The sequence below is a fragment of the Aggregatibacter sp. oral taxon 513 genome (genome assembly GCF_018128305.1).
GTDB classification, from domain to species: Bacteria; Pseudomonadota; Gammaproteobacteria; order Enterobacterales; family Pasteurellaceae; genus Aggregatibacter; species Aggregatibacter segnis_A.
In genome coordinates this window covers 1,611,352-1,726,694 of sequence record NZ_CP072381.1, presented here as the reverse complement: position 1 = coordinate 1,726,694, position 115,343 = coordinate 1,611,352, and the positions used below count along the sequence as shown (strand labels likewise).

Sequence of the window (115,343 nt, the reverse complement as noted above, 5' to 3'; positions counted from 1 at the left end):
CATTTATAGGATCGCGTAATTGGGCAATTAATTTTAAGAAATCATTTATTGAATAGGTCATATTTTTTGGAAATTAGAGAGAAAAAGGGAACAAAATAATAACATAAAAGACATTTAGGATCTTTTTCCTAAAATGTGATCTTGCACATATTTTTTCTTGAAACCTAGTGATACTATACCAATGAAGATTAATTAACCCTGATCGGATAAGGAGTCGATTATGTATAAACATGTATTAGTTGCAGTAGATCTTTCAGAAGAAAGTCCAATTCTCTTGAAAAAAGCGGTGGGGGTTGCAAAACGCCACGATGCGAAATTATCTATTATCCATGTTGATGTAAATTTTTCGGATCTTTATACAGGGCTGATTGATGTAAATATGGTGTCAATGCAGGATCGTATTTCCAGTGAGACACAACAGGCATTGTTGCAATTAGCCGAACAGGCAGGTTATCCGATTAATGAAAAACTAAGCGGTAGCGGCGACTTAGGTCAAGTGTTGACAGATGCTATTGAACAATATGATGTTGATTTATTGGTAACAGGACACCATCAAGATTTCTGGAGTAAATTGATGTCTTCTACTCGTCAGGTGATGAACTCAATTACCATTGATATGCTCGTAGTTCCTCTTCGTGAAGAATGATTACAAAGCGTAGCCAGTTATTAAAAATATTATAAAAACCGACCGCACTTTCACGAGTTCAGAGCGTAAGTGCGGTTTTATTTTCTTTATTGTTAGGAAAATAAAGTGTGCGGTATAAAAAGTTTTTTTATAAATTTCAAAAATATGTAAGAATACAGAGTTACTCCGTGAATTGACGGTATTTAATAAGATTTAAAAGCTAAGGCGTGTACATGAAAACAACAGCACAAATTCGACAGTCGTACCTTGATTTTTTCCATAGTAAAGGGCATCAAGTTGTAGCAAGTAGTTCTTTGGTTCCAGACAATGATCCGACGTTATTATTTACCAACGCCGGGATGAACCAATTTAAAAATGTTTTTTTAGGATTAGAAAAGCGCCCTTATACCCGAGCTACTACAGCACAACGCTGTGTACGCGCGGGGGGAAAACATAACGATTTAGAAAATGTGGGTTATACCGCCAGACATCATACTTTCTTTGAAATGTTAGGTAATTTCAGCTTTGGTGATTATTTTAAACAAGATGCAATTCATTACGGTTGGGAGTTTTTAACTTCTCCACAGTGGTTAGGGTTACCGAAAGAAAAATTATGGGTGACCGTGTACGAAACCGATGATGAAGCCTATAACATTTGGCATAAGGAAATCGGTATTCCGGCAGAACGTATTATTCGTATTGGCGACAACAAAGGCGCGCCTTATGCGTCGGATAACTTCTGGCAAATGGGCGATACCGGTCCTTGTGGTCCTTGTACTGAAATTTTCTACGATCATGGTGATCATATTTGGGGTGGTCCTCCGGGTTCTCCTGAAGAGGATGGTGACCGTTATATTGAAATCTGGAACATCGTGTTCATGCAATTTAACCGCCATGCTGACGGCACAATGGAGAAACTTCCAAAACCGTCTGTGGATACCGGTATGGGGTTGGAACGAATCAGTGCCGTATTGCAACACGTCAACTCCAACTATGATATTGATATTTTTAAAACCTTAATTGCCAAAGTGGCAGAGTTAACCGGCGAGAAAGATTTAGCCAATAAATCATTACGTGTTATTGCCGACCATATTCGTTCTTGCGCTTATTTAATTGCTGACGGTGTGGTTCCTTCCAATGAAGGGCGTGGTTATGTCCTTCGTCGTATTATTCGTCGCGCAGTACGTCATGGGCATTTACTCGGTGCAACAGAAGCATTCTTCTACAAACTCGTCCCAACACTGATTGATGTGATGGCGGAAGCGGGTGAAGAGGTGAAAAAACAGCAAGCGACAGTGGAAAAATTCTTGCGCTTGGAAGAAGAACAATTTGCTCGCACATTAGAACGTGGTTTGACCTTGTTGGATGAAGCATTGGCCAATGTAAAAGAGAATATCTTGTCTGGTGAAGTGGCATTCAAGTTATATGATACCTATGGTTTCCCACTGGATTTAACTGCAGATGTTTGCCGTGAGCGTGGTATTGCGATTGATGAAGAAGGTTTCGAGCGTGAAATGGAATTGCAACGCGTTCGCGCACAATCTGCAAGTCAATTCGGCATGGACTATAACAGTGTAATCCGTGTTGACGGGACAACTCGTTTTGAAGGATATACCGAGTCAGAAACACTGGCAAAAGTGACCGCACTTTTCCATGAGGGAAATTCGGTGGAATCGATTTCAGCGGGTCAAAGCGCCGTAGTTATTTTAGATAATACGCCGTTCTATGCAGAATCCGGTGGCCAAATTGGTGATATCGGTCGTTTAGAAGGCAATGGTTTTTGTTTTGACGTAAAAGACACTCAAAAATATGGTCAAGTGTTTGGTCATATTGGTGAGCTTACCCAAGGTAGTTTATCTGTTGGGCAGTCTGTAAATGCAGTGGTTGACGATGTTCGCCGTCAACGTATTTCGTTAAATCACTCCGCAACACACTTGTTGCATGCTGCATTACGTCAAGTATTAGGTGAACATGTCGCGCAAAAAGGCTCACTTGTTTCCGATACGTTGTTACGTTTTGACTTTGCTCAACATGAAGCAATTAGCAAAACACAATTAGCTGAAGTTGAACGTATTGTGAACCAGCAAGTGAGAGCAAATAATCCAATCCAAACCGACATTATGGAGTTGGAAGCCGCAAAAGCAAAAGGTGCGATGGCGTTATTCGGTGAGAAGTATTCCGAACAAGTTCGTGTCCTCACAATGGGTGATTTCTCTATTGAGTTGTGTGGTGGTATTCATGCAAAACGTACGGGAGATATCGGATTATTTAAAATCGTCACAGAAACTGCTGTGGCAGCAGGTATTCGTCGAATTGAAGCGATTACCGGTGAAACTGCGATTGAATGGTTACAACATCAACAAACTTTATTGAATCAAAGCGCTGAATTACTGAAATCGGACGTTAATTCCGTTACGGATAAGATTTCTCTGTTGCAAGATAGATGTAAGAAAGTTGAGAAAGAGTTACAAACATTAAAAGAAAAAGCTGCACTTCAGGCCGGTAATGACTTGGCGAAAAGTGCGGTCGAAATTAATGGTGTTTCTGTGATTGTGCAGCAGCTTGATGGTATTGAAGCGAAGTCTTTACGCGCAATGGTTGATAGCCTGAAAAATCAATTAGGCTCTGCCGTCGTGGTGTTTGCTTCCGCGTTGGATGAAAAAGTTAACTTAATTGTTGGCGTAACTCAGGATCTAACTGCCAAAGTAAAAGCCGGTGAGCTTGTGAATTTAATGGCTCAACAAGTCGGTGGTAAAGGCGGTGGTCGCCCGGATATGGCGATGGCCGGAGGTACTGAACCACAAAATATCAACAAAGCATTATCCGTTTGCTCTGATTGGTTAAAAGCAAATTTGTAATCTTTGTTTCTTGTTAATTAATTATGGGCACTTATGATTTCATGAGTGCCAAAGTACAAAGTATTGTTTAATGTTTGATAGGGATGTTGGAAGCAAACTAGGGAAGTTGGAAATAAACTATAAAAGGTGAGGAGTTTATATGCTGATCTTAACCCGTAAAGTTGGCGAGAGCTTGCTCATCGGCGATGATGTTTCTATCACGATTCTCAATATACGAGGCAACCAAGTAAAAATTGGCGTGCAAGCCCCCAAGGATGTTTCTGTTCATAGAGAAGAAATTTACCAGCGTATTCATCAAGCTAAGGATGAAAACAAAGCATAGTAGCAAATTTCATTTTATGGACAATTAAAATGGAGTAGTTATGAGTAAATTGACTTGCTTTAAAGCTTACGATATCCGTGGTCGCTTAGGCGAAGAGTTAAACGTGGATATTGTGTATCGTATAGGTCGTGCATTTGGGCAGTTTTTGAAGCCTAAAACCATTGTCGTTGGTGGAGATGTTCGTTTAACGAGCAAAGAACTAAAAAGTGCGGTAACAAATGGATTATTGGATTCCGGTGTTAATGTAATTGATTTAGGTGAAACGGGGACAGAGGAAGTCTATTTTGCTACGTCATTTTTGAAAACCGATGGTGGTATTGAAGTTACCGCAAGCCACAACCCAATGGATTACAACGGACTCAAATTAGTACGTGAAGGTTCCCGTCCGATTAGTGCAGATACCGGTTTGGCGGATATTCAACGTTTAGCGGAAGAAAATAATTTTCCACCTGTGACTCAACGTGGTGAATATAAACAGCTTTCTGTGCTCGGCGATTACGTTGAACACTTGTTGTCCTACATTAACTTGGCACAGTTGAAGCCTTTAAAATTAGTGATTAACGCCGGTAATGGCGCGGCAGGACACGTTATTGACGCAATTGAAGCTCAATTTAAAGCAAAACAAGTGCCGGTCGAGTTTATTAAGGTTCATAACAATCCGGATGGGACATTCCCACATGGTATTCCTAATCCTTTATTGCCGGAAAACCGCCAAGATACGATTGATGCTGTTTTGGCAAATCAAGCGGATATGGGAATTGCCTTTGATGGTGATTTTGACCGTTGTTTCCTATTTGATGAACACGCGAATTTTATCGAAGGCTACTACATTGTCGGCTTGTTAAGCCAAGCGTTCCTGCAAAAAAATAAAGGCGCGAAAATTATTTATGATCCGCGTTTAATTTGGAATACGGTGAAATTAGTGGAAGAAAATGGCGGCGAGGCTGTTATGTCTAAATCAGGTCATTCTTTCATTAAAGAGAAAATGCGTGCAGTAGACGCAATTTACGGCGGTGAAATGAGTGCGCACCATTATTTCCGTGATTTCTTCTATTGTGATAGTGGCATGATCCCGTGGTTACTCGTGATGGAACTTGTTTCTGTTACCGGTAAATCATTAGGTGAGCTAGTGAACAATAGCGTGAATACCTTCCCGTCTCCAGGCGAAATTAACAGCAAATTAGCCGATGCGAAAAGCGCCATTGCACGTGTACGTGCTGCGTATGAAAAAAACGCTGTTCGCGTTGATGATATTGACGGTATTAGTATTGAATATCCAAATTGGCGTTTTAACCTGCGTTCATCAAATACCGAGCCGGTGGTTCGTTTGAACCTAGAAACCCGTGGCGATAAACAACTGATGGCGGAAAAAACCGAAGAGATTTTGGCATTACTTCGCCAGTAAAAATACATAAAAAACTTACCGCACTTTTCAGAAGAGAGAAGTGCGGTCTTTTTATATAAGGAAAATAGACATGAAAGCAATTATTCCTGTTGCCGGCTTAGGCACACGTATGTTGCCTGCAACAAAGGCGATTCCAAAGGAAATGTTAACGCTGGTGGATAAACCACTTATTCAGTACGTTGTAAATGAATGTGTTGCCGCGGGCATCAAAGAAATTGTGTTGGTTACCCACTCTTCTAAAAATGCTATCGAAAACCATTTTGATACCTCTTTCGAATTGGAAACGATGTTAGAAAAACGGGTAAAACGTCAGCTCTTGGAAGAAGTTCGTTCTATTGTGCCAAAAGATGTCACCATCATGCATGTTCGCCAAGGGAATGCGAAAGGCTTGGGACATGCCGTATTATGTGGTCGTCCGTTAGTCGGCGATGAGTCTTTTGCGGTGATCTTGCCGGATGTGTTGTTAGCGGAATTTTCGGCTAATCAGAAAAAAGAAAATTTAGCGGCAATGTTAAAACGCTTTAATCAAACGAAAGCCAGCCAAATCATGGTAAGTCCTGTTGCACCGGAAGCAGTAAGTAGCTACGGTATTGCTGATTGCGGTGGCGTTGAAATTCCGCCGGGAGAAAGTGCGAAAATTCATAGTATTGTGGAAAAACCAAGTGTTGATGAAGCGCCATCTAATTTAGCAGTTGTGGGACGTTATGTGTTCTCCGCGGCTATTTGGGATTTATTGGAAAGAACGCCGATTGGTGTTGGCGATGAAATTCAATTAACCGATGCGATTGATATGTTAATTGAAAAAGAAACTGTCGAAGCGTTCCATATGACCGGCGTTTCTTACGATTGCGGTGATAAAATTGGTTATATGAAAGCCTTCGTAGAATATGGTTTGCATCACAATAAACTGGGTGGTGAATTTAAATCTTATTTAAAAGATTTAGTAAAAACATTTTAATTGTGTTGAATAAAAAGGCATCGATAAGATGCCTTTATTTTTTCTATTTTTAACGCTGGAAATCTAGCAGTCTCCACGGCTAGATTGTTATTTTTATTATTTTTTATTACAATATCTCGATAATTAATAAGGTTATTTTAGGAATCAATTATGGCCGATTGGAACGGACAATATATCAGTCCTTATGCGGAACACGGTAAAAAAAGCGAACAAGTTAAAAAGATTACAGTATCTATTCCGATTAAAGTGCTTGAAATTTTGACCAATGAACGTACCCGTCGCCAAATTCGTAATTTGCGCCACGCCACCAACAGTGAACTATTGTGTGAAGCATTTTTACATGCTTTTACAGGTCAACCTTTGCCAACAGATGAAGACCTGTTAAAAGAACGTAGTGACGAAATTCCGGAAGAAGCGAAAAAAATTATGCGTGAATTGGGCATTGATCCGACACAGTGGGAATATTAATTTTTTCACTTCGCATTTTTCGTTTTGCCATCTGCTTTTCTGCTATGATAGAACAAATTATTTTTACTTATTTGTTCTATTATGCGAATACCTCGAATTTATCATCCAACTTCTCTTAATTCACTTACCTCCTGCGCACTTTCTGAAGATGGTGCTAACCATGTCGGCCGTGTTTTACGTATGCAACCGGGCGATCAACTTGAACTTTTCGATGGCAGTAACCATATCTATCAAGCTGTCATCAATGCGGTAACGAAAAAATCCGTTGATGTCGATATTTTGAGTCGTCAGTTAGATGATCGTGAAAGTCCACTTGCGATCCATTTAGGACAAGTGATTTCCCGTGGGGAACGCATGGAATTTACGATTCAGAAATCCGTTGAACTGGGTGTGAATGTCATTACGCCTCTGTGGTCGGAACGTTGTGGCGTGAAATTAGACGGTGAACGCATGGAGAAAAAAATTCAGCAATGGCAAAAAATTGCGATTGCTGCCTGCGAACAGTGCGGACGGAATACCATCCCGGAAATTCGTCCGTTAATGAAATTACAACAATGGTGTGCCGAACCAGATGACGCACTCAAATTAAATTTACATCCAAGAGCCAGTTATTCCATTCGTACTCTGCCGGCAATCCCTAAGGCGGGGGTTCGCTTATTAATCGGTTCGGAAGGCGGTTTGTCCCCACAAGAAATTGCACAAACCGAGGAACATGGCTTTGTGGAAGTCTTATTAGGAAAACGTGTATTACGCACTGAAACCGCAGCGATGGCGGCAATTACCGCCTTGCAAGTGTGTTTTGGTGATTTAGGATAGAGAAAAACGAAATATGATGGATTTACAAGATCATCTCTTGATTGCTATGCCCAATTTAGATGACAGTTATTTTTACCGCTCGGTGATTTATATCTGTGAACATAATGAAAAAGGTTCTATGGGATTGGTATTAAATCAACCGACAGATTTAAGTATTGCGGAGTTGGGTGCCAAGATGAATTTCATGATGGTTAGCAACCGCACTTATAGTGATAAGTTGGTACTTGCCGGCGGGCCGGTCAATGTTGATCGTGGTTTTATTTTGCATACCAACACCCATGAGCCTTTTGATCATAGTTATCGGGTGAACGACAACCTCATGCTGACGACTTCAGCGGATGTCGTGGATACTTTTGGTACGTTATTGGAGCCGGAAAAATACTTGGTGGCACTTGGTTGTGCGAGTTGGGAACCGAATCAGTTGGAACGGGAAATTATGAATAACTCTTGGTTAGTTGTACCAGCAACCGAGCAGATTTTATTTGATTTGCCGTACGAAGAGCGCTGGCTTGCAGCAAATCAATTGTTAGGTATTGATTCCCATAATTTTGCCGGTCAGGTAGGGCACAGTTAATGGGCATTACGGTTATCGCCTTTGATTTCGGCACAAAAAGTATCGGTTGTGCGGTCGGGCAAAGTATTACCGGCACGGCGCAATCCTTACCCGCATTCAAGGCGCAAGACGGTATTCCAAACTGGGAAGCCATTGAAAAGTGTATTCAAGATTGGCAACCTGAACGACTTGTGGTGGGGTTACCATTGAACATGGACGGCACGGAACAGCCGTTAACTTTACGGGCAAAAAAATTTGCTAACCGTCTTCATGGGCGTTTCAATTTGCCGGTGGAGTTACAGGACGAACGATTAACTACCACAGAAGCCCGTAGCGAGATTTTCGAGCGGGGCGGTTATCGCGCGCTCAATAAAAGTAAAGTGGATGGCATTTCAGCCTGCTTGATTTTAGAAAGTTGGTTTGAAAATTACGTTGAGTGACTGGTCATAAAATACATAAAAAATCACCGCACTTTTTATCTTTCAACAAAAAGTGCGGTGTTTTTTTAGCGCGTTTTAATAACCGCGATGGTTATTAATTAAGCTTGACCTTTAACCGCTTTCAAGCCTGGGAACGGCGCTGGTGTACCTGCGCGTTCTAATGCTTCTTCGATACGGATTAATTGGTTGTATTTCGCAATACGGTCAGAACGGCTCATAGAACCGGTTTTGATTTGACCTGCTGCGGTACCCACTGCTAAGTCAGCAATAGTTGCGTCTTCAGTTTCACCGGAACGGTGAGAGATCACAGCAGTGTAACCAGCATCTTTCGCCATTTTAATCGCAGCCAAGGTTTCACTTAAAGAACCGATTTGGTTGAACTTGATTAAGATGGAGTTTGCGATACCTTTTTCGATACCTTCTTTTAAGATTTTGGTGTTAGTTACGAATAAGTCGTCACCCACTAATTGAACGCGGTCGCCTAACACTTTAGTTTGGTATGCGAAGCCTTCCCAGTCAGATTCGTCTTGACCGTCTTCGATAGACACGATTGGGTATTGTTTGGTTAATTCTTCAAGATAGTGTGTGAACTCTTGAGAAGTGAATGAACGGCCTTCGCCTTTCATTTCATATTTGCCAGTTTCTTTGTTGTAGAATTCAGAAGATGCGCAGTCCATGGCTAAAGTCACGTCTTTACCTAATACATAACCTGCTTTTTCTACTGCTTCTTTGATACAGGCTAACGCGTCTGCATTAGAGGCTAAGTTTGGTGCGAAACCACCTTCATCACCGACAGCTGTGCTCATGCCTTTAGATTTTAATACTTTTGCAAGATTGTGGAACACTTCTGCACCGATACGAAGTGCTTCACGTAAGGTTTTCGCACCAACCGGTTGGATCATGAATTCTTGGATATCAACGTTGTTGTCTGCGTGCTCACCACCGTTGATGATGTTCATCATTGGTAATGGCATAGCGTAAACGCCTGGCGTGCCGTTAAGTTCTGCGATGTAAGCGTAAAGTGGTAAACCTTTAGACGCTGCGGCTGCTTTTGCGTTTGCTAAGGATACCGCTAAGATGGAGTTTGCACCGAAGTTAGATTTGTTGTCAGTGCCATCTAAATCGATCATGATTTGGTCGATTTCAGCTTGGTTAGACGCATCTTTACCAAGAATTGCTTCAGCAATCGGGCCGTTTACTGCGGCAACCGCTTTTAATACGCCTTTACCTAAGAAGCGGGATTTGTCGCCGTCACGTAATTCTAACGCTTCGCGAGAACCGGTAGATGCACCTGATGGCGCCGCTGCAAGACCGACGAATCCGCCTTCTAAATGCACTTCGGCTTCCACTGTTGGGTTACCACGAGAGTCGATAATTTCGCGACCAATGACTTTAACGATTTTTGCCATTTTATTTTCCTCATTAAGTTAATTAAAACGGGTTAGTTTGCTCTAAAAATGTCGGTATCATAAAGCTATTTTGTTCCTTTGTCTTGCAAAAACTACAGACAATTTGATTTTGCTCTATGTTTTCTGGCGTCTGAAGTGCGGTTCAATTTTAAGATGAATTTTTCAAGCTATTTCACCACGAATTTGAACGAAAATGTCTCGTCATTCGGCAAAATATTGCAGTAAATTTTTCACCGCACGTTGCCAGTCTTGCGTTTTGGTTACAGCGGAAATCACGGCTATGCTGCCTACCCCGGTGTCCAAAATATCAGGAAAATGCGAAGCACTGATGCCGCCGATTGCGACAGTCGGCATTTTACCTAAGTTTTTCACCTGTGCGGCCAAATTAGCAACGCCTTGAGGGGCGGAAGGCATCTCTTTGGTTTGTGTCGGGAAAATATGTCCGAGGGCAACATAAGAGGGGCGCAACGGTAACACCAGATCGACTTCTTCTTGATTGTGGGTTGAGACACCGAGACGTAGCCCCGCTTGTTGGATGGCGTTTAAATCCGCTGTGAGCAAATCCTCCTGCCCAAGATGGACGCCATAAGCCTGATACTTAATTGCCAACGGCCAAAAATCATCTACAAATAACCGAACTTGATACTGTTTGGCTAAGGTAATACAGCGCGCAATTTCCTCTTCCGCCTGTTCTGCAGTGCGATCTTTAATACGAATTTGTAACGTTTTCACGCCGGCGTGAATGAGCCTTTCAACCCATTCATAACTGTCCACGATGACATACAAGCCCAACTTAAATTCGGTGGGTGCAAAAGGGGCTTTGGGCGGGATGATTTCTGATAAATGAGACACGGCTTCCGACATGGTAATCTCCGATAAGATGAATAAAAAGTAGCTTGCGCGGAAGGTGTGATGAAATGTAAATGGCTAATAACTTGTTCCCTACGCGGGGATTAACCCACAGGTTCCACGGATCTCGCATTCATTGCGATCTCAGCCTTCCGGCACTCCGACAAGAGGGTTCTCAATATAGTGAAAGACAAGAGGCAGAACAAGAGCAAAGGCCATTTTTTGTGAAGTGGATCACGGCGAGAAAATAAAAAAGTGCGGTCAAAAATCCAAGTGTTTTTCTGATCGCACTTTCATTTCAATTTTTCAGAAAGCCGTTAGTCAGATTTTTTCTGATTGGTTTTTGCCGCTTTCACAAAGCCTTCGAATAACGGGTGACCGTCACGTGGCGTAGAGGTGAATTCCGGGTGGAATTGGCAAGCGACAAACCAAGGGTGGTTTGGCACTTCAATGATTTCCACCAGTTTTTTATCGGCGGATAAACCGGTCACTTTTAAGCCTGCTTTTTCGATTTGTGGAAGCAATACGTTATTGACTTCGTAACGGTGACGATGGCGTTCTTCAATGGTTTCTGCACCGTATAATTGACGTGCTAAGCTGCCTTCAATTAAATGGCATTTTTGTGCGCCAAGACGCATGGTGCCACCTAAATCAGATTCATCACTACGGACCTCCGTATTGCCTTCCGCATTTTGCCATTCGGTGATTAAACCTACCACCGGTTGCGGACAAGTGCGGTCGAATTCGGAAGAGTTTGCCTGGGTCATGCCGGCAACATTACGGGCGAACTCGATGAGCGCCACTTGCATACCTAAGCAAATACCTAAATACGGAATATTGTTTTCACGCGCATATTTAGCTGTGAGGATTTTGCCTTCCACACCACGATAGCCGAAGCCACCCGGCACTAAAATACCGTCTAAACCTTTTAAGATGTCAACGCCTTTGGTTTCTACATCTTGTGAGTCGATGTATTTGATATTTACGCTCAAGCGATTTTTTAAACCGGCGTGTTTTAGGGCTTCGTTCACGGATTTATACGCATCCGGTAATTCGGTGTATTTACCCACCATACCGATAGTGACTTCGCCTGTCGGGTTGGCTTGTTGATACAATACTTGTTCCCATTCGGATAAATCGGCCTCCGGGCAAGTTAAGTGGAAGCGATTGCAAATGAAATCGTCCAATCCTTGAGATTTCAAGAGTGCCGGAATTTGGTAAATGGAAGACACATCTTTCAGAGAAATCACCGCGCGTTCCGGTACGTTACAGAATAACGCAATTTTGGCGCGTTCATTTGGCGGAATCATGCGGTCGGAACGGCAAATCAGCACGTCCGGTTGAATGCCGATGGACAACAATTCTTTCACAGAATGTTGTGTCGGTTTGGTTTTGACTTCGCCGGCGGTCGGAATATAAGGAACAAGCGTTAAGTGCATGAAAATCGTGCGTTCACGTCCTACTTGTACGGCAAGCTGACGCAATGCTTCTAAGAACGGGAGGGATTCAATATCGCCTACGGTACCACCCACTTCCACGATAGCCACATCATGTCCCGCTGCGCCATCAATCACGCGTGCTTTAATTTCGTTGGTAATGTGTGGAATCACTTGAATGGTGGCGCCTAAATAATCTCCGCGACGCTCTTTGCGTAACACTTCAGAATAGATTTTACCGGTTGTGAAGTTGTTACGTTTGGTCATTTTTGTACGAATAAAACGTTCGTAGTGACCTAAATCTAAATCGGTTTCCGCGCCGTCTTGGGTCACGAAAACTTCACCGTGCTGGGTCGGGCTCATCGTGCCCGGATCGACGTTGATATAAGGGTCGAGTTTCATGATTGTGACGTTCAAGCCACGCGCTTCTAAGATTGCCGCAAGGGACGCCGCTGCAATACCTTTACCAAGCGAAGAAACCACGCCGCCTGTGACGAAAATATAATTGGTAGCCATAAGAAACCTGTTTGTTACTATTGGAATGAATGGAAAAATTAGAATAAAGATAATCTATCAAGACGGGAGCGTAGTTTACAACAAAGGTCGGATGAACTCAATCGCCGCGCTTGCGGATTTGACAGAAAGTGCGGTGGAAAAATATCACACTTTTTTTATGTTTTATTACGAAATTTCCCCATTTTTGGTGTAAAATCCGCCAAATTTTTATAACAAAAGAGAAATTTATTTTTTATCACAAGAGAAATTTATTATGTTTTCACGTAAAGATATTATTGTTTTAGGTATGATGATTTTTGCCCTGTTTTTAGGTGCAGGAAACATTATTTTCCCACCGATGGAAGGTTATACCGCCGGGCAGCATTGGGCGACTGCGGCATTAGGTTTTGTGGTGACAGGCGTGTTAATGCCATTTATCACCTTAGTAATTGTGTCTGTTTTAGGGCGTGGCGAAGAACTCACTCGCGACCTACCCAAATGGGCTGAAATTTTATTTTTAGCCACCTTATATTTAGTCATCGGTTCTACGTTTGCGATGCCGCGAATTACCAACGTAGCCTATGAAATGGCGTTGGTGCCGTTAGAGATTGTCACGGATACACCGGCAAATCACCTGATTTTTGCCGTAGTCTTTAACATTATTGCTATGTTATTCATGCTAAAACCAAACACCATTATTTCCAGCGTAGGCAAATTTATGACCCCAGCCTTATTGGTGTTATTAGTGGTAGTGACCGTGACAGTCTTTATGTCTCCCTTGTCTGATATTGCTGCACCAAGCAAAAGTTATGCGGACAGCTCAGCATTAACTACCGGGTTAATCAGCGGTTATCAAACCATGGATGTCTTAGCGGCAATTGCTTTCGGCGGCATTGTTGCCCGTGCGTTAAGTGCGAAAAACGTCACTGAACCGCAAAAAATCATGCGCTACACCATTTCTGCCGGCTGCATTTCAGTGGTTTTATTAGCCGCACTTTATTTTTCCCTTTTCTATCTTGGTGCGACCAGTGACCAAGTAGCGCAAGGCGCCAGTAACGGAGGTCAAATTTTCTCTCGTTATGTAAACGTGTTATTTGGCAAAGAAGGTTCTTGGATCATGTCCGGTATCATCTTCTTGGCCAGTTTAACCACCTTAGTGGGCGTGACCAGTGCTTGTGCTTACTATTTTGCTAAATTCTCTAACCGCTTACCGTACTCCTTTTGGGTAGTGGTATTTACTATCATGACGACCATCATTTCCGAAAACGGCTTAACGAAATTATTACAAGTGACCATTCCGGCATTGTTATTAATTTATCCGGTGGCAATCATGTTGGTGGTGTTGCAATTCGTCCGTGCTAAATTACCATGCGTGAAATTAACCTATAACGCCACGATTGCGGTCACCGTGTGTTTTAGTCTGTGCGACAGCTTAAATAACGTGGGATTATTGTCTGACGGCGTGAAACAATTCCTTGGCAATTTCCCATTATATGATAATGGTTTGGCGTGGTTAGTGCCGGCATTAGTCGTGATGTTCTTAACCATGTTGGTTGGTAAACGTGCAAAATAGTTTTCACAGACAACAAAAAACCACCTTTTCGGTGGTTTTTTATTTTGGTTTAATAATAAGAATGTTCGCCGCGTTGATGTTCCGTCACATCTTTTGCGCCTTTTAATTCATCCGGGAAGAGGCTGATTAATTGTTTTTCTACGCCGTCCTTCAAGGTGACATCCACCATGGAGCAACCGTTGCAACCACCACCGAATTGTAGAATCGCATACCCGTCATCGGTGATTTCCAATAAGGTGATTTTGCCGCCGTGGCTTGCTAATTGCGGGTTGATTTGGGTTTGAATGACATATTCCACGCGTTCGATTAACGGCGCATCATCTGCCACTTTACGCATTTTGGCGTTTGGTGCTTTTAAGGTGAGTTGTGCGCCTAATTCTTCCGTAACATAGTCGATTTCTGCGTCTTCCAAAAATGGCAGACTGATGTCATCCACAAAGGCAGAAAAGGTGTCGTATTTGAATTCTGTGTCGCTCGCTTCCACTGAGTTTGGTGGGCAATAAGAGACGCCACATTCCGCATTAGGCGTACCAGGGTTGACGACGAAAATACGAATGTTAGTGCCTTCTTCTTGCTGATCTAATAAACGGCGGAAATGTGCTTGTGCTTCCGCTGAAATGGTAATTTGTTGCATAACGCTCCCACGATAAAACCTAATTAAATTTGTCGGATATGATACGCTTCATGCGGTTTTTTTTCCACCTTTTGGTGTAATAAAAAATGCCGCTGCCTTATCATGCGTTTTATGTTCGGGCCAGCCCCCACACTTGAATATGTGTCACATTCGCTTTGCGTAATAACTTGGCGATTTCGTTTAACGTAGAACCGGTGGTGATCACATCGTCTATTAAGGCAACATGACGATAAGGAAAATCTCTGGCTTTATCGGAAAGTTGAAAGGCATTTTTGAGATTTTGACGTCGATCTTTGGCACTAAGGCCTCGTTGGGTCGGTGTGCGTTTGGTACGAGTAATTAAGTCGTTTTTGACGGGAACCTTGAGCCATTGGCTCAGTTGACGCGCCAATAAGTCCGCTTGGTTATATCCCCGTTGCCATTGCCGAACATGATGTAACGGCACAGGCAGGATCACCTCAGGCAAAGGCAATTGATGATTTCGTCGAGTTTCGCGGATGGCCAAATACAGCAGGCGCGCTAAAGTGCGGTCGAGTTGAAATTGTTTTTGAAATTTAAAGCGATGAATCAGCGTGGAAAGCGGTTCGTTGTAACGCCCGATGATGACCATGCGATCCCACGCCGGTTCCTGCTGTAAACAGTTGCCGCAGTGCAAGGCGTTTTCCATCAGTTCTGAACCACAGCAACCACAATAAGGAAAACGCCGAATCGTTCGATTACAACGGCTACATAAGCCATGTTTGGCAAGTTTAAGAGGCGCATGGCAATGCACGCAGCTGGATTGAAAAACGTTCATAAAAGCGACCGCACTTGATTAAGAAAACCGGCACATCATAAAGTGCGGTGCTTTTTTTCGTTGTTTTTTTGCCCGATTTTAGGATCTGCCTCGCAAAAATGCTAAAATCAGGCAACATTTCTGCCAGACAGTGAATTTAATAGAAGAGAAAAGCATGACAATCCCGAATTATCGAGACCAAATCAAAGTGGTCTTTTTTGATATTGACGATACGTTGTTTATGAAAGAACGTGATTTTCTGCCGGCAACGGTGCCGGTGTTTATGCGTAAGTTGAAAGAAAATGGCATTATTCCTGCCATTGCCACAGGGCGTACTCGTTGTGCTTTCCCGCATAAATTGAAGCAGGTGATAGAGCAGGAAGGCATCGATTTGTTTGTGACCATGAACGGGCAAATGGCGAGTTATCGCGGGCAAGTCATTGAGAAACATGTGATTCCAACGGAAAAAATTCGCCGTTTAGTGCATTTTTTTGAGCAACATAATATGCCTTATGCGTTTGTCGCGGATCATACGGTGGCGGTTTCAGAGCGGAATTCAGTGGTGCAGTTTGCGATGGATCCGATCTTGAAAGATTACATCGTGGATAAAGCCTTTTTTGAAACAAATGATGTTAGCCAAGTGCTGCCGTTTTATCGCGCGGAACAGGATGAGTTGGTGCGGAATTCAGGCGTATTAGATGGCTTGCGCGTGGTGCGTTGGCATGAAGATTCTGTGGATTTATTTGATGCAGAAGGCTCGAAAGCACGTGGTATTCAAGCGGTGGTCAAGCATTTGGGACTACAGATGGATAATGTGATGGCGTTCGGTGATCAATTAAACGATTTGGAAATGTTAAGCACCGTGGGCGTAGGTGTGGCGATGGGCAATGGACATGAAAAACTCAAAGCGATTGCCGATCATGTGGCGGAACAGCTTGACCAAGACGGCATTTATCGGTTTTTACTCAAAGCCGGATTAATTGACGAATAAAAAATAACGCGCTGAAAAGCGCGTTTTTTATATCTTTAGTCAATCGCATAACCTTGCGGTGGTAAGCGGTTGCCGTCTAAATAGGCATGGTTGTCGATTAACTTGAGTCTTCCCTCAGCAAACCATTTTATTGCCAACGGATAAAAACGAATTTCTTGTTCTTTGACCCGTTGCTCAATATCTGCAATATCATCTTCGGCAAAAATAGGCACTTTGGCTTGTAGCACAATGGCGCCGCCATCCACTTCTTCATTGACAAAATGAATGGTCATGCCGTGTTCCGTCTCACCGGCTTCGATAGCGCGTTGATAGGTATGTAGCCCGGGATATTTTGGCAATAAGGAAGGGTGAATGTTGAGAATTTTTCCCGCAAAGCGTTGGGTAAATTCTGCCGTGAGGATTTTCATGTAGCCGGCCAGCACAATTAAATCTGCACCGAGATTGTCGATTTCATCTGCGATATGGCGATCCATGGCGAGATTGTCGGCATAATTGCTACGCAAAAAAGTGCGGTAAAAAATACCCGCACTTTTCGCCCGCTGTAGCCCAAAGGCATCCGCTTGATTGCTGAATACGCCAACGACTTCACCGTCAATATAGCGCGATTCACAAGCATCAATAATCGCCTGTAAATTCGCGCCATAACCGGAAATAAGAACAACGATTTTTTTCATTAACGAATAACAACTTGCGGTTCGTTTTCATTAGCGAGATGTTGAATATCCCCGATGACCCAAGCGGTTTCACCTGCCTGTTGTAGCAGACCTAATGCAGTTTCCACGTCTTCTTGTGGCAATGCAATCACCATACCCACCCCACAGTTAAAGGTGCGATACATTTCGTAGTCGGTGATATTGCCTTGTTGTTGCAACCAATTAAATACTGTCGGCCATTGCCAGCTGTTTTCATTGATCACCGCTTTGACGCTGTTTGGTAATACGCGCGGGATATTTTCCCAGAAACCGCCACCGGTTAAGTGAGCGATAGCGTGAACATTCACGTGTTTGATTAATTGTAGAATGGATTTTACGTAGATTTTTGTCGGTGCCAGTACATGGTCGGCTAATGGACGGCCCTCTAATTGGGCTTCAGCAGGGTTCACACCGGCAACATCAATCACTTTGCGAATTAAAGAATAGCCGTTAGAGTGTGGGCCACTAGAAGCGAGGGCGATTAACGCATCGCCAACTTTGACTTGACTGCCATCAATAATTTCCGATTTTTCCACCACGCCGACGCAGAAACCGGCAAGGTCGTAATCGCCTTCGTGGTACATGCCCGGCATTTCTGCCGTTTCGCCGCCCACTAAAGCGCAGCCGGATTGTTCACAACCGTTTGCAATTCCTTTAATCACGTTGGCGGCAACATCTACATCTAATTTGCCTGTGGCATAATAATCCAGGAAGAATAACGGTTCGGCACCTTGTACCACCAAATCGTTTACACACATTGCCACCAAATCGATACCGATACTGTCGTGACGATTTAAATCAATGGCTAAACGCAATTTTGTGCCGACACCGTCAGTACCTGACACCAAAATCGGCTCTTTATATTTAGATGGAATGGCACAAAGTGCACCGAAACCGCCTAAACCGCCCATCACCTCAGGACGAGTGGTGCGTTTTACTTCCGGTTTAATGCGTTCAACTAATTCATTACCTGCATGAATATCCACGCCGGCATCTTTATAACTTAAGGATTGTGTACTCACGATGGCTTCCCGTTAATGATGACTAAATTAATTAGGGCGCCATTGTACACGCTTACGCAAACGTTTGCGATACGTGTAAAGAATTTTTCTCCGAAAGCCGGCTTTCAATTAGCTATTGAATAAGAATTGTGCCAAAATGAAAGGCATAGGAATAGTGCCCTTTGGCGTGAATAAGGAGTCTGATATGAAAAAAACGTTTGTATTTTTAACCGCACTTTTATTGGCTGCTTGCTCTTCCTCGCCTTCCACCAAGCCGGCGTTAAATTCACAAGTCAATGCGAAAGCGCAGGGCGATGTTCCGCTTGTTCCGCCAAAAGAAACGAAAAACGGTTTTTTACAACTTGTGCCGGGTATTTTTTATTATGTGGACACCAATTCCGTTTGGGTAGATAACAAGGACAAACGCCTGATTCATTTTGATGTGGTGATTAACTTGGACAAAGGGTTATATGTATTCAAAGATCATCCGACGCTTTATGCCAAATCCATGCGCCAATATAAAATTTTAAATTGTGAGAGCCACTATTTTACCCACGTGCGCAGCGATTTCTACGCTGATTTTTGGGGTGACGGTATTCGCACCGCGCCGAAACGCCAATCTCAACATACTATCGCGTTACAGCCACAATCTTCCCTTTATACGTTAGGGCAAGTGATGTGTGCGAACATGTACCGTCGGAAATAAGAAAAGAAAAAGTGCGGTAGATTTTGACCGCACTTTCTGTCACTGAGATAACAAAAAAGCCATTTAGCATTCACTAAATGGCTTTTGTTTTTATGTTTTATTGTTTAGCCACAATTTTGCCGTCAACGTAATCCACGCTAATCGGTTTTTCCGGTAATAAACTACCGGAAAGGATTTGTTGCGCTAACGGGTTCTCAATTTCTTGCTGAATCGCACGTTTTAATGGACGCGCGCCGTAAATCGGGTCATAGCCGATTTCGCTAATGAAATTGAGGGTGGCATCCGTAAAGTGCAACACATAGCCACGGCTTTCCATGCGGTTGATTAAGCGTTTTAACTGAATTTCCGCAATGGCGCGAATGTTGTCTTTATTCAACGGATGGAACACCACGGTTTCGTCAATTCGGTTAATAAATTCCGGACGGAAATGTTGGCTCACCACAGACATCACTAACGCTTTCATGTCGTCGTAGCTTTCTTCTTGGTTGCCTTGAATCAAATCGGAGCCCAAGTTAGACGTCATGATCACCACCGTATTGCGGAAATCCACGGTTCTGCCTTGTCCGTCGGTTAAACGGCCGTCATCCAACACTTGCAACAAGATGTTGAATACATCGTGGTGCGCTTTTTCCACTTCGTCGAGCAAAATCACAGAATACGGGCGACGACGTACGGCTTCGGTTAAATAGCCGCCTTCTTCATAGCCCACATAGCCCGGAGGTGCGCCGACCAAGCGGGACACGCTGTGTTTTTCCATGAATTCGGACATATCGATACGCACCATGGCATCTTCGCTGTCGAATAAGAATTTCGCCAAGGTTTTACACAATTCGGTTTTACCCACACCGGTTGGCCCTAAGAACAAGAAGGAACCAATTGGGCGATTCGGATCGGAAAGACCGGCACGGCTACGACGAATGGCATTCGCCACAGCATCCACGGCTTCGTTTTGCCCGATAACCCGTTTGTGCAATTCTTCTTCCATGCGCAAGAGTTTTTCTTTTTCGCCTTCCATCATTTTAGCGACCGGAATGCCGGTGGCACGGGAAAGTACTTCGGCAATTTCCTCGTCGGTAACACGATAGCGTAATAGGCTCATTTCTTTGCCTTCCGCACCTTCTGCTGCAGCTAATTGTTTTTCCAATTCCGGAATTTTACCGTATTGCAATTCGGACATTTTGCTCAAATCACCGGCACGACGGGCTTGTTCCATTTGGGTACGGGCGTTTTCCAATTCAGCTTTAATGTGTTGAGTACCTGAAAGGGCAGCTTTTTCGGATTTCCACACTTCTTCTAATTCAGCGTATTCCCGTTCTTTTTCCGCTAATTCTTTTTCTAACATCTCCAAGCGTTTGCGGCTGGCATCGTCATCTTCTTTTTGTAACGCCTGTTGTTCCAATTTGAGTTGGATAATACGGCGATCCAAGCGATCCAACGGCTGTGGTTTGGAGTCGATTTCCATCCGAATGCTGGATGCGGCTTCGTCGATCAAGTCGATGGCTTTATCCGGTAACTGGCGATCGGAAATGTAACGATGGGACAATGTTGCCGCTGCCACAATAGCCGGGTCGGTAATTTGCACATGGTGATGGATTTCATAACGTTCTTTTAAGCCGCGCAAAATAGCAATGGTATCTTCCACGCTTGGTTCGCCCACAAACACTTTTTGGAAACGACGTTCAAGAGCCGCGTCTTTTTCAATGTATTGGCGATATTCGTCTAACGTAGTCGCGCCTACACAATGCAATTCACCGCGTGCCAAACTTGGTTTTAACAAGTTGCCCGCATCCATGGCACCATCGGTTTTACCCGCACCCACCATGGTGTGAATTTCATCAATAAATAAAATGACACGGCCTTCTTCCTGCGCCAATTCTTTCAAAACGGCTTTCAGGCGTTCTTCAAATTCACCGCGATATTTTGCCCCGGCGATTAATGCGCCCATATCAAGTGAAAGTACGCGTTTATTTTTTAAACCTTCCGGCACTTCGCCGTTTACAATACGTTGTGCCAACCCTTCCACAATGGCGGTTTTACCCACGCCCGGTTCACCGATAAGCACAGGGTTGTTTTTGGTGCGGCGTTGCAACACTTGAATGGTGCGGCGGATTTCTTCATCACGCCCAATCACAGGATCCAATTTGCCACTTTCCGCACGAGCGGTTAAGTCGATAGTATATTTTTCTAAGGCTTGGCGGCTTTCTTCCGCATTTTGGTCATTCACGTTTTGTCCTCCACGAATATGATCGATGGCTTGTAAAATTTGTTCTTTTTTCGCACCGCACTTTTTCAGTATCTCGCTAACAGTGCCTTTTTCTTCCAAGGCAGCAAGTAAAAAGAGTTCGGAGGAGATAAATTTATCCTGCCGTTGTTGCGCCAATTTATCGCATAAATTCAAGATGTTAAGCAACTGACGGGAAAGTTGTACATCACCGCCATTGCCGGACACTTGCGGAAGTTTTGCAAGTTCGTTGTTGAGTTCGTTGCGCAACGCAGCAACATTCACACCACTTGCGGTTAAAATCGGTGCCACCGAACCGTCTTGTTGATTTAACAAGGCACTCAATAAATGCACCGGTTCAATAAATTGATTATCCTTGCCAATCGCTAAAGATTGCGCTTCAGCAATGGCTTGTTGGAATTTAGTGGTAAATTTTTCAATATTCATAAGTATTTCCTTCTTCGTTCCATGGATGTTCTGTTGAACATTTGTTCGCCAAATTTAAATAAGATCGTTTTGAGGGATTTCAAGAGAAAAAATGAAAAATTTAGTCTTGCCTATGAATTTTTTAGATTTGATAGGTTTTATTTGTTTGAACTTTTAGTACATCTTTGGCTCTAACAAAAGCGTTTATCATAGAAAAGTGCGGTGTTTTTTCGCCGTCTTTTTATTTAGTAAATAAAGGAAGAAAACATGAAATTATTAAAATCTTTGTTGGCGTTAGCGGTTGCTATTGCTGTTTCCTCTACTGCATTGGCGGAAGAAAATGTTTTATCTGAAGTGAAAGAAGGCGCAAAATCTGCATGGCAAACCGTGAAAGAAGACAGTAAAGCGGCTGGCACTAAAATAAAGAATGGTGCAGTGAAAGTAAAAGAGACGACGAAAGAAAAATTCGGTGAGGCCAAGGATGCAACCAAAGAGAAATTTAGCGAAGCTAAAGAGGCAACAAAAGAAAAGTTGACTGAGGCGAAAGAGGTTACTCAAGAAAAAGTTGCAGAAGGTAAGAAAGCGATAAAAGACAAATTACGCAATGACAAACCGGCACAGGTGGAAGATAAATCTACCGCGAAAGAAAAAAGTGCGGTGGAAAATAAAGCCAAAATGACACAAGGTAAAAAAGTGGATATTAATACCGCGGATGCGGCGACATTAGAAAGTTTGTCCGGTATTGGTGAGGCGAAAGCCAAAGCGATTATTGAGTATCGTGAGAAAAACGGTAAGTTTAAAAATCTAGATGATTTATCTAAAGTGCCAGGTATTGGCGATGCAACATTAGAAAAAGTGAAATCTCACGTGCGTTTTAATTAATTTTCCAAGACAAAAAGAAGGGCTGTATTGAACAGCCCTTTGTTTTTAGAAAATAGAGATTATTTTACTAGTTGCACTAAAATACGGCGAATTGGTTCTGCTGCACCCCATAATAATTGGTCGCCGACAGTGAATGCTGCCAAATATTCAGGTCCTAAGTTGAGCTTGCGTAAACGTCCTACCGGAACGCTTAATGTGCCGGTGACTTTGGTTGGCGTGAGTTCACGCAAGGAACTTTCTTTATCGTTCGGAATGACTTTCACCCACTCGTTGTGTGATGCCAAAATTTGCTCGATTTCTGCCAGTGGAATGTCGCGTTTTAATTTGATGGTGAACGCTTGGCTGTGGCAGCGTAATGCACCAATACGCACACATAAACCGTCAACCGGAATTGGATTGTTGCTTAATCCTAAAATCTTATTGGTTTCCGCATAGCCTTTCCATTCTTCTTTGGTTTGACCATTTTCTAATAATTTGTCGATCCAAGGGATCAAACTGCCTGCGAGAGGCGCACCAAAATTATCAATCGGGAAATTGTTGTCGCGCATTTTCGCGGTAACAGCGCGTTCAATGTCTAAAATAGAGGAATTCGGATCTGCTAATAAGCCTTTCACTTCACCGTTTAATTCGCCCATTTGCACTAATAATTCACGCATGTTTTTCGCACCGGCACCACTGGCGGCTTGGTAAGTCGCAACGGAGATCCATTCCACTAAATCTTTCTCGAATAAACCGCCTAATGCCATTAACATTAAACTTACGGTACAGTTACCGCCCACATAGGTTTTTACACCGTTTTTCAACCCTTCGCTGATGACGTGCTGGTTTACCGGATCCAATACGATTATCGCATCCTTTTCCATACGTAATGCAGATGCTGCATCGACCCAGTAGCCATTCCAACCGGTAGCTTTTAATTTTGGATAAACTTCGTTGGTGTAATCGCCGCCTTGGCAGGTGACGATAATGTCGAGTTTTTTCAGCTCTTCAATATCGAATGCATTTTTTAAGGTACCGGCATCTTTTCCACTGAAAGTCGGTGCAGGCTGTCCAGCTTGAGAGGTCGTAAAGAAAACCGGATTGATATTTGCAAAATCATTTTCTTGCTGCATGCGATCCATTAAAACGGAACCGACCATTCCGCGCCAACCGATAAAACCAACGTTTTTCATAAGTTTGTCCTTCTAAATAAGATTGAAAATATGTTGTGTAAGCGCGTAATTAATAGCAAGAGAACGCAAATAAAAGCAAGTATTTTTCCGATATTTTTTTACTTTTTAAAATAATCCCAAAACTGACCGCACTTTTTCTTTTATTTGTCTTAATGTTAAGGTCAGAAAACAGGGAGTTGATATGAGCAAAGCGATTGAATTTATGCTATGTTAAATATCGTTTTTATTGTGCTAATGGGTGGCTTTAACCTTATGGAAAAAATCATTATTGATGAAAATCAGTTTTTTAGAACGATTTCTCGTATCTCACATGAAATCATTGAAAAACATCATACGTTAGATAATTTGGTCATTGTCGGTATTAAACGACGGGGCGCGGAAATTGCGGCGTTAATTAAACATAAAATTAAAGAATTAACGCAAGTTGAACTTCCTTCTTTTGATTTGGATATCACCTTTTATCGCGATGATCTTGAGCCAACCCAAGAAGAGCGGGTGCCGATTTATAGTGGCGCTTCCGATTTTATTAATATCCAGCATAAAGAAGTGATTTTAGTGGACGATGTGCTGTTTACCGGTCGTACGATTCGTGCTGCGTTGGATGCGTTAGTGGATTTTGGACGTGCAGCAAAAGTGGAGTTGGTGATTTTCGTGGATAGAGGGCATCGTGAATTACCAATTCGTGCAGATTATGTAGGGAAAAATGTGCCGACCAGTCGCAGTGAAAATATTCAGGTACGTACCATGAAGTTTGACCAATGTTACGAAGTGGCGTTATTAACGAAATAAATTTGTGAACCTTTATTAAAATTGATAATCTAAACAACAATTTCAACCCTATAACGGAATATTAACGAAGATGAATTTGAAGTCTGTTTTGTTTGTCGCACTTGGTTTTGTGGCATTTATTGCAAATGCGCAAGCTGAGGAAAAAGTGGTTGCGACAGTAAACGGCGTTCCTGTGTTGGAAAGCCAAGTAAAAAGTGCTTTAACGAAGAAAAGTAATCGCCAAGCAGCTTTAGATAAAGTGATTGACGATATTTTGGTTGCGCAGGCAGTAAAAGAATCCGGTGTCTCCGTTAATAATGCGCAAGTGGATCAAATTATTGAAGGCATCGCAGCGCAAAACGGTTTAACTTTCGGTCAGTTGCTTGATGCTCTTGATTATCAAGGCATTAGTTATGCGGCATATCGTCAACAAATTGCGCAACAACTGATGATGTCGGAAGTACGTAATCGCGCAATTAGCCAAAGCGTTGATGTCTCTCGTGAACAGGTTGAAGCGTTAGCAAAAAAAATGTTGGCAGATGCTAAGGCAAAAGGCAACGTGGCGAAACTGACGGATACCCAATACGAAGTGCGTCATATTTTGTTAAAACTCAACCCGTTATTAAACGATGCACAGGCCAAAGCACAGCTTGAACAAATCCGTGCGGATATTCTTGCCGGCAAAACAACGTTTGCTGATGCTGCATTAAAATATTCCAAAGATTATTTATCCGGTGCTAACGGCGGTAGCTTAGGTTATGCTTTCCCGGAAATGTACGTGGGCCCGTTTAATAAAGCGGTACGTACAACAAAACAAGGTGTCATTAGTGCGCCGTTTAAAACTGAATTTGGATGGCATATTTTGGAAGTGACTAATACTCGTCAGGCGGACCGCACAGAAGATGCTTATCGTCAAAAAGCCTACGAGCAAATCGTCAATCAGCAATTGCAAGATTCAGCCCGCGACTGGGTACAAGCATTGCGTAAACGAGCCAACATTAAATACATAAATTAACGGAAATCCCGACCCAATGGTCGGGATTTTGCTTTATAATACACCGCACTTTTCGTTATTTTTATAAGATCTTATTCAATGAATTCAAAAAAGCATTTAGGCCATACGGCGCGTAAACGGTTCGGGCAAAACTTTTTGCACGACAACAATGTGATTCAAAATATCGTGGCGGCAATCTATCCGCAAGCCAATCAATTTTTAGTGGAAATTGGTCCGGGCTTGGGGGCACTGACAGAACCTGTTGCGGAGCAAGTGGAGCATTTGACTGTATTAGAGCTTGACCGTGATTTGGCGGAGCGCTTACGTCACCACCCGTTTTTACATCAAAAACTCAATGTCATCGAAACCGATGCTATGCAGTTTGATTTTTCCTCTCTTTATGAACAAGAGCATTTGGCAGAGAAAGGTCAAAAACTGCGTGTGTTTGGTAACTTGCCGTATAACATTTCTACGCCGTTAATGTTCCATTTGTTTAAATATCATCACATTATTCAAGACATGCATTTCATGTTGCAGAAAGAAGTGGTGAAACGCCTATGTGCCGCGCCAAACAGCAAGGCTTATGGAAGATTGACTATTATGGCGCAATATTTCTGCCAAGTGATGCCGGTGTTGGAAGTGCCACCGAGTGCCTTCAAGCCTGCGCCGAAAGTCGATTCTGCGGTGGTTCGTTTAATTCCGCATGCCACATTGCCGCATCCGGTGAAAGATTTATATTGGCTTAATCGCGTCTGTTCTCAGGCATTTAATCAACGTCGCAAAACGTTGCGTAATGCCTTGTCCGGCTTATTTTTACCGGAAAATCTGACCGCACTTAATATCGATTTAAATGCACGTGCAGAAAATCTCAGCATTGCCGATTATGCCCGTTTAGCGAACTGGTTGGCGGATAACCCACCGGCAGAGGTGAGCAAAGAGGATGTGGTGGAGTCGGAAGAATAAAAAGAGCGGTCAAAAATGGCGACATATTTAGTGGGCGACCTACAAGGTTGTTATGACGAATTGCAGATGTTATTGGATCGAGTGAAATTCGACCCAACACAAGATACACTTTATTTAACCGGTGATTTGGTGGCACGGGGCGATAAATCGCTGGAATGTCTACGTTTCGTTAAATCCTTGGGAACTGCCGCTTACACCGTCTTAGGTAATCATGATTTACATTTAATTTCCACCGCACTTGGCATTAAAAAAATCAAACCTCGTGATCGTGTTGCACCGATTTTTGCCGCACCGGATTTTTTTGAATTAATCCATTGGCTACGTCAACAACCTTTATTGATTCACCACGAACAACTGAATTTCGTTATGACGCACGCCGGTATTTCGCCCGATTGGGATTTGGCGACCGCCAAAGCCTGTGCTAATGAAGTGGAAAATGTGCTGCGTCATGGCAATTATCGCTATCTCATTGAAAATATGTATTCGGAACAGCCTGATCGTTGGTCGCCAAATTTAAAAGGACTGGATCGTCTGCGTTACATTATTAATGCTTTTACTCGCATGCGTTTTTGCTATCGGGATCATCGCCTCGATTTTGCATGTAAACTGCCCATCAAAGAGGCACCGAAGAACCTTGCCCCCTGGTTTGCTTTAGACAATCCGCTGTATCAAACCGAAAATATTGTTTTTGGTCATTGGGCGAGCTTAGTGGATGAAATCACGCCACCGAATATTTATGCCCTCGATACCGGTTGCGTTTGGAACAATCGTCTCACTCTGTTGCGCTGGGAAGATAAGTGCTATTTCACCCAAAGTGCGGTCAAAAATTACAGTGATTTTTAGGAAGAATCATGAATTTCATTAATGCCGATGCGTGCGATCTCTTTAACATTCCCTTCTTCCAATTTGCCCAAATGAAGAAGTTTTGTCCCGAAGATATTCCGCAAATTAAGGCGGATTACAAAGTTCATTGGGATACGTGGAAAGCTACCATTTTGCAGGTGGCTGCCGAACTCGGTACCCCCTTTGCCAAGCCGCATATTGAAAGTTGGACGAACGGTTGGCAAGTACGAGGGCATTTCTTTGCCTATTTTAAATATGAATATAACCTTAATTCCGCTGCGATTTTGTCGGTGTTGCTGAATCGTCGTCGTTTATCGGTGAGTTTAGATTGGCATTGTTATCGCGCTGATCGCTCACAAATTAACGTGCAGCAATATAATCAATGGCTCGAGCATGTTGATTTTGCTCGCTTTGCCGAATTCAATATTTGGCGTGGTGATGAAAGCGAATACGATGATTTCCGTAAAGTCAGCCAGTTGAGCCAAAAGGACTTAACTTTGCGTTCTGACGAGGATTTTTGGTGCATTGGGCGAAATGTAGAAAAAGCGGAATTGGATAAATTAGATGTGACGCAATTTATTGTGGAAAGCATTCGTGATTTATTGCCATTATATGAGGCTTGCCACCAAGTTAAGCCGTAAAAAATATCCGAAATTCCCACCGCACTTCCTGTTATTTTTCCCCATTTTACGCTATTCTATGGCGTATTTTCTAAGTTAAAACCCGCTAAAGTGCGGTCTATTTTTAAGGTGATTTTTTATGCAAGAACAATATCGTCCTGATTTGCTTGAACCGGAAGTGCAAAAATTCTGGCAGGACAATAAAACTTTCAAAGCGGTACAAGATAACAACAAAGAAAAATATTACTGTCTTTCCATGTTGCCGTATCCATCCGGCCGTTTGCACATGGGGCATGTGCGTAATTACACCATCGGTGATGTGGTTTCCCGTTATCAACGCATGATTGGTAAAAACGTGTTACAACCAATGGGTTGGGATGCGTTTGGTTTGCCTGCGGAAGGTGCGGCAGTAAAAAATAATACTGCCCCGGCAAAATGGACTTACGAAAATATTGAATACATGAAAAACCAGTTGCAACTGCTCGGCTTCAGTTATGACTGGGATCGTGAAGTGACCACGTGCCGTCCGGAATATTACAAATGGGAGCAATGGTTCTTTACCGAGTTATACAAAAAAGGCTTGGTGTATAAGAAAACCTCTACGGTGAACTGGTGTCCGAACGATAAAACCGTCTTGGCAAACGAGCAGGTGCATGAAGGTTGTTGCTGGCGCTGTGATACGCCGGTGGAACAAAAAGAAATTCCACAATGGTTTATTAAAATTACCGATTATGCCGAGCAATTATTGAATTGCTTGGATGACTTGCCACAATGGCCGGATCAAGTCAAAACCATGCAACGCAACTGGATTGGTCGTTCTGAAGGCGTGGAAATCACCTTTGATATTAAAGATACCAACGAAAAATTAGCGGTTTATACCACCCGTCCGGACACGTTCTACGGCGTGAGTTATGTGGCGGTAGCGGCAGCTCATCCATTGGCGACACTTGCGGCGCAAAATAATCCTGAATTAGCAGAGTTCATTCAAGAAGCGAAAAACACTAAAGTTGCGGAAGCGGACATCGCCACCATGGAGAAAAAAGGTATGGCTACCGGTTTGTATGCGGTGCATCCGTTAACCGGTGAACAAGTGCCTGTGTGGGTGGCGAACTTTGTGTTAATGCATTACGGTACCGGCGCGGTAATGGCTGTGCCGGCACACGACCAGCGCGACTATGAATTCGCACAAAAATACGGTTTGGCAGTGAAACAAGTGATCGAACCGATGAACGGTGAAGAAATTGATTTAACCAAACAAGCCTTTACCGAACACGGCAAACTGATTCATTCCGCTGAGTTTAATGGCTTGCCATTTGATGCGGCATTTAATGGCATCGCCGATAAATTAGAAAAATTAGGCGTGGGCAAACGCCAAGTGAATTACCGTTTACGCGACTGGGGCGTCTCTCGTCAACGTTATTGGGGCGCGCCGATTCCAATGTTAACCTTGGAAAACGGTGATGTAGTGCCGGTGCCAATGGAAGATTTACCTATCATTCTGCCGGAAGATGTGGTGATGAATGGCGTGAACAGCCCGATTAAAGCGGATCCTGAATGGGCGAAAACGACCTATCAAGGCAAGCCGGCGTTAAAAGAAACTGACACCTTCGACACCTTTATGGAGTCTTCTTGGTATTACGCCCGTTACACTTGCCCGGAATATCAACAAGGCATGTTAAACAGTGAAGAAGCGAACTACTGGTTGCCGGTGGATCAATATATCGGCGGTATCGAGCATGCGACCATGCATTTATTGTATTTCCGTTTCTTCCATAAATTATTGCGTGATGCAGGCCTTGTTACCAGTGATGAACCAGCAAATAAATTGTTATGCCAAGGCATGGTGTTAGCGGATGCGTTCTATTACACCAGCCCGACCAATGAACGTATTTGGGTTTCACCAACCAAAGTGACTTTAGAGCGTGACGACAAAGGTCGTATCGTGAAAGCGGTGGATGATGAAGGCCATGAGTTGGTGCACGCCGGTATGACGAAAATGTCGAAATCCAAAAACAACGGCATCGACCCGCAAGAAATGGTGGAAAAATACGGCGCGGACACTGTGCGCTTGTTCATGATGTTTGCCTCGCCTGCGGAAATGACCTTGGAATGGCAAGAATCCGGTGTGGAAGGCGCGAAACGTTTCTTAGCGCGTGTATGGAATTTGGTGTTTGAATACAGCAAAAATCCAACAAAAACAGCCGTCAATCCGACCGCACTTTCTAGCGTTCAAAAAGCGTTACGTCGTGATGTCCACAAAACCATTGCGAAAGTAAGCGATGACATTGGTCGTCGTCAAACGTTCAATACAGCGATTGCGGCAATCATGGAATTAATGAATAAACTCACCCGCGCACCGTTAGATGACGAGCAAGATCGTGCAGTGATGGCAGAAGCCTTGAGCGCTGTCGTGCGTATGCTTTATCCAATTACACCGCACATTTGTTTCCGTTTATGGAAAGAACTGGGTAATCAAGACATTATTGACTTTGCGCCTTGGGTGGAAGCGGATCCTGATGCGATGATTGAAGATGAAAAATTGATTGTGGTTCAGGTGAACGGAAAAGTGCGTGGTAAAGTCACTGTCGCTGCAGATGCAGATGAAGAAAGTGTGAAAGCGATCGCCTTTGCCGATGAAAACGTCAAACGCTTTACCGACGGAACGCAAATCGTTAAGGTAATTTACGTTGCTGGCAAATTACTTAATGTTGTGGTGAAACCGCAGTAATCTAATCAAAAAATGACCGCACTTAACGCAAAGTGCGGTCGATTTTTAAGGTGATTTTTATGTTTAAACAGCTCAAATCCTTACTTCTTACCGCCAGTGTTTTTGCTTTATCCGCTTGCGGATTTCATTTCCAAAACGGTGAATTGATTCCGCAAGAATTGCAAACCTTACACTTGGAAAGTAGCGATCCTTATAGTGACATGGCGGTGTCTATGCGTCGTCAATTACAGTTGAATAATGTTAATTTGGTAGAAGCTAAGGCGGGTGTGCCGGTTTTACGTTTGAATAAGACAACGACATCTGAGCATGTGGTTTCTATTTTTAAACAAGGTCGTGAAGCAGAAAAACTCTTAGTTTTAGACGTAGAAGCCAGTGTGAAATTGCCAAATAAAGAGGCTTTCCCAATTTCGACTAAAGTGAATCGTACGTTCTTTGATTATTCTCGAGCAGCCTTGGCGAAATCTTCGGAAAAAGAGGTGATTTGGCAAGACATGCGTGAGCAAGCGGCTCGTCAGTTAATGAATAAAATGGTTGCCTTGCAACATCAAATTCAAGTGAAATAATGAACCGTTTATTTCCTGAGCAACTTATCCCTTCGTTAGAGCGCAAATTAGCTGCGCTCTATTTTTTAGTGGGGGAAGATCCGTTATTAATTGAAGAAAGCCTGGATGCTATTCAACAAGCGGCAACGAAAGCGTTATTTGATGAAAAAATCCAGTTGGAAATTAATGCCTCTACCGACTGGAATGATTTGTTCGAGCGGGTGCAATCCATGGGCTTATTTTTCAATAAGCAGATTATCGTATTAGATTTACCTGAAAATTTGACCGCACTTTTACAAAAAAATCTGTCGGAGTTTATCTCTTTACTGACGCCTGATGTGTTGCCGGTGCTGCGTTTTACCAAGTTGACCAAAACCACGGAAAAACAAGCGTGGTTTGTGGCGGCTAACCAATATGAACCGCAAGCTGTCGTCATTAATTGCCAAACACCGAATGCGGAGCAGTTGCCTCGTTGGGTGACAAATCGGGCAAAATCATTGGGCTTAAGCATTGATCAGGAAGCGGTACAGTTGCTTTGTTATAGCTATGAAAATAATCTGTTGGCACTCAAACAAACGCTGCAATTACTGGATTTGTTGTATCCTGATCGTAAATTGACCTTTGCTCGTGTTAATAGCGTGGTGGAGCAGTCTTCAGTGTTTACGCCGTTTCAATGGGTGGATGCCATGCTGGCGGGGAAAGCGACTCGCGCTTGCCGGATTTTAAATGGTTTAAAAGAGGAAGATGTTCAGCCGATTGTTTTATTACGCACGTTGCAGCGGGATTTAATGACATTATTGGAACTTGGCAAAAGCGACCAACGACCATCGCTTGATTCGTTATTACCTACCTCTCAGCTGCGTGAACACTTTGATCGTTTAAAAGTATGGCAGAACCGCAGGGCGTTGTTTACGCAAGCGGTCCAACGTTTAACTTACCGTAAACTTTATCTTTTCTGTCAACAGCTTGCGGAAGTTGAGCGTAGTGTAAAACAAGAATTTAATGATGATGTTTGGCTGCAACTGGAAGCGTTGACCATTGAGTTTTGTGCTACCTCATAATGCCTAATGGTTATTATTGTTTATCTTTATCGCTAAAATTTGTATAATAGGCCGTCGCCTGACTTGAGGCGATATTTTCAAACCATTATGGAGAAAAAAATGAAAAAAGTATTAGTTGCAGTATTATTATCCGGTTTTGCAATGTCCGCATCTGCTGGCTTATCTAAAAGCTGTGAAACATATTTTGCTGAAATCGACTCTTTTGTGAGTGCAGTACCTGCAGCACAACAAGCGATGATGAAACAACAATATGAAGCAAGCAAACAACAATTATCTGCTTTACCAGAAGCTGCACAAGAGCAAGCTTGCTCCCAAGCAACTGAACAATTAAAACAAGCTAAAGCAGCAATGGGCAAATAATCCGGCTTTTTGTTTTTTTCAAAGACCCGACATATGTTGGGTCTTTTTTATGGGCGAGAGTTAGGATTCGGCTAATAAACGTTGAATGAGTTTGGCATTTGCCGGAGGGAATTGATTGGCATCCAGTTCGTTTTGTGCCAACCAGAAACCTTCTTGTCCCTCACGCCCAAAGGGCTCGCCAACCCATTCTTCTACCAGATAAAAAAAGAAAGAAATCACTTTAGTTGGGTATTCAAATTCAAAACGCTCAAACAGCTGAGCCTTTAACACGACAATACCGATTTCTTCTTCCAGTTCCCGTTTTAATGCCTGTTCCGGTGTTTCGCCTTTATCAACCTTACCGCCAGGAAATTCTAGGGACTGTGCAAAGTCTTGCCCTTCTAAGCGTTGAGTTAAATAAATTTGTCCAAATTCGTTACGAATAATCCCTGCTGCAACCTGTACAAGCGGTTTCCTCATTTTTCTATCCTTCACTAAATATTCATGAAAAAAGTGCGGTTAAAAATTTAATTGTTTTTCTAACCGCACTTTTATTTATTTCCAATTAATGTCTGGCACGACTGCCGTGGCAATGTTTGTATTTTTTACCGGAACCACATGGACAAGGTTCATTGCGCCCGATTTTATGGTGTTCTTCTACGCCACCATTTTGCTCACCTTGTTCATTCTGTGATTCTTCATTGTGATACTGCATTGCCGCTGCTTCGCGCTGAGCCAATTCTTGACGTAAACGCTCTGCTTCTTCCATTTCCTCTTGCGTACGCACTTGGACGCGACTTAAGGTGGTGATCACACTTAATTTCAAGGCATCCAACATTTCGGTAAACATTTGGAAAGACTCTTTTTTGTATTCCTGTTTCGGATCTTTTTGTGCATAACCGCGTAAATGAATACCACGGCGTAGGTGATCCATCGCAGATAAATGTTCTTTCCAAAGTTCATCTAGGGTTTGCAACATCACGCCTTTTTCAAAATTGCGCATGGTTTGTGCACCGGCCAATTCTTCTTTGCGTTTATATTCATCCGTAGCCGCTTGAATAATGCGTTCACGCAAGGTTTCTTCATGCAGATGATTGTCTTCATCCAGCCATTTGCTGATAGGTAAATCGAGCGCGAAATCTTGTTTTAAACGTTGTTCCAATGCCGGCACATCCCATTGTTCTTCCAGTGATTGTGGCGGAATATATTGATCGATAACGCTGTTGAAGACGTCCTGACGAATCACATCGATGGTGTCAGAAATATCGTCATTTTCTAACAATTCATTGCGTTGTTCATAAATCGCATGACGTTGGTCATTTGCCACATCATCAAATTCGAGTAAGTTTTTACGCCCATCGAAGTTGTGTGCTTCCACTTTGGCTTGTGCGGAGGCAATGACTTTTGCCAATAGCTTGGATTCCATGGCCTCGCCAGGTTGACTGAAGGCTTTGCGCATCATGTTAAGTTTGCCTTCATTGAGGTAAATACGCATTAACGCATCGTCTAAGGATAAATAGAAACGGGAAGAGCCTGGGTCCCCTTGACGACCGGAACGACCGCGCAACTGGTTGTCGATGCGACGGGATTCGTGGCGTTCAGTACCGATAATGTGCAAGCCACCAGCTTGTTTTACAATGTTATGACGTTCTTGCCATGCAGCTTTGATTGCCTCAATTTGTTCCGCTGTTGGATTTTCCAGTTTATCCACTTCGGCTTTCCAGTTACCTCCCAACACGATATCGGTACCACGTCCCGCCATGTTAGTGGCGATAGTGACGGCTCCCGGATAACCTGCATTGGCGACGATTTCCGCTTCTTGTGCGTGGAATTTGGCGTTCAACACATTGTGTTTAATACCGGCTTTATTCAGCGCATTAGAGAGTAATTCGGATTTTTCAATAGAGATTGTACCGACCAAAACAGGTTGGTTACGGGCCACACAATCTTTGATGTCTTCAATAATGGCGTTGAATTTGTATTCTTCTGTTTCAAACATCACATCAGTGCGATCATCACGAATCATCGGACGATTGGTCGGAATGACGACGGTTTCTAAGCCGTAGATTTTTTGGAATTCAAAGGCTTCTGTATCTGCCGTACCGGTCATCCCCGCTAATTTCTCGTATAAACGGAAATAGTTTTGGTAAGTGATAGAGGCGACAGTTTGGTTTTCGCTTTGAATGCGAACCCCTTCTTTGGCTTCGATGGCTTGGTGTAAGCCGTCCGACCAACGACGACCTGCCATCGTACGACCTGTGTGTTCATCTACAATAACAATCTCGCCATCTTTTACAATGTAATCCACATCACGTTCAAATAAGGTATGAGCGCGAAGTGCCGCCATAACGTGGTGTAACAAAGAAATTTTAGACGGTGAATAAAGGGATTCGGTGTCTTTCATGAACCCATGTTCAATTAACCATTGTTCGCATTTTTCTTGCCCACGTTCGGTCAAGTAAGCTTGTTTGGTTTTTAAATCCAACGTGTAATCGCCTGTACCTTGATATTCTTCGGTATCTTCTTTGTCTTGTTTAATTAAGACAGGAATCAATTTATCGATAGCAATATAAAGTTCGGAGCTGTCTTCTGCCTGACCGGAAATAATTAATGGCGTACGTGCTTCATCGATTAAGATGGAGTCCACCTCATCCACCAATGCATAGTAAAGATCTTTTTGGAAACGTTCTTGTGGTGAATGCGCCAAGTTGTCACGCAAATAGTCAAAACCTAGTTCGCTGTTGGTGGCATAAGTAATGTCTGCGGCGTATGCTGCGCGTTTTTCTTCCGGTGACATACCCGGCACGTTTACGCCAACGGTCATCCCCAAAAATTCAAATAATGGACGATTAGTTTCTGCATCGCGGCGGGCAAGATAGTCATTCACGGTAACCACATGCACGGCTTTGCCCGGTAATGCGTTCAAATAGCATGGCAATGTCGCAGTTAAGGTTTTCCCTTCACCGGTACGCATTTCCGCGATACAGCGACTGTTAAGCACCATACCACCGATAAGTTGAACGTCGAAATGACGCATACCAAGCACACGTTTACTGGCTTCACGCACAGTAGCAAATGCTTCCGGCATTAAACTTTCCAAGGTTGAGCCTTGTGCTAAGCGCTCACGGAATTCCGCCGTTTTGGCTTTGAGTTGTTCATCGCTTAACGCTTCGTATTCCGGTTCAAGTTTATTAATTTTGACGACGATTTTATTAAGGCGACGTAAAACACGATCATTACGACTGCCAAAAATTTTGGTTGCAATAGTTCTAAGCATAATTTTTTCTTTTAAAAACAGATAAATGAAATCGTTTAATGATATTAAACGATGGCGTAAATTAGATAGTCGAGGTTAAATCAATGCAGGCCCGGCGCGAATTGGTGCGTTAGGCATAAAAGGCGAACGCGTAAAGTGCGGTTCGTTTTGGGAGAGAATTTCAACTGCCGGTAAGGTATGTTGCGGTTGACATTGTTGCTGGCGGGTTTGTTGTAATAAAGACACCGCCGTTAAAATTTGAGGCGCATTTTGTTGTTGCGTATTTTGATAGTTTTCATTACCAACAGCAGCGGGATAATTCAATTCCTGCGTTACGGGCAAAACAAAAATCGCCAGCATGCCGAGGAGCAGTCGCGACCAAAAATTGTGTTTGCTTTTGTTGGAAATAATCATAGGGATTTCACTATCAAAAAATTGTCGGTATTGTAGCGGAATTTCGCTACAATGTCATAAATATTAGGGCAGAGAAGCGGAAAACAAGGCAATGCGTTATCAAAAACCGATCAACATTCACACCTTATTGCAAGATTCGCCATTAGCGAAAATGATGCAAAAAGGTGTTCGATTGAATGCATTAAATCAGCAAATGAAAAATTTCTTCCCCGCGGAATTCGCAGGGCTGTATCGTATTGCCAATATTGAACAACAGAGTTTGCGCATTGAGGTGGCCAATGCCATGGTTCGTCAAAGCTTTTTGTTTCGCCAACAGGCATTATTGGGCGTTATTCAGCAGCATTTGCCGGAAATCAACGAACTCATTTTTTATATTAATCCTGAATTTCGTTCTGAGGCATAAAAGTGCGGTGTCTTTTTCAGGTGTTTTTACGGAGATGAGATGAAAATAGGGAAGTTAGCCAAAGCGGTTGGTTGTAGTGTAGATGCCATTCGATTTTATGAACAAAAAGGCATCATGCCACGCCCGTCACGTTCTGCCGGAGGTTTCCGTTTATACACGGACGAACATTTGCAACGGTTGTCATTTATTTGTTATTGTCGCTCTTTGGATATGTCCTTGGAAGAAATCAAATTGCTCTTGAGTTTGGACACTGCATCGGAACAACAAAAAACAGAAATTAATCAATTACTCGATCGGCATATTCAAGACATCGCCAAGCATATTCACCGATTACAGCATTTGCGCATGAATTTGTTACAGTTAAAACAGCAATGTGGTGAGTCTGGGCAGCAGAATTTACTACAGATCTTGCAACGTAGTCATGCGAAGTTTAGACCAATAAAATAATTTGAAACGCCATAAAAAAGCACCGCACTTTTTCACTAAGTGCGGTGCTTTTTTTATTTATTTTTTTAGCCGATAACTTGCGGGAGAACACCAGCTTGAATCAGGAATGGGATGACGATGATTAAAATCCCAATAAGCAAAGCGACAACCAGTGCGAAGTTTCCACCGGCAACGCGATAAGGTAAATTTTTATGTTGTTTTCTTGTGCGCCATGCTAATCCGATAGGCAAAATGAGGCAGTAGAAAGCACACAGTAAACCGGCATAACCTAGTGCCGCTAAGAAGCCGTTTGGATAGAACAGAGCGAATAGCAACGGTGGAATAAAGGTAGCAATGGTTAAGCTAATTCTGTTTGCCGGCATTTTGGCACGTTTGAATAAATCGTTGAGCCCTTCAAATAAACCTAATGCCACGCCCAAGAAAGAGGTGATTAAGGCAAGAGAGTAAAAGACGCTTAATACATTACTCAAACTGCCGGTCAGGGCTTTAGTGGCGTTGATTAAGCCGGTGAGCGTTGGGTTGTCTTTTAACACGGCAACAAATTCACGTTGGCTTAAAATGCCGTGAGTCGCAAGCTGCCATAATAAGTAGGCAACTAATGGAATGGATGTGCCAATAATAATCGCGTTTTTAAAACGTTTTACATCGCCGTCTAAGTAGCTATTGATGCTGCCCATGACGACATGGAAACCGAAAGAGGTAAAGAAAATCGGTGCGGCGGATAAAATCAACGCATAATCCAATGGTTTTTCTATGAGGTTTTCAAGGCTGATGCGTGGCAACATCATGGCTAATACAAGAATGAAGATGATGATTTTACCGGAAAAGAGTAAACGGGTAATGCCATCAACGCCGCTAGTACCAATAACCACGAAGGCACCAAGAAGCACAGTGAAAGCAAGAATCGAGATTTTTAGCGTGTTGTCATTTGAACCGAATAAATCTGTCGGTAATACGTTAGCTAATAATGAGCCACCGCCGGTCATATAGGCAGCCGATAAGGCGTAAAGGAGAACAAACAAAGAGACCGTAGAAATGACGCGCCCTGGCATGCCGAAGTATTTTTCTGCTAAGGTGGCGACACCGTCATCTTTACGTTGTGCGGTTTGATACACTTCCACGAACAACAATCCGCTGTAAGCGAGAAGTAACCAAAGCCCGAACAACAAGGCGGCAGTAAAGCCGAAGCCTATTCCGGCAGAGGTTAATGGCATGGCTAACATGCCGGCGCCAATAGAGGTTCCTGCGATAATTAAGGCACTGCCTAATGTTTTATTTTTTAACAACATAAAAAATCCTAAAAAGTAAACGAGTAGGTAACATAAAATAACCCTATACGACCTATAAATAAATAGCTTTTATGCAAAGTGCGGTCAGATTTTTGGGGATTTTTGAGAAAATTATAAATTTCGGTCATCAACGCCGATATGGAGGTAGTTGCCTTGTATATCACATAAGCTGCGAAATCCTACGTTGATAATTTGATAACCTTGTTGTGCCGGTGTCGTATATTGAAAATTTTCGTGGTGATGGCCGTGATAAATTTGTGTGACGCCCATTTTTTCAGCCAGTTGATTGATGACGGAAAAACCTGATGGATGCGGTTTTGGCGCTTCATGACAAATCAAAATGTCGGCTTGTTGCTGCTCTAACACTTCAATATCTGAAGGGAAAATTGAGGTGCGGTGACGTAACGGCACACCGCCGCGCCAGATTTTTTCTTGTGGACAATATTGGCAATAATGAATTGGGTCAAAGAAAAGCGGTTTGTTTGGTGGCATCCAGATTTGCCCACGAAACACGCCGCCAAGTCCTGCGATGCGTTTCCCTTGTATTTTTTGTACCCGTCCGTGCAGACTACGCGTATGCCATTCTGTTCCCCAAAGGGATTCAAAGGCAGCAACGGTTTTACTGTCATGGTTACCGTGAATAAACCAAAGATCCGCATATTGCGCCAGTTTTTCCAAAGGTTCCGGGGTGGTGAGTTGTAAATCGCCAAGAATGACCAATGCCACATCCTTATGTTCTTTGATGAACGGATAAAGGTGGTCAAAACTGCCATGGGGATCGCCTGCAAATAAAATCATATTCTCTCTAATTTAAAAAATGGAATGCCCATGCTCGCTATTGAGTTCGGGAAGTTCTTCTTCGTTGAGTATCTTTTCAACGATGGCTTTAACTTGATTGTAACGGTCTAAATAACTTGGTGATTCAATTTCAATGTAAGGCACTTTGTATTTATCTAACAATTTTTTGAGTAAATGTTGAAAACGTTGTCGTTGTTTTTGGCTGCCTAAACTGCGTAAACCATCGTCCACCCACTGGGTATTATTGTTTAGCAAAATGGTCACGTCAAAAGGGTATTCTTTAATCATGGAATCCAAAAATGGATGCGCTTTACCTTCATACTGAATACAAAATGCCTGTGTTGTAATAAAGTCTGTATCAATAATAGCCACTTTATGCGCATGTCGCACAGCATAGTCAATGTAGCGTTGATGCCCTAAGGCCATTTGTGGATAGTCGGAATATTGCATTGCTTGCTCGTCACCGCCCAGTTGTTCAAAGACGAATTCGCGACCATATTCCCACGCAGACGTGGTGTTAAATACGGTGGCCAGTTTGCTCACCAATACGCTTTTCCCGCTGCTTTCGCCGCCCAAAATTGCAATGGTTTTAGAGAAGAATGGGCGTACTTCTTTCGGGATAAATTTCCAATAATGGAATGGTTTATTACGAATTTTAGTGGCCGAAATATTAAAGAATTCTCGTTCAGGATCGACCAAAGAAACTTCGAGATTTAAATATTTCTCATAAGGTGCTTTGTCTTGAATTTCACTACTGAATACAACGCTCGGTTCAAATCCTTTTTCTTTAAATAAGTCTTTGACGCGTTCAGCCCAAGCCGGCCAACCATTTGGATAACTTGGTAAACCGTCCTCAATTAAATGGTGAATGAAAATTTGATTCTTTTGATACTTAAAAATTTGTTGCATCCAACGCAAGCGATCTTGCACTGTTGGCATACGCTTCATTTTGCTGTCGTAAAAGAGTTTCAAATCGCGTTCGGTGTCGCTACACACAATAACATGCACTTCATCAACCTTACTGAACGCTTCATAAATCATATTAATATGACCGGTATGCACGGGATAAAACTTACCGAAAATAACACCGACTTTTTTGTGATTCGGCTCGGTAATTTGTAGTGCACGATGAATCGCACTCAGCTTGTTTGCGCTCGGGTTTTTAATTTTTCCGCTCACTAACTGATTGAAATAAGCGCGGGTGATATTGGCGCGTTGGCAAATATCATTGACCTTGAGGTTCAGTTGTTTACGTTTTTCTTGTAAATAATAAAAAGCGGACATACTCATCTCCTTATGAAAGAAAGCATGGGCAAAAGTGCGGTCGAGATTTATCGTGTTTTTACGCAAGTAGTTTAATGATGAAGATGCGTTAATACAGGAATATGTTGTATAACATGCACTATTTTTGAGGAATCTAGCATAGATGCCTCAATTTGGTGAATGATTTGCGCTATTGTATGCAAATCAGCTCTAAATAAAAACATTTTTTCTTCATTTGCTTTGCGCTATACTGTGCCCGCATTCTCAGGGCAGGGCGAAATTCCCTACCGGTGGTAAATATGTTTAAACATAAAGCCCACGAGCGTTTGCCTTTATAGGCAAAGTCAGCAGATTTGGTGTAATTCCAAAGCCGACAGTTAAAGTCTGGATGAAAGAGAATTTTAGTGACTTAATTTATTAGGTCGCTCTTGTTGTTATATGCGATTGATATTGGCAACACTCCCTCATCAGCCCTGGTTCTGGTATCTCAAGTTTTAACGAAGGAATTTACTATGAATCAGTCATTATTATCCCAATTCGGCACCGCAGAAGAACGCGTTATTAACGCGATCAATACCTTTAAACAAGGCCATGGCGTGCTTGTTCTTGATGATGAAGATCGTGAAAATGAAGGCGATCTGATTTTCCCGGCAGAAACCATTACTCCCGAACAAATGACGATGTTAATTCGTTATGGTAGCGGCATTGTGTGTTTATGTATCACGGATGAGTTGTGCCAACAATTAGCCTTGCCACCGATGGTGTCTGATAACACCAGCGTGAATAAGACGGCATTTACGGTGACGATTGAAGCGGCGAAAGGCGTGTCCACCGGTGTTTCTGCGGCAGATCGCGTGACAACGATTAAAACAGCGATTGCCGATGGCGCAAAACCGGCAGATTTACACCGTCCGGGCCATGTGTTTCCATTACGTGCGGCAAATGGTGGTCTGCTGGAACGTCGCGGGCATACAGAAGCGTCAGTTGAATTAGCTCGTCTTGCCGGCTTTAAACCTGCCGGGGTGATTTGTGAAATCACGAATGATGATGGCACGATGGCAAGAGCACCACAGATTGTTGAATTTGCGAAAAAGTTTGGCTACGCGGTAGTGACAATTGAAGATTTAGTTGAGTATAAATTACAACAAAAATTGTGATGAATCTTTGATGGAAAGTGCAGTGGGTTTTAGAAACGTTTTTAAAACCCACTGCACTTTTTTTTTTGGTGTTATTTTCCTTTTTTCACCCAATAGCGATAAGGTATTTGATCCGTTTCGCTATGTAGCAACGTATGATCCATAAATTGGCAGAAACTAGGAATATCCCGAGTCGTTGCCGGATCATCAGCAAGCATTAGTAGTACGTCGCCTTCTTGTAAATGGCGAATATGTTTGCGTATCAACATGACCGGTTCCGGGCAACGTAAGCCAATCGTATCAAGTGTTTGGGTGATTTTGATATTATCCATCTTTGTTGTTTATTAGGAAAAATTACGGGATATAATACAGAAAGTATGATACAAAATCAGCAAAATTCCTTAAGCGCATCAAACGTATGATTGAATACCGAATTCCGAAAAGTGCGGTAGATTTTTCCGAAGAAATTAAAAAAAGCCGTTTTATTACTTATTTGCAACATACGGAAGGTTTAGAGCAAGCAAAAGCGTTCTGGACGGAAATTAAGGCATTGCATCCAAGTGCGCGTCATTGGTGTTGGGCAGCTGTTGCCGGTAGTCCGAATGATTCTCAACAATTTGGATTTTCTGATGATGGCGAACCGAGCGGTACTGCCGGAAAACCGATGTTAGCCGCGTTGCAAGGGAGTGGATTGGGTGAAATCAGTGCGGTGACGGTGCGTTATTATGGCGGTATTTTGTTGGGCACCGGTGGATTGGTTCGTGCTTATAGTAGTGGGGTTCAACAAGCATTAAAATTGTTGGAAACTGACATGAAAATGAACTATGCACATTATGAAGTGCGGTGCGATTATCCACAGATTAGCGGACTGCAGGCATTATGCGAGCATCATGCAGTGTTGATTTTGGCACAAGATTTTCAGGCTCAGGTTATGTTAAGTTTGGCGATTCGCCCCGATAAATTCGCGTTTTTTCAGCAAGCGTTAACGGAACGATTCGCCGGGCAGTTAGGTTTAGTAAAAATAGAATAAGAGAGATTTTTAGTGCATTTTTTATCCATTTTACGCATTGTCGGGATTTTAGTGATGTGCTTTTCCTGCACCATGTTATTGCCTGCATTTGTCGCGTTATTATACGGTGATGGCGGCGGTAAAGCCTTTATTCAATCCTTTGTGATGAGTGCGATTGGCGGTGCAATTCTTTGGTGGGCCTGTCATGAACATAAGGAAGAATTGCGTTCGCGGGAAGGTTTTTTAATTGTTGTGGCTTTTTGGGTTGTTATGGGAAGCCTTGGCGCTATTCCTTTTATTCTTTCTGATAATCCGGATTTAACGGTATCTTCCGCCTTTTTTGAAGCTTTCTCCGGTTTAACAACCACCGGCGCAACAAATATTGTTGGGTTAGATAATCTGCCGAAAGCGATTTTGTTCTATCGCCAGTTATTACAATGGCTTGGTGGGATGGGGATCATTGTATTAGCAGTGGCGATCATTCCTTTATTAGGAATCGGTGGTATGTCTCTTTATCGGGCGGAAATTTCGGGGCCGCTTAAAGAAAACAAAATGCGTCCACGTATTGCCGAAACCGCTAAAACTTTGTGGCTTATTTATGCTTCTTTAACTCTACTTTGTGCCTTTTCCTACTGGCTCGCGGGCATGTCACCTTTTGATGCGATTACCCACAGCTTCTCTACCGTTTCTATCGGTGGTTTTTCGACACATGATAGCAGTATGGCGTATTTTAATAGTCCTGCCGTCAACCTTATTACCGTTGCTTTTTTACTGATTTCTGCTTGTAACTATGCGCTGCACTTCAATGCGTTTTCTAATCTTGGTAAACGGAATATTTTTGTGAGTTATTTTCGCGATCCGGAATTTCGTTTCTTTATGTTTATCCAGATCGCTTTGGTGACGATCTGCTTTTTTATGTTATTAAGCAATCATCATTTTGATGGGACTTTCAAGAATCTCGAGCAAGCAGCCTTCCAATCCGTATCGATTTCAACGACAGCAGGTTACACCACATCTAGCTTTGACCAATGGCCATTATTTTTGCCTATTCTACTTTTATTTGCTTCTTTTATTGGCGGATGTGCAGGTTCTACAGGTGGTGGTTTAAAGGTCATACGTATTTTAGTTCTTTCACTACAGGGAAAACGCGAGCTTAAACGCTTAATTCACCCGAATTTAGTGTACCCCATCAAACTAGGTAAGCGTGTTCTGGATGAGCGGGTAATACAAAGTATTTGGGCATTTTTCTCTGCCTATTTACTGGTTTTTGTGGTGTGCTTACTGGGGGTTATCAGTTGTGGTGTTGAAACGTTCGATGCGTTTAACGCGGTTATTGCCTGTTTAAATAACCTCGGACCGGGGCTTGGTTCGGTGAGTAGCAATTTCGTCAGTATTCCCGATAGCGCTAAATGGATCCTTACGTTAACCATGGTGTGTGGGCGTTTGGAAATTTTCTCGCTGTTAGTTTTATTTACACCGGCATTTTGGAAATCCTAATGAAAACACTTATCTTATATTCCACTCGTGATGGACAAACTAAAAAAATAGCCAACTACATTGCAGGAATTATTCACGAAAATGTTGATGTGAAGTCAATTACTGATATGTATGAGTTGGCTAATTATGATCGCATTATTATCGGAGCCTCGATCCATTATGGGCATTTTAATAAAGCGCTTTATAAAACATTAGAAAAACATACCGTACTTTTGAACCAAAAAACTACAGCCTTCTTCGGAGTCAATTTGACTGCACGAAAACCCGAAAAGTCTACGCCAGAGACGAACGTTTATGTGCGTAAATTTTTACAGCGTATTACCTGGAAACCGACAATGTCAGCTGTATTTGCCGGTGCGTTATTTTATCCACGCTACAATTTCTTTGATCGTATTATGATTCAGTTGATTATGCGAATTACGGGAGGAGAAACAGATCCAACGAAAGAGATCGAATATACGGACTGGCAAAAAGTGCGGTCATTTTCTGAGGTATTTTTGCAGCTAAAATAAGCGAATTGTATTTTTTCTAATCTGTCGATAAGAAAATGCAAAAAATTACTTGATCCATTTATCTTGAACCCTATAATACGCCTCCGCCCCGCAAGGGAGAAAAAATAAATAAATTTTTTCTTGACGATAAATGGAAACTTTACTTATAATTCGCAACCTTGCTTATGCAAATGTTCTTTAACAATCAATCAGACAAACTGTGTGGGCACTTGAAGATTCGTTTTTATCATTAAAGATTTTAAAATTGAACTGAATAGTGCTACGAAAAACGTTTATTTATTTATAGATAGATTACTTGGCTAGCAGTATTGAGCGATTAAACTTTTTGAACTGAAGAGTTTGATCATGGCTCAGATTGAACGCTGGCGGCAGGCTTAACACATGCAAGTCGAACGGTAACAGGAGAAAGCTTGCTTTCTTGCTGACGAGTGGCGGACGGGTGAGTAATGCTTGGGAATCTGGCTTATGGAGGGGGATAACGACGGGAAACTGTCGCTAATACCGCGTAGAGTCGAGAGACGAAAGTGCGGGACCGCAAGGCCGCATGCCATAGGATGAGCCCAAGTGGGATTAGGTAGTTGGTGGGGTAATAGCCTACCAAGCCGACGATCTCTAGCTGGTCTGAGAGGATGACCAGCCACACCGGGACTGAGACACGGCCCGGACTCCTACGGGAGGCAGCAGTGGGGAATATTGCGCAATGGGGGCAACCCTGACGCAGCCATGCCGCGTGAATGAAGAAGGCCTTCGGGTTGTAAAGTTCTTTCGGTATTGAGGAAGGTTGTTGTGTTAATAGCACGACAAATTGACGTTAAATACAGAAGAAGCACCGGCTAACTCCGTGCCAGCAGCCGCGGTAATACGGAGGGTGCGAGCGTTAATCGGAATAACTGGGCGTAAAGGGCACGCAGGCGGACTTTTAAGTGAGGTGTGAAATCCCCGGGCTTAACCTGGGAATTGCATTTCAGACTGGGAGTCTAGAGTACTTTAGGGAGGGGTAGAATTCCACGTGTAGCGGTGAAATGCGTAGAGATGTGGAGGAATACCGAAGGCGAAGGCAGCCCCTTGGGAATGTACTGACGCTCATGTGCGAAAGCGTGGGGAGCAAACAGGATTAGATACCCTGGTAGTCCACGCTGTAAACGCTGTCGATTTGGGGATTGGGCTTTAAGCTTGGTGCCCGAAGCTAACGTGATAAATCGACCGCCTGGGGAGTACGGCCGCAAGGTTAAAACTCAAATGAATTGACGGGGGCCCGCACAAGCGGTGGAGCATGTGGTTTAATTCGATGCAACGCGAAGAACCTTACCTACTCTTGACATCCATGGAATCTTGTAGAGATATGAGAGTGCCTTCGGGAACCATGAGACAGGTGCTGCATGGCTGTCGTCAGCTCGTGTTGTGAAATGTTGGGTTAAGTCCCGCAACGAGCGCAACCCTTATCCTTTGTTGCCAGCGATTTGGTCGGGAACTCAAAGGAGACTGCCGGTGATAAACCGGAGGAAGGTGGGGATGACGTCAAGTCATCATGGCCCTTACGAGTAGGGCTACACACGTGCTACAATGGCGTATACAGAGGGCGACGAAGCCGCGAGGTGGAGTGAATCTCACAAAGTACGTCTAAGTCCGGATTGGAGTCTGCAACTCGACTCCATGAAGTCGGAATCGCTAGTAATCGCGAATCAGAATGTCGCGGTGAATACGTTCCCGGGCCTTGTACACACCGCCCGTCACACCATGGGAGTGGGTTGTACCAGAAGTAGATAGCTTAACCTTCGGGGGGGCGTTTACCACGGTATGATTCATGACTGGGGTGAAGTCGTAACAAGGTAACCGTAGGGGAACCTGCGGTTGGATCACCTCCTTACCAAAGATAGACTCGACTTTAAGTGTTCACACAGTTTGTTTGATGGTTGTAGACAAGGAAAGAACAACAATATCAAAGAGAAGAGAGCATCTTTACATGCTGTCCCCATCGTCTAGAGGCCTAGGACATCGCCCTTTCACGGCGGTAACCGGGGTTCGAATCCCCGTGGGGACGCCATTTAAAGATGATTTTTCATCTTTACTGTTCTTTAAAAATCTGGAAACAAGCTGAAAACGAGACTTTCAAGAAAGTCTGAGTGAGAGTGATTGATAAAAGGCGATTGCTCTTAATTAACTGTTATTAATCGTAGCTGAAGTGTTTGAAAGTTGTTGTTTAATATTATTTAAATAATAAGGTAAGAATACTTGAGGTTGTATGGTTAAGTGACAAAGCGTACAAGGTGGATGCCTTGGCAATCAGAGGCGAAGAAGGACGTGCTAATCTGCGAAAAGCTTGGATGAGTCGATAAGAGGCGTTTAATCCAAGATGTCCGAATGGGGAAACCCAGTGGGTGAAGAACCTACTATCATTATCTGAATCCATAGGATAATGAGGCGAACCGGGAGAACTGAAACATCTAAGTACCCCGAGGAAAAGAAATCAACCGAGATTTTGTGAGTAGCGGCGAGCGAAAGCGAAGGAGCCTGTTAGTGATAGCGGAAGTATTAGAGGAATTGGCTGGGAAGCCGAATCGTAGAGGGTGATAATCCCGTACTCGAAAATACTTTTGTGGTACTGAGCTAACGACAAGTAGGGCGGGACACGTGATATCCTGTTTGAAGATGGGGGGACCATCCTCCAAGGCTAAATACTCCTGATTGACCGATAGTGAACCAGTACTGTGAAGGAAAGGCGAAAAGAACCCCGGTGAGGGGAGTGAAATAGAACCTGAAACCTTGTACGTACAAGCAGTGGGAGCCCGAAAGGGTGACTGCGTACCTTTTGTATAATGGGTCAGCGACTTATATTTTGTAGCGAGGTTAACCGAATAGGGGAGCCGAAGGGAAACCGAGTCTTAACTGGGCGGCTAGTTGCAAGGTATAGACCCGAAACCCGGTGATCTAGCCATGGGCAGGTTGAAGGTTGGGTAACACTAACTGGAGGACCGAACCGACTAATGTTGAAAAATTAGCGGATGACTTGTGGCTGGGGGTGAAAGGCCAATCAAACCGGGAGATAGCTGGTTCTCCCCGAAATCTATTTAGGTAGAGCCTTGAGCGGACACCTTTGGGGGTAGAGCACTGTTTCGGCTAGGGGTCCATCCCGGATTACCAACCCGATGCAAACTACGAATACCAAAGAGTGATACTCAGGAGACACACGGCGGGTGCTAACGTCCGTCGTGGAGAGGGAAACAACCCAGACCGCCAGCTAAGGTCCCAAAGTCTATATTAAGTGGGAAACGAAGTGGGAAGGCTTAGACAGCTAGGATGTTGGCTTAGAAGCAGCCATCATTTAAAGAAAGCGTAATAGCTCACTAGTCGAGTCGGCCTGCGCGGAAGATGTAACGGGGCTCAAATATAGCACCGAAGCTGCGGCATCAGACGTAAGTCTGTTGGGTAGGGGAGCGTTGTGTAAGCGGATGAAGATGGTTCGAGAGGGCTGTTGGACGTATCACAAGTGCGAATGCTGACATAAGTAACGATAAAACGGGTGAAAAACCCGTTCGCCGGAAGACCAAGGGTTCCTGTCCAACGTTAATCGGGGCAGGGTGAGTCGGCCCCTAAGGCGAGGCTGAAAAGCGTAGTCGATGGGAAACGGGTTAATATTCCCGTACTTGGATAAACTGCGATGTGGGGACGGAGTAGGTTAGGTTAGCGTGCTGTTGGATATGCACGTTTAAGTTGGTAGGTGGGAAGTTTAGGCAAATCCGGACTTCCTTAACACTGAGAGATGATGACGAGGCTCTACGGAGCTGAAGTAACTGATACCACACTTCCAGGAAAAGCCACTAAGCTTCAGGTTTATCTAAACCGTACTGAAAACCGACACAGGTGGTCAGGTAGAGAATACTCAGGCGCTTGAGAGAACTCGGGTGAAGGAACTAGGCAAAATAGCACCGTAACTTCGGGAGAAGGTGCGCCGGCGTAGATTGTAGTCCCTCGCGGGCGAAGGTTGAACCGGTCGAAGATACCAGCTGGCTGCAACTGTTTATTAAAAACACAGCACTCTGCAAACACGAAAGTGGACGTATAGGGTGTGATGCCTGCCCGGTGCTGGAAGGTTAATTGATGGTGTAATCGAAAGAGAAGCTCCTGATCGAAGCCCCAGTAAACGGCGGCCGTAACTATAACGGTCCTAAGGTAGCGAAATTCCTTGTCGGGTAAGTTCCGACCTGCACGAATGGCATAATGATGGCCAGGCTGTCTCCACCCGAGACTCAGTGAAATTGAAATCGCCGTGAAGATGCGGTGTACCCGCGGCTAGACGGAAAGACCCCGTGAACCTTTACTATAGCTTGACACTGAACATTGAATTTTGATGTGTAGGATAGGTGGGAGACTTTGAAGTAGTCACGCCAGTGATTATGGAGTCGTCCTTGAAATACCACCCTTTAACGTTTGATGTTCTAACGAAGATTACGAAACGTGGTCTCGGACAGTGTCTGGTGGGTAGTTTGACTGGGGCGGTCTCCTCCCAAAGAGTAACGGAGGAGCACGAAGGTTTGCTAATCACGGTCGGACATCGTGAGGTTAGTGCAATGGTATAAGCAAGCTTAACTGCGAGACAGACAAGTCGAGCAGGTACGAAAGTAGGTCATAGTGATCCGGTGGTTCTGCATGGAAGGGCCATCGCTCAACGGATAAAAGGTACTCCGGGGATAACAGGCTGATACCGCCCAAGAGTTCATATCGACGGCGGTGTTTGGCACCTCGATGTCGGCTCATCACATCCTGGGGCTGAAGTAGGTCCCAAGGGTATGGCTGTTCGCCATTTAAAGTGGTACGCGAGCTGGGTTTAGAACGTCGTGAGACAGTTCGGTCCCTATCTGCCGTGGGCGTTGGAGAATTGATTGGGGCTGCTCCTAGTACGAGAGGACCGGAGTGGACGCATCACTGGTGTTCCAGTTGTCTCGCCAGAGGCATTGCTGGGTAGCTACATGCGGAAGAGATAAGTGCTGAAAGCATCTAAGCACGAAACTTGCCAAGAGATGAGTTCTCCCTGTCTTTAAGACAGTAAGGGTTGTTTAAGACTAAGACGTAGATAGGTGCGGTGTGTAAGTGTAGTGATACATTGAGCTAACGCATACTAATTGCCCGAGAGGCTTAGCCATACAACGCTCAAGTGTTTTTGGGGTTACCCTGGACATGAGCGAGTTGGAAGGATAACAGTTAAGAGAATGGACGTAGAAGAGAGAGTTGAGAGAAGGCTTGTTTTTAGATTAAGAAGACGCGAATAAGAAGAGATAGAAATCATAAAGAATATTGGCGGCGATAGTGCGGTGGGCCCACCTGATTCCATACCGAACTCAGAAGTGAAACGCCGTAATGCCGATGGTAGTGTGGGGCATCCCCATGTGAGAGTAGGTCACCGCCAAGCCTGATATGAACCCCTGATGTGAGAGCATCGGGGGTTTTTGCTTTTTACAGCATAGGAATTTTATGAGAAAAAGGCTACAATAACGCACTTATTTTAAATTCTAAGAGAAATTATGACTGCTTTAAATGTACTTATTTATCCAGAAGAACATCTGAAAGTTGTTTGCGAGTCCGTATTGGAAGTCAATGACGAGACCCGTAAAATTATTGACGATATGTTTGATACCATGTATCAAGAAGAAGGCATTGGTTTAGCCGCACCTCAGGTCGATATTTTACAGCGTATTATCACTATCGACATTGAAGGTGACAAACAAAATCAATTGGTATTAATTAACCCTGAAATTTTGGATTGCGAAGGTGAAACCGGTATTGAAGAAGGTTGTTTATCTATTCCCGGATTTCGTGCTTTAGTGCCTCGCAAAGAGAAAGTGACAGTAAAAGCCCTCGATCGTGATGGTAAAGAATTTACCTTAAAAGCCGATGGTTTACTGGCTATTTGTATTCAGCATGAAATTGATCATCTTAACGGTATTCTTTTTGTAGATTATCTTTCTCCGTTGAAACGTCAGCGCATAAAAGAAAAGCTGATGAAAGTGAAAAAACAAATGGAAAAGCAAAAATAATTGTGAATCCTCCAGAAGTGCGGTAATTTTTAGCCGCACTTTTATTTATCTATGACGTAGAACATTATGAAACCACTCAATATTATCTTTGCCGGCACGCCGGACTTTGCTGCACAGCATTTACAAGCTTTACTCAATTCTTCCCATAACATTATTGCTGTTTACACCCAGCCGGATAAACCTGCCGGTCGTGGTAAGAAATTGCAAGCTAGCCCGGTAAAACAATTAGCCGAGCAACACCAGATTCCTGTCTATCAACCGAAATCCTTACGAAAGGCAGAGGCGCAATCCGAATTGTGTGCGTTGCATGCAGATGTCATGGTTGTGGTTGCTTATGGTTTGATTTTGCCTCAAGCCGTTTTAGATGCACCAACCTATGGTTGCTTAAATGTGCACGGTTCTTTGTTGCCGCGTTGGCGTGGTGCAGCACCGATTCAACGATCAATTTGGGCAGGCGATGCACAGACCGGTGTCACGATTATGCAAATGGATGCCGGGTTGGACACAGGCGATATGTTGCATAAAGTGTATTGTGATATTTTACCTACTGAAACGTCCACAAGCCTTTATAACAAACTGGCAGAGCTTGCGCCGTCGGCGTTAATTGATGTATTGGATAATTTAGGAACCGGTAAATTCACCGCGGAAAGACAAGATGACACCCAAAGCAATTATGCCGACAAACTTTCCAAAGAAGAAGCCAAGTTAAATTGGCAGCTATCGGCAGCGCAGTTGGAACGCAACATTCGCGCATTTAATCCTTGGCCGATGGCTTATTTGGAATTAATGGATGGACAGAATAATCCGCAAATGCTGAAAGTGTATCAAGCAACCGTGTTGCCCCATGTGAATAAAACCCCTGGCACGATTTTAGCCGCAGATAAACAGGGTATCCAAATCGCGACAGCGGATGGCGTACTGAATTTATTGCAATTACAACCGGCAGGTAAGAAACCGATGTCAGCGCAGGATTTATTAAATGGGCGTGCTGATTGGTTCCAAGTGGGTAAGGTACTTGCCTAATGGGAAAACAATATTCATCTAAAAAAACACCGCTAAAAATAACCGCACTTTCGACGCGAGCGATGGCGGCGAAAGTGATTTTGCAAGTATTGGATGAAGGGAAATCCTTGTCCACGTTGATACCGGAAGCACAATCCTCGGTGAAAGCACAAGATTTGCCGTTATTGCAAGAAATTTGTTTCGGTATATGTCGCGTCTTGCCTCGTTTGGAACAAATCATCAAACGCCTTGTGGATAAACCACTTAAAGGCAAAACGCGCATTGTGCATTGTTTGTTGTTGGTCGGTTTATATCAGTTGCTTTATATGCGTGTGCCGGCGCATGCCGCGGTAGATGAAGTGGTGAATGCGACAAAATCCTTAAAATCTGACAGTTTTCGTGGTTTGGTGAATGGGGTGCTGCGTCGATTTTTGCGCGAACAAGAGGATATTCTTGCGATTGTGGATAAACATTGGCAAACGCTGCATCCCGATTGGTTTGTGAATAAACTGAAAAAGGTTTATCCGAACTGGCGCGAGATCATTGAAGCCAATAATCAAAAGCCACCCATGTGGTTGCGGGTGAATACGCAAAAAAACAGCTTGGAAACTTACCGCACTTTATTATCGGCGCAGCAGATGGAAACGCAGGTGACGTCTCATCCGCAGGCGCTGGGGTTAACTCAGCCGACAGCCGTGCAAAATTTACCGTTGTTTGCCGAAGGTGGTGTGACAGTCCAAGATCTTCATGCCCAATGGGCTGCGTTATTATTACAGCCGCAAAATCATGAGGTTATTTTAGATGCCTGTGCGGCACCGGGGGGCAAAACCACCCATATTTTAGAATTGGCGCCACAGGCTGATGTAATGGCGTTGGATGTGGAAGAAAATCGTTTGCAGCGCGTGACAGAAAATTTAGCGCGGATGCAACAGCAGGCGACTGTGGTGTGTGGCGACGCGGCGAATCCACAAGCATGGCTAGACAAATTGGGTAAAAGTGCGGTGCGTTTTGACCGCATTTTATTAGATGCACCTTGTTCTGCCACCGGGGTAATTCGCCGTCATCCGGATATTAAATGGTTACGTAAAGAGGCTGATATCGAGCAGTTAGTCGCTTTGCAAGGGCAGATTTTGGATGCATTGTGGCATTATTTAAAACCCAACGGGGTGTTGTTGTATGCCACTTGTTCTGTGCTTGTAGAAGAAAATAGTCAGCAGATTGAGCGCTTTTTACAAAAGATACCTGATGCGCAATTGCTCCCGTTGGATTTACCGCCCGATGTACTTGAGCATAATCAAAGTGCGGTCGGTTTTCAGTTTATTCCACAGATAAACGGTGGCGACGGTTTTTATTACGCGAAATTGATGAAACGTCAGGGCTAACATTAGCCATGGAGAGAATCAAATGAAGATAATTATTTTAGGCGCAGGGCAAGTCGGTTCTACCTTGGCAGCCAATTTGGTCAGTGAAGACAATGATATTACTTTGGTTGATGATGAGTCGTTACGTTTGGAGCATTTACGCGATAAACACGATTTGCGGGTGATGCAAGGTTTAGCCTCTTCGCCAAAGATGTTACGTGATGCCGGTGCACCTGATGCCGATTTATTAATTGCGGTGACCAGTTCTGATGAAATTAACATGGTTGCCTGCCAAATTGCGTATACCTTGTTTAATACGCCAACCAAAATTGCCCGCATTCGTAATAGTGAATATTTGAAGGAAAAAGAGAAATTATTTTCCGCGGAAGCATTTCCTATCGATCACATTATTTCACCGGAAAATTTGGTGACGCAGGATATTGTCCGTTTAATTAGCTATCCTGGTGCATTACAAGTTGCGCATTTAGCGAAAGATAAGATCAGTTTGGTTGTGGTGAAAGCCTATTACGGTGGGCCGTTGGTTGGTTACTCTATTTCTACGCTGAAAGAACATTTACCGCATATTGATTGCCGTATTGTGTCGATTTTGCGCCAAGATAAAGTGATTCGTCCACAGGGGTCAACAATCATTGAAGCCGGCGATGAAATTACGTTTATTTGTGCCACCGTGCATATTAAAGCGGTGATGAGTGAACTACAACGCCTCGAAAAACCCTATAAGCGCATTATGATTGTGGGCGGAGGAAATATCGCCACCGGTGTAGCGAAGTTGTTAGAAGAGCATTGCACGGTAAAACTCATTGAGCGGGATGCTGAAAGGGCAACGATGCTTGCGGAAAAATTATCAAAAACGTTGGTGTTCAACGGAGATGCTTCCGATCAGTCTTTGTTGTTTGAAGAGCATATTGAAAATATCGATGTATTTCTTTCTCTTTCAAGTGATGACGAAGCCAATATTATGTCTGCGTTATTGGCAAAACGGCTTGGCGCAAAAAAAGCCATGGTGTTGATTCAGCGTATTGCGTACATCAATTTGATTCAAGGCGGTACCATTGATATTGCGATTTCTCCACAGCAAGCCACTATTTCTGCCTTGCTTGGTCATGTGCGTAAAGGGGATGTGGCAAATGTCGTTTCTTTGCGTCATGGATTAGCGGAGGCGCTTGAAATTATCATTCATGGTGAAGAAAGTAGCTCTCATGTTATTGGTCGCATGGTTAATGAATTAAAAATGCCTACCGGTGCGGTAATTGGCGCTATCTTACGAGGCAATGATGTATTGATTGGGGATTCAAGAACCGTTATTCAAGCTGGCGATCATGTTGTGGTGTATTTAAGCGAGAAAAAATATATTTCTGATGTGGAGAAGTTATTCCAACCAACCGCATTTTTTATTTGAATAAAAATTGTTATTTATCTGTAAAATCACTATAATGTGCGCCTTTTTTAACCAATCGGCAAATGTTTTGCCGTTGATTTTTAACTTATCTTAGGGGAGCGTCTATGAGCTTTATTAAAGAATTTCGTGAATTTGCCATGCGTGGCAATGTTGTTGATATGGCAGTCGGTGTGATCATCGGTGGTGCATTCGGCAAAATCGTCAGTTCATTAGTGGCAGATGTTTTTATGCCGGTATTAGGTATTTTAACCGGTGGGATTGATTTTAAAGACCTTAAACTCACTTTGGCGGAAGCTGCTGGTGATATTCCGGCAGTGACATTAAACTATGGTGTCTTCATTCAAAACGTATTTGATTTCATCATCATTGCGTTTGCAATTTTTATGATGATTAAAGCGTTGAATAAATTGAAGAAACCAGTCGAAGCAGTCAAAGAACCTAGCGCTGAAGAAAAATTATTGACTGAAATCCGCGATTTACTTAAAAAATAATTTTTATTAGATAAAATCTTCTCCTTGTGAGAAGATTTTTCTTTATTCCCTTTTCTATTCCATTCTTCTTATTTTTCAGTAAGGAAAAATTATGAGCGATTTACTTGAATTACAAAACGAAACCCGCGAGATCATCACTGATTTATTAAATGATGGTAGTGATCCGGATGCGCTTTATATTATTGAACACCATATTTCCCATCATAATTTTGATCTGCTTGAGAAAATTGCCATGGAGGCGTTTAAAGCAGGGTATGAAGTGTCTGAAGCAGAAGAGTTTGAAGAAGAAAATGGCAAGGCGATTTTCTGCTGTGACATCATCAGCGAAGTGGAATTGAAACCGGAAATCATTGATGCACAACAAAAAGAATTGTTGCCATTATTGGAAAAGTATAAAGGCAACTACGACGGTTGGGGAACCTATTTTGAAGATCCGAATGCGGATGACGATGAATATGGTGATGACGGTGAATTTTTTGATGAAGACGATGACTTAGATGATGACGAGGATCTCGTTAAACATTAAAAAACGATCTGAAAATCGACCACACTTTTATCTGTAGGAGACACTTATGAAATTAAAACATTTCGCTTTATTGCTTTTGCCTTTAAGTATGGCCTTGACTGCCAATGCGGAAACAAAACCCACTGATGATCTGGAAAAAACGGTGATCTCTTTTAGTACGGAAGTGACTAAAGAAGTGGATTATGATGTCATGGAAGTGACACTTTTCATCAAAGATGAAAATAAAAATTTAAAAGAATTAAACCAAACTATTAATCAGAAAGCGAATGCCGCGCTAGAGGTGATTAAAAAACAAAGTGCGGTGGAAATTAAGAAAAATACACGTAGCACACAGGTGCGTTATGATAGCAAAGGTAAGCAATCTGGATGGATTGAGCGTGCCGATTTAGTGTTGGAGAGCAAGGATTTTGTGGCGCTATCTCAAGTGATTTCTGACTTAAATGATACTTTTGCGATTGCCGATGTAGTTCATAAGCTATCTAAAGAAGCCACAGCAAAATTTGAAGATGAAATAATTAAAGACGTCTTGGCTCAATTCCAACATAAAGCGCAGTTGATCCAAACTTCCCTGAATGCGAAAGGTTATGAAGTGGTAAATTTGAATCTGGATAGCAAAAATGAGATACCGTATTTGTATGAAGGTATGAAATCGGTTCCTAAAATGAAATCTTTTTCTTCAGAGGTGGCTGATGAAGTGAATCTGAATAATAATGGTAAAGTGGAATTAAAAGCCTCAGTGAGTGCACAAATTTACTTATTAAACTAATCCCTTTTTCCCGAATGAGATTTTTTATAAAATGACAACGCTTTTCTGCGGTTAAGGTTGACGCAGAAATTCTCTTTTAAAACAAACGAGGTAAACAATGAAAGTTGCAAAAAATGTGGTGGTAAGCATCGCTTATCAAGTTCGTACGGAAGATGGTGTGTTAGTAGATGAAGCACCGGTAAATCAACCGTTACAATATTTACAAGGTCATAATAACCTTGTTGTGGGTTTAGAAAATGCCTTGGAAGGCAAATCTGTGGGCGATAAATTTGAAGTTCGCGTGAAACCGGAAGAAGGTTACGGTGAATACAACGAAAATATGGTGCAACGCGTACCAAAAGATGTTTTTGTTGGTGTGGAAGATTTAGAAGTGGGTATGCGTTTCATCGCGGATACCGACATGGGCCCATTGCCTGTGGTGATTACCGAAGTAGGCGATACGGATGTTGTGGTTGATGGTAACCATATGTTAGCCGGTCAAGAATTACATTTCACTGTGGAAGTAGTTGATACCCGTGAAGCAACATTAGAAGAAATCGCACACGGTCATTTGCATGAAGAAGGTGGCTGCTGTGGCGGTCATGGTCATGATAGCGATGAAGAAGGTCATGGTTGCGGTTGTGGTGGTCATCACCACCACCATCATCATGATCACGATCATCACCATGACGGCTGCTGCGGTGGTCATGATCATCACGACCACGATCATCACCATGGCGGTGGTTGCGGCTGTGGCGGCAAACACTAAAAATGGCCATAAAAAAGACCGCACTTCAATGCGGTCTTTTGTTTTTATGCTCGTTTATTTTGCACTTGCCTTTTTCAAGACTTCGTACATCGAATCTTTCAAACGTAATTTTTCCTTTTTCAACATTTCCACTTCATTGTGCGTACCCAATTCAATATTGGATTCGATGTTTTTAATACGTTGGTCTAGTTCATTATGTTTATCAAATAAATTTGCAAAGTAAGCATCTTCAACTTTCAGTTTGGTAATTAGATCTCTAAATTCTGGAAACATAGTGGAAATACCTCATTATAAATTTTACACGGCATAACGGCAGTTATGCTGGCATTATCTTACCGAATTCGCGGAGAAATAAACGTGCGAGAGATCACAAAATGCATGTATCAAATTAACATTTCTATCACAAATGATGGGTTTGACGAATTTTTGTTAACAAGGCATCGCAACATTGATCGAGCAAGGCATAAGTTTGCTGAAAGTTCTTGGTATACCAAGGATCCGGAATGTGATCGATGCCTAAATCAGGACAAAGTGCGGTGATTTGAAACAGTTTTTCCGGATGATGTCCAAATAGCTTTTCCAAATCCCGTAAATTTTCATTGTCCATGGCAATCAGATAATCAAAATCCGCCCAATCTTTTGACCGCACTTTACGGCTGACAAAATCATTCGACGCGATTTTATGTTGATCCAGTATGTCGGCAGTGCCACAGTGCATGCTTTCGCCGTCGTGCCAGCCGGAGGTGCCGGCACTGGCTGTGCAGATTTTGTGTTGCAAATGAGCTTGTTTGATTTTTTCCCGCATGACGTATTCTGCCATCGGGGAACGACAAATATTGCCTAAACAGACAAAAAGGATGTTGATGGGTTGCATTATTTTCCTCGCTTAAAAGTCATAAAAAAATCCTCATGCGAGGATTTTTGTTGAAGGGATTAACAAGTTCCCCATAAATCGTATTCATCGGCATCCGTAATCTGCACAGAAATCACATCGCCAATATTGACCGCACTTTGGCTTTGATTATCTACATACACCAAGCCATCAATTTCCGGCGCATCCGCCATGGAACGACCAATAATGCTGTCTTCGTTGATTTCATCCACAATGACTTTCAACGTCTTACCGATTTTTTGTTGTAAACGGGCGGCGGAAATGTCTTGTTGGAGTTGCATGAAACGGTGGTAACGTTCTTCTTTCACGTCTTCTGGTACTTGATCCGGCATCTCTGTCGCTTCTGCACCTTCTACCGGGCTGAACTTGAAACAGCCCACGCGATCTAGCTGTGCCTCTTTCAAGAAATCCAACAGCATTTGGAAATCTTCTTCCGTTTCCCCTGGGAAACCAACAATAAAGGTGGACCGTAAGGTTAATTCCGGGCAAATTTCACGCCATGCTTTAATGCGCTCTAAAGTGCGGTCGATTTTGCCGGGTCTTTTCATGGCTTTCAGAATTTTCGGGCTGGCGTGTTGCAATGGAATGTCCAAATAAGGCAACAGCTTGCCTTCCGCCATCAGTGGAATTAATTCGTCCACATGTGGATACGGATAAACATAGTGCAAGCGAACCCAAATGCCTAAATTGCCTAATTGGCGACATAAGCTGATTAAATTATTTTTAATTGGCATGCCGTTCCAGAACACGGTTTTGTTTTGGTTTTCTTTGGTTTGATCCAAGGCGTAAGCAGACGTGTCTTGGGACACGATTAACAGCTCTTTTACGCCGGCATCCACCAAACGTTTGGCTTCATCCAAGACTTGAGTAATCGGACGGCTATCCAAATCGCCACGCATGGACGGGATAATACAGAACGTGCAACGATGGTCGCAGCCTTCGGAAATTTTTAAATAGGCGTAATGTTTTGGTGTAAGTTTCACACCTTGCGTCGGCAGCAGGCTTTCATACGGATTATAGGCCGGTTTCGGTACATATTTTTGCACCTGGTTCATCACGGTTTCATAACTGTGTGGGCCGCTGATTTCCAACACTTTTGGGTGAACTTGGCGAATTTGATCTTCTTTTGCACCAAGGCAGCCGGTCACAATCACTTTGCCGTTTTCTTCCAAGGCTTCGCCAATGGCTTCCAAAGATTCTTGTACGGCACTGTCAATAAAACCACAGGTGTTCACGATCACTAAATCGGCATTTTCATAGCTCGGAATAATGTTATAACCGTTGGAACGTAATTCCGTCAGAATACGTTCTGAATCCACTAAATTTTTCGGACAGCCAAGGCTGACAAAGCCGATGTTTGGGGTTGAACTCATAAATTTTCTCAAAAAGTCTATCGCGGGTAATAAAAAAGGGGCTAATTCTACCTTTTTTTGTACAAAAAGGCGACAGTGAAATGCCAATAAAAATCGGGTTTTCGCGCTTACCTTTCCGTGTAACAGCTTTTCATTTCAGCGGAATCCGCTATAATGTGTGCCGTTTTTTAGCCCTTAAAAAACACATTTTATTTTTATTTATAAGAGGAAAAATCATGGCAAAACAAAAACATGCCTTGCAGACACCGCCTCAAAATTCGCAAGGAACGATGACCTATCAGCATCAGCGCGGTGTGATTAAAGAGAATGCGATTCAAGCATTATTACACGATAAACTCTTTCGCCAACGTGTTGAACGAAATAAGAAAGGCAAAGGCAGCTATCAACGTCAAGCGAAACATGCTAATCGTTATTATGAAAAGCCCGATAATAAGATTTCTATGATAAGAGATTTTATTATCGGGCTTTTTTCTATTCGTAAAGTTTATGTAATGTATTGATATAAATGAGGTTATTATGACAGTGAAAACAGAAATTTTATTTAACAACACATGGAACGTCAGAATCAGCGATCCGGGCGAAGAAGGCGCGAAAAGCCACTTTTTTGAGACTATTTATGTGACCTTAGAAGCGCACATCAACGGCAATGAAACAAACTATACCTTTACCCGCAAAGTGGAAGACCAAATTAAAATCAAAAAAGACTTCACCGATTTGGATGAATTATTCATTTATTTAAGTGAGCAAATCTCTCCGGTAGCCTTAGGGCATTTAGGGATTAAAATTGGCAATTTAGGTCTTGCGAAAGAGTAACAAATAAAAATAAACCCGACATGGCATCGGGTTTATTTTTGCCTGCTTACACCATAAAGTGCGGTCACAAAATCCAACGGATTTTTAACGGTGTTTTTATAAAATGGATAACACGCTTTCCGGCGGGCGTCCGATTTTCGCCTTATCACCATTCACCACAATCGGGCGTTCCAATAATTCGGAATGTTGTGCAATGGCATTAAGTAAATCCAGTGCTGTCAGACTTGGGTTGTCCAAACCCAATGTTTTATACAACTCATCCTTGGTTCGCATCATTTGGCGAATATCTGTAATGCCCAATTTATCTGCAATGCTTTGTAGCGTTTCAACATCGTAGTTGTGTTGTAAATACAGTTCGATAGTCGGTTGAATATGGTGACTTTCCAACAAGGCTAATGTTTCACGACTTTTAGAACAACGAGGGTTGTGGTAGATAGTAATCGACATAGAAATTCCTTCTGCTTAATGTGTGATTTGCATAGATTTTACCTTATAATCAGGCAGGTTTTATAGAGGAATCAAACATGATTGAAATGTTTAAAAGTTGGTATAACCGACGCTTCACCGATCCGCAAGCCATGGGATTGGCGGCGATTTTGCTGTTCGGTTTTGTATCCATTTATTTTTTCAGCGATCTTATTGCGCCGTTGTTGGTGGCGATTGTGCTGGCTTATTTATTGGAATGGCCGGTACGCTTATTAAATGAAAAATTGAAGTGTCCCCGCTTAGTGGCTACGATGTTGGTTCTAGGCAGTTTTATCAGCTTGGTTTTTGTCGTTGTATTAGTTTTGATTCCGAATTTATGGGCACAGTTAGCGAATTTATTAAGTGATTTACCTCACATGTTTAATCGCTTTAACGAGTGGCTTTTATCTTTGCCGGAACGCTATCCGGAACTGATTGATGCACAAACCGTGGAATCTATTTTCGGTACGGTAAAAGAGAAAATCCTCAGCTTAGGCGAATCGGCATTGAAACTCTCTTTAGCTTCCATCATGAACTTGGTGACGCTCGGGATTTATGCTTTCTTGGTGCCGTTAATGGTGTTTTTCCTGTTAAAAGATAAACGCCAGCTGATTGACGGCGTCAGCCGTTTTCTGCCGCGTAATCGCACGCTTGCCTCAAAAGTTTGGGTGGAAATGCAACAGCAAATTGCCAATTATATTCGTGGTAAATTGGTAGAAATTTTAGTGGTTACCGCTGTCACTTACGCCATCTTCTTAACTTTCGGTTTGAATTATCCGTTGCTATTGGCAGTTGCGGTTGGGTTTTCCGTCTTGGTGCCTTACATTGGGGCGGTATTGATCACCATTCCTGTCGTATTGGTCGCGATTTTCCAATTCGGCGACACACACACGTTCTGGTATATCCTGATTGCTTTTGTTGTTTCCCAATTATTAGACGGAAATCTCCTCGTGCCCTTTTTATTTTCCGAAGTCGTCAATCTTCATCCATTAATTATCATCATCGCCGTGTTGATTTTTGGCGGTTTATGGGGATTCTGGGGGGTCTTTTTTGCTATTCCGCTGGCAACTCTCGTGAAAGCGGTGGTCAATGCCTGGCCTTCCAACGAAACGCTTTAAAAGGGTGAGATGTCACCGTAAAAACGTTACAAAAAAAGACCGCACTTTGGGTTTAAAAGTGCGGTCTTTTTTTCAGGTTCTGCCGGTTTGGCTGGGGCTTTTGTTGAGGGGGATGGGGAGGCTTCTTCTTTTGGTTGGCGGAAGGATTTTACTGCCGCAACGCCCACTTCTTTGGCGGTTTCTACCAGTTCTGCTAGGCTTGCGCTGTCTTTTGCATCTAATACTTCCAACAACATCGGCAAACTGATGCCGGTCACAATATCCGTATTTTCGCGTCCTGTTGCCACTCGTGCCGCCGCGTTATACGGGCTACCGCCGAATAAGTCGACTAAAAAGAGTATAGGCTCGTTTTCTGGCAGCGTCGCGATAATGGCATTGTATTTTTCCACCAAATGCTCACCGCCTTCATCGGGCAGAAAAGTCACCACATGGCAGTTTTCATCTTCACCAAACACCATTGCGGCGGAATTGACGATTTCTTCTGAAAACTTACCGTGCGTTGCAACGATAATGTGGGTCATTCAAACCTCCTTTAATTTAATTAAAAAACCAAGCATTAACGTTTCAGCATGATAAAAACAGCTAAGTAAACGTTTGCGTGACGAACTAAGTGTATTCCTTTCAAATATGTCGTCAAATGGAGAGTGAGAAAATTATGATGATGAGCAAGTGGTATGAGGAGTGTGTTTTTTTTATACAAAAAAATATAAATGAAACGTGAATTAATAGGGGTGAGATCTTAAGAAAATGTTGTGAAGTTGTTGCGATTTTAGCGAAAAAAAAGCGGAGATTACTCCGCTTGATATAACCGATAGCTTACTTGCCCACTGTCTTTTTGTTTTAATACATGCCAGTTTTCCGGTACGTTCGGTTCCTTGCCTTTTTCTGTTTCCACATAAACCAAGGCTTGCGGACGCAGCCAGTTGTTTTGCGCTAATAGAGCCATGGCTTGCTCGGCTAAATTAAAATGAAAGGGCGGATCGAGAAAGACCACATCAAAGTGCGGTTGATTTTGTGGCTGATTTAAAAAGTGCAGGCTGTTTTGATTGACGACTTGCGCGCGATCGGCACATTTCAAGGTTTGAATATTCTTGCTTAACTGCTGCGCCACGGCTTTTTCCAATTCCAGAAACGTCACCTTTGCCGCTTGGCGTGAAAGCGCTTCAAAGCCAAGAGAACCGCTACCGGCGAAACCATCTAAACATTCGCTATCAACGATATAAGGCATAAGCCAGTTGAATAGGGTTTCTTTTACACGATCGCCGGTAGGGCGCAAGCCTTGGGATGGCAGCACAGGCAATTTTCGTCCGCGCCATAAGCCGGCGATAATGCGCACTTCGCCTTTTGTGCTTTGTTGTGTTGTTGCTTTTTTCATATAAATCGGCAGGAAAATGATGTGTTTTTTTGCTAGAATGAGCAGCATTTTATCAAGTTTAAACAAGAGTGGGCAATTTATGTCAGATGAAAAGAAAAAAGGCGGATTTTGGTCTTGGTTCGGATTAAGCAAAAATAAACAAGGAGAATCAATGGAACCGAAAGAACCGGCGTCAAAAGAACAGCTCCCTAATGAATCTGAAGTGCAAGAAACGGCAGAAAAAACGACCGCACTTTCAGATGAAGCAGAGACCGAAAATACATTAACGGAAGATACATCAATGGCGCAAGCGTCCACGCTTGTGCCTGAAAGCCATGACGTTCAAGTAGAGACCTCTCAAGAGGAAAACGCAGCGGCACAAGCGCGGACGCTTGCGCCATCAGATGAGTCAACTCAATCTATTGAAGAAACGCTAGAAAATTTAACCGCACTTTCTGAGAGCGAAGCAGAAGTACAAGTCGAAAGTGCGGTGAATATTGAAGATGAATCTGTTGTTGAAGCGGAAGAATTCGAAGAAGAAAGCGCCGTTGCCGACATCGTAGAAACACAGGAAAAACCAAGCGAGGGTGGTTTTTTTAGCCGATTACTCAAAGGCTTGGTAAAAACCAAACAAAACATCGGGGCAGGCTTCCGCAGTTTCTTCCTCGGTAAAAAAATCGATGATGAATTGTTTGAAGAATTGGAAGAACAACTTCTCATTGCCGATATCGGCGTGCCGACCACCACAAAAATTATCAATAACTTAACGCAACATGCGACCCGTCAGCAGTTACAAAACGCAGATACCTTATACCAACAACTTAAATTGGAAATGGGCGAGATCTTAAAACCGGTGGCGCAACCATTACGCATTGATGGCAGCAAAAAGCCTTATGTGATTTTAATGGTGGGGGTGAATGGCGTAGGTAAAACCACCACCATCGGTAAACTGGCGCGTAAATTCCAAATGGAAGGCAAATCTGTCATGTTGGCTGCGGGCGATACCTTCCGTGCCGCCGCAGTAGAGCAATTGCAAGTGTGGGGCGAGCGTAATCATATTCCGGTGGTGGCACAAAGCACCGGTTCCGATTCGGCATCGGTGATTTTTGATGCGATGCAATCGGCGGCAGCACGCAATATTGATGTGCTTATTGCCGACACCGCCGGTCGTTTACAAAATAAAAATAACTTGATGGACGAGCTAAAGAAAATCGTGCGCGTGATGAAAAAATACGATGAAAGTGCACCGCATGAAATTATGCTGACGTTGGATGCGGGCACCGGTCAAAACGCCATTAGCCAAGCTAAGTTATTTAACGAAGCCGTTGGGCTTACCGGCATCAGCTTAACTAAATTGGATGGCACAGCCAAAGGCGGCGTGATTTTTGCCATTGCCGACCAGTTTAATTTGCCGATCCGCTATATCGGCGTAGGTGAAAAAATTGAAGATTTACGCGAATTTAACGCAGAAGAATTTATTGACGCTTTATTTGCTCATGAAGAGGAATAAAGTGCGGTTCAAAAATGACGTGTTTTTTTAGAGAAGAAAAATGATTCGATTTGCAAATGTGAGTAAAGCGTATTTGGGCGGAAAACCGGCGCTGCAAGGGTTAAGCTTTCATTTACCGGTAGGCAGTATGACCTATTTGGTGGGGCATTCCGGTGCGGGGAAAAGTACCCTGCTGAAATTAATTATGGGCATGGAACGTGCCAATGGCGGGCAAATTTGGTTTAACGGACACGACATTACCCGCTTATCCCGTCATGAAGTGCCATTTTTACGCCGTCAAATTGGCATGGTGCATCAAGATTATCGTTTATTGTCGGATCGTTCCGTCTTGGATAACGTGGCGCTGCCGTTGATTATTGCCGGACAGCATCCGAAAGATGCCAATAGCCGTGCGTTGGCGGCATTGGATCGTGTGGGATTACGTGATCGTGCAAATCACTTGCCTGTGCATTTGTCCGGCGGTGAGCAACAACGTATTGATATTGCGCGTGCCGTGGTGCATAAACCGCAATTATTGTTGGCAGATGAACCTACCGGGAACCTAGATAGTGCACTCTCTTTAGAAATTTTCAATTTGTTTGAAGAGTTCAATCGTCTCGGTATGACGGTGTTAATCGCCACCCATGACATGGGCATCGTGCAACAAAAACCGAAGCCTTGCCTTGTACTTGAGCAAGGTTATTTACGCTAGGAGGTAACATGAGTTTTCGTCTGAATTTCCCTTTTGGCGTGCAAAGTGTGTACGTGTTGCGTGCGGTGTTGGCGGACTTATTGAAACGTAAGTTTGCCACATTGTTAACCGTGTTGGTGATCGCCGTCTCTTTAACGATTCCGACCGTAAGCTATTTGCTTTGGAAAAATATTCATCACGCCACCACGCAGTTTTACCCCGAAAGTGAACTAACCGTGTATTTACATAAAAACTTGTCGGAAGAGGATGCCAATTTGGTGGTGGAAAAAATCCGTCAGCAAGAAGGGGTTGAATCACTAAATTATATTTCCCGTCAGGAAAGTTTGAACGAGTTTCGCCATTGGTCAGGTTTTAGCGAAGAGTTGGACGTGTTGGATGACAACCCGTTGCCGGCGGTGGTGATGATTAAACCAAGCAAAGCATTTAACGAGTCGCAAAAACGCAATGAATTACGGGAAAACTTGGATAAAATCAAAGGTGTTCAAGAAGTCCGTTTGGATAATGATTGGCTGGAAAAACTGACCGCACTGACGTGGCTAGTTGCACATGTGGCAATTTTTTGTACCCTGTTGATGGCGGTTGCGGTTTTCTTGGTGATCGGCAACAGTATTCGCGCTGATGTTTACAGCAATCAATCGAATATTGAAGTGATGAAATTGCTTGGCGCCACTGATCAATTCATCCTGCGCCCGTTCCTTTACACCGGCATGATTTATGCTGCACTGGGCGGTTTCTTCGCGTGTATTTTCAGTAGCCTCACCATTGGCTATTTCACCGGTGCAGTGAAATATGTGACCGATATCTTTGCCGTCAGTTTCAACTTAAACGGTTTAGGATTGGTGGAATTCCTTTTCTTACTCGTGGTTTGCGTCATTATGGGTTACATCGGCGCATGGTTATCGGCTACACGTTATATTCGCTTGTTGGATAAGAAAGGTTAGAGGATAAAAACACAAAAGAAAAAGACCGCACTTGATAAAAGTGCGGTCTTTTTTGTTACAGTTTTTTAATGTTGGTGTGGTGTTGTATCAAAATGCGATTCATTGTTTCGTAATGCTTTACAGGCTTGATAGACAACAGAAGCACCGCTTCGCAATATTAGTAGGCTTAAAATACTGCTGGCGACAAGGTCAACCCATTGCCAGTTTAGTAGCCATGCGCTTAATCCGGCGATAATTGCCACCAGAGAGCCAAACAGGTCAGCTAATACGTGTAAATAGGCGGCTTTGATGTTTAAGTTTTCATGATCGCCTTTCATCATTAGCCAAGCTACGAAAATGTTTACCAAGAGTCCAGTGATGGCAACGCCTAGCATAGGCAACGCCAACATTGTCGTTGGGTATTGCCAACGTTCTGTCGCTTCCACCAAAATCCATACTGCCACCACAATCAGAGAAGTACCATTTAACAGCGCGAACCTTTTTTGGTTTTGTGCATTTAAAAACAAAGCAATGAGGGCGAGGAGCAACGATAGACTGTCATTTGCCATGTGCCCGGCGTCAGCCATTAAGGCGAGGCTATTAAAATAATAGCCACCTAAAAACTCGATGATCATATAGCTGCTGATAATGACCAAACTGGTGCTTAAAATCTTTTTATTTGTTGGTGTATGAGCGTGTGAATGTTTGTGTTGATGTGGCATCTCGTTCCTTCCTTACTTAATTTGTTTGAGTGCAGAACAGCTTAAAGCCCGTAGGGACTACGGGGTCAAGTATTTTTTGTTAGAATGGTAAAAATTTTTGGGGAGGAAGAAATGAAAGTCAATGAGCTGAGTAAACGTACCGGGATTCACTTAGAAACCATTCGTTACTATGAAAAACAAGGCGTCTTACCGGAACCAAAACGACAGGCTAACGGTTATCGATCGTATGACGAAGAAAGCATAACGCAGCTTATTTTTATTAAAAACTGCCGTACGCTAGGTTTTTCTTTAGAAGATATTAAACAACTCAATGCACTCAAATTTCACACCGCTAATCATTATCATGCGGACAAATTGGTGCTTAAGCAACTGACGCTGGTGGAAGAAAAAATTTCACAATTACAAGATATCAAAGCGTTTTTACAATCCATCGCCATTAAGGGAAAACATAGTGAGTCGGAATGCAAAGCCATAGCAGGGCTTCAGGCAAAAATAAAGGAGACGGTTTAAGGTGTTTCCTAACAAAATGTGTTCGCTATTTTAGCTTGCTTTAACGCCACAGAATCTCCATTGATTTCGTGCAATGAGTTGCACGCTACGGGAACAGATCAAAGTGCGGTCAGTTTTGACCGCACTTTTTAATTAAACAACATAAACGCCCAGGTGATTGCGACGATAACTAACGCAATAAATACCGCAGCTGAGCCTTGATCTTTGGCGCGACCGGAGAGTTCGTGGCGCTCGGTGCCGATACGATCCACTACGGCCTCAATGGCGCTGTTGAGCAGTTCCACGACCAATACTAGTAACACGCTGCCGATCATCAGCGCTTTTTCAATGGCATCATCGCCAAGCCATAATGCCAAGGGAATCATGAAAAGGCAGCAAAAAAGCTCGTGGCGAAAAGCCGTTTCATATTTGACCGCACTTTTTAAGCCTTGCATGGAATATTGAGTGGATTTGATTAAGTGGGTTAGCCCCGTCGTTTTGTCCATTAGGTTTTCCTTTGTTTATTTATTGTTATTAGAGGCGTTTAGCTTCAATGACATCATCCAGTTTTTCCAAACGGGATAGAATCTTACTCAACATTTCCACATTGTTGAGTTCAATTTGCATGTCGATGTTTGCCACTTGGCGCTTCGTATCCGTACGGGAAGACACGCCGAGTACGCTGATTTTATCGTTTGCCAGTACGGTGGTGATATCGCGCAATAAACCGTTGCGATCTGACGCCACAATGCGAATGTTGAGATGGAAGCCGTTAGAATAATTATCGCCCCAACGGGATTCCACCACACGTTCCGGGTGAACGCTTTGTAGCTCAAGGAATTGTTCGCAATCACAACGGTGAATGGAAATACCACGCCCCATGGTGATGTAGCCCACAATGCTGTCGCCCGGAATCGGTTGGCAACAACGTGCAATGTGGTGCATTAAGTTGCCGACGCCTTCGACGATAACGCAGTCTTTGCGTTCGGTTTTTTGTTGGGCGTTGGCCGCACTTTTGGTGCTGACGTGACGCAAGATTTCTTCATCCACTTCCTGCGCGGAGATTTTGATGAATTTGTTTTGCAGGAAGTTGATTAATGGCCCGATACGAATATCACCACCGCCGATGCCTGCATATAAATCGTCGAGGTTTTTCAGGTTATAACGCGGCAAGGCTTGTTGTTCTACTTGTTTTAAGCTGATGCCCAGGCGGTTAATTTCGCTTTCCAACAATTCTTTGCCGGCCGGAATATTTTTATCGCGATCCAGCTTTTTGAACCACGCATGAATTTTCGCACGGGCTTTTGCCGTGTGGGTAAAGCCGAGATTAGGGTTGAGCCAGTCACGACTCGGGTTCGGGTTTTTCTGGGTGATGATATCTACCTGATCGCCCATTTGGAGCTGATAGGTGAACGGCACAATGCGTCCGCCCACTTTGGCGCCGATACAACGGTGGCCGATTTCACTGTGAATAGCGTAGGCAAAATCGAGTGGTGTTGAGCCTGTAGGCAAATCCACGACTTCGCCTTTCGGTGTAAAGACATACACGCGATCATCGAACACTTGGCTGCGTAATTCCGCCATAACTTCACCGGAATCGGTAATATCGTCTTGCCACGCCAAGAGTTTGCGTAGCCAGGCGATTTTTTCTTCGTAACCGGAACGACCGGCGCTGGCCCCTTCTTTGTATTTCCAGTGTGCCGCAACGCCCAACTCGGCATCATCGTGCATTTGTTGGGTACGAATTTGCACTTCGATCGGTTTGCCGCCTTTACCCAACACCACGGTGTGAATAGATTGGTAGCCGTTCGGTTTCGGGTTGGCGACGTAATCGTCGAATTCTTTTGGCAGATGTTTGAAGTGGGTGTGCACAATGCCAAGTGCGGTGTAACAATCTTGTAATTTTTGCACGACGATGCGCACCGCACGGACATCATATAAATCACTGAACTCTAAGTGCTTTTTCTGCATTTTTCGCCAAATGCTGTAAATGTGTTTAGGGCGACCGTACACTTCCACTTGGGGAATATTTTCTTGTAAATAACCGGAAAGCTCGGTAACAAAATCAGTAATATATTGCTCGCGGTCAAGGCGGCGTTCTTTTAATAATTTGGCGATCGCGCGATATTGTTCCGGGTGCAAATAACGGAAACAGTAATCTTCCAGTTCCCATTTGAGCTGTCCGATGCCTAAGCGGTTGGCAAGCGGGGCGTAAATATTGGCACATTCTTTGGCGGCGAGGACGCGTTCTTCTTCCGTATAATTTTTTTCGGCATCACGCAAAAAGGCGATACGCTCCGCTAATTTGATAATCACACAGCGGAAATCATCTACCATGGCGAGCAACATTCGGCGCACGTTATCCACCTGTAAGCTGCTGGCAGAATGGGTGATGTTGAGTTGGCGGATATTGTCCATTTCGATAACACCGCGTACCAGTTTGCTGATATTAGCGCCGAAATCTTCTTCAATTTGGGCTAAATCCACAAGTTGATCGCGGACAATAGGGAAGAGCATGGCGGTGAACAAGCTATCGGCATCCATGTTTAAGCTGTTGAGGATTTCCACCATTTCCACGCCGAACGTCAGCAAATGGGCTTCTTCCTGCTGATGCTCGGCACGCAAGGTCATTTTCTGTTGCGAATAATGCCATGCCGTCATTAAGTTGGCTTTGACATTTTCCGCGACATTCAAGTTAGCGCACCATTTTTCAATCTCAAAATCTTTAGGATTTAATAAATGAGATCCTCTCACAGCGACCATAACGAATCCTTATCTTTTTCGAAATAAACTTATCGACTCTAAATGACCGGTTTGTGGGAACATATCGATCATGGCGACTTTATCCAATTGATAGCCTGCGTCACGCAAGATTTCCGTATCTCGCACGAGTGTTGCAGGATTGCAAGAAACATACAGAATGCTTTCAGCCTGTAACTGACAGAGCGCATTTAAAGCAAATGCGGCACCTGTGCGTGGCGGGTCGAGCAAAATTTTATTGAAGGGTTGCTGCGTCCACGCTTGACTGATAAAGGGTTTATCCAAATCAGTTCGGTAAAATTGGACATTATGACAACCGTTTCGTTCGGCATTGGCGCGGGCTTTTTCCACCATCGCAGAAACACCTTCAATTCCTACCGCACTTTTTACTTTGCGACTCATCGGTAAGGTGAAGTTGCCCATGCCACAGAATAAATCTAACACATGATCTTGTTGGTTAAGCTCCAACCAGTCTAACGCCGTTGCGATCATTTGACGGTTTAATTGTGCATTAATTTGAATGAAATCGCGAATATCAAATTGCAACGTGATGTCATCGCCCAAACGGTAATAAGGCTGTTCGCCATACCAATGTTCAATGCTGTCATGTTCTTGTACAAATAACATGAGTTGGTGTTGTTCGGCAAACCGTAATAATAAAGTGCGGTCGATTTCAGTAATGTTTTTTACATGGCGTAATAACATGGCGATACCATTGTCTGCCGCAACAAGTTCAATATGCCCCAGTTGTTGTGGCGTTGTCCATTGCTCGAAAAGTGCGGTCAGTTTGGGCAATAAATCATTCAGCGGCTTTTCCAACACCAAACAATGGTCGATAGGAATAATTTGCTGTGAATTTTTACGCCGTAAGCCGATATTCAGTTTGCGATTTTTACTGTCAAACAATACGCTTAAACGTACCCGACGACGGTAATGCCAAGGCTCACCGTGCAATAACGGCGTGAAATGAATAGGCACCGGCTGTAAACGGGATAAGCGTTGAACCAATGCAGTTTGTTTGGCAGAACGTTGTAATTCAATGGGAATATGTTGATTTTGGCACCCCCCGCATTGCTCAAAATAAACGCATGGCGGTGTTTGGCGCTGAGGACTTGGGCGTAAAATATGCTGTGCTACACCTTGACCGTATTGGCGTTTTTCTTCCAATACGCGAACTTCTACGCTTTCTTGCGGCAGCGCGTTTTCAATAAACCAGGTTTTGCCGTTAATTTTAGTCACGCCTAAGCCTTGATAATCCAAATAAAGAATGTGTGCGGTGAAATTTTCGGTCTTTTTCTTTGGTTTGGTGTCGCTGTAAAGTAATGCCATGTTATTTTGAATATAAGCTGTGTTGGGTAAATAATTCTCGACTTTTCAAGGGCTTGTCGCCTAAATACGGTTTTAATGCAATGCGTGTAAACCGTTTGGCTGCCGATAATACAGAGGGTTCGTCAAATTGGGTTTGTTCAAAGGCCAATAATTCCCGCCCGTAAAAGGTTAAATTATCTTTGATTAAGGAAGCAATAAAGCCTTTTTCTTCGCGGTAACGATAGGTCATGTCCGCTTTCACGGCTTTGCCGGAGCCTGCGCAATGAGTGAAATCAATGCCATAGCCTAAGGTGCGCAAGAGTTGAAACTCAAAGGTGCGTAGCGCTGGTTCCACATTGGTTTGCGATACGGCTAAGTGCGTTAAACACTGCAAATAGTGTTGGAACAATTGCGGATAGGCTGTTTCCGGTTCCAATACGCGGCAAATGAGTTCGTTTAAATAAAAGCCGCTGTACAAGGCAACATTTTGTAATGGCAAGGCAATGGCAGCAGGTTCTGCTTTGGTGAGAATTTTCAGATCGCCGCGACCGCTCCAACGTAGCAGTAACGGCGTAAAGGGTTGTAACACGCCTTTTAGCATGGAACGCTTTGCCCGTGCGCCTTTTGCCAATACGCTGATACGCCCGAAATCTTCGGTCAGTAAATCTACCAATAAGCTGGTTTCGCTGTAAGATTTGCGATGTAGTACGAAACCGCGTTGCCAATTTTCGATGATGTCGCCCTTTCGTCGATAAAAAACCGGTGTTTATTTTAGCAGATTTCCCACCGCACTTTGTGGGATTTTGTAGGCGATTTTAGAAGAAAAGGAAATGGGATATAACAGAATTGCTGTAAGGAGGATTTCGGAACAACAGGCAATAAAAAAGCAGGCTTTTACACCTGCTTTTTTGCTCAAATGTTCAATTAAGCTTTGGACATTGCCGCTACTTCTGCTGCGAAGTCGGTTTCCACTTTCTCGATACCTTCGCCCACTTCTAAGCGGATGAAGTTAGAGATGTCGGCACCTTTTTCTTTTAACAAATCGCCAACGGATTTAGATGGATCCATGACGAATGGTTGACCTGTTAAAGAGACTTCACCGGTGAATTTCTTCATGCGGCCTTCAACCATTTTTTCTGCGATTTCGCGTGGTTTACCGGATTGCATTGCGATATCCACTTGGATGTTGCGTTCGTGTTCAACCACTTCAGCCGGAACATCACTTGGGTTAACGTAGTCTGGGCGGCTTGCTGCAACGTGCATTGCGATGTGTTTTAACAATTCATCGTCTGCGCCTTTACCAGCCACTAATACACCGATTTTCGCGCCGTGTAAGTAAGAACCTACAACATCGCCTTCGATGTAAGCAACACGACGGATGGTCATGTTTTCACCGATTTTCGCCACTAATGCAGCACGTTTTTCTTCAAATTGTGCTTGAAGTTGCTCGATAGTTGCGCCTTTGTTGGCTGCCGCGTAGTCTGCCACTTCGTTGGCTAAACCTAAGAAGCCGGCATCTTTTGCTACGAAGTCGGTTTCACAGTTCATTTCAACTAATACACCGAAACCATTTTGTACGCGAGCAAGGATAACACCTTCAGCTGCAACACGACCTGCTTTTTTCGCCGCTTTTGCTTGACCAGATTTACGCATGTTGTCGATGGCTAATTCGATGTCGCCGTTTGCTTCAACTAATGCTTTTTTACATTCCATCATGCCTGCGCCGGTACGTTCACGCAGTTCTTTTACTAATGATGCTGTGATTTCAGCCATTTTAAAATCCTCTGTCGGTTAAAGTGCGGTGGAAAAAGACCGCACTTTTAGCTCTAAAAAATACAGGGAGCTATTTAGCCCCCTGCTCATTAATTAATCGTCTGATTAATAAGGGCTTACGCCTTATCGCAATCGCTCGAATTATTCTGCGGCTTGCGCTAATTCTTCAGCAACCGCTGCTTCGTTACCACGACCTTCTTTGATCGCTGCAACAGCAGAAGAAAGATAAAGTTGAATTGCACGTGCTGCGTCATCGTTACCTGGGATAACGAAATCTACGCCGTCCGGGCTAGAGTTAGTATCAACGATAGCAAATACAGGAATACCCAAGTTGTTTGCTTCTTTCACTGCGATATGTTCGTGGTCTGCACCTATCACGAATAATGCATCCGGAAGACCGCCCATCTCTTTGATACCGCCAAGGCTTAATTCAAGTTTTTCCATCTCACGGGTACGCATTAACGCTTCTTTTTTGGTTAATTTGTCGAAAGTGCCGTCTTGAGATTGCGTTTCTAAATCTTTTAAACGTTTGATGGATTGACGAACTGTTTTCCAGTTGGTCAACATACCGCCTAACCAACGGTGGTTTACATAGTATTGTTGACAGTCTAATGCTGCTGCTTGCACTGCATCGGTCGCTGCGCGTTTGGTACCAACGAATAATACTTTACCGTTGTTGCTCGCAATGCGGGTTAACTCAGCTAATGCTGCGTTGAACATTGGAACGGTTTTTTCAAGGTTGATGATATGAACGCCGTTGCGTGGTCCGAAAATGAATGGTTTCATTTTTGGGTTCCAGTAACGAGTTTGGTGACCGAAGTGAACGCCTGCTTGAAGCATATCGCGCATAGAAACTTGTGCCATAATAATTTTCCTTTTGTTTGGGGTTTAGCCTCCACATATCCAGCCAATCGACCGTTTGGCACCCCGATTTAGCCTTTCTGATATGTGTGTGTTTTAGTAAATTGATTAAAAAATAAACGTTACTTTTAAACAGCAAAATAACGGCGTGCTTTATACCATAAAGTGCGGTGGGTTTCCAGCGGATTTTGTTGTGAGAGGAAAATTGACATAAAAACAGATAAAAAACGACCGCACTTTAAGGGGGAAAAGTGCGGTCTGTTTGGGGATGTTTTATTCCTCTTCTTTTTCCTTCGCTCTCAGAATGATTTCTTGGATGTCGGCCGCCATTTTTTGATCGCATTCGCGGGCAATATCGCGCATGAGCGGGTTTTGGAATAACCCCATGTTGGGATCATAAACCTGTGACATGAGGGCGACTTCATGGCGATCCGCATCAAAATAATAGTCGCCGATTTCTTTCACTAATTCCGGCTCCATGCCTAATGTTTCCAGCGCGCGTTTACCCGCACGTACGGCAGCATCGAAGGTTTCACGGATAATTTCGTCTGCGCCGGCTTCGTGTAAGGCAAAGGTGCTGAAACGGTCGTAAGCACGAGCAATGATTTTAATGTTCGGATTCACTTCACGAGCAAAGTGCACGATGTTTTCTGCTTGTTCTTTATTATTAATGGCGATGACCAATATTTCTGCTTGTTCTAAACCGGCAGCGATGAGAAATTCGCGGCGAGATGCGTCGCCAAAATAGGATTTAATGCCGTATTCATTGAAGCCTTTGATCATGTTCGGGTTCAAATCAACAATAGTGGTGGCGTAGCCGCTTAAGCGTAATAAGTCATTCACGATTTGACCGAAACGTCCCATGCCGACGATGAGAATTGGATGTTGTTCGTCGATTTCATCGCCTGGTAATTCTTCTGCAGTCGGTTTGGGGGCGAATTTTTCATACAAAACCAACATAATAGGCGTTAATACCATGGATAGCACCACGATTGCGGTCATGTTGGCATTGACGGTTTCATCAATCACTTTTTGGTTGAAGGCTTGAGCAAACAAAACAAAAGCAAATTCTCCGCCTTGAGCCATGAGCAAAGCACGTTCCATGGCCGTTTTGTGCGTGCTTTTCGCTGCGCGGGCAACGAGATAAATACAGATACCTTTTGTCAGCATTAAGGCGAATACGCCGATGCCAATTAGCATCCAGTTTTCAGCCACGACGGTGAGATTGAGTGACATTCCCACGCCGAGGAAAAATAGCCCAAGCAATAAACCACGGAACGGTTCGATGTCGGCTTCCAATTGATGGCGGAAAGCCGATTCCGATAGCATAACACCCGCGACAAAGGCGCCCATGGCTTGTGATAAGCCCGCTTCTTCCATCAGTAATGCCGAACCCAATACCACAAATAAGGCGGCAGCCGTCATCACTTCACGCGCTTTGGAGTCGGCTAAAATACGGAATACCGGATTCAAAATGAAACGTCCAATAAGCACAAGGATGGCTAACGCGATTAAGGCGATGGTGGCGGATTCCCACCAAGAAATGGTGCTTTCGGTTTCGAGTGGGGAAAGGTAGGTCACGATAGCCAGTAACGGCACGATCAGCAAATCTTCAAATAATAAGATCGATACCATTTTTTGTCCCGGGCGGGTGGACAGGCGTTTACGTTCTCCCAACACTTGCATCACGATGGCGGTGGAGGTAAGCACGAAACCGGAAGAACAAATAAAGGCCACCTCCCAAGAAATGCCGAATTGTACGGAAACGAGGGTCATTAACAGAGCGGATATCACCACTTGTAAACTGCCGAGCCCGAAAATTTGTTTGCGTAAGCTCCATAAATGGGACGGTTTCATTTCCAAACCGATCATGAACAGGAACATCACCACACCAAATTCTGCAATGTGCAAAATGGCGTGAGAATCGGTCACTAATTTCAAGCCGAAGGGGCCAATTATTAAGCCCGCAGCTAAATACCCCAGCACTGAACCTAAACCGATACGTTTAAATAATGGCACTGCCACAACAGCCGCGCCTAATAACGTGACAACGCGAATTAAATCGCCCGCCCCCTGAGCTTCCATCTTGTTCCCCCGAAATCAATGTGTTGTGATGAATCTTAAAAAAAGCAGCCTATTCTAGCGTTTTTTCGGGTGATGTGTTGAGGAAATGTGCAAATTTTGTGATAGGTTTAGTCAATTTTTTAAAGGACTTATCTCATGCTTTCTTTTGGGAAAAAATAAAGCCCGTATAAAACGGGCTTTTGCTTTTCTGAACATTGATTAACGCTGAATCAAATAACGTAATTTGGTGCCATCTTGTTCTATGCTTAATAACGTATAACCGTGGTTTTTGGTATCCACCGGAATGTTGTTGATGGATTGTGCGCAGTCGCTTAACAATTCCAACACTTCCCCTTCTTTGAGCTCAGGCATGCTTTCCAGCATGACGATAGCCGGGTATGGGCAAGGTTCGCCTACCGTGTCGATGGTGTAATCCGGCACGATGTCTTTTGGATCTTTATCTAATTTGTGCACAACGGTAAATGCCATAGTGTGTTTTCCTTCTGTGAAATAAAAATAATGTCAAATCAAACCGCACTTTTACGCCTGTGCGAAAGCAGCGATTTTGGCTTTTGCTTTGGCAAGGAAGCGTTTTTCCCACCAGACGACAGCAATTAAGCAGAGAATCAATAAACCGTAGTTCACTAATAATCCGCCGACCGGACCAAATTCTTTTAATAAGTTCAGTTTTTCGTAGTCAAGGGCCAAAGCCGGAGCGAGATCGTCCCATGCGTAGGCTAGATAGGTAGAACCGATAACGTTGCCGATCCCCACCCACATAAAGTGTACTTGACCTTCCATCGCACGGTACATCCAACCGGTTTCACAACCGCCGGCTAATACAATGCCGAAACCGAACAATAAACCGCCGATAATCGCATTTGGACCTGCCCACATGATTTTTGCCGGAACACCTAATTGAATGTAACTAAACACGCCGATGGTGCCAGCTAGAATGCCGAAAATAATAGCTTTTGCCATGTAAGCGCGACCGGTTACCCAAAGATCACGGAATGCAGAAGTGAAACAGATTTGCGCACGTTCGATAAGTAAACCGAAAGCTAAACCGCATAGCATGGCGAAGCCCAGTTTGACGGACTGAGTCATCACATAAAGGGATGCGATGAGGTAAGCGAGGAAAACTACCATGCCAATCCAAAAACGGCGTTGTGCTCTTTTCGGATCGCTTTCTTGTAATTTTGCTGCGCCTTTTTTCAATTCCAATTTCACGCGGAACATCGGCAATAAAGTGACTTTTACGCCGGCGTAAGTTCCAAGTGCTGTGGCAATGGTGAAAAACCACGCATGCACAGAAAATTGTGGAATGCCGGTAAATAACGAGGCAAGGTTACAGCCCATCGCCAAACGTGCACCGAAACCGGCAATAGCACCGCCGATTAAGGCTTGCACGATACGGCGTTTGTGTGGCTGATTACGCCATTTCACATTATTTGCCCACAATGCTGCGGAGATACAACCGGCAAACATGCCTAAGATCATCACGCCATCAACACGAGTAAAAATCGTGCCTTGCATGCCGATGATTTTGTAGTAACTCCAATCGGAAACATCGATGCCCAAGGTTTGTAGTGCATGACCGCCCCAGCGGGTAAATTCGCCGGTGACTGCCCAATAGGTGCCGGTAATGCCGAAATAATAGGCCGAGATTAAACCGGCGGCGATAACGGCGATAACGGGATTCCAATATTTAATCAAATATTGTTGTTTGAACTGTTGTAAAACTTCGTTCATTTTTTATCCTATTAAAGTGAATGAAAGTATTACAAGGAAGGTATAACAATGAGAAAAGGCTCAAAAGAAGGGCTTTGTCATTTCCTATACACAAACTTGCGATATAAATGAAATTACAAATTAGATTTGCGGGCGCTAGTCTAAAGAATTATTAACATTTCTGCAACAATATTTGTGCGAAAAATGGGAAAAGTGCGGTGGATTTTTTCAGGTTTTTACTTAGCCAGATAGGCTTTCAGTGCCGGCAGAATGTCTTGTCCGTCACGCACCCCTAAGTCGTACATTGCCTGTACTTTGGCGACGTCTTTTTCAATACGGCGAATAGGCAGCGTAACAGAAGGGCGAATAACAAAAATCTCGCCTTGTTCGTTAAGACGAATGACCTCTTCCACCGCACGGTTATAGTCCGCATAGCGGTTGCTCAGGCGTTCAACCAGTTTTGGGTAACGGCGATAAAAAGCATTAAAAATCAGCGGATTGGTCGGTGTTTTGCGGTAATCCAATGGGCGGGTGAGAATGACGATGATTTTGTCGTAGCCCAACTGTTGACAGAAACGCAACGGAATACTGTCCGCAATGCCGCCGTCTAAATATTTTTTGCCGTTGATTTCCACCATTTTCGACACGAAAGGCATGGCGGAGGTGGCACGCAGGGTTTCCATTTGCTCAAAGGCATCATGGATTTTCACATATTCCGCTTCACCACTTTCCACGTTAGTTAACACCGTGTAAAAGTCGATACCCGAACGGGCGAATGCGGCTTGATCGAACACGTCCAATTCAAAAGGTAGCTGATAAAAAGCGAAATCTTTGTTGACGATATTGCCTGTGGTGAACAGGCTGTGCCATCCCATGTAGCGTTTGTCGTTGAGGTATTTTTTGTTGTAGCGCAGGACACGGCCTTTTTGTTTAGAAGGGAAATTTACACCGAATAATGCACCGGCAGACACACTAACAATGCCGTCAATGTGAATCTGTTCATCCAAGAAGACATCCAACACGCCGGCGGTGAACATCCCGCGCATGGCGCCGCCTTCTAATACCAATCCGACTTTCATCAGCTTAACTCATAAGGCAAGGGTTGCATATCGAGCAAGGTTTGGCAGTTAGGCAAGCGGAACGCCTGACCTTCTTCCAACGGCGTATTTAACACGGCCTGCAACCACAAAACACCGTGAAAATTAACCGCACTTGTGATGGTGCCCGTGGTGCGCCAGTTATCGCCAAGTGCCATTTCCAATGCAGAACCGATTTCCGGCAGACTTTGTGTTTGTGCTGCGAAAATAAATAAAGCGCGTTTATTGGCACCACGATATTTGGCACGCGCCACGGTTTCTTGCCCGATGTAACAGCCCTTTTGGAAGGAAATTGCCTGTTCGATGTTTTGCAGATTTAATGCTTGCGGAATAAATTCTAATTGGGTTGCTGCCGCTAAACCAGGCACGCCATCTTGAATGTCCAATAAATCCCAAGCTTCTGCTTCAACAGTAGGTTCGAGGGCTAAACGAGTCGGGTTGAGTAAAATCACGCGCGGCTGTTGGCCATTTACATCAATGCGAATTTGCGCAGAAAATAGACCGCACTTTTCGATGCCTTTTGCGCCGGCTGCGCCGAGAATTTGCCAATCTAACAGCGTGAAAGTGACTTTGGAAAATACCGCATATTTTTTCAGTTGATCCAGCGCCGATGGCAGTAATTCACTCTTTAACAGCATATAAAAGGTCTGTTCATTTTGACGAATTAAACGGAACAGCGCGCTCATTTTGCCTTTCGGATCGCAATGGGCGGTCAGCGTGGATTCGCCAACTGCTAACTTAGTGACATCGCAAGTGAGTTGACCCTGCAAATATTTTTCTGCATCCGTGCCCACAATTTCAATCAGTGAGTAGTGCGTTAACGGGCAAATAATGTCGTCCTGTTGTGCCGTTAAAAGGGAATAGGCCATCGTACTTTCCTTAAAAATATCAATCAATTACTCAAGATTTTGAATTTGTTCGCGCATTTGCTCAATTAACACTTTCAACTCAATGGCAGAATTGGTCACATCGACATTAATGGATTTAGATGCCAAGGTGTTGGATTCACGGTTCAGTTCTTGCATCATGAAATCCAACTTGCGCCCCACTGCGCCGCCTTTGCGCAGAATGTTTTGCGTTTCTTTGACGTGTAATTGCAAACGATCCAATTCTTCGGCGACATCAATGCGTTGTGCCAACATAATCAGCTCTTGCTCTAAACGTTGTGGATCCGGTTGCAGTTGAACTTCTTCAAAGCGTTGCAACATGCGTTCGCGTTGCCATTGTAAAATCTCCGGCATTTTGGACCGCACTTTTTGCTGTTCTTCATGGATGGCTTCAAGACGTTGTGTCAGCAACGTATGGATTTTCTCTCCTTCGCGTTGGCGCATAGCGATAAATTCCTCGACCACTTGCTCAAACGCCGCCAATAAATCTTGGCTGATTAAATCTACATCCTGTTCCGGCACTTCCACCACGCCCGGGTAGCGTAATACATCGGTTAAATTGAGTTCACCTTCGCCCGCTTGTTGTTTCAACCATTGCAAAGATTGCAGTACTTGGCTGGCGAGTTCTTGGTTAATGTGTAATTCGGCGGCAGTTTGTTTTTTGTTATCAATACGCAAAGTACATTCGATTTTGCCACGGGTGAGTTTTTGACGCAGGGTTTCGCGTAAGGTGTTTTCTAAACTACGGAATTGTTCCGGCAGGCGGAAAAAGGTTTCTAAATAACGTTGATTGACCGAACGGATTTCCCAAACTGCGTTTCCCCAGTCTTTTTTGATTTCTAAACTGGCGAATGCCGTCATGCTATAAATCATAATAATTCCTTCATTTTTAGGCGCTAAAATTTGCGTGCTATTGTACTGCCAAATTTCGTTTCTGTCAGTTTGCGTGCTAGAATGGTGCGATTTTTTATTGCTTAACGAGGAATTTTTCATGCGTCCGAATCAACGTGCCAACCACCAAACCCGCCCGATTAAAATCACCCGTCATTATACCAAACACGCGGAAGGTTCCGTGCTGGTGGAATTTGGCGATACCAAAGTGTTGTGTACTGCCACCGTGGAAGATGGCGTGCCGCGCTTTTTAAAAGGACAGGGACAAGGTTGGGTCACGGCGGAATACGGCATGTTGCCACGTTCAACCCACAGCCGTATGCAACGTGAAGCAGCAAAAGGCAAACAAGGCGGTCGTACCTTAGAAATTCAACGTTTAATCGCCCGTTCCTTACGCGCCATGGTGGATTTAGAAGCCCTTGGTGAACGTTGTATTACATTGGACTGTGATGTGATCCAAGCGGACGGCGGCACACGCACCGCTTCTATTACCGGCGCTTGCGTGGCGTTATGTGATGCATTGAACGGTTTAGTGGCAAACGGCACATTAAGCAAAAATCCGTTGAAAGGCTTGGTGGCGGCGATTTCTGTCGGCATCGTAAACGGCGAAGCTGTATGCGATTTGGAATACGTAGAAGATTCCGCCGCAGAAACAGACATGAATGTGGTCATGATGGAAGACGGCCGCATGATTGAAGTGCAAGGCACTGCGGAAGGTGAACCGTTCAGCCACGAGGAATTATTAACCTTATTAGATCTCGCTAAACAAGGCTGTGAGGTCATTTTCCAAACCCAACGTGCGGCATTGGCAGAATAAGGATAGGAAGATGGAAAACTATAAACAACAGTTTATTGAATTCGCCCTTGCCCGTCAGGTTTTAAAATTTGGTGAGTTCACCTTGAAATCCGGCCGTGTGAGCCCTTATTTCTTTAACGCCGGTTTGTTTAACCAAGGCGCCGATCTTGCCCGTTTAGGTGAATTTTATGCGGCAGCCTTACAAGATGCCGGTTTGCAATACGACATGATTTTTGGCCCGGCGTACAAAGGTATTCCCATTGCTACTGCAGTATCTATTGCGTTATTCAGCCGTTTTCACATTAACAAACCGGTGTGCTTTAACCGCAAAGAAACCAAAGATCACGGCGAGGGCGGCAATTTAATCGGCAGTCCGTTGCGTGGCAAGGTGTTGTTGGTGGACGATGTGATCACTGCCGGTACGGCAATTCGTGAATCCATGCAAATTATTCAAGCCAATGAAGCGCAATTAAGCGCGGTGTTAATTGCTTTAAACCGTCAAGAGCGTGGTAACGGTGAGCTTTCTGCCATTCAAGAAGTCGAGCGCGATTACCAATGCGACGTGTTATCTATCATTGATTTTGCCGATTTGATGGCGTTCATTGAAACTCAACCGGAATACCAACAATATTTACCGGCAATGCGCGCTTATCGTGAGCAATACGGCATTAAATAAAGCGAAAGTGCGGTTGTTTTTCCATGCGTTTTTCAATTTGCTGAGAAAATCCACCGCACTTTTTTGACCCTAACGGAGCGACAATGAATTTTATTGGGAAATTTTTAGGTGCCTTAATCGGCTTTCGATTGGGCGGTTTTTTTGGCATGTTGGCGGGAGTGTTTCTTGGCCATCTTGCAGACAAAAAACTGTATGAACTGGGCACAGTCAATTCTTCTTTCTTCAAAACGAAAACCACCCGTCAACTATTGTTTATGCAAACCACCTTTGCGGTGTTGGGGCATTTAAGCAAAGCCAAAGGGCGTGTCACGGAAAATGACATTCTGTTAGCGACCCATTTAATGGACCAAATGCAACTAGACGATGCCGGTCGCCGTTTAGCGCAAGAGGCATTTAACCGTGGCAAACAGGTGGATTTTCCGATTCGTCAGGTGATTCGTGAATTTCGTCTGGGGTGCGGACAACGTGCGGATTTATTGCGGGCGTTTTTATCCGTGCAAATTCAAGCCGCATTTTCTGACGATCATTTACATGACAATGAAAAAGACGTGCTCTTTATTGTTGCCGAAGAACTGGGGTTATCCCGCGTTCAATTTGAGCAAATGTTGGCAATGGAAATGGCGGCGCGTCACTTTGCACGCGGCGGTTTTTATCAACAAGGCGGCTACTACGAGCAACATTCCGGCTCCCAAGGTGGCTATCAACAGCAATCTCAATCCTCTTCCGGCCCAACCTTAAACGATGCTTATCAAGTGCTTGGCGTCAGTGCGACAGACGATCAACCCACAGTGAAACGTGCTTATCGTCGTTTAATGAATGAAAATCATCCGGATAAATTAGTGGCAAAAGGGTTGCCACCGGAAATGATGGAAATGGCGAAAGAGAAAACCCAGCAAATTCAAGCCGCATACGACTTGATTTGCAAAGCCAAAGGTTGGAAATAACCTTTGCGCGTCATTTTAGCCCCGATGCAGGGTGTGCTTGATCCTCTCGTACGTCAATTATTAACGGAAGTGAACGATTACGATTTGTGCATTTCCGAATTTGTCCGTGTGGTGGATCAACGCCTCCCGCCGAAAGTGTTTTATCGTCTTTGCCCTGAATTACTCCAACAGGGCTACACGCCAAGCGGTACGCCAGTACGTGTGCAACTGCTCGGACAACATCCCCAATGGCTGGCGGAAAATGCCGAACTTGCCATTCAATTAGGTTCCCACGGCGTTGATTTAAATTGTGGCTGCCCGTCGAAAACCGTCAATGGCAGCAACGGCGGCGCTTCTTTGTTAAAACAACCGGAACTTATTTACCAAGCCACCAAAGCCATTCGTCAAGCCGTCCCACCAGAACAGGTAGTGAGTGTCAAAGTGCGCTTAGGCTGGGATTCCACCGACTTTGCTTACGACATTGCTGACGCGGTGCAACAAGGTGGCGCCACCGAAATTGCGATTCACGGCCGCACCAAAGCGGATGGTTATCGCGCTGATCGTATCAACTGGAAAAAAATTGGTGAAATCCGCCAAAAACTCCATATTCCAGTGATCGCCAATGGCGAAATTTGGCGTTGGGAAGATGGGCAACGATGCTTAGAAATAACCGGCTGCGATGATCTGATGGTTGGTCGCGGTGCGCTCAATATCCCCAATTTAAGCCGTGTGCTAAAACATAACGATGCGCCGTTAAATTGGTCTGAAATCCTGCCTATTTTGCGCAAATATGCCACATTAGAAAATTGTCACGACAGTGGTTTTTACCATGTGGCGCGCATTAAGCAATGGCTGCAGTATTTGAAATGTGAATATAAAGAAGCAACGGATTTATTTGAGATTGTAAAACATTGTCATGATGGAGATGAATTAAGGGCATTATTGGAAGCGCATTTGAGATAGCGTTATGTTTGAAAAATAACTGAAAAATGCACCGCACTTTTTAACTCATGTGCTCATGAATAGCGCTTTCCTTTTACCTACAACATAAATTGCAACCGCCATAAAGCGAACACTTATTCCCCATAAAACAAGCCCGTGCCATATAAATAAACGTCAACCTTATCTCCTACACACAACTCAATTCCATGGTGTTCCTCTAACTCAATGTCGAACCCGTTTATTTCAAGTCGAATCGCCGTAATTTTGCCTTTAAATTCCACGTTTTTTACCACTGCGTTAAAAAGTGCGGTTGGATTCTGAGGTGTTCTTAACAGGCTGAATTGTTCCGGACGGAGAAGTAGCGTGCCGCGTTGTTGCCCTTGGCTTTTGTCTATGACGGCAATGTCACCTAATTGGCAATGCGCCGTTGAAGGTGAATTTAAGGTTGCCGGCAACACAATGCTTTCGCCGATAAAAGTGGCAGTGGAAAGGTGTTTTGGTGACCAATAAAGCGTACGCGGGTTGGCAATTTGTAAGATTTCTCCATTTTGCAACACAGCGATTTTATCGGCATAACGCAAGGCCTCGTCTCGATCATGGGTGACGAAAATGGCGGAAGTACCACTTTGGCGGAGTGCTTGCAACATATCATGACGGATTTGTTGGCGTAGATGTTCATCTAAGGCACTGAACGGCTCGTCCAATAAAATTAGTTCAGGATTTGGTGCAATGGCGCGTGCCAAGGCGACACGTTGTTGTTGCCCACCGGAAAGTTGGTGCGGAAAACGGTCGGCGAGCGCACAAATACCGGTGAGCGCCATTACTTCGTCAATGCGTTGTCGTTCTTCAGGGGAGCGACCTTTGCCATCGCCCAACCCGTAAGCAATATTGCGATACACATTCAAGTGTGGAAATAACACGCCTTCCTGCACCACATAACCTAGCCGACGCTGTTGCGGTGGAATATTGCAATTTGCGCCAAAAATCAACCGCTCTTTTAGATAAATTTCACCGTTATCAGGTTGTTCAAAACCGGCAATAGCACGTAGCAAAGTCGTTTTTCCACAACCGGAAGCACCGAGTAAAAACAAGATTTCGCCACTGTGCAATTCAAGGGAAATATCACGTAGCACATGTGTCTGCCCGAAATGTTTATTGAGGCAGTGGATTTGGAGGAGTGGTGTTGTTTGCATAGAAGTTTGTGTTGTCATTATTTAAACGCATATTTTTTCAATAAAAACACCGGAATGCCGGAAAATAGCATGAGCATTATGGCATAAGGTGTGGCGGCTGCATATTGGGCATCGCTAGTGTATTCCCAAACGGCGATGGATAAGGTTTTGATGTCGTTTGGGGTGAGCAATAAGGTGGCGGTGAGCTCTTTCATTAGGTTTAAAAACACCAACGCAAAGGCACCGGTAATGCCTGGCAACATGGCGGGAATGGTGAGCGTACGGAAAATATAAAAATGACTACGCCCAAGGCTTTGCCCTACTTTTTCGACGTTATCGGAGATTTGCTCCAAGGAGCTACGCAACGTGGTTTGTGCCAAGGGTAAATACAACATGAAATAGGCGACTATCACCATGAGGAAGGTTTGGTAGAAAGAATAGGCGTAGTTAATGGTGAAATACACCAAGGACAAGGCAATTACCAAACCCGGCATCGCATGCAATAAATATGGCAGGCGGTCAATCCACACAGTGAGGCGACTACGATAACGCACAGCACTCCAAACGAGTGGCAGCGCGCAAAGCACGGTGAGACCCGCGCCTAAACCCGAAACCAGCAAAGAATTGCTGAAGGCTTCAAAAAAGGCGGAAAAATCCACCGCACTTTCAATAGACGTGCCTACAAACATCCAGTGAATCAACATGATGAGTGGCACACCTATGCTGAGGATAAAAATTGTGAGGAAAAAAATAACAGCCAAGAATTGCTTGCCGGCGGTTAAATTTTTCACCGGATAAGGGCGAGTCACGCCTTTGCTGCTGTTATACAGGATTTGTTGTCCACGAAAGAAAATTTCGCCGAACACGATCAAGGCACAAATAACCATTAATACCGCCGACAGTAACGCCGCCGTATTGTTATTAAAGGCCATTTCATACTCTTGGAAAATAGCCGTGGTGAAAGTTTGATAATTCAAAATAGACACGGCACCGAATTCCACCAATGTATGTAATGCGATTAATAAAATACTGCTGCCGATAGCCGGTTTTAACTGGGGGAATATGGCATACCAAAAGGTATCGCGACGGCTTTTGCCGAGAGAAAGACTGACTTCCTCCAATGACCGATCAAGCCGTTTTAACGTGGCGGCAACAGGCAAATAGGCAAGCGGAAAATAGCTTAAGGTCATAATGCCGATCGTACCCCAAAAGCCCTCGACGCTAAAAGTGAGGCTAATCCAGGTGAAACAGCTGACAAAGGCGGGAATACAAAGCGGCAATGTCATCGCCACCTGAAAAAAAGGCTTTCCCAAAAAGCGATAGCGTTCTAACAAAAAGGCGCAAACCGTGCCGAGGATGATGGAAAATGTCGTCACACACACCATCAGCAATAACGTATTGCTCAACAGCTCCCACATACGCGGTCGCCAAAGCAATTCAATACTGCGCACCCAACCCACATCAACCGCCCTAACCACCACATAGAGAAACGGCAAAATCAACGGCAAACTGATGAGAATAATCAAGGCGGTCAGCCAAAACGGAGGGTTGCGGTTCAAGGGGTTGTCCTTTTTAGTATTGGGTTAAAATTAATGGCTCGGGTTAAGGAGGGATTATATAACAAACACGTGATTATCCTATATATTGATAAATAGAAAGAATAATGCTATATACCATGAGATATGAAAAATAACCCTGTTTGATGAAGAGTATGCAAAAAAATCTATTGAAAGCAGTTGATTTTTTCTGTGGCGGTGGCGGCATGAGTTACGGTTTACAAAAAGCCGGTATCCAAATTCTTGCTGGAATCGACTATGAGATCAGTTGCAAAGAGACTTACGAAGCAAATATCAAGAATGCTAAATTTATCCATGCTAACGTTTTCGAGCTAAGCGAAAAAGATTTAGAACGTACGCTTAATCTTTCTCGAAATGATGACGATTTAATCTTAATCGGTTGCAGCCCCTGCCAGTATTGGAGCGTTATTCAAACAAGTAGACAAAAATCCGAACAATCTAAAAACTTATTATCCGAATTTCAACGATTTGTCGAATATTTCACTCCCGGTTATGTCATTGTAGAAAACGTTCCCGGTGTTTTTAGTCGTCGTAAAGAAAGTGGGTTAGACGTTTTTATCGAAAAATTAGAGTCTTTAGGTTATGTCGTTCATTTCGACATTCACAATACGAAGAACTATGGCGTGCCGCAAAGCCGAAAACGTTTTACATTGGTAGCAAATAGGGTTACAGAAGACAAGCTTGAGCCGATTGAATTACAAGATAAAGTATTGACTGTTAGGGATGTTCTTGGTGTAGAAAACGGATTTCCGAAAATACCAGCAGGGCATCAAGATGGAAGTGATTATATGCACAGTTGCGCCGGGCTTTCCGAGATCAATCTACAACGTTTGAAATTGATACCAAAAGATGGTGGTAGCCGTTCAGCATTCGCCGATCGTCCTGATTTGCAATTAAAATGTTTTATCGGAAAGGACGATAGTTTCAGAGATACATTCGGACGTTTATGGTGGGATCGACCCGCTCCTACCATCACGACCAAATTTTTCAGCATTTCCAACGGTCGTTTCGTTCATCCGGAAGAAGATCGAGCCCTATCTTTGAGAGAAGGCGCAACGTTACAATCTTTTCCAAAGACTTATGTGTTTAAAGCGACCGGCAGAGATAAAATTGCACGATTAATCGGCAATGCCGTACCGCCTAAATATGCTGAGCAAATAGGCAAGGCTATTGTTTATAATAACTATAGAGCTAAATATGGAGAATAAAATGACCAATAAAACAGATGTTCTTGAAATGAGATTTGATCCCAATGTAATTACGCATTTAGGGATACAAATGTACTCTACACTACCGCCAGTAATTGCTGAGTTAGTATCTAATTCTTATGATGCAGAATCTGAGGAAGTAAATATCTTTTTAAATGATGGAAGTGATGAGAAGTCCATTATTATTGAGGATAATGGTCACGGAATGAGCTTTGAAGAAATTAATGATAAATTTTTAGTTATCGGACGGAATAGAAGAAAAGAAGAAAAATCGGAAAAAAGCAAAAATGGGAAAAGGGATGTAATCGGTAAAAAAGGGATCGGTAAGTTAGCTTTCTTCGGCATTGCAAGTATAGTTGAAATTACAACAATACAGGATTATAAAAAGACAACTTTCTTATTAAATTGGGATGAGATGCAAGGTCAAGGGGGGGATAATAAAGTTTATCAACCTCAAATTTTAGATAATAGAAAAGAAGTATCTCAAGAGTCAGGAACTATTATTAAATTAAAGGGGATAAAAAGGAAAACAGGATTTTCAGCTGATGATCTTGCTTATTCACTTTCAACATACTTCCAAGTATTTAACGAAGAAGATTTTAGATGTTTTATCTATCATAATGATATTAAAAAACAAAATCCATTAAAGGTAACTAATGAATTACGCTACAAAGGGTTAGAACCTTTAGTTGAGTGGAGTTCTCCTTGGGGTGAACTAAATTTAACCACTGATGAAGATAATAAAAGTGTTAATTATTTAGATAAAATAACAGGAAAATTAATTGCAACTAAAGATGAAACCGTTCCAGAAAGAATGCGAGGGATCGCACTTTTCTCAAGAGGTAAATTAGTTAATAAATACTCATTTTATAAATTATCAGCAACTAGTTTTGGTTATTCATATATAACAGGATGGTTAAACGTAGATTTTATAGAGGACTTTTCTAAGGATGCTATTTCTACAGTTAGAGATTCATTAAATTGGGAGCTTGATGAGACCAAAAGACTAGAGGATACGTTACAGATTATGATAAAAAAATTCTATAACTTTCAAAAAAGTCAGAGAGAGATAGATAAGAAAGAAAAAGTTAAAAAAGATCTAGGTATAGATCTAGATTCCTGGTATCAAACCTTACCTAAACATGAAAGAGAATTAGCGCAAAAAATAATGAAACAAATCATTAATGCGGAAGGACTGGAACGGGAAAAAGCACATAATCTGATAAAGTTTGTACAAGATTCATATCAATTTGAATCATTTAAGGAATTAGCCTCCGACATTGGAGAAGGAGATTTTAAAGAGCCTGAAAAGTTAATTCAATTAATGAAAGAATGGCAACTAATTGAGGCTAGAGAGTTTTATAAACTTTCAAAAGTTAGACTGGAAACTATTACTAAATTTGAAGAATATATTCAAAGTAATGCTAGAGAAGTTCCTACATTACATAATTTTCTTACGCAATTCCCTTGGTTATTAGACCCTAGAATAATGTCCTTTAAAGATGAGGTTACTTATTCAAAACTATTAAAAGAGCATTTTAAAGATGATGATTTAGAGGAAAAAGATAGAAGAATTGATTTTTTATGTCAAAATTTTTCAGGGCAATTTTTTATTATTGAATTGAAGAGACCCAATACTGTAGTTGGAACAAAAGAATTACTTCAAGGAATCCGCTATGTTAGTTTTATTAAAGAAAAGCTTGGTAATGAATTTGGGTATAATATTCATTGTTATATAATAGCTGGCTCACAATCAAAAATAGATGAAGTAAAAATAATGGCTGACACTTATGCAGGACGAGGTATTTTGTATATTAAGCCTTATGTGAATCTGTTGCAAGCCGCCAAGAACTATCATTATGAGTTTATCGAAAAATATGAGAAATTAAAACTTAATGACTGATATTTTCTCTCAAGAAAAACGTTCTGAAATCATGTCGAAGGTAAAAAGTAGAAATACTAAACCTGAGATATGGGTCAGAACGTTTTTATTTTCTTTAGGGTTTCGTTTTAGGAAAAATGATAAACGATACGCCGGCGCACCGGATCTCGTTTTACCTAAATATAAAACAATCATTTTTATACACGGTTGTTTTTGGCATGGGCATGATTGTAAAAAAGGTTCTCTTCCCGCCGACAATGCGGATTTTTGGCGAGAAAAAATTGCGAAAAACAAAATACGAGATAAGAAAAACCAAGAGATATTAATAAATTCCGGATTTCATGTTATTGTCATTTGGGAGTGTGAACTAAAGAATAAAGTTCTGCGTGAGCAACGCCTAACACGTTTAGTCGAAGAAATTAAAAAATAATTCTTGAAAGTTTCATGCTAATCCTTCAGTTGTACTGTTTATTCTCCAATTCATTCCTAGAGCCTCTATTAGGTTGCCTGAAGGCTGTAAATTTATGGAATTTCTTCCACCATAAAAAAGCCACCCGAAAAATGCGTTGAAAAACGACCGCACTTTCAGGTGGCTTTTTATATTTTTAACACGCATCCACGGTATTTAATTTTGAGAGATACCGTAGCGATACGATTATTTCAATCCCGCTTGCTCAATTAATTTATTGGCTTTTTCTTTGTCTTGCGCCGTTGTTGCGGTGACTTCAGGGGCTTCTAGTTTTGCGTAAGGTTCCATGTTGAATGGAGAAACCACGTCAGCGCGCAATGGGTATTCTGCTCGGGCAGCTACAAGCGCTTCTTGACCTTTCTTGCTGGCTAAGAATTCGATGAATTTTTTCGCTTCTTCTTTATTTTTGGAGCCTTTTAACACTGCAGCACCGGAGTAAGTGACTAATGCGCCCGGGTCTTGGTGGCGAATGAAGTATAAGCGGGTGTTTAAGTTATCCGCCCCTTTTTCTTTTGCTAAGGCATACCAATAATAGTTGTTAATCAACGCAGCCGGTACTTCGCCATTTTCAACAGCTTGTAATGCCACGCTGTTTTTCGCGTAGAGTTTGCCATTTTCTTTCAAGCCTTTTAACCAATCTAACGCCGCTTGTTCGCCTTTTAGTTTGGTGATGGCTACAACTTGTTCTAAGAACGCACCGGAAGTCGGCACATAACCGATTTTATCTTTCCATTTCGGCGTAGCGTAATCTAACACGGATTTTTCCATGTCTTTTTCGGAGAGTTTATTTTTGTCATAAACCACCACACGGGAACGACCGCTTAAGGCGAGCCAATCTTTTTTCGGTGCTACCGGTACGCCTTTATGTTGGGTTTGTTTAATGATGTTAGCTGAGAGTGGTTCGAGTAGATCTGCGTCGGATAATCCAACAAAGGAGGCGACTTGTTCGGTATAGAATACATCAGCCGGGGTTTTGTCCCCTTCTTCTTTTAACTGACCGGCAAGCTGTTCGCTTTTAGCACTGTTTAAAGTGACTTTAATACCGGTTTCTTTGGTAAAGGCTTCTGTGACCGCTTTAGCCGCTTCTTTGTGTTGACCGTTATACACGGTAATGTCAGCGAAAGTGGCGCTAGAGAATGCCAATGCTGCGGTAAGTGTTGCTAGTTTTAATGCGTTAAGTTTCATAAATGCTCCTTTTAAAAGATGTTTATTCAAATAGATTTTGCCTAAATGGCAAATTTGAACGGTGTCTATTCTAGGGTGATGAGCTTATAAATGCAAATTATTATCAATATTTAGATTTGATCATAAGACTGAAAAGTGCGGTCGTTTTTTTCCGTGAATTTTGGACTGAGAAAGGCGTAAAAAGAAAAACGGTCGTATTTGATACGACCGTTTTTTAATGATTTACAGTTTTTCCACCAACTGTACTGCCGCGCCGATATAGCTTGCCGGCGTGAGTTGTTGCAAGCGTGCTTTTTCTTCTGCCGGAATGTCTAATTTCTCAATAAAATCAAACATTGCTTTGGCATCTACGCGCTTGCCGCGGGTGAGTTCTTTCAGTTTTTCGTACGGTTTTTCAATGCCGTAACGACGCATCACGGTTTGAATTGGTTCGGCGAGCACTTCCCAGTTTTGATCCAATTCTTCACGTAAATGGGTTTCATTCACTTCTAATTTGCTGATGCCTTTTTGGGTCGCCGCATAGGCGATTAAGCAGTAGCCTAAACCCACGCCAAGGTTACGCAACACGGTGGAATCCGTTAAATCGCGTTGCCAACGGGAAATCGGTAATTTGCTGCCTAAGTGTGCCATCACGGCGTTTGCCAAACCAAGGTTGCCTTCGGAGTTCTCGAAGTCGATTGGGTTGACTTTGTGTGGCATGGTGGAAGAACCGATTTCACCAGCGATAGTACGTTGTTTGAAATGATTTAATGCGATGTAACCCCATAGGTCGCGGTCGAAGTCGATCACGATAGTGTTAAAACGCGCTACGCAATCGAACAATTCGGCGATGTAATCATGCGGTTCGATTTGGGTGGTGTACGGGTTCCATGTAATGCCCAAAGACGTCACGAATTCTTCGCTGAAGGTATGCCAATCAATATTCGGGTAAGCGGATAAATGGGCGTTATAGTTGCCCACAGCACCGTTGATTTTGCCAAGAATATCAATTTGTTGTAATTGTTTGTATTGGCGTCTTAAACGATACACCACGTTTGCCATTTCTTTGCCCACGGTGGTTGGCGATGCAGGTTGACCGTGCGTGCGGGAAAGCAATGGAATGGTTTTATATTGCTCGGCAAGTGCGGTGATTTTTTCGATTAAATTTTGCCACTCCGGCAACAATACTTCTTCACGCGCGGTGTTTAGCATTAAGGCGTGGGAAAGGTTGTTGATGTCTTCAGATGTGCAGGCAAAGTGAATAAATTCGCTGATTGCCGCCAATTCAGGCAATGCTGCGCTTTTTTCTTTAAGGAAATATTCCACCGCTTTCACATCATGGTTGGTCGTTCTTTCAATTTCTTTAATGCGCTCGGCATCTTCAATAGCAAAATTAGCGACAATTTGGTTAAGGTAATCGTTTGCTTCTTTTGACAAAGAAGGAACTTCGGTGATTTGGGCGGTCGCTGCTAATTTTTGTAACCAACGAACTTCCACCGTAACGCGGAATTTTAATAAACCGAATTCGCTGAAAATATGACGTAAACGGGCGGTTTTGTCTTGATAACGACCATCAATCGGGGAAAGTGCGGTTAGCGCGCTAAGTTGCATAGATGAGAGCTCCATATTAAAGAGAAGAGAGAATGTGTTGTGCCGTGGTGGCGATTTTGCGACGGAAAAACAGCAGTTGCCATTTGGTGCCGCCCACTTGTTGCCACAAAATAGCGGAACGGATGCCGGCTAATAACGCGGCGCGAATGCGATTTTGTGTGCCTAAATGCTGTAAATATTGGGTGACGCCGGTCACTTGAATTCGGCGACCTAACGGGCTGATAACGTCCACATAAATGCCGGCAAAATTAGACAGCATCTGTTCGTCGAGTAAGTGGTAATGTTCCAGCTGTGTAGGTAAATATTGAATGCGGCGTGCCAATTCTTGTTTGGCTTCCGGGGTTTTGTTAAGTTTTGCCGCTAATGCCAACAGACTGAGCCAATAACGACCTAGTTCCGGCTCGCTGCCGTTAAGTTGTTCGCAAAGTGTGGTTAACCCCAATTTCAGGTTGTTTAGCTCGCCGCCAAAAACATCTAATGCTGTATCCGGTGCGATTTGTAGCAAACTGTTTAAACCGGTTTCTAATGCCGTTGAGTCCGCTTCACCATTTAACGCCAGTTGTTGTACGAGTTTCGCTGCTTGGCAGACGCCGGCTAGGGCGAGTGTAATGTCGTAATAATTTGCCATTGAGGTTTTAGAATTGCATAAAATAGGTATGAAAAAGTGGGCGGTAATATAGCATTTTTCTGCTATATTTTAAAGGCAATCGGCAATGCCGACGAAATCAATAAGAAATGAAAAAGGAGAAAACGATGCGACGTATTTTTAAAACGTTGTTTTTTATGACCGCACTTTTGCCTCTTGGCACGTTGGCAAAAATCAGTGTGACCAATCCGATCATTTTTGCAACCCAACAGGCGGGTGAACCAACGGCTGTTTTTATGGAATTGCATAATGACGGTAACGAAGCCGTTAATCTTGCGATGGTGCAGAGCAGTCAGCCGGCAAATTTGGTTTTGCACGGTACACAAAACGGCAAAATGATCACCTCGGATGGCATTGAAATTCCTGCCAAAGGCAACGTAAAACTGAAGCCGGGTGGTTTACATATTATGGTGTTTGATTCTGCTATGGCTTTGCAGGCAGGGGGACATTTTCCGCTGACATTGCTGTTTGATAACGGTGAGAAAATTCAAGTTAAGGCGAATGTCGTTAAGTATTCACAGTAATATTCTGTAAAAAGACATAAAAAAATGACCGCACTTTTTATTGCGCTTTGTAGGCGAAAAAGTGCGGTCTGTTTTTTAGCTATTTTTAATAGCGATTATTTTGTTGGGTAATCCCACCAAATATCAAATAATTCGCTAACTTCCACTTGTTGTAAGCCGTTTTGCGTTAACCAGTTTTTCACTAATTCTTGGTGAGACGCATCGCATTTACCGATTTTTTCTAAGCACACTAAACCTTCCCAGTGCAAGTAGCCGCTGCCTTCGTAAGCTAACCCATTTGGTTGGATTACTTCGCTGATGAAGCGGTCAACGGTGCTGTCGATTTGTTCTACGGAAGTGCCTTCAGCAAATTGCCATTGCACTAAAAAGCCTAACTCTTGGAATTCGGCGATATGCATTTTTTTACGTTGTCTTTGGTTACGTTTAATAGCCATGATGATTTCCTTCTATTGAGGTGGATGAAATTAAGATTTGATGAAATACAGATCCCATACGCCGTGGCCAAGACGGTGACCGCGTTGTTCAAACTTTGTCAGCGGACGAAAATCAGGGCGAGGGATGTAGTCGTTTGTGTCTGACGTATTGCGTAATTGAGGATATTGTTGCAACACGTCCAACATGTGTTCCGCATAGTTTTGCCAGTCGGTTGCCATGTGAATGAAAGCACCTGCCTGCAATTTATTTAATAAACGGTCGATAAAGTGCGGTTGTACGATTCGGCGTTTGTGATGTCTCGCTTTATGCCATGGATCCGGGAAAAACAGTTGTAACCCGCCGAGACTTTGATCCGCAATGCTGTCACGCAGAATTTCAGTAGCATCGTGGCAAATCACGCGTAAATTAGTGACGCCTTTTTCTACGGCATAAGCGATACAAGCGCCTACACCCGGTGTATGCACTTCAATGCCTAAGTAATTTTTATCAGGATTTTGTGCCGCCATTTCCACCAACGAACTGCCCATGCCGAAGCCAATTTCCAAAATGACCGGATTGTCGTTGCCGTAAATTGCATTGAAATCAAATGGCTGCGGTTGATAGTCTAAGCCGAGCGCCGCCCAGTTTTGGTTCATGGCGTTTTTTTGATAATCGCTTAAGCGTCCGGTGCGTAACACGAAGCTGCGCACTTTGCGTTTATAACGTCCGTCTTCGGTAAACTCGGCAGCTTCAACGGTTTTGCGTTTTTGGTCGGCAAAAGTCGGTTGAATGGAATGTTCTGATTGCGTTTCTAACATGAATTCTTTGAAGTTGAAATTATTGTCTGCGGAAAATTTTAGCGGCTGATTATAGGCTGTTTCCAATACATTAGCAATTTAGCCCGGTTAAACCTTAAGGGATTTCTTGAAGTTTGCTGAAGGTGCATTGTACTTTGTGATAAACTTTGCCGGTTTTTGTGTTATCAAACGGTTGAAAAACAGCGAATATTTTACGCACAATCGAATTAGGTTCGGTTGTTTATCCCCTTGGATTGGCGGCAAATTGACGCTCAAAAACGCTGTTTTTTACGACCGCACTTTTTATGAATATATCAGGATTTATGCTCGCTCAATCATCTCCCCATGCGCCTTTTGCACATGCCGTACTGTCGTGGTATGCCAAGTTCGGGCGAAAAAATTTGCCGTGGCAACAAAATAAAACCTTGTATGGCGTTTGGTTGTCAGAAGTAATGCTGCAGCAAACGCAGGTGGCAACGGTCATTCCGTATTTTGAACATTTTGTTAAAACGTTTCCTAATTTGACCGCACTTGCTGATGCGCCGTTAGATGAGGTGCTGCATTTGTGGACGGGCTTGGGTTATTACGCGCGGGCGCGAAATTTGCATAAAGCGGCGCAAATCATGCGTGATCAATATGGCGGCATATTTCCGATAGAATTTGAACAAGTCTGGGCATTGCCCGGTGTGGGGAGAAGTACGGCAGGAGCAGTGTTATCTTCTTGTTTGAATGCGCCTTATCCCATTCTGGACGGTAATGTGAAGCGGGTGTTATCCCGTTATTTTGCCGTGGATGGTTGGCCGGGCGAGAAGAAAACGGAAGATCGTTTGTGGCAATTGACCGCGCAGGTGACCCCAACGGAACAGGTGGCGGATTTTAATCAGGCAATGATGGATCTTGGTGCAATGGTGTGTACGCGAACCAAGCCCAAATGCGATCTTTGTCCGCTAAAAAAGGACTGTCGAGCAAAGGCCGAACAAAATTGGCAGGCTTATCCCGGTAAAAAGCCGAAAAAAACGCTACCGGAACGAGAAAGTTATTTCTTGTTGTTAGAACAAAACGGCAAAATTGCCTTGGAACAACGGGAAAGCGCTGGTTTATGGGGCGGATTGTATTGTTTTCCGCAATTTACTGAAAAGCAGGCGTTATTAGCCTATTTAGCCGCAAACGGGATTAGGCAATATCAGGAGTGGCCGGCATTTCGCCATACATTTAGCCATTTTCATTTAGATATTTATCCAATTTATGCGCAAGTTGGCAGCTTAGCCGAGACCGCAGATGAGGATTGTTCGCCTTGGAAAAAAGTGCCGAAAAAAACGGAGGAATATCAATCAGACCTATTAAGTGCGGTCAAATATTGGTATGATCCGCAGCATCCTGAACCTATCGGGTTGGCAACGCCCGTGAAGAATTTATTAACTCAATATGTAAGGAATCATTATGGCAAGAATGGTGTTTTGTGAACGTTTAAAACAAGAAGCCGAAGGGTTGGATTTTCAGTTGTATCCGGGTGAATTGGGTAAACGCATTTTTGATTCTATTAGTAAACAAGCATGGGGCGAATGGATGAAAAAACAAACCATGTTGGTGAATGAGAAAAAATTAAACATGATGAATGCGGAGCATCGTAAGTTATTGGAACAGGAAATGGTGGGCTTTCTTTTTGAAGGCAAAGACGTGCATATTGAAGGTTACACTCCTCCTGAAGCGAAATAAAAAATGAAGAAGTATTTAATTTTAGCCCTTATCCCTTTTTTATATGCTTGTGGCGGCGGTTCGCATCATCGGGGATTGGATTACGATGAAGCCTTTGCAAAAGATACCCGTGGTTTGGATATTTTAACCGGACAATTTGCCAATAATATCGACCGCATTTGGGGGGTAAACGAGCTGTTGGTCGCAAGTCGTAAGGACTATGTGAAATATACGGATCGTTACTTTACCCGTAGCCATGTGAGTTTTGATGAAGGTTTGATTACCATCGAAACGCAGGCAGATTTAAACCGTTTACATAATGCTATTGTCCATACATTATTGATGGGCTCTGATGCGAATGGCATCGATTTATTTGCTTCCGGTGATGTGCCGATTAGCTCTCGCCCTTTCTTGGTTGGACAGGTGATCGATAACCGTGGCGGCTCTATTGCGGATCAGTTTGCCGCAAGTAATTTCGCCACGTATTTAATTCAAAATAAATTGCAAACACGTCGTTTATCGAATGGCAATCAAGTGCAATTTGTGGTGATTCCAATGATTGCTAATCACGTGGAAGTACGTGCACAAAAATATTTACCGATTGTGCGTAAAGTTGCGCGTCGTTATGGATTGGATGAAAGTTTAATTCTGGGCATTATGCAAACAGAATCGAGCTTTAACCCGTATGCGATAAGCTATGCTAACGCCATGGGCTTAATGCAAGTGGTGCCGCACACCGCAGGACGCGATGTGTTCCAAATGAAAGGCATGAGTGGTCAACCAAGTAAAAATTATTTGTTTGATCCTGAGAAAAACATTGATGCCGGTGCGGCGTATTTATGGTTGCTACAAAATAAATACTTAGATGGTATTACGAATCCGACATCAAAACGCTTTGCCATGATTTCGGCGTATAACAGCGGTGCCGGTGCGGTATTGCGCGTATTTAACGATGATAAAGAGATGGCAATGATGAAAATTAACCAACTTTATCCGGAACAAGTGTATCGTATTTTGACAACTAGCCACCCATCCGCGCAGGCGCGAAATTATTTGGTGAAAGTTGATAAAGCGCAAAAGAGCTATCGTGTCAGACGTTAATCGCAATCTTTTGTGAAATTTATCGCCCGCTTAATAAATATTGAGCGGGCTTTCTTTTTATATAAGAAGTAAAAATTTTTCGATAAATGTAGCATTTATGTACGTTTCGCTTGTTAAATGTGCAAATAAGTTAATTATTTCGTATTTTTTAAAAATAGATGTTGACTTGAAATTCAAAAAAACGTTTAATACGCACCACTGATGAGTTGCCTCGATAGCTCAGTCGGTAGAGCAGGGGATTGAAAATCCCCGTGTCGGTGGTTCGATTCCGCCTCGAGGCACCACTATTCCTCCTTAGTTCAGTCGGTAGAACGGTGGACTGTTAATCCATATGTCGCAGGTTCGAGTCCCGCAGGAGGAGCCAAATTCAAGAAAGCCGCTAAGTAGTTAGCGGCTTTTGTTTTTTCTGATTTTGTATTTTGCAAAGCAAAAAATAACGCATAAATCAGAATGAAATTTATGCGTTATTTTTATCTTTGGGATTGTGACCTAAAAACTCTTGGTTTTTGTCCCGCTCTTTTCTGAGCTCAGCTAGAAAGTGCGGTGGTTTTTCACTGTGTTTTTAGTTAGCGTATTGATTAATTGCCTGAGTGACTTCTTGGTCTTTATAGATAGATTGAACGATGTCATTAAAGGTTTCACCTAACACCTTTTGGATCTCTGAGTTTTTAGCAGAGAATGCCCCCGAGTGGCTACGTGTTGTACCAATATTTTTGGTGAATTGACCTTTAGCACCTTGCACATGAATGGCTAACTGGATTTTGCTATCGATATCGTAGCGTAAGTTTCCTTGATTGACTTTAGCAAAAAACTCTTGCACGTTTACGGTGACTGCCGCATTTGCGTTATTTGCCGTGCCGATGCGAAATCCTTTGCTGATAAGGTTTTGTTGTTCAACTTGTTGGAATAGCTCGGTGACACTTGGCATCGCCGATAGTTTTACGAGTTTCCCATCGGCAACATAACTGGAAATTTCAGGTACTTGGCGCATATCGCGAGTGGTGACGTAAACAACAGCGGATTGGTTAACATTCATGCTCGCTTGTGGCGCAGCAGGTGTAAAACGTAACGTGTTGGATTCACTTTGGCAACCACTTAATAATGCATTTGAAAGTAAGATTGAGCCGAGTATTAAGGTTTTCATGTTAAATTTCATAATATCCTCATTAGTTTGAATAAATTTGCGTTATTCTTACAAAGTTACAATGGATTGTATAGTCTCTCCCATTTAATTTAATCATTCGTTTTAGGAAGAAATATGTCAAAACAACAAGAATTAGAGCAACGATTACGCCAAGAATTTCAACCGCACTTTATTGCGGTTGAAAATGAAAGCTATATGCACAGTTCTGGGCGTGGCGCAGATTCACATTTTAAAATCGTCTTGGTGAGCGATACGTTTGAGGGCATTAGCAAAGTTGCTCGTCACCGCAAAATTTATCAATTACTCTCTCAAGATTTACAAAATGGCATTCATGCCTTGGCATTGCATCTTTATACCAAACAAGAATGGGATGAATTGGGGCAACAATTCCCCAAATCCCCTCATTGCGCAGGCGTTGGGCAATAAGTCCCTTACCTCTTTGTAATTACCCTGTAAAAATTAAAAAATTGATTTTTGGCAAATAATGTGAAGTTTTTCACAAAAATACATAAACAATCGGCTTTCAAAGTGGTAAGAACGTTATTATTTGGTTAAAATAAGCCAATTTTTTTAGCAAAAATTTAACGTTTTTACGGACGAAAATGTTCGTAAAAATTAAACAGAATTTGAGTTTTATTTTTATCGGTTGGAGAGTGGTTATTTAGGCATAGCGGTGTTTTGCCGTTTTCTTCTTTAATCATTTCAACAACTATCACTCAAGACGAGGTAATAATCTTAGGGTTGTTGCTGTATTTTTAATCTAACAAAAGTAGTGCAAACAATATGATTACGATTAAAAAAGGCTTGGATCTTCCTATTGCAGGAAAACCGGAGCAGGTAATCCATAACGGGAATACCGTTACTGAAGTTGCTTTGCTTGGTGAAGAGTATGTGGGAATGCGCCCTTCTATGAAGGTTCGCGAAGGTGATGTAGTGAAAAAAGGTCAGGTGCTTTTTGAAGACAAAAAGAATCCTGGTGTCATTTTCACCGCGCCTGCGAGTGGTACGATCACAGCAATTCACCGTGGCGAAAAGCGTGTATTGCAATCTGTGGTAATTAAAGTTGAAGGCGATGAAGCGCTTTCTTTCGAGAAATACCCGGTAGCCGAATTGAACACGTTAAGTGCGGAGCAAGTGCGTAAAAATTTACAGGAATCTGGTTTGTGGACAGCGTTCCGTACCCGTCCATTCAGCAAAGTGCCTGCGATTGATGGCGTACCTTCATCCATTTTCGTTAATGCGATGGACACGAATCCGTTAGCGGCAGATCCTGCGGTTATTATTGCTGCGTCCGAAAATGATTTCGTCAATGGTTTAACTGTGTTAAGTCGTTTACATGACGGCAACATTCACTTATGTAAAGCGCCTGATAATAAAATTCCGGCATCACATGCGAGTAATGTGGTGATTAATGAATTTGCAGGTCCTCATCCGGCGGGGTTAAGTGGTACTCACATCCACTTTATTGATCCTGTAGGAATGAATAAAACTGTTTGGTATATCAACTATCAAGATGTGATTGCTATCGGTAAATTATTCACAACCGGCGAGCTTAATGTAGAACGTGTGGTTTCTCTTGCGGGACCACAAGTCAAATCGCCACGTTTAGTGCGTACGGTTATTGGGGCTAACCTTTCCCAATTAACGAAGGACGAGTTAAGTGCGGGTGAAAATCGCGTTATTTCCGGTTCGGTACTTTACGGTCAAACAGCAAAAGGTGCTCACGACTATCTCGGTCGTTATGCATTGCAAGTTTCTGTGATCGAAGAAGGTAATGAAAAAGAATTCTTCGGCTGGATTACGCCACAACCGAATAAATATTCGATTACTCGTACCGTATTAGGTCATTTCGGTAAAAAATTATTCAACTTTACTACCGCAGAAAATGGTGGTGAGCGTGCGATGGTACCAATCGGTAGTTATGAACGTGTCATGCCGTTGGATATTTTACCGACATTATTATTACGTGATTTAATCGTGGGCGATACCGATGGTGCACAAGCGTTAGGTTGTCTTGAATTAGACGAAGAAGACTTGGCGTTATGCTCTTTCGTTTGCCCGGGCAAATATGAATACGGTTCAATCTTGCGTCACGTTTTAGATAAGATTGAGAAGGAAGGTTAAAAATGGGTTTGAAAAATCTTTTTGAAAAAATGGAACCCGCGTTTTTACCAGGCGGTAAATACAGCAAGCTTTATCCGATCTTTGAATCGATTTATACCTTGCTTTATACACCGGGTACAGTAACGCACAAAAACACACATGTTCGCGATGCGTTAGACTCAAAACGTATGATGATTACGGTTTTCCTAGCATTGTTCCCAGCGATTTTCTACGGGATGTACAATGTGGGTAACCAAGCGATCCCAGCCTTAAATCAATTAGGCAATTTAGATCAATTAATTGCTAACGATTGGCACTATGCGCTTGCAAGTTCATTAGGTTTAGACTTAACCAATAATGCAACTTGGGGCTCAAAAATGGCGTTAGGAGCGATCTTCTTCTTACCAATTTACTTAGTGGTATTTACTGTTTGTACAATTTGGGAATTATTGTTCTCAGTGGTGCGTGGTCATGAAGTAAATGAAGGGATGTTCGTTTCAACCATTTTATTTGCGTTAATCGTTCCACCAACATTGCCATTATGGCAAGCGGCACTTGGTATCAGTTTTGGTATTGTGGTAGCGAAAGAAATCTTCGGTGGTGTAGGTCGTAACTTTATGAACCCTGCGCTTGCTGGTCGTGCATTCTTATTCTTCGCTTATCCGGCTCAAATTTCCGGTGACTTAGTATGGACAGCTGCAGATGGTTTCTCAGGCGCAACCGCACTTTCTCAATGGTCACAAGGTGGTCAAGCAGCATTGCAACATACGGTCACCGGTGAACCAATCACTTGGATGGATGCATTCATTGGTAATATTCCCGGTTCAATGGGTGAGGTTTCAACGCTCGCATTGTTAATCGGTGGTGCTGTGATTGTGTTCACCCGTATCGCCTCTTGGCGCATTATGGCGGGTGTGATGATCGGTATGATTGGCACAGCAACCCTATTCAACCTTATCGGTTCTGATTCTAACCCAATGTTCTCCATGCCTTGGCATTGGCACTTCGTATTAGGTGGTTTTGCACTTGGTATGATCTTCATGGCAACTGATCCTGTTTCTGCTTCATTTACGAATACCGGTAAATGGTGGTACGGCGCGTTAATTGGTGTGATGGCAGTATTAATTCGTACAGTGAACCCAGCTTACCCAGAAGGGATGATGCTAGCGATCTTATTTGCAAACTTGTTTGCACCAATTTTCGACTACATCGTGGTTCAAGCAAATATCAAACGTCGGAGAGCAAGAACAAATGGCTAAATTTAATAAAGATAGCGTTAGCGGTACAGTTACCGTTGTTGTATTGCTAAGTTTGGTGTGTTCTATTGTGGTTTCCGGTGCCGCAGTTGCATTGAAATCAAAACAAGATGAACAAAAAGCACTTGACGTTCAGCGTAATATTTTAACGGTTGCCGGCCTAATGAAAGAAGATAATGCTTCTGTCATTAAAGACACTTATAACAAGTTTATTGAACCGCGTTTAGTGGATTTGCAAAGCGGTGATTTTATTCAAGCATCAAAAGATGATGTGGAAAAATTTGATCCAAAAACAGCGGTAAAATCGACCGCACTTAGCCAAGCAATTCCTGCTGAGCAAGATAAAGCGGGTATCAAAGTGCGTGCAAATCAGGCGCGTGTTTACCTTGTGAAAGATGAGCAAGGCAATGTTAGCCAAGTGGTATTACCAATGTATGGTCGAGGTTTATGGTCAACGATGTACGGTTTCGTTTCTGTTGCACCGGATGCCAATACCATCAAAGGGATTACTTACTATGATCAAGGTGAGACAGCCGGTCTTGGCGGTGAAATCGCCAATCCGCGTTGGCAAGCTCAGTTCGTTGATAAAAAATTATTCGATGAACAAGGAAACCAAAAATTCAAAATCTACAAAGGTAGCTCTGCTGCAGATAAAGAGCACGGTGTAGATGGTTTATCAGGTGCAACTTTAACCAGTAACGGTGTTCAAGGTTCCTTTGATTATTGGTTTAGCCAAAATGGTTTTGGTCCATTCTTAGCAAAATTTAAAGCGGGGGCAAGATAATGGCTGATGCAAAAAGCAATTTAAAAGCACTTTTGCTTGATCCAATCGCGAAAAACAACCCGATTGCATTACAAATTTTAGGTATTTGTTCTGCATTAGCGGTAACCACTCAATTACAAACAGCAATCGTTATGGCGATTGCGGTAAGTTTGGTAACCGGTTTCTCCAGTATGTTTATTTCAATGATTCGTCATTACATCCCAAACAGTATTCGTATCATTGTGCAACTGGCGATTATCGCGTCTTTGGTAATCTTGGTTGACCAAGTGTTAAAAGCCTTTGCTTATGGTTTATCCAAACAGTTATCGGTATTTGTGGGTTTGATTATTACCAACTGTATCGTTATGGGACGTGCGGAAGCTTTCGCGATGAAATCCCGTCCGTTAGAAAGTTTTGTAGATGGTGTCGGTAACGGTTTAGGCTACGGTGCGATTTTATTGATCGTGGCAACCTTACGTGAATTAATCGGTTCCGGTCGTTTATTTGGCTTCCCGGTATTCCAAACTATTCAAGACGGCGGTTGGTATCAACCGAACGGTTTGTTCCTTCTTGCACCAAGTGCGTTCTTTATTATCGGCTTCGTGATTTGGGGCTTAAGAACGTGGAAACCTGAGCAACAGGAGAAATAATCAATGGAACATTATATTAGCCTATTTGTGAAGGCGATCTTCATTGAAAACATGGCGCTTTCCTTCTTCTTAGGGATGTGTACTTTCCTTGCAGTTTCTAAGAAAGTTTCTACGGCGTTTGGCCTTGGTGTTGCGGTAACAGTGGTACTTGGTATTGCGGTGCCTGCGAACCAATTTGTATACGAACATGTATTAAAAGATGGCGCATTGGTAGAAGGTGTAAGCCTTGAGTTTTTAAACTTTATTACCTTTATCGGGATTATTGCGGGTCTTGTTCAATTACTTGAAATGACTTTAGATAAATTCTTCCCAGCACTTTATAACGCATTAGGTATTTTCCTTCCACTTATCGCTGTAAACTGTGCGATCTTTGGTGGTGTATCTTTTGCTGTACAACGTGAATACACTTTTGCAGAATCTGCAGTTTATGGTGTGGGTGCAGGGTTAGGTTGGATGTTAGCAATCGTTGCACTTGCAGGCTTAACCGAAAAAATGAAATATGCCGATGTGCCGGCAGGTTTGAAAGGTTTAGGGATTACCTTTATCTCTGCAGGCTTAATGGCGCTTGGCTTTATGTCATTTTCCGGTATTCAGTTATAAGGAGTGCATAAATGAGCGAAACAACAATTCTTGTACTCGGTGTTGCAGCCTTTACTGCGATCGTTTTAGTGCTTGTAGCAATCATCTTATTTGCTAAATCCAAATTAGTGGATTCCGGCGACATTACCATTAAGATTAATGATGACCCAAGCAAAGCGATTACTTTACCAGCAGGTGGAAAATTACTTGGTGCACTTGCCAGCAAAGGGATTTTTGTGTCGTCTGCTTGTGGTGGCGGTGGTTCCTGCGGTCAATGTGTGGTGAAAGTAAAAAGCGGTGGCGGTGAAATTTTACCGACAGAGTTATCTCACATCACTAAACGTGAAGCGAAAGAAGGCTATCGTCTTTCTTGCCAAGTGAACGTGAAAGGCAATATGGACATTGAATTGCCGGAAGAAATCTTTGGTGTGAAAAAATGGGAATGTACCGTTATTTCTAATGATAACAAAGCCACCTTTATCAAAGAGCTGAAATTAGCGATTCCTGAGGGTGAAGAAGTACCATTCCGCGCAGGTGGTTATATCCAAATCGAAGCTGACCCACATACGGTTTACTATAAAGATTTCGATATTCCGAAAGAATACCATGAAGACTGGGATAAATATGACTTGTGGCGTTATGTGTCCAAGGTCGATGAGCATATTATCCGTGCTTACTCCATGGCATCTTATCCGGAAGAAAAAGGCATCATCATGTTGAACGTGCGTATTGCAACGCCTCCACCACGTCAACCGGATGCGCCTCCGGGACAAATGTCTTCTTATATTTGGTCATTAAAACCGGGTGATAAAGTGATCATTTCAGGTCCATTCGGTGAATTCTTCGCGAAAGAAACTGATAATGAAATGGTCTTCATCGGTGGTGGTGCAGGTATGGCGCCAATGCGTTCTCATATCTTCGACCAATTAAAACGTTTGCACTCTAAACGTAAAATGTCTTTCTGGTATGGTGCACGTTCTAAACGTGAAATTTTCTATCAAGAAGACTTTGACCAATTACAAGCTGAAAACGATAACTTCGTATGGCATGTGGCACTTTCTGACGCATTGCCGGAAGACAACTGGACAGGCTACACAGGCTTTATTCATAACGTGCTTTATGAAAACTATTTGAAAAATCATGAAGCACCTGAAGATTGTGAATACTACATGTGTGGACCTCCGGTCATGAACGCTGCGGTAATCAAAATGTTGAAAGACCTCGGTGTTGAAGACGAAAACATCCTATTAGATGACTTCGGTGGTTAATCCCGTTTTGGTTTAAAAACACCATAAAAATGACCGCACTTTCTTCTTAAGTGCGGTCAATTTTTACAGCGTTTTCCATCTTGATTCATCACACGCAAATCAATTTCAACAGTTGGTTTGCGTGTGATCCATTTTATGTTAGGAAAGTATTGTGCAAATCTCTCATTTATTCGTTCGCGGGCTTGCTTTTGTCGCCATCGCATTGACGTTAAGCGCTTGCGATCAGAAAGCAGCCTCACAACAAGCAGAAACGCAGCAAGCAGTGGCAGCAAAAAATGAAATAGTTGCCCTGAGTGGTAAAACGATGGGAACCACTTATCACATTAAATATTGGGGTAATAATGAAGTTTCTATCACATCACAACAAGCGCATGAACAGATTGAGTCGATTCTGAAAGCGGTGAACGCCAAAATGTCCACTTACATCCAGGATTCTGAAATCAGTCGTTTTAATCAAAATACACAGACAAATACACCGATCGAAATCTCGGCAGATTTTGCGCTTGTGGTTAAAGAAGCAATGCGCTTAAATCAAGTGACCCAAGGGGCGTTGGATGTGACTGTTGGGCCAGTGGTTAATCTTTGGGGCTTTGGACCGGAAAAGCGCGTGGAAAAACAGCCAACGCAAGAGCAAATTACTGAGCGACAAGCTTGGGTCGGGATTGATAAGCTATCACTCACTGAAGAGAGTGGTAAGTTTTTTCTCGCAAAAAGCGTACCACAGCTTTATGTGGATCTTTCTTCTATCGCGAAAGGTTTCGGTGTTGATCAAGTAGCGGATTATTTAGAAAGTATTCATGTGCAAAACTACATGGTGGAAATCGGCGGTGAAATTCGTGCTAAAGGAAAAAATGCCGAAAATAAACTGTGGCAGATTGCGATTGAACGTCCGACGTTTGATGGCAAACAAGCCGCTCAACAGATCATCGGATTAAATAATATGGCGATGGCAACGTCAGGTGACTATCGTAATTATTTTGAACAAGATGGTGTGCGTTTTTCCCACGAAATTGATCCGAAAACAGGCTACCCGATTCAACACGCGTTAGCCTCAATTACCGTATTAGCGCCAAGCTCTATGACGGCTGACGGTCTTTCCACCGGTTTATTTGTATTAGGCGAGGAAAAAGCCTTAGCGGTGGCTGAACGGGAAAATTTGCCGATTTTTATGATCATTAAGGACGGCAAAGGTTATCGCACGGAAATGTCTTTTGCATTTAAGCAATTCTTGGCTCAGTAAAAAACAGAGTGAGAAAGGACCGCACTTTGAGTGATAAAGTGCGGTAGATATTTAGAGTATTTATGGAGAGATTATGAAATTATTCTTAGTGACTTTTGGGATTTTCATCCTGATTATTTTGGCCATGGCATTAGGCTATATTGTGAAACGCCAAGCGCTGAAAGGCAGTTGTGGCGGTTTATCGTCTTTAGGGATTGCGAAAGCCTGTGACTGCGATAAACCTTGCGACACTTTGCAAGAAAAATTAGATGCAGGCGATGAAAACGCCAAGGCAGAATATGAACAAAAATTTGCGCAAAAAGAGAAAGCTCAATTTTACGAAGTTAAGTAGTTCCATTTAACGTTGTGATGAGAGAACAGTATGCCCTATGTCAATATTAAAGTGACCGGTGGTGCAGAGGCGCCGACAGCTAAACAAAAAGCGGAGTTAATTGAAGGTGTCACCCATTTATTACAGAAAGTGTTAAACAGAAATCCCGAAACGACAGTGGTGGTTATTGACGAAGTCGATATGGATAACTGGGGGATTGGAGGAAAAACGGTAACTTCTCGACGTTCAATGAAGTGATCATGCCATAACCTGTATGAAAGTGCCCGAAATTGTCGGGCATTTTTACTCTTACTTGATTTGCGGTAGAATGCCCAATAATTTATTTAGTGGAACGTTTATTACTAAACTATGAAATCACAAATCTACGAAAAACATTTCCCGAAACTCTCTGCTGAACAACTTGCCCAAAATGCCACGAAAAAAGTGATTTGTGGCATGTCCGGTGGAGTGGATTCCTCCGTGTCTGCTTTTATTCTTCAACAACAAGGCTACCAAGTGGAAGGCTTGTTTATGAAGAATTGGGAAGAGGATGACGACACCGATTATTGTACAGCCGCCGCGGACTTAGCTGACGCTCAAGCTGTGTGCGACAAGCTTGGCATTAAGCTGCATAAAATCAATTTTGCGGCAGAGTATTGGGATAATGTGTTTGAGCATTTCCTTAGCGAATACAAGGCCGGTCGTACTCCGAATCCGGATATTCTGTGTAACAAAGAAATTAAATTTAAAGCCTTTTTAGAATATGCCGCAGAAGATTTAGGCGCGAATTATATCGCTACCGGGCATTATGTACGCCGTCGCGGTACTGATGATAACGCACAATTATTGCGCGGTTTGGATGCTAACAAAGATCAGAGCTATTTTTTATACACATTGAGCAGTAAGCAAGTGGGACAAAGTCTGTTTCCGGTGGGCGACATTGAAAAACCAATTGTACGCGCCATTGCCGAAGATTTAGGTTTGATCACGGCGAAGAAAAAAGATTCTACCGGCATTTGTTTTATTGGTGAGCGTAAATTTAAGGATTTCTTATCCCGTTACTTGCCGGCGCAACCGGGCAACATTCGCACGGTAGAGGGTGACATTATCGGTCGCCATGATGGTTTGATGTATCACACGTTGGGGCAACGCAAAGGCTTGGGCATTGGTGGCGTGAAGGGTGCCAGTGAAGAAGCATGGTATGTGGTGGAAAAAGATCTTGTCAATAACGAGTTAATTGTGGCGCAAGGACATGATCATTCGGCTTTACTTTCTACCGGTTTAATCGCACAACAACTACATTGGGTCGATCGTCAACCGATTCGTGAACCGTTGCGTTGTACGGTGAAAACCCGTTATCGCCAAACGGATGTGCCTTGTACGATTGAGCCTATCGATGATGAAAGCATCAAAGTTATTTTTGATGAGCCGCAAATTGCCGTCACGCCGGGGCAATCAGCCGTCTTCTATTTGGATGAGGTGTGCCTTGGCGGCGGTATCATCGAGCAACAGCTAAAATAGAACAGAAAAGTGCGGTCTAAAATTCATATGTTTTTTAGACCGCACTTGACAATAATAAAGCCACCTATTTAGGTGGCTTTATTTTTTCGTGGAAAGATTAATTTTTGACAAAATCGCTAAAAGTAAGCTCGTATTCATCACCATCCCGACTGTAGGAAATAAAGCGCGGGAATTTCTCCCCTTCGTGTTTTTTCACCACAATATCTTTGCCACCGGTTTTAAACTGATAGGTGATTTCAGTCACTTCTTGTTTGTTGTATTTCACTTGTTTTTTCGTTGTGTTTAGCACTACGTTTTCCATTGGATAAAGCTTTTTACCATTGGTGATTTGGAAGCTGTTCGGCAGTTTGTCGTAATAACTGAGTTGGAACGCGACAGTAAATAAATCGTAGGTTGGCAAGGTGAGAGGTTCGGTTTTTAAGCCCTCTTTCACTTTGCCGTATTCAATTTGGCGATTGGCAATTTTTGCTTCTGCATAAGGTTTGTCATTGCGGGTGTCTTTGTAGCTGAACATGTTAAAAACATTGCTACTTTGCGCACCTTTCGAGATAAATTGAATTTTGTACAAGGGAATATTGATGTTGGCATTGATTGTATATTCAAAGCCATCGGAATGAAAATGCACATAAGCAGGCATGAGATAATTGGAGCTGTATTTGATGTTCAAATCCGTTGCTTCGGCAGCTTGTACACCGGGAATATAAAGTAATGTCGCAAGTAAAAATAATTTGAGTAATTTCATGTGATTCCTTTTATCTCATTAAATTGTTGTGCAACTTCGAACGAGCCTTCAAGCATAAGTTCCCACTTGAAAGTGCGGTGCTTTTTGGACGCGTTTTGATAAAGCAGTGAGTAGCTTTTCCAAAAGGCGGATAAATTCTCCCTAAAATCGAATAAAAAAGAAAGTAATGTTCAAATATTTGATCAAGATAACAGTTTTTAGGTAGAAATTTTCATAGAATAAGCACAGTTTTTATTTTTAACACTTTTAACACAAAGAGGTAATCTATGACTGACTTAAGTAAAGTTATTAAAGAACTTGAAGCGCTTGGTATTCATGATGTCAAAGAGGTTGTTTATAACCCAAGTTATGAACAATTATTTGAAGAAGAAACTAAACCGGGCTTGGAAGGTTTTGAAAAAGGTACGTTGACCACAACCGGCGCCGTGGCTGTTGATACCGGCATCTTTACCGGTCGTTCACCTAAAGATAAATATATTGTGTTGGATGACACCACAAAAGACACTGTTTGGTGGAATTCCGATGCAGCGAAAAACGATAACAAACCAATGACCCAAGAAACTTGGGTGAGCTTGAAAGGCATTGTGACTAAACAACTTTCCGGTAAACGTCTATTTGTGGTTGATGGTTTCTGTGGTGCTAGCGAACAAGACCGCATTGCGGTACGTATCGTGACTGAAGTGGCATGGCAAGCACATTTTGTGAAAAACATGTTTATTCGTCCGACAGAAGCTGAATTAAAAGATTTCAAACCAGGTTTCGTGGTGATGAATGGTTCTAAATGCACCAACCCGAACTGGAAAGAGCAAGGTTTGAACTCTGAGAACTTCGTTGCATTTAACTTGACTGAACGTGTTCAGTTAATCGGCGGTACTTGGTACGGCGGTGAAATGAAGAAAGGTATGTTCTCCATGATGAACTACTTCCTACCGCTTAAAGGCGTTGGTGCAATGCACTGCTCTGCTAACGTAGGTAAAGATGGCGATGTGGCTGTATTCTTCGGCTTGTCCGGTACCGGTAAAACCACCCTTTCTACCGATCCAAAACGTGAATTAATCGGTGACGATGAACACGGTTGGGATGATGTGGGTATCTTCAACTTTGAAGGTGGCTGTTACGCGAAAACTATTCACCTTTCTGAAGAAAACGAACCGGATATTTATCGCGCAATCCGTCGTGATGCGTTATTAGAAAACGTGGTTGTGCGTGCAGATGGTTCCGTTGACTTTGATGACGGTTCTAAAACAGAAAATACCCGCGTGTCTTATCCGATTTATCACATCGATAACATCGTTAAACCGGTTTCCCGTGCAGGCCACGCAACGAAAGTGATTTTCTTAACTGCAGACGCATTCGGCGTGTTGCCACCGGTTTCTAAATTAACACCGGAACAAACTAAGTACTACTTCTTATCAGGCTTTACTGCAAAATTAGCGGGTACAGAACGTGGTATCACCGAACCAACCCCAACTTTCTCAGCTTGTTTTGGTGCTGCATTCTTAACTTTACACCCAACTCAATATGCGGAAGTTTTAGTGAAACGTATGCAAGCTGCAGGTGCAGAAGCCTACTTAGTCAACACCGGTTGGAACGGTACAGGTAAACGTATCTCTATTAAAGATACTCGCGGTATTATCGATGCGATTTTAGATGGTTCTATCGAAAAAGCTGAAATGGGCGAATTACCAATCTTCAACTTGGCAATTCCTAACGCTTTACCAGGTGTTGACCCAGCTATCTTAGATCCGCGTGATACTTATGCAGACAAAGCACAATGGGAAGCAAAAGCGAAAGATCTTGCCGGTCGTTTCGTGAAGAACTTCGAAAAATATGCAACAAATGCTGAAGGTAAAGCATTAATTGCTGCAGGTCCTAAAGCGTAATCTGACGAAAGAATAAAAATCCCCGCTATTATCCGCGGGGATTTTTTTATGGAAGAGTAAATCAATTAACGAGCTGATAAGGATAATCCCAATGTCTGCAAGAAACGATGTTCTAATGCCAGATCGTTTTTCACTAATGGGTTATGTTGTAGATAATCCGTTTCAAATGTTAAGTACCAATCTACCAAAGTGCGGTCAGTTTTTAATGTGATTTTTTGAGGTTTTTCTGTTGCTTGGCGGGCTCGATTGAGGATAATTGCTAAGCGTAAAATGCGAATTAACGCCAGCACATCTTGCTCGTGATAACGAGAAAATTTAAACATCTCCGGCAATTTGAAATTCCCTAAGTGATAACGTGTCAAAGTTGACAGCAAACGATGTTGCTCATTGTCATAACCCGGTAACTCAGTGTTGTATAAAATATAGGCAGAGTGTTTTTGTAGATTTTTGTGATTGATGACAATCCCCACTTCATGTAAACGCGCAGCCCACAAGAGAACGTCTTTCATTTCAGCAACCATTTCTTGGTTTTGCCAATGTTGGTATTGCTCAAATAGTAACGAGGCGCTTTGATATACCCGTTCGCTCTGTGCTTGGTCAATATTAAACTGTTCCATTAAACCGAGTGCGGTGCGTTCACGAATATTATTGACTTGGAAGTTTTGCTCCAAGCTATACATTACCCCTTCCCGCAGAGCACCATCGGAATAACGCATTTTCTCAATTTGAAAGTTTTCAAAAACCGCACTTAAAATGGCTAAGCCCGGCACAAAAACGTCAGCACGATCATGATTTAGTCCGTTAAATTGGATTTGATCAAAGTGGCTAAATTGCAAAGTTTGTTGAATGAGTCGGTTCAAGCGTTCAGCAGTAATAGTGCCATTCGGATCAATGTTTTCACAAATAACTTGATGGACGGTTTTAATCGTGCCGGACGAGCCGAGCACGGATTGCCAACCCAAATTTTGGTATTCCCAAGCAAGATCTTCAATTTTGTTTAAAGCACTTTGTTTTGCCAGACGAAAATTTTCTTCATTGATTTGGCCGTGAGGAAAAAATTGTTTTGCAAAACTCACACAGCCCATGTGGCGGCTTTCGTAAATTAATGGTGTAAAGTTATCACCGATGATCATCTCTGTTGAACCACCGCCGATATCGATAACAAATTTTCGACCAATTTCAGGTTGTGTATGGCAAACGCCAGCGTAGATGGTTTTTGCTTCCGTTTTACCGCTGATAATATGAATAGGATAAGGGAAGACTTTTGCCGCTTGACGTAGAAATTCTTCATTGTTCACAGCACGGCGTAAGGTATATGTGCCTACCACATTGACGTTGTCGGCAGGAAAACCTTGTAAGCGTTCTGCAAATAACGCCAAGCAGTTAACACCACGTTCAATCGCAGCGGGACTGAGTACTTGGTTTTCATCTAAGCCCTCGGCAAGTTGCACTTTTTGCTTAAGACGGGAAAGCACTTGTAGCGTGCCATTCACGATACGGGCAATAATCATGTGAAAGCTATTAGAGCCGAGATCAATGGCAGCAATTTCACGCACCTCGCCACGTCGCGCATGCAGTTCATTGGCTTTACTGAGTAAGTTTTCGTTATTCATAGATTAAAATTCAAACTGGTAGAGTAAATCAAAGGCTTGATTAACGCCTGATACCGATTGTACATAAAGTTGTGGTAACAAGCGATAACGCAAGGTAACTTCAGCTAAGCCATCGAATAAACCCACACCGTATTTGACTTGTAAACGTGGTGTGATATTGCCGCTCACTACCACTTTAGAACTGTCACCGACACCTTGTGTGCCGAGATTCAGATCTTTAATTCCGAAGGCTTTTCCAATGCCGCCTACAACATTCCCAGTTTTAGCTAACCCCATACCTAATAGGGCCGCCCCCACAGAGCCACTTGAAGATGCATCGCCACTGTTTTCTAAAGAACGTCCGGTGAGGATGTAGGCTAAAGCCTGATCCTGTGGCATGCCGGGCTCGGAGAAAACAGTCATGCTTGGTGAGCCGGCTAATCCAGTGACTTTCACGCCGGCAGTGACGCTATTGTTCTCCATCGCTTCTGGGTTGCGAATGGCTTCAATATTTAAGAATGGTTGGGAAGGCCGTCCGACAAAACTGATTAAGCCTTTGCGAATAATCAAATCCTGCCCAAAGGAGGCGTAACGCCCATTTTTAAGATTAACTTCGCCGTATAAACCCAGGTTCCCCTTTTCTTGTCTTACGCTAAGTAAGCCATGTAAATAGGTTTTGAGTCCATAAGCCTTTAAGCTGACATCATCCCCAATATGAATTTTCAGATCAGATTTTACCGCCATGCCGCTTCGTGTTTCTGCCGGAATATTTTTTGGCAATGTTCTTTTTGTCTTACCGTCTAAAATGACTTCGTCAGCACTGACTTCAATGGCGCTCTCCGGCAAGCTTTCAATGGCGATTCGCGCTTTGGGGATCTCAATATTTCCCGATAATTCTAAGAGTTTTGGCGAGGCACTGATTTCAATATTGGGACTAATCGTCAATTTCGCCATTGATGGGATGTCCACTTTAAATTTCTCTGCTTGCGCGTTCAAGCGGGTGCGCCATTCATTGGTATTCTTCCAATAGGCTTCACCGCTGAGATTTAAGCGACTGTCATCTGTTTGTACAAATCCTTTTAGCGTGGATTTGGTACCGGCAAAATGTAACGCTAATTCGCTATTTTTAATATCGAAAGGTAATGCCCGAATTTTTGCGTTCAGTTGTTTAAGTAGAATATCGCCGTTCAGTGTTGGTGCGCTTAGGTTTCCACCTAATGTGAGATTGGCTTTGAGTTCTCCACTGACTTTTTCATCGTTTGCTAAAAGTTGGTTAACAATTGCAGGATTAAGATGAGGAATCGTAAAAGTACCACTCAGTTTACGAGTGTTAACAATATCCTGCAATTTTAAATCGGCATTGATTTTGCCTTGTTCCTGAACATGAACTTCTGTTTTTAAGGCAAGATCGTTATTTGCCAAATTGGCATTTAGCACGACTTTTGGCATGTCTAATTTAAAAGTCCGGTAATCTAATTTTTTTATCAAAGATAGGGCATTGCCGTTGATTTGTATCTCAGCTGATAGTGGTGCCTGTGTTGACCAGGCTACTTTTCCTTTGCTATTCAGCTGGCCTTTCAAAAGATCCTCTTCAAGTATTTTATTGATAAATGCTAAATCAAAGCGTTTGATTTCAAAAGGTATTTCACCATGAGTGCCGACATTAAAGGTTTGCGGAAAACAAAGATCTATGTTGCTGTGCATCCAGCAATGGGCGGCAATGGTACTTTGGGTGCTTTTATTGTCGTATGTGACAGCGACGCTTTTGTTCGTTTGGATGTGGCCAAACTCCGTTTTTAGCATAAGTTGGCTAATCGTGCCTTGCCATTGTTGTAAAGTGCGGTCGAAATTTCCGATGATATTCATGTTGGCAGCAATGGGATTTCCTTCTGAAATTAGCTGCAAACTGTGTTTTTGCTCATCTCCTGAAACAGAGAGTTGGAGGTTATTGACCTTGATGTCATTGTAATGAAATCCATTGAGCTGGGCATTAAGCTGACCTTGGATTTGTTGCTCGGTATTTAGCTGCCCCTTAACGCTG

General features: G+C 43.1%; 111 protein-coding genes, 3 tRNA genes, 3 rRNA genes, 2 pseudogenes and 2 riboswitches (2 of these 121 only partly in view). Of the genes and pseudogenes, 72 read left to right on the top strand and 47 right to left on the bottom strand.

From position 1 onward, the window contains the following. Window positions 1-61, bottom strand: partial view of a nucleoside triphosphate pyrophosphohydrolase gene (mazG, locus tag J5A60_RS08280; RefSeq protein WP_212510051.1) — the 5' portion only. The gene continues 740 nt to the left of window position 1, outside the view; the window shows 61 of its 801 coding nt (coding positions 1-61); it begins with the start codon at window positions 59-61; its stop codon lies off the left edge, out of view. Between the two features lie 159 nt (window positions 62-220). On the opposite strand from mazG, the gene uspA reads away from it, so the two are divergent. The 9 genes from uspA to ruvX all read left to right on the top strand — a co-directional run bounded on the left by uspA (window position 221) and on the right by ruvX (window position 8,445). Further along, window positions 221-646, top strand: coding sequence for a universal stress protein UspA (gene uspA / locus J5A60_RS08275; RefSeq protein WP_006719626.1), 426 nt, complete (start codon window positions 221-223; stop codon window positions 644-646). A gap of 212 nt (window positions 647-858) precedes the next feature. Beyond that, window positions 859-3,483, top strand: coding sequence for an alanine--tRNA ligase (alaS, locus tag J5A60_RS08270; protein ID WP_212510050.1), 2,625 nt, complete (start codon window positions 859-861; stop codon window positions 3,481-3,483). 139 nt (window positions 3,484-3,622) lie between these two features. Beyond that, window positions 3,623-3,805 carry a carbon storage regulator CsrA gene (gene csrA, locus J5A60_RS08265; RefSeq protein WP_006719623.1) on the top strand — a complete coding sequence of 61 codons (183 nt, stop codon included), beginning with the start codon at window positions 3,623-3,625 and terminating at the stop codon, window positions 3,803-3,805. A 40-nt stretch (window positions 3,806-3,845) separates the two neighbouring features. Then, window positions 3,846-5,210, top strand: coding sequence for a phosphomannomutase CpsG (locus J5A60_RS08260; RefSeq protein ID WP_212510049.1), 1,365 nt, complete (start codon window positions 3,846-3,848; stop codon window positions 5,208-5,210). Window positions 5,211-5,280: 70 nt separating this feature from the next. Further along, the gene (gene galU / locus J5A60_RS08255; RefSeq protein ID WP_048750856.1) at window positions 5,281-6,168 is read left to right on the top strand and encodes a UTP--glucose-1-phosphate uridylyltransferase GalU; all 888 of its coding nucleotides are present in this window, start codon (window positions 5,281-5,283) and stop codon (window positions 6,166-6,168) included. 150 nt (window positions 6,169-6,318) lie between these two features. Continuing rightward, on the top strand, window positions 6,319-6,636 hold the full coding sequence (gene metJ, locus J5A60_RS08250) for a met regulon transcriptional regulator MetJ (protein ID WP_006719619.1): 318 nt from the start codon (window positions 6,319-6,321) through the stop codon (window positions 6,634-6,636). A gap of 81 nt (window positions 6,637-6,717) precedes the next feature. Beyond that, window positions 6,718-7,452, top strand: a complete 735-nt coding sequence (gene rsmE / locus J5A60_RS08245; RefSeq protein WP_109128795.1) for a 16S rRNA (uracil(1498)-N(3))-methyltransferase — start codon at window positions 6,718-6,720, stop codon at window positions 7,450-7,452. Between the two features lie 16 nt (window positions 7,453-7,468). After that, window positions 7,469-8,026, top strand: a complete 558-nt coding sequence (locus tag J5A60_RS08240) for a YqgE/AlgH family protein (protein WP_032998018.1) — start codon at window positions 7,469-7,471, stop codon at window positions 8,024-8,026. Next, the gene (ruvX, locus tag J5A60_RS08235; protein ID WP_109128796.1) at window positions 8,026-8,445 is read left to right on the top strand and encodes a Holliday junction resolvase RuvX; all 420 of its coding nucleotides are present in this window, start codon (window positions 8,026-8,028) and stop codon (window positions 8,443-8,445) included. Before J5A60_RS08240 ends, ruvX begins: the two co-directional genes overlap by 1 nt. A gap of 98 nt (window positions 8,446-8,543) precedes the next feature. Here the strand turns inward: ruvX and eno are convergent, their stop codons facing one another. From eno to pyrG, 3 genes are all read right to left on the bottom strand, one after another. After that, window positions 8,544-9,854 carry a phosphopyruvate hydratase gene (gene eno / locus J5A60_RS08230; RefSeq protein ID WP_212510048.1) on the bottom strand — a complete coding sequence of 437 codons (1,311 nt, stop codon included), beginning with the start codon at window positions 9,852-9,854 and terminating at the stop codon, window positions 8,544-8,546. Window positions 9,855-10,055: 201 nt separating this feature from the next. Next, window positions 10,056-10,718: a thiamine phosphate synthase gene (gene thiE, locus J5A60_RS08225; RefSeq protein ID WP_212510047.1), complete on the bottom strand. Its 663-nt coding sequence runs from the start codon at window positions 10,716-10,718 to the stop codon at window positions 10,056-10,058. A 58-nt stretch (window positions 10,719-10,776) separates the two neighbouring features. Beyond that, window positions 10,777-10,876: riboswitch (TPP riboswitch) on the bottom strand. 144 nt (window positions 10,877-11,020) lie between these two features. After that, window positions 11,021-12,655 carry a glutamine hydrolyzing CTP synthase gene (gene pyrG / locus J5A60_RS08220; protein WP_109859769.1) on the bottom strand — a complete coding sequence of 545 codons (1,635 nt, stop codon included), beginning with the start codon at window positions 12,653-12,655 and terminating at the stop codon, window positions 11,021-11,023. 25 nt (window positions 12,656-12,680) lie between these two features. Here pyrG and brnQ point away from each other — a divergent pair. Beyond that, a pseudogene (gene brnQ, locus J5A60_RS08215) lies at window positions 12,681-14,207 on the top strand (branched-chain amino acid transport system II carrier protein). A 49-nt stretch (window positions 14,208-14,256) separates the two neighbouring features. Here brnQ and nfuA read toward each other — a convergent pair. Together nfuA and J5A60_RS08205 are read right to left on the bottom strand one after the other, a co-directional pair. Beyond that, window positions 14,257-14,841 (bottom strand): Fe-S biogenesis protein NfuA, encoded by a 585-nt coding sequence (gene nfuA, locus J5A60_RS08210; RefSeq protein WP_048750865.1) that lies wholly within the window; start codon window positions 14,839-14,841, stop codon window positions 14,257-14,259. Window positions 14,842-14,950: 109 nt separating this feature from the next. Continuing rightward, the gene (locus J5A60_RS08205) at window positions 14,951-15,637 is read right to left on the bottom strand and encodes a phosphoribosyltransferase family protein (protein ID WP_212510045.1); all 687 of its coding nucleotides are present in this window, start codon (window positions 15,635-15,637) and stop codon (window positions 14,951-14,953) included. A gap of 154 nt (window positions 15,638-15,791) precedes the next feature. Between J5A60_RS08205 and J5A60_RS08200 the strand changes: the two genes are divergently transcribed. Beyond that, on the top strand, window positions 15,792-16,607 hold the full coding sequence (locus tag J5A60_RS08200; protein WP_212510044.1) for a Cof-type HAD-IIB family hydrolase: 816 nt from the start codon (window positions 15,792-15,794) through the stop codon (window positions 16,605-16,607). A 35-nt stretch (window positions 16,608-16,642) separates the two neighbouring features. Here J5A60_RS08200 and purN read toward each other — a convergent pair whose 3' ends face one another. After that, window positions 16,643-17,281: a phosphoribosylglycinamide formyltransferase gene (gene purN / locus J5A60_RS08195; protein ID WP_212510043.1), complete on the bottom strand. Its 639-nt coding sequence runs from the start codon at window positions 17,279-17,281 to the stop codon at window positions 16,643-16,645. Next, entirely contained in the window at window positions 17,281-18,321 is a 1,041-nt protein-coding gene (gene purM, locus J5A60_RS08190; protein WP_212510042.1) for a phosphoribosylformylglycinamidine cyclo-ligase, read from the bottom strand. The genes purN and purM overlap by 1 nt, the downstream gene beginning before the upstream one ends. Window positions 18,322-18,505: 184 nt before the next feature. On the opposite strand from purM, the gene J5A60_RS08185 reads away from it, so the two are divergent. Then, complete coding sequence (locus J5A60_RS08185; RefSeq protein ID WP_032998013.1) at window positions 18,506-19,006, top strand: surface-adhesin E family protein; 501 nt, start codon at window positions 18,506-18,508, stop codon at window positions 19,004-19,006. Window positions 19,007-19,103: 97 nt separating this feature from the next. On the opposite strand, the gene clpB is transcribed toward J5A60_RS08185, so the two are convergent. Further along, a complete protein-coding gene (clpB, locus tag J5A60_RS08180) occupies window positions 19,104-21,674 on the bottom strand; it encodes an ATP-dependent chaperone ClpB (RefSeq protein ID WP_212510041.1) in 2,571 nt (856 codons plus the stop codon). A gap of 246 nt (window positions 21,675-21,920) precedes the next feature. On the opposite strand from clpB, the gene J5A60_RS08175 reads away from it, so the two are divergent. Beyond that, entirely contained in the window at window positions 21,921-22,535 is a 615-nt protein-coding gene (locus J5A60_RS08175; protein WP_212510040.1) for a helix-hairpin-helix domain-containing protein, read from the top strand. A gap of 59 nt (window positions 22,536-22,594) precedes the next feature. On the opposite strand, the gene asd is transcribed toward J5A60_RS08175, so the two are convergent. Next, the gene (gene asd / locus J5A60_RS08170; protein WP_212510039.1) at window positions 22,595-23,707 is read right to left on the bottom strand and encodes an aspartate-semialdehyde dehydrogenase; all 1,113 of its coding nucleotides are present in this window, start codon (window positions 23,705-23,707) and stop codon (window positions 22,595-22,597) included. Window positions 23,708-23,959: 252 nt separating this feature from the next. On the opposite strand from asd, the gene pyrR reads away from it, so the two are divergent. The 9 genes from pyrR (at window position 23,960) to J5A60_RS08125 (ending at window position 32,586) form a co-directional block, all read left to right on the top strand. Beyond that, a complete protein-coding gene (gene pyrR, locus J5A60_RS08165; protein ID WP_109128830.1) occupies window positions 23,960-24,496 on the top strand; it encodes a bifunctional pyr operon transcriptional regulator/uracil phosphoribosyltransferase PyrR in 537 nt (178 codons plus the stop codon). Between the two features lie 70 nt (window positions 24,497-24,566). Next, the gene (locus J5A60_RS08160) at window positions 24,567-25,490 is read left to right on the top strand and encodes a peptidylprolyl isomerase (protein ID WP_212510038.1); all 924 of its coding nucleotides are present in this window, start codon (window positions 24,567-24,569) and stop codon (window positions 25,488-25,490) included. 78 nt (window positions 25,491-25,568) lie between these two features. Next, entirely contained in the window at window positions 25,569-26,432 is an 864-nt protein-coding gene (gene rsmA / locus J5A60_RS08155; RefSeq protein ID WP_212510037.1) for a 16S rRNA (adenine(1518)-N(6)/adenine(1519)-N(6))-dimethyltransferase RsmA, read from the top strand. Between the two features lie 15 nt (window positions 26,433-26,447). Further along, entirely contained in the window at window positions 26,448-27,275 is an 828-nt protein-coding gene (gene apaH, locus J5A60_RS08150; RefSeq protein WP_212510036.1) for a bis(5'-nucleosyl)-tetraphosphatase (symmetrical) ApaH, read from the top strand. A gap of 8 nt (window positions 27,276-27,283) precedes the next feature. Then, window positions 27,284-27,916 carry a glucose-6-phosphate 1-dehydrogenase family protein gene (locus J5A60_RS08145; RefSeq protein ID WP_212510035.1) on the top strand — a complete coding sequence of 211 codons (633 nt, stop codon included), beginning with the start codon at window positions 27,284-27,286 and terminating at the stop codon, window positions 27,914-27,916. Between the two features lie 118 nt (window positions 27,917-28,034). Next, on the top strand, window positions 28,035-30,623 hold the full coding sequence (leuS, locus tag J5A60_RS08140) for a leucine--tRNA ligase (protein ID WP_212510034.1): 2,589 nt from the start codon (window positions 28,035-28,037) through the stop codon (window positions 30,621-30,623). Between the two features lie 59 nt (window positions 30,624-30,682). After that, window positions 30,683-31,186 (top strand): LPS assembly lipoprotein LptE, encoded by a 504-nt coding sequence (gene lptE, locus J5A60_RS08135; protein ID WP_212510033.1) that lies wholly within the window; start codon window positions 30,683-30,685, stop codon window positions 31,184-31,186. Next, window positions 31,186-32,226: a DNA polymerase III subunit delta gene (gene holA, locus J5A60_RS08130; protein ID WP_212510032.1), complete on the top strand. Its 1,041-nt coding sequence runs from the start codon at window positions 31,186-31,188 to the stop codon at window positions 32,224-32,226. Before lptE ends, holA begins: the two co-directional genes overlap by 1 nt. 99 nt (window positions 32,227-32,325) lie before the next feature. Next, the gene (locus tag J5A60_RS08125; protein WP_212510031.1) at window positions 32,326-32,586 is read left to right on the top strand and encodes a DUF5339 domain-containing protein; all 261 of its coding nucleotides are present in this window, start codon (window positions 32,326-32,328) and stop codon (window positions 32,584-32,586) included. Between the two features lie 60 nt (window positions 32,587-32,646). Here the strand turns inward: J5A60_RS08125 and mutT are convergent, their stop codons facing one another. The 3 genes from mutT to secM form a co-directional block, all read right to left on the bottom strand. Then, entirely contained in the window at window positions 32,647-33,045 is a 399-nt protein-coding gene (gene mutT / locus J5A60_RS08120; protein WP_212510030.1) for an 8-oxo-dGTP diphosphatase MutT, read from the bottom strand. Between the two features lie 85 nt (window positions 33,046-33,130). After that, entirely contained in the window at window positions 33,131-35,842 is a 2,712-nt protein-coding gene (gene secA / locus J5A60_RS08115; RefSeq protein WP_212510029.1) for a preprotein translocase subunit SecA, read from the bottom strand. A gap of 75 nt (window positions 35,843-35,917) precedes the next feature. Continuing rightward, window positions 35,918-36,235: a secA translation cis-regulator SecM gene (gene secM / locus J5A60_RS08110; protein ID WP_109859750.1), complete on the bottom strand. Its 318-nt coding sequence runs from the start codon at window positions 36,233-36,235 to the stop codon at window positions 35,918-35,920. A gap of 91 nt (window positions 36,236-36,326) precedes the next feature. On the opposite strand from secM, the gene J5A60_RS08105 reads away from it, so the two are divergent. After that, window positions 36,327-36,638, top strand: a complete 312-nt coding sequence (locus tag J5A60_RS08105; RefSeq protein ID WP_109859749.1) for a DciA family protein — start codon at window positions 36,327-36,329, stop codon at window positions 36,636-36,638. A gap of 39 nt (window positions 36,639-36,677) precedes the next feature. Continuing rightward, window positions 36,678-37,085, top strand: coding sequence for a MerR family transcriptional regulator (locus J5A60_RS08100; RefSeq protein ID WP_212510028.1), 408 nt, complete (start codon window positions 36,678-36,680; stop codon window positions 37,083-37,085). 65 nt (window positions 37,086-37,150) lie between these two features. On the opposite strand, the gene J5A60_RS08095 is transcribed toward J5A60_RS08100, so the two are convergent. The 3 genes from J5A60_RS08095 to nadR form a co-directional block, all read right to left on the bottom strand. After that, entirely contained in the window at window positions 37,151-38,374 is a 1,224-nt protein-coding gene (locus tag J5A60_RS08095; protein WP_212510027.1) for an aromatic amino acid transporter, read from the bottom strand. Window positions 38,375-38,485: 111 nt separating this feature from the next. After that, entirely contained in the window at window positions 38,486-39,172 is a 687-nt protein-coding gene (locus J5A60_RS08090; protein ID WP_212510026.1) for a metallophosphoesterase, read from the bottom strand. A 12-nt stretch (window positions 39,173-39,184) separates the two neighbouring features. Next, window positions 39,185-40,456 carry a multifunctional transcriptional regulator/nicotinamide-nucleotide adenylyltransferase/ribosylnicotinamide kinase NadR gene (gene nadR / locus J5A60_RS08085; protein WP_212510025.1) on the bottom strand — a complete coding sequence of 424 codons (1,272 nt, stop codon included), beginning with the start codon at window positions 40,454-40,456 and terminating at the stop codon, window positions 39,185-39,187. 235 nt (window positions 40,457-40,691) lie between these two features. Then, window positions 40,692-40,839, top strand: a riboswitch (FMN riboswitch). A 108-nt stretch (window positions 40,840-40,947) separates the two neighbouring features. On the opposite strand from nadR, the gene ribB reads away from it, so the two are divergent. Beyond that, window positions 40,948-41,592 (top strand): 3,4-dihydroxy-2-butanone-4-phosphate synthase, encoded by a 645-nt coding sequence (ribB, locus tag J5A60_RS08080; RefSeq protein ID WP_212510024.1) that lies wholly within the window; start codon window positions 40,948-40,950, stop codon window positions 41,590-41,592. A 71-nt stretch (window positions 41,593-41,663) separates the two neighbouring features. Here the strand turns inward: ribB and tusA are convergent, their stop codons facing one another. Further along, the gene (gene tusA / locus J5A60_RS08075; protein ID WP_109128821.1) at window positions 41,664-41,903 is read right to left on the bottom strand and encodes a sulfurtransferase TusA; all 240 of its coding nucleotides are present in this window, start codon (window positions 41,901-41,903) and stop codon (window positions 41,664-41,666) included. An 86-nt stretch (window positions 41,904-41,989) separates the two neighbouring features. Between tusA and J5A60_RS08070 the strand changes: the two genes are divergently transcribed. The 15 genes from J5A60_RS08070 to slyD all read left to right on the top strand — a co-directional run bounded on the left by J5A60_RS08070 (window position 41,990) and on the right by slyD (window position 56,935). Continuing rightward, entirely contained in the window at window positions 41,990-42,601 is a 612-nt protein-coding gene (locus tag J5A60_RS08070) for a YigZ family protein (protein WP_212510023.1), read from the top strand. 12 nt (window positions 42,602-42,613) lie between these two features. Continuing rightward, window positions 42,614-44,077, top strand: a complete 1,464-nt coding sequence (locus J5A60_RS08065; protein WP_212510022.1) for a TrkH family potassium uptake protein — start codon at window positions 42,614-42,616, stop codon at window positions 44,075-44,077. Continuing rightward, on the top strand, window positions 44,077-44,589 hold the full coding sequence (hemG, locus tag J5A60_RS08060; RefSeq protein WP_212510021.1) for a menaquinone-dependent protoporphyrinogen IX dehydrogenase: 513 nt from the start codon (window positions 44,077-44,079) through the stop codon (window positions 44,587-44,589). Before J5A60_RS08065 ends, hemG begins: the two co-directional genes overlap by 1 nt. Before the next feature lie 327 nt (window positions 44,590-44,916). After that, window positions 44,917-46,456 (top strand): 16S ribosomal RNA (locus J5A60_RS08055). Window positions 46,457-46,557: 101 nt separating this feature from the next. Continuing rightward, a tRNA-Glu gene (locus J5A60_RS08050) sits at window positions 46,558-46,633 on the top strand. Window positions 46,634-46,833: 200 nt separating this feature from the next. Then, window positions 46,834-49,730: ribosomal RNA gene (locus J5A60_RS08045) — 23S ribosomal RNA — on the top strand. A gap of 150 nt (window positions 49,731-49,880) precedes the next feature. Then, window positions 49,881-49,996 (top strand): 5S ribosomal RNA (gene rrf, locus J5A60_RS08040). Together the 16S, 23S and 5S rRNA genes with 1 tRNA gene alongside form the textbook arrangement of a ribosomal RNA operon. Window positions 49,997-50,108: 112 nt before the next feature. Beyond that, the gene (def, locus tag J5A60_RS08035) at window positions 50,109-50,621 is read left to right on the top strand and encodes a peptide deformylase (protein ID WP_212510020.1); all 513 of its coding nucleotides are present in this window, start codon (window positions 50,109-50,111) and stop codon (window positions 50,619-50,621) included. A 66-nt stretch (window positions 50,622-50,687) separates the two neighbouring features. Beyond that, window positions 50,688-51,644: a methionyl-tRNA formyltransferase gene (fmt, locus tag J5A60_RS08030; RefSeq protein WP_212510019.1), complete on the top strand. Its 957-nt coding sequence runs from the start codon at window positions 50,688-50,690 to the stop codon at window positions 51,642-51,644. Beyond that, window positions 51,644-53,005, top strand: a complete 1,362-nt coding sequence (gene rsmB / locus J5A60_RS08025; protein ID WP_212510018.1) for a 16S rRNA (cytosine(967)-C(5))-methyltransferase RsmB — start codon at window positions 51,644-51,646, stop codon at window positions 53,003-53,005. The genes fmt and rsmB overlap by 1 nt, the downstream gene beginning before the upstream one ends. A gap of 22 nt (window positions 53,006-53,027) precedes the next feature. After that, window positions 53,028-54,404: a Trk system potassium transporter TrkA gene (trkA, locus tag J5A60_RS08020; RefSeq protein ID WP_109128831.1), complete on the top strand. Its 1,377-nt coding sequence runs from the start codon at window positions 53,028-53,030 to the stop codon at window positions 54,402-54,404. Between the two features lie 104 nt (window positions 54,405-54,508). Beyond that, window positions 54,509-54,895 (top strand): large-conductance mechanosensitive channel protein MscL, encoded by a 387-nt coding sequence (gene mscL, locus J5A60_RS08015; RefSeq protein ID WP_006719513.1) that lies wholly within the window; start codon window positions 54,509-54,511, stop codon window positions 54,893-54,895. Between the two features lie 91 nt (window positions 54,896-54,986). Next, entirely contained in the window at window positions 54,987-55,421 is a 435-nt protein-coding gene (gene rraB, locus J5A60_RS08010) for a ribonuclease E inhibitor RraB (protein ID WP_212510017.1), read from the top strand. 46 nt (window positions 55,422-55,467) lie between these two features. Further along, window positions 55,468-56,187 (top strand): SIMPL domain-containing protein, encoded by a 720-nt coding sequence (locus J5A60_RS08005; protein ID WP_212510016.1) that lies wholly within the window; start codon window positions 55,468-55,470, stop codon window positions 56,185-56,187. Between the two features lie 97 nt (window positions 56,188-56,284). Beyond that, on the top strand, window positions 56,285-56,935 hold the full coding sequence (gene slyD, locus J5A60_RS08000; protein WP_212510015.1) for a peptidylprolyl isomerase: 651 nt from the start codon (window positions 56,285-56,287) through the stop codon (window positions 56,933-56,935). Window positions 56,936-56,989: 54 nt separating this feature from the next. On the opposite strand, the gene J5A60_RS07995 is transcribed toward slyD, so the two are convergent. The 3 genes from J5A60_RS07995 to rimO all read right to left on the bottom strand — a co-directional run bounded on the left by J5A60_RS07995 (window position 56,990) and on the right by rimO (window position 59,200). Then, a complete protein-coding gene (locus J5A60_RS07995) occupies window positions 56,990-57,208 on the bottom strand; it encodes a YdcH family protein (protein WP_048750699.1) in 219 nt (72 codons plus the stop codon). Window positions 57,209-57,335: 127 nt separating this feature from the next. Next, window positions 57,336-57,809, bottom strand: coding sequence for a low molecular weight protein-tyrosine-phosphatase (locus J5A60_RS07990; protein ID WP_212510014.1), 474 nt, complete (start codon window positions 57,807-57,809; stop codon window positions 57,336-57,338). Window positions 57,810-57,868: 59 nt separating this feature from the next. Beyond that, window positions 57,869-59,200, bottom strand: coding sequence for a 30S ribosomal protein S12 methylthiotransferase RimO (rimO, locus tag J5A60_RS07985; RefSeq protein WP_212510013.1), 1,332 nt, complete (start codon window positions 59,198-59,200; stop codon window positions 57,869-57,871). Between the two features lie 215 nt (window positions 59,201-59,415). Between rimO and J5A60_RS07980 the strand changes: the two genes are divergently transcribed. Together J5A60_RS07980 and J5A60_RS07975 are read left to right on the top strand one after the other, a co-directional pair. Continuing rightward, window positions 59,416-59,700 (top strand): alternative ribosome-rescue factor A, encoded by a 285-nt coding sequence (locus J5A60_RS07980; RefSeq protein WP_048750702.1) that lies wholly within the window; start codon window positions 59,416-59,418, stop codon window positions 59,698-59,700. 16 nt (window positions 59,701-59,716) lie between these two features. Then, window positions 59,717-60,013: a DUF5377 family protein gene (locus J5A60_RS07975; protein ID WP_048750703.1), complete on the top strand. Its 297-nt coding sequence runs from the start codon at window positions 59,717-59,719 to the stop codon at window positions 60,011-60,013. Between the two features lie 96 nt (window positions 60,014-60,109). Here J5A60_RS07975 and arsC read toward each other — a convergent pair whose 3' ends face one another. After that, window positions 60,110-60,460 (bottom strand): arsenate reductase (glutaredoxin), encoded by a 351-nt coding sequence (arsC, locus tag J5A60_RS07970; protein WP_212510012.1) that lies wholly within the window; start codon window positions 60,458-60,460, stop codon window positions 60,110-60,112. Between the two features lie 77 nt (window positions 60,461-60,537). Here arsC and J5A60_RS07965 point away from each other — a divergent pair, with 77 nt between their 5' ends. Further along, a complete protein-coding gene (locus tag J5A60_RS07965; protein ID WP_109104149.1) occupies window positions 60,538-61,596 on the top strand; it encodes an AI-2E family transporter in 1,059 nt (352 codons plus the stop codon). A gap of 65 nt (window positions 61,597-61,661) precedes the next feature. Here the strand turns inward: J5A60_RS07965 and J5A60_RS07960 are convergent. Next, window positions 61,662-62,117, bottom strand: a pseudogene (locus J5A60_RS07960) (PTS sugar transporter subunit IIA); the annotation flags it as partial. 269 nt (window positions 62,118-62,386) lie between these two features. Continuing rightward, complete coding sequence (gene rsmD / locus J5A60_RS07955) at window positions 62,387-62,971, bottom strand: 16S rRNA (guanine(966)-N(2))-methyltransferase RsmD (protein WP_109104160.1); 585 nt, start codon at window positions 62,969-62,971, stop codon at window positions 62,387-62,389. A 79-nt stretch (window positions 62,972-63,050) separates the two neighbouring features. Between rsmD and ftsY the strand changes: the two genes are divergently transcribed. Genes ftsY through ftsX form a run of 3 tightly spaced genes read left to right on the top strand, consistent with a single transcriptional unit; the run spans window position 63,051 to window position 66,092 of the window. Continuing rightward, entirely contained in the window at window positions 63,051-64,460 is a 1,410-nt protein-coding gene (gene ftsY, locus J5A60_RS07950; protein WP_109104159.1) for a signal recognition particle-docking protein FtsY, read from the top strand. A 40-nt stretch (window positions 64,461-64,500) separates the two neighbouring features. After that, window positions 64,501-65,151 (top strand): cell division ATP-binding protein FtsE, encoded by a 651-nt coding sequence (gene ftsE, locus J5A60_RS07945; protein ID WP_212510011.1) that lies wholly within the window; start codon window positions 64,501-64,503, stop codon window positions 65,149-65,151. Between the two features lie 8 nt (window positions 65,152-65,159). Then, window positions 65,160-66,092, top strand: a complete 933-nt coding sequence (ftsX, locus tag J5A60_RS07940; protein ID WP_212510010.1) for a permease-like cell division protein FtsX — start codon at window positions 65,160-65,162, stop codon at window positions 66,090-66,092. A 65-nt stretch (window positions 66,093-66,157) separates the two neighbouring features. Here ftsX and J5A60_RS07935 read toward each other — a convergent pair whose 3' ends face one another. Further along, entirely contained in the window at window positions 66,158-66,793 is a 636-nt protein-coding gene (locus tag J5A60_RS07935) for a cation diffusion facilitator family transporter (RefSeq protein ID WP_212510009.1), read from the bottom strand. Window positions 66,794-66,904: 111 nt separating this feature from the next. Here J5A60_RS07935 and J5A60_RS07930 point away from each other — a divergent pair, with 111 nt between their 5' ends. Beyond that, window positions 66,905-67,303 (top strand): MerR family transcriptional regulator, encoded by a 399-nt coding sequence (locus J5A60_RS07930; protein WP_212510008.1) that lies wholly within the window; start codon window positions 66,905-66,907, stop codon window positions 67,301-67,303. A 128-nt stretch (window positions 67,304-67,431) separates the two neighbouring features. On the opposite strand, the gene J5A60_RS07925 is transcribed toward J5A60_RS07930, so the two are convergent. The 12 genes from J5A60_RS07925 to J5A60_RS07870 form a co-directional block, all read right to left on the bottom strand. After that, window positions 67,432-67,788 carry a diacylglycerol kinase gene (locus J5A60_RS07925; protein ID WP_048750715.1) on the bottom strand — a complete coding sequence of 119 codons (357 nt, stop codon included), beginning with the start codon at window positions 67,786-67,788 and terminating at the stop codon, window positions 67,432-67,434. Between the two features lie 28 nt (window positions 67,789-67,816). After that, window positions 67,817-70,045 (bottom strand): GTP diphosphokinase, encoded by a 2,229-nt coding sequence (relA, locus tag J5A60_RS07920; RefSeq protein WP_212510007.1) that lies wholly within the window; start codon window positions 70,043-70,045, stop codon window positions 67,817-67,819. Window positions 70,046-70,054: 9 nt separating this feature from the next. Then, on the bottom strand, window positions 70,055-71,371 hold the full coding sequence (gene rlmD / locus J5A60_RS07915; protein WP_212510006.1) for a 23S rRNA (uracil(1939)-C(5))-methyltransferase RlmD: 1,317 nt from the start codon (window positions 71,369-71,371) through the stop codon (window positions 70,055-70,057). 1 nt (window position 71,372) lies between these two features. Then, window positions 71,373-72,086, bottom strand: coding sequence for a DNA repair protein RecO (gene recO, locus J5A60_RS07910; RefSeq protein ID WP_109433045.1), 714 nt, complete (start codon window positions 72,084-72,086; stop codon window positions 71,373-71,375). 188 nt (window positions 72,087-72,274) lie between these two features. Beyond that, window positions 72,275-73,123 (bottom strand): translation elongation factor Ts, encoded by an 849-nt coding sequence (gene tsf, locus J5A60_RS07905; protein ID WP_212510005.1) that lies wholly within the window; start codon window positions 73,121-73,123, stop codon window positions 72,275-72,277. A gap of 141 nt (window positions 73,124-73,264) precedes the next feature. Further along, a complete protein-coding gene (gene rpsB / locus J5A60_RS07900) occupies window positions 73,265-73,987 on the bottom strand; it encodes a 30S ribosomal protein S2 (RefSeq protein WP_048750720.1) in 723 nt (240 codons plus the stop codon). 270 nt (window positions 73,988-74,257) lie between these two features. Then, window positions 74,258-76,069, bottom strand: coding sequence for a monovalent cation:proton antiporter-2 (CPA2) family protein (locus J5A60_RS07895; RefSeq protein ID WP_212510004.1), 1,812 nt, complete (start codon window positions 76,067-76,069; stop codon window positions 74,258-74,260). A gap of 198 nt (window positions 76,070-76,267) precedes the next feature. Beyond that, window positions 76,268-76,537 carry a sulfurtransferase-like selenium metabolism protein YedF gene (yedF, locus tag J5A60_RS07890; RefSeq protein ID WP_212510003.1) on the bottom strand — a complete coding sequence of 90 codons (270 nt, stop codon included), beginning with the start codon at window positions 76,535-76,537 and terminating at the stop codon, window positions 76,268-76,270. 51 nt (window positions 76,538-76,588) lie between these two features. Then, window positions 76,589-77,800, bottom strand: coding sequence for a selenium metabolism membrane protein YedE/FdhT (gene yedE, locus J5A60_RS07885; protein ID WP_109128857.1), 1,212 nt, complete (start codon window positions 77,798-77,800; stop codon window positions 76,589-76,591). A 215-nt stretch (window positions 77,801-78,015) separates the two neighbouring features. Continuing rightward, window positions 78,016-78,858, bottom strand: coding sequence for a patatin family protein (locus J5A60_RS07880; protein ID WP_109104142.1), 843 nt, complete (start codon window positions 78,856-78,858; stop codon window positions 78,016-78,018). Next, entirely contained in the window at window positions 78,858-79,745 is an 888-nt protein-coding gene (locus tag J5A60_RS07875; RefSeq protein ID WP_109104141.1) for a folate-binding protein YgfZ, read from the bottom strand. Before J5A60_RS07875 ends, J5A60_RS07880 begins: the two co-directional genes overlap by 1 nt. Window positions 79,746-79,772: 27 nt before the next feature. Then, on the bottom strand, window positions 79,773-80,636 hold the full coding sequence (locus J5A60_RS07870; protein ID WP_109104158.1) for a YicC/YloC family endoribonuclease: 864 nt from the start codon (window positions 80,634-80,636) through the stop codon (window positions 79,773-79,775). Between the two features lie 118 nt (window positions 80,637-80,754). Between J5A60_RS07870 and rph the strand changes: the two genes are divergently transcribed. The 4 genes from rph to dusC all read left to right on the top strand — a co-directional run bounded on the left by rph (window position 80,755) and on the right by dusC (window position 84,012). Continuing rightward, window positions 80,755-81,471, top strand: coding sequence for a ribonuclease PH (rph, locus tag J5A60_RS07865; RefSeq protein WP_109104140.1), 717 nt, complete (start codon window positions 80,755-80,757; stop codon window positions 81,469-81,471). A 10-nt stretch (window positions 81,472-81,481) separates the two neighbouring features. After that, complete coding sequence (gene pyrE / locus J5A60_RS07860) at window positions 81,482-82,126, top strand: orotate phosphoribosyltransferase (protein WP_109104139.1); 645 nt, start codon at window positions 81,482-81,484, stop codon at window positions 82,124-82,126. Between the two features lie 83 nt (window positions 82,127-82,209). Further along, window positions 82,210-83,070, top strand: coding sequence for a co-chaperone DjlA (gene djlA, locus J5A60_RS07855; protein ID WP_109104138.1), 861 nt, complete (start codon window positions 82,210-82,212; stop codon window positions 83,068-83,070). 3 nt (window positions 83,071-83,073) lie between these two features. Beyond that, window positions 83,074-84,012 carry a tRNA dihydrouridine(16) synthase DusC gene (gene dusC, locus J5A60_RS07850; protein WP_212510002.1) on the top strand — a complete coding sequence of 313 codons (939 nt, stop codon included), beginning with the start codon at window positions 83,074-83,076 and terminating at the stop codon, window positions 84,010-84,012. A 113-nt stretch (window positions 84,013-84,125) separates the two neighbouring features. Here dusC and J5A60_RS07845 read toward each other — a convergent pair whose 3' ends face one another. Both J5A60_RS07845 and J5A60_RS07840 read right to left on the bottom strand, forming a co-directional pair. Further along, window positions 84,126-85,184, bottom strand: coding sequence for an ABC transporter ATP-binding protein (locus J5A60_RS07845; protein ID WP_109104157.1), 1,059 nt, complete (start codon window positions 85,182-85,184; stop codon window positions 84,126-84,128). A gap of 17 nt (window positions 85,185-85,201) precedes the next feature. Next, window positions 85,202-86,722 carry an iron ABC transporter permease gene (locus J5A60_RS07840; protein ID WP_212510001.1) on the bottom strand — a complete coding sequence of 507 codons (1,521 nt, stop codon included), beginning with the start codon at window positions 86,720-86,722 and terminating at the stop codon, window positions 85,202-85,204. A 152-nt stretch (window positions 86,723-86,874) separates the two neighbouring features. Here J5A60_RS07840 and J5A60_RS07835 point away from each other — a divergent pair, with 152 nt between their 5' ends. From J5A60_RS07835 to J5A60_RS07825, 3 genes are read left to right on the top strand one after another with little or no spacing between them, the layout of a single operon-like run. After that, on the top strand, window positions 86,875-87,948 hold the full coding sequence (locus tag J5A60_RS07835) for a DNA cytosine methyltransferase (protein WP_109104135.1): 1,074 nt from the start codon (window positions 86,875-86,877) through the stop codon (window positions 87,946-87,948). A gap of 1 nt (window position 87,949) precedes the next feature. Then, window positions 87,950-89,851, top strand: a complete 1,902-nt coding sequence (locus J5A60_RS07830) for an ATP-binding protein (RefSeq protein WP_162541389.1) — start codon at window positions 87,950-87,952, stop codon at window positions 89,849-89,851. Then, a complete protein-coding gene (locus J5A60_RS07825) occupies window positions 89,844-90,260 on the top strand; it encodes a very short patch repair endonuclease (protein WP_109104133.1) in 417 nt (138 codons plus the stop codon). The genes J5A60_RS07830 and J5A60_RS07825 overlap by 8 nt, the downstream gene beginning before the upstream one ends. Window positions 90,261-90,485: 225 nt before the next feature. Here J5A60_RS07825 and J5A60_RS07820 read toward each other — a convergent pair whose 3' ends face one another. From J5A60_RS07820 to hflD, 3 genes are all read right to left on the bottom strand, one after another. Next, the gene (locus tag J5A60_RS07820) at window positions 90,486-91,484 is read right to left on the bottom strand and encodes an iron ABC transporter substrate-binding protein (RefSeq protein WP_109104132.1); all 999 of its coding nucleotides are present in this window, start codon (window positions 91,482-91,484) and stop codon (window positions 90,486-90,488) included. 222 nt (window positions 91,485-91,706) lie between these two features. Then, a complete protein-coding gene (purB, locus tag J5A60_RS07815) occupies window positions 91,707-93,074 on the bottom strand; it encodes an adenylosuccinate lyase (RefSeq protein ID WP_109104131.1) in 1,368 nt (455 codons plus the stop codon). 16 nt (window positions 93,075-93,090) lie between these two features. Further along, a complete protein-coding gene (hflD, locus tag J5A60_RS07810; RefSeq protein WP_109104130.1) occupies window positions 93,091-93,702 on the bottom strand; it encodes a high frequency lysogenization protein HflD in 612 nt (203 codons plus the stop codon). Between the two features lie 125 nt (window positions 93,703-93,827). Between hflD and J5A60_RS07805 the strand changes: the two genes are divergently transcribed. Continuing rightward, the gene (locus tag J5A60_RS07805; RefSeq protein WP_109104129.1) at window positions 93,828-94,244 is read left to right on the top strand and encodes a copper chaperone PCu(A)C; all 417 of its coding nucleotides are present in this window, start codon (window positions 93,828-93,830) and stop codon (window positions 94,242-94,244) included. Window positions 94,245-94,339: 95 nt separating this feature from the next. Here the strand turns inward: J5A60_RS07805 and J5A60_RS07800 are convergent, their stop codons facing one another. Further along, the gene (locus J5A60_RS07800) at window positions 94,340-94,678 is read right to left on the bottom strand and encodes a YggL family protein (RefSeq protein WP_111296753.1); all 339 of its coding nucleotides are present in this window, start codon (window positions 94,676-94,678) and stop codon (window positions 94,340-94,342) included. Between the two features lie 30 nt (window positions 94,679-94,708). Beyond that, window positions 94,709-95,476 (bottom strand): tRNA (guanosine(46)-N7)-methyltransferase TrmB, encoded by a 768-nt coding sequence (trmB, locus tag J5A60_RS07795; RefSeq protein ID WP_165817790.1) that lies wholly within the window; start codon window positions 95,474-95,476, stop codon window positions 94,709-94,711. A gap of 302 nt (window positions 95,477-95,778) precedes the next feature. Between trmB and mutY the strand changes: the two genes are divergently transcribed. The 5 genes from mutY (at window position 95,779) to J5A60_RS07770 (ending at window position 98,615) form a co-directional block, all read left to right on the top strand. Beyond that, the gene (mutY, locus tag J5A60_RS07790; RefSeq protein ID WP_212510000.1) at window positions 95,779-96,918 is read left to right on the top strand and encodes an A/G-specific adenine glycosylase; all 1,140 of its coding nucleotides are present in this window, start codon (window positions 95,779-95,781) and stop codon (window positions 96,916-96,918) included. After that, window positions 96,896-97,171, top strand: a complete 276-nt coding sequence (locus J5A60_RS07785; protein ID WP_212509999.1) for an oxidative damage protection protein — start codon at window positions 96,896-96,898, stop codon at window positions 97,169-97,171. Before mutY ends, J5A60_RS07785 begins: the two co-directional genes overlap by 23 nt. A 3-nt stretch (window positions 97,172-97,174) precedes the next feature. After that, window positions 97,175-98,251 carry a membrane-bound lytic murein transglycosylase MltC gene (mltC, locus tag J5A60_RS07780; RefSeq protein ID WP_048750776.1) on the top strand — a complete coding sequence of 359 codons (1,077 nt, stop codon included), beginning with the start codon at window positions 97,175-97,177 and terminating at the stop codon, window positions 98,249-98,251. Between the two features lie 208 nt (window positions 98,252-98,459). Beyond that, window positions 98,460-98,535 (top strand) — tRNA-Phe (locus tag J5A60_RS07775). Window positions 98,536-98,539: 4 nt separating this feature from the next. Continuing rightward, window positions 98,540-98,615, top strand: a tRNA-Asn gene (locus tag J5A60_RS07770). 198 nt (window positions 98,616-98,813) lie between these two features. Here J5A60_RS07770 and J5A60_RS07765 read toward each other — a convergent pair. Continuing rightward, entirely contained in the window at window positions 98,814-99,407 is a 594-nt protein-coding gene (locus J5A60_RS07765; protein WP_212509998.1) for a YajG family lipoprotein, read from the bottom strand. A 102-nt stretch (window positions 99,408-99,509) separates the two neighbouring features. Here J5A60_RS07765 and J5A60_RS07760 point away from each other — a divergent pair, with 102 nt between their 5' ends. From J5A60_RS07760 to mnmA, 11 genes are all read left to right on the top strand, one after another. Continuing rightward, window positions 99,510-99,821 (top strand): BolA family transcriptional regulator, encoded by a 312-nt coding sequence (locus J5A60_RS07760; protein WP_212509997.1) that lies wholly within the window; start codon window positions 99,510-99,512, stop codon window positions 99,819-99,821. Window positions 99,822-100,178: 357 nt separating this feature from the next. Next, entirely contained in the window at window positions 100,179-101,519 is a 1,341-nt protein-coding gene (locus J5A60_RS07755) for a Na(+)-translocating NADH-quinone reductase subunit A (protein WP_212509996.1), read from the top strand. A gap of 2 nt (window positions 101,520-101,521) precedes the next feature. Then, window positions 101,522-102,757 carry an NADH:ubiquinone reductase (Na(+)-transporting) subunit B gene (locus J5A60_RS07750; RefSeq protein ID WP_212509995.1) on the top strand — a complete coding sequence of 412 codons (1,236 nt, stop codon included), beginning with the start codon at window positions 101,522-101,524 and terminating at the stop codon, window positions 102,755-102,757. Continuing rightward, complete coding sequence (locus tag J5A60_RS07745; protein ID WP_212509994.1) at window positions 102,750-103,538, top strand: Na(+)-translocating NADH-quinone reductase subunit C; 789 nt, start codon at window positions 102,750-102,752, stop codon at window positions 103,536-103,538. Before J5A60_RS07750 ends, J5A60_RS07745 begins: the two co-directional genes overlap by 8 nt. Next, window positions 103,538-104,167: an NADH:ubiquinone reductase (Na(+)-transporting) subunit D gene (locus J5A60_RS07740; RefSeq protein ID WP_212509993.1), complete on the top strand. Its 630-nt coding sequence runs from the start codon at window positions 103,538-103,540 to the stop codon at window positions 104,165-104,167. Before J5A60_RS07745 ends, J5A60_RS07740 begins: the two co-directional genes overlap by 1 nt. Window positions 104,168-104,170: 3 nt before the next feature. Further along, window positions 104,171-104,767 carry an NADH:ubiquinone reductase (Na(+)-transporting) subunit E gene (gene nqrE / locus J5A60_RS07735; protein WP_048750769.1) on the top strand — a complete coding sequence of 199 codons (597 nt, stop codon included), beginning with the start codon at window positions 104,171-104,173 and terminating at the stop codon, window positions 104,765-104,767. Between the two features lie 11 nt (window positions 104,768-104,778). Continuing rightward, a complete protein-coding gene (gene nqrF, locus J5A60_RS07730; protein ID WP_212509992.1) occupies window positions 104,779-106,014 on the top strand; it encodes an NADH:ubiquinone reductase (Na(+)-transporting) subunit F in 1,236 nt (411 codons plus the stop codon). Window positions 106,015-106,165: 151 nt separating this feature from the next. Then, window positions 106,166-107,254 carry an FAD:protein FMN transferase gene (locus J5A60_RS07725; RefSeq protein ID WP_212509991.1) on the top strand — a complete coding sequence of 363 codons (1,089 nt, stop codon included), beginning with the start codon at window positions 106,166-106,168 and terminating at the stop codon, window positions 107,252-107,254. A gap of 73 nt (window positions 107,255-107,327) precedes the next feature. After that, window positions 107,328-107,585: a (Na+)-NQR maturation NqrM gene (gene nqrM / locus J5A60_RS07720; protein ID WP_006719419.1), complete on the top strand. Its 258-nt coding sequence runs from the start codon at window positions 107,328-107,330 to the stop codon at window positions 107,583-107,585. Between the two features lie 30 nt (window positions 107,586-107,615). Beyond that, window positions 107,616-107,822 (top strand): 4-oxalocrotonate tautomerase family protein, encoded by a 207-nt coding sequence (locus tag J5A60_RS07715; protein ID WP_212509990.1) that lies wholly within the window; start codon window positions 107,616-107,618, stop codon window positions 107,820-107,822. A gap of 111 nt (window positions 107,823-107,933) precedes the next feature. Further along, window positions 107,934-109,085, top strand: coding sequence for a tRNA 2-thiouridine(34) synthase MnmA (mnmA, locus tag J5A60_RS07710; RefSeq protein ID WP_212509989.1), 1,152 nt, complete (start codon window positions 107,934-107,936; stop codon window positions 109,083-109,085). Between the two features lie 97 nt (window positions 109,086-109,182). Here the strand turns inward: mnmA and J5A60_RS07705 are convergent, their stop codons facing one another. Then, window positions 109,183-109,827 (bottom strand): hypothetical protein, encoded by a 645-nt coding sequence (locus J5A60_RS07705; protein ID WP_212509988.1) that lies wholly within the window; start codon window positions 109,825-109,827, stop codon window positions 109,183-109,185. 266 nt (window positions 109,828-110,093) lie between these two features. Here J5A60_RS07705 and pckA point away from each other — a divergent pair, with 266 nt between their 5' ends. Continuing rightward, on the top strand, window positions 110,094-111,710 hold the full coding sequence (pckA, locus tag J5A60_RS07700; protein ID WP_212509987.1) for a phosphoenolpyruvate carboxykinase (ATP): 1,617 nt from the start codon (window positions 110,094-110,096) through the stop codon (window positions 111,708-111,710). 65 nt (window positions 111,711-111,775) lie between these two features. Here pckA and ppx read toward each other — a convergent pair whose 3' ends face one another. Next, entirely contained in the window at window positions 111,776-113,323 is a 1,548-nt protein-coding gene (gene ppx, locus J5A60_RS07695) for an exopolyphosphatase (RefSeq protein ID WP_212509986.1), read from the bottom strand. A gap of 3 nt (window positions 113,324-113,326) precedes the next feature. Beyond that, on the bottom strand, window positions 113,327-115,343 hold the 3' portion of the coding sequence (locus J5A60_RS07690) for a translocation/assembly module TamB domain-containing protein (protein WP_212509985.1). It continues 1,859 nt past the right edge of the window; only the last 2,017 of its 3,876 coding nucleotides appear in the window; its start codon lies off the right edge, out of view; its stop codon occupies window positions 113,327-113,329.

Excerpts from the sequence above, each read along its gene's own strand:
- uspA (WP_006719626.1), top strand. The coding sequence starts at position 221 with ATGTATAAACATGTATTAGTTGCAGTAGATCTTTCAGAAGAAAGTCCA.
- alaS (WP_212510050.1), top strand. The coding sequence starts at position 859 with ATGAAAACAACAGCACAAATTCGACAGTCGTACCTTGATTTTTTCCAT.
- csrA (WP_006719623.1), top strand. The coding sequence starts at position 3,623 with ATGCTGATCTTAACCCGTAAAGTTGGCGAGAGCTTGCTCATCGGCGAT.
- J5A60_RS08260 (WP_212510049.1), top strand. The coding sequence starts at position 3,846 with ATGAGTAAATTGACTTGCTTTAAAGCTTACGATATCCGTGGTCGCTTA.
- galU (WP_048750856.1), top strand. The coding sequence starts at position 5,281 with ATGAAAGCAATTATTCCTGTTGCCGGCTTAGGCACACGTATGTTGCCT.
- metJ (WP_006719619.1), top strand. The coding sequence starts at position 6,319 with ATGGCCGATTGGAACGGACAATATATCAGTCCTTATGCGGAACACGGT.
- rsmE (WP_109128795.1), top strand. The coding sequence starts at position 6,718 with ATGCGAATACCTCGAATTTATCATCCAACTTCTCTTAATTCACTTACC.
- J5A60_RS08240 (WP_032998018.1), top strand. The coding sequence starts at position 7,469 with ATGGATTTACAAGATCATCTCTTGATTGCTATGCCCAATTTAGATGAC.
- ruvX (WP_109128796.1), top strand. The coding sequence starts at position 8,026 with ATGGGCATTACGGTTATCGCCTTTGATTTCGGCACAAAAAGTATCGGT.
- eno (WP_212510048.1), bottom strand. The coding sequence starts at position 9,854 with ATGGCAAAAATCGTTAAAGTCATTGGTCGCGAAATTATCGACTCTCGT.
- thiE (WP_212510047.1), bottom strand. The coding sequence starts at position 10,718 with ATGTCGGAAGCCGTGTCTCATTTATCAGAAATCATCCCGCCCAAAGCC.
- pyrG (WP_109859769.1), bottom strand. The coding sequence starts at position 12,655 with ATGGCTACCAATTATATTTTCGTCACAGGCGGCGTGGTTTCTTCGCTT.
- nfuA (WP_048750865.1), bottom strand. The coding sequence starts at position 14,841 with ATGCAACAAATTACCATTTCAGCGGAAGCACAAGCACATTTCCGCCGT.
- J5A60_RS08205 (WP_212510045.1), bottom strand. The coding sequence starts at position 15,637 with ATGAACGTTTTTCAATCCAGCTGCGTGCATTGCCATGCGCCTCTTAAA.
- J5A60_RS08200 (WP_212510044.1), top strand. The coding sequence starts at position 15,792 with ATGACAATCCCGAATTATCGAGACCAAATCAAAGTGGTCTTTTTTGAT.
- purN (WP_212510043.1), bottom strand. The coding sequence starts at position 17,281 with ATGAAAAAAATCGTTGTTCTTATTTCCGGTTATGGCGCGAATTTACAG.
- J5A60_RS08185 (WP_032998013.1), top strand. The coding sequence starts at position 18,506 with ATGAAAAAAACGTTTGTATTTTTAACCGCACTTTTATTGGCTGCTTGC.
- clpB (WP_212510041.1), bottom strand. The coding sequence starts at position 21,674 with ATGAATATTGAAAAATTTACCACTAAATTCCAACAAGCCATTGCTGAA.
- J5A60_RS08175 (WP_212510040.1), top strand. The coding sequence starts at position 21,921 with ATGAAATTATTAAAATCTTTGTTGGCGTTAGCGGTTGCTATTGCTGTT.
- asd (WP_212510039.1), bottom strand. The coding sequence starts at position 23,707 with ATGAAAAACGTTGGTTTTATCGGTTGGCGCGGAATGGTCGGTTCCGTT.
- pyrR (WP_109128830.1), top strand. The coding sequence starts at position 23,960 with ATGGAAAAAATCATTATTGATGAAAATCAGTTTTTTAGAACGATTTCT.
- J5A60_RS08160 (WP_212510038.1), top strand. The coding sequence starts at position 24,567 with ATGAATTTGAAGTCTGTTTTGTTTGTCGCACTTGGTTTTGTGGCATTT.
- rsmA (WP_212510037.1), top strand. The coding sequence starts at position 25,569 with ATGAATTCAAAAAAGCATTTAGGCCATACGGCGCGTAAACGGTTCGGG.
- apaH (WP_212510036.1), top strand. The coding sequence starts at position 26,448 with ATGGCGACATATTTAGTGGGCGACCTACAAGGTTGTTATGACGAATTG.
- J5A60_RS08145 (WP_212510035.1), top strand. The coding sequence starts at position 27,284 with ATGAATTTCATTAATGCCGATGCGTGCGATCTCTTTAACATTCCCTTC.
- leuS (WP_212510034.1), top strand. The coding sequence starts at position 28,035 with ATGCAAGAACAATATCGTCCTGATTTGCTTGAACCGGAAGTGCAAAAA.
- lptE (WP_212510033.1), top strand. The coding sequence starts at position 30,683 with ATGTTTAAACAGCTCAAATCCTTACTTCTTACCGCCAGTGTTTTTGCT.
- holA (WP_212510032.1), top strand. The coding sequence starts at position 31,186 with ATGAACCGTTTATTTCCTGAGCAACTTATCCCTTCGTTAGAGCGCAAA.
- J5A60_RS08125 (WP_212510031.1), top strand. The coding sequence starts at position 32,326 with ATGAAAAAAGTATTAGTTGCAGTATTATTATCCGGTTTTGCAATGTCC.
- mutT (WP_212510030.1), bottom strand. The coding sequence starts at position 33,045 with ATGAGGAAACCGCTTGTACAGGTTGCAGCAGGGATTATTCGTAACGAA.
- secA (WP_212510029.1), bottom strand. The coding sequence starts at position 35,842 with ATGCTTAGAACTATTGCAACCAAAATTTTTGGCAGTCGTAATGATCGT.
- secM (WP_109859750.1), bottom strand. The coding sequence starts at position 36,235 with ATGATTATTTCCAACAAAAGCAAACACAATTTTTGGTCGCGACTGCTC.
- J5A60_RS08105 (WP_109859749.1), top strand. The coding sequence starts at position 36,327 with ATGCGTTATCAAAAACCGATCAACATTCACACCTTATTGCAAGATTCG.
- J5A60_RS08100 (WP_212510028.1), top strand. The coding sequence starts at position 36,678 with ATGAAAATAGGGAAGTTAGCCAAAGCGGTTGGTTGTAGTGTAGATGCC.
- J5A60_RS08095 (WP_212510027.1), bottom strand. The coding sequence starts at position 38,374 with ATGTTGTTAAAAAATAAAACATTAGGCAGTGCCTTAATTATCGCAGGA.
- J5A60_RS08090 (WP_212510026.1), bottom strand. The coding sequence starts at position 39,172 with ATGATTTTATTTGCAGGCGATCCCCATGGCAGTTTTGACCACCTTTAT.
- nadR (WP_212510025.1), bottom strand. The coding sequence starts at position 40,456 with ATGTCCGCTTTTTATTATTTACAAGAAAAACGTAAACAACTGAACCTC.
- ribB (WP_212510024.1), top strand. The coding sequence starts at position 40,948 with ATGAATCAGTCATTATTATCCCAATTCGGCACCGCAGAAGAACGCGTT.
- tusA (WP_109128821.1), bottom strand. The coding sequence starts at position 41,903 with ATGGATAATATCAAAATCACCCAAACACTTGATACGATTGGCTTACGT.
- J5A60_RS08070 (WP_212510023.1), top strand. The coding sequence starts at position 41,990 with ATGATTGAATACCGAATTCCGAAAAGTGCGGTAGATTTTTCCGAAGAA.
- hemG (WP_212510021.1), top strand. The coding sequence starts at position 44,077 with ATGAAAACACTTATCTTATATTCCACTCGTGATGGACAAACTAAAAAA.
- def (WP_212510020.1), top strand. The coding sequence starts at position 50,109 with ATGACTGCTTTAAATGTACTTATTTATCCAGAAGAACATCTGAAAGTT.
- fmt (WP_212510019.1), top strand. The coding sequence starts at position 50,688 with ATGAAACCACTCAATATTATCTTTGCCGGCACGCCGGACTTTGCTGCA.
- rsmB (WP_212510018.1), top strand. The coding sequence starts at position 51,644 with ATGGGAAAACAATATTCATCTAAAAAAACACCGCTAAAAATAACCGCA.
- trkA (WP_109128831.1), top strand. The coding sequence starts at position 53,028 with ATGAAGATAATTATTTTAGGCGCAGGGCAAGTCGGTTCTACCTTGGCA.
- mscL (WP_006719513.1), top strand. The coding sequence starts at position 54,509 with ATGAGCTTTATTAAAGAATTTCGTGAATTTGCCATGCGTGGCAATGTT.
- rraB (WP_212510017.1), top strand. The coding sequence starts at position 54,987 with ATGAGCGATTTACTTGAATTACAAAACGAAACCCGCGAGATCATCACT.
- J5A60_RS08005 (WP_212510016.1), top strand. The coding sequence starts at position 55,468 with ATGAAATTAAAACATTTCGCTTTATTGCTTTTGCCTTTAAGTATGGCC.
- slyD (WP_212510015.1), top strand. The coding sequence starts at position 56,285 with ATGAAAGTTGCAAAAAATGTGGTGGTAAGCATCGCTTATCAAGTTCGT.
- J5A60_RS07995 (WP_048750699.1), bottom strand. The coding sequence starts at position 57,208 with ATGTTTCCAGAATTTAGAGATCTAATTACCAAACTGAAAGTTGAAGAT.
- J5A60_RS07990 (WP_212510014.1), bottom strand. The coding sequence starts at position 57,809 with ATGCAACCCATCAACATCCTTTTTGTCTGTTTAGGCAATATTTGTCGT.
- rimO (WP_212510013.1), bottom strand. The coding sequence starts at position 59,200 with ATGAGTTCAACCCCAAACATCGGCTTTGTCAGCCTTGGCTGTCCGAAA.
- J5A60_RS07980 (WP_048750702.1), top strand. The coding sequence starts at position 59,416 with ATGGCAAAACAAAAACATGCCTTGCAGACACCGCCTCAAAATTCGCAA.
- J5A60_RS07975 (WP_048750703.1), top strand. The coding sequence starts at position 59,717 with ATGACAGTGAAAACAGAAATTTTATTTAACAACACATGGAACGTCAGA.
- arsC (WP_212510012.1), bottom strand. The coding sequence starts at position 60,460 with ATGTCGATTACTATCTACCACAACCCTCGTTGTTCTAAAAGTCGTGAA.
- J5A60_RS07965 (WP_109104149.1), top strand. The coding sequence starts at position 60,538 with ATGATTGAAATGTTTAAAAGTTGGTATAACCGACGCTTCACCGATCCG.
- rsmD (WP_109104160.1), bottom strand. The coding sequence starts at position 62,971 with ATGAAAAAAGCAACAACACAACAAAGCACAAAAGGCGAAGTGCGCATT.
- ftsY (WP_109104159.1), top strand. The coding sequence starts at position 63,051 with ATGTCAGATGAAAAGAAAAAAGGCGGATTTTGGTCTTGGTTCGGATTA.
- ftsE (WP_212510011.1), top strand. The coding sequence starts at position 64,501 with ATGATTCGATTTGCAAATGTGAGTAAAGCGTATTTGGGCGGAAAACCG.
- ftsX (WP_212510010.1), top strand. The coding sequence starts at position 65,160 with ATGAGTTTTCGTCTGAATTTCCCTTTTGGCGTGCAAAGTGTGTACGTG.
- J5A60_RS07935 (WP_212510009.1), bottom strand. The coding sequence starts at position 66,793 with ATGCCACATCAACACAAACATTCACACGCTCATACACCAACAAATAAA.
- J5A60_RS07930 (WP_212510008.1), top strand. The coding sequence starts at position 66,905 with ATGAAAGTCAATGAGCTGAGTAAACGTACCGGGATTCACTTAGAAACC.
- J5A60_RS07925 (WP_048750715.1), bottom strand. The coding sequence starts at position 67,788 with ATGGACAAAACGACGGGGCTAACCCACTTAATCAAATCCACTCAATAT.
- relA (WP_212510007.1), bottom strand. The coding sequence starts at position 70,045 with ATGGTCGCTGTGAGAGGATCTCATTTATTAAATCCTAAAGATTTTGAG.
- rlmD (WP_212510006.1), bottom strand. The coding sequence starts at position 71,371 with ATGGCATTACTTTACAGCGACACCAAACCAAAGAAAAAGACCGAAAAT.
- tsf (WP_212510005.1), bottom strand. The coding sequence starts at position 73,123 with ATGGCTGAAATCACAGCATCATTAGTAAAAGAACTGCGTGAACGTACC.
- rpsB (WP_048750720.1), bottom strand. The coding sequence starts at position 73,987 with ATGGCACAAGTTTCTATGCGCGATATGCTTCAAGCAGGCGTTCACTTC.
- J5A60_RS07895 (WP_212510004.1), bottom strand. The coding sequence starts at position 76,069 with ATGGAAGCTCAGGGGGCGGGCGATTTAATTCGCGTTGTCACGTTATTA.
- yedF (WP_212510003.1), bottom strand. The coding sequence starts at position 76,537 with ATGGCATTTACCGTTGTGCACAAATTAGATAAAGATCCAAAAGACATC.
- yedE (WP_109128857.1), bottom strand. The coding sequence starts at position 77,800 with ATGAACGAAGTTTTACAACAGTTCAAACAACAATATTTGATTAAATAT.
- J5A60_RS07880 (WP_109104142.1), bottom strand. The coding sequence starts at position 78,858 with ATGAAAGTCGGATTGGTATTAGAAGGCGGCGCCATGCGCGGGATGTTC.
- J5A60_RS07875 (WP_109104141.1), bottom strand. The coding sequence starts at position 79,745 with ATGGCCTATTCCCTTTTAACGGCACAACAGGACGACATTATTTGCCCG.
- J5A60_RS07870 (WP_109104158.1), bottom strand. The coding sequence starts at position 80,636 with ATGATTTATAGCATGACGGCATTCGCCAGTTTAGAAATCAAAAAAGAC.
- rph (WP_109104140.1), top strand. The coding sequence starts at position 80,755 with ATGCGTCCGAATCAACGTGCCAACCACCAAACCCGCCCGATTAAAATC.
- pyrE (WP_109104139.1), top strand. The coding sequence starts at position 81,482 with ATGGAAAACTATAAACAACAGTTTATTGAATTCGCCCTTGCCCGTCAG.
- djlA (WP_109104138.1), top strand. The coding sequence starts at position 82,210 with ATGAATTTTATTGGGAAATTTTTAGGTGCCTTAATCGGCTTTCGATTG.
- J5A60_RS07845 (WP_109104157.1), bottom strand. The coding sequence starts at position 85,184 with ATGCAAACAACACCACTCCTCCAAATCCACTGCCTCAATAAACATTTC.
- J5A60_RS07835 (WP_109104135.1), top strand. The coding sequence starts at position 86,875 with ATGCAAAAAAATCTATTGAAAGCAGTTGATTTTTTCTGTGGCGGTGGC.
- J5A60_RS07830 (WP_162541389.1), top strand. The coding sequence starts at position 87,950 with ATGACCAATAAAACAGATGTTCTTGAAATGAGATTTGATCCCAATGTA.
- J5A60_RS07825 (WP_109104133.1), top strand. The coding sequence starts at position 89,844 with ATGACTGATATTTTCTCTCAAGAAAAACGTTCTGAAATCATGTCGAAG.
- J5A60_RS07820 (WP_109104132.1), bottom strand. The coding sequence starts at position 91,484 with ATGAAACTTAACGCATTAAAACTAGCAACACTTACCGCAGCATTGGCA.
- purB (WP_109104131.1), bottom strand. The coding sequence starts at position 93,074 with ATGCAACTTAGCGCGCTAACCGCACTTTCCCCGATTGATGGTCGTTAT.
- hflD (WP_109104130.1), bottom strand. The coding sequence starts at position 93,702 with ATGGCAAATTATTACGACATTACACTCGCCCTAGCCGGCGTCTGCCAA.
- J5A60_RS07805 (WP_109104129.1), top strand. The coding sequence starts at position 93,828 with ATGCGACGTATTTTTAAAACGTTGTTTTTTATGACCGCACTTTTGCCT.
- J5A60_RS07800 (WP_111296753.1), bottom strand. The coding sequence starts at position 94,678 with ATGGCTATTAAACGTAACCAAAGACAACGTAAAAAAATGCATATCGCC.
- trmB (WP_165817790.1), bottom strand. The coding sequence starts at position 95,476 with ATGTTAGAAACGCAATCAGAACATTCCATTCAACCGACTTTTGCCGAC.
- mutY (WP_212510000.1), top strand. The coding sequence starts at position 95,779 with ATGCTCGCTCAATCATCTCCCCATGCGCCTTTTGCACATGCCGTACTG.
- J5A60_RS07785 (WP_212509999.1), top strand. The coding sequence starts at position 96,896 with ATGGCAAGAATGGTGTTTTGTGAACGTTTAAAACAAGAAGCCGAAGGG.
- mltC (WP_048750776.1), top strand. The coding sequence starts at position 97,175 with ATGAAGAAGTATTTAATTTTAGCCCTTATCCCTTTTTTATATGCTTGT.
- J5A60_RS07765 (WP_212509998.1), bottom strand. The coding sequence starts at position 99,407 with ATGAAATTTAACATGAAAACCTTAATACTCGGCTCAATCTTACTTTCA.
- J5A60_RS07760 (WP_212509997.1), top strand. The coding sequence starts at position 99,510 with ATGTCAAAACAACAAGAATTAGAGCAACGATTACGCCAAGAATTTCAA.
- J5A60_RS07755 (WP_212509996.1), top strand. The coding sequence starts at position 100,179 with ATGATTACGATTAAAAAAGGCTTGGATCTTCCTATTGCAGGAAAACCG.
- J5A60_RS07750 (WP_212509995.1), top strand. The coding sequence starts at position 101,522 with ATGGGTTTGAAAAATCTTTTTGAAAAAATGGAACCCGCGTTTTTACCA.
- J5A60_RS07745 (WP_212509994.1), top strand. The coding sequence starts at position 102,750 with ATGGCTAAATTTAATAAAGATAGCGTTAGCGGTACAGTTACCGTTGTT.
- J5A60_RS07740 (WP_212509993.1), top strand. The coding sequence starts at position 103,538 with ATGGCTGATGCAAAAAGCAATTTAAAAGCACTTTTGCTTGATCCAATC.
- nqrE (WP_048750769.1), top strand. The coding sequence starts at position 104,171 with ATGGAACATTATATTAGCCTATTTGTGAAGGCGATCTTCATTGAAAAC.
- nqrF (WP_212509992.1), top strand. The coding sequence starts at position 104,779 with ATGAGCGAAACAACAATTCTTGTACTCGGTGTTGCAGCCTTTACTGCG.
- nqrM (WP_006719419.1), top strand. The coding sequence starts at position 107,328 with ATGAAATTATTCTTAGTGACTTTTGGGATTTTCATCCTGATTATTTTG.
- J5A60_RS07715 (WP_212509990.1), top strand. The coding sequence starts at position 107,616 with ATGCCCTATGTCAATATTAAAGTGACCGGTGGTGCAGAGGCGCCGACA.
- mnmA (WP_212509989.1), top strand. The coding sequence starts at position 107,934 with ATGAAATCACAAATCTACGAAAAACATTTCCCGAAACTCTCTGCTGAA.
- J5A60_RS07705 (WP_212509988.1), bottom strand. The coding sequence starts at position 109,827 with ATGAAATTACTCAAATTATTTTTACTTGCGACATTACTTTATATTCCC.
- pckA (WP_212509987.1), top strand. The coding sequence starts at position 110,094 with ATGACTGACTTAAGTAAAGTTATTAAAGAACTTGAAGCGCTTGGTATT.
- ppx (WP_212509986.1), bottom strand. The coding sequence starts at position 113,323 with ATGAATAACGAAAACTTACTCAGTAAAGCCAATGAACTGCATGCGCGA.